The organism is Pseudomonas sp. B33.4 (assembly GCF_034555375.1).
Taxonomy (GTDB): domain Bacteria; phylum Pseudomonadota; class Gammaproteobacteria; order Pseudomonadales; family Pseudomonadaceae; genus Aquipseudomonas.
In genome coordinates this window covers 343,945-459,287 of record NZ_CP140706.1, presented here as the reverse complement: position 1 = coordinate 459,287, position 115,343 = coordinate 343,945, and the positions used below count along the sequence as shown (strand labels likewise).

Below are 115,343 nucleotides of genomic sequence, written 5' to 3'. Positions count from 1 at the left end.
GTGCGGGCTGAACCCGGCATCGCGCGCCAGACTCAGCAATTGCGCGTAAAGTCCGCTGCCGTAACTGCGCGGAAAGAACACGAACGGCTCCAGTGCCAGCGCCGAGAGAAACAAGCCCTCCTCCGATCCCTGGGCCAGCGGATGCTTGGAACCGAGCACCGCGACCAACGGCTCGCGCATCAACTCGACCACGCTGAGCGAATCGGGCAAACCCAGCGGGCGCATGATGCCAACCTCGATCGACTCATCCACCAGGCCCTCGGCGACTTGCGTGCTGCTCATCTCACGAAGGTTGAGGTGCACCGCCGGAAAACGCTGGCGAAAGGCAAAGATCGCCTGCGGAATGGTCGAGTTGAACGGTGCCGACGAAGTGAAGCCAATCTTCAATTCGCCCAGCTCACCGAGTTGCGCACGCCGGGCGACGTCCGCCGCTTTATCGACCTGCGCCAGCACCAAGCGCGCTTCTTCGAGGAACAATCGACCAGCCTCGCTCAACTCGACCCGACGATTGGTACGTTCGAAAAGACGCGCACCGACTTCCTGTTCCAGCGCCTGAATCTGCTGGCTCAGCGGCGGCTGCGAGATGCCCAGAACTTGTGCGGCGCGGCCGAAATGCAGTTCTTCAGCGACGGCGATGAAGTAGCGCAGATGACGCAATTCCATGAAAACTCCATTAGGTCGTTAAAGCTATCAAACAGGTCGAACAATATATTGGATAGAAACATTAGCCAGCTATATGATTTTTTCATTGCCTGCCCGGCCGTGCCCTCCGAGGTCTGAAGTGAAAACTGCTGTTGCGCCCCTTGCCCATGAAGTTCCGCCTGCTGCAGCCGGCGATGTCGTCGCCGAACTGCAAGAGATCTACATCGAAAAAGGCACGCCGATGTTCATGCGCACGGTGCTGGCGCTGTTCAGCGGCGGCTTCGCGACCTTTGCGCTGTTGTATTGCGTGCAACCGATGATGCCGCTGCTATCCCACGAGTACGGGATCAACGCGGCGCAGAGCAGCCTGATCCTCTCGGTGGCCACCGGCATGCTCGCCATCGGCCTGCTGATTACCGGGCCGATTTCTGATCGGGTCGGGCGCAAACCGGTGATGGTGACTGCGCTGTTCGCGGCGGCGCTGTGCACGATGGCCAGTGCAATGATGCCTAGTTGGGAAGGCGTGCTGATCATGCGCGCACTGATCGGGCTGTCGCTGAGCGGTCTGGCGGCGGTGGCGATGACTTATCTGAGCGAAGAGATTCATCCGCAGCACATCGGTTTGGCGATGGGTCTGTACATCGGCGGCAACGCGATTGGCGGGATGAGCGGGCGCTTGATCACCGGTGTGTTGATCGACTTCGTCAGCTGGCACACGGCGATGCTGGTGATCGGCGGTCTGGCGATGATCGCGGCGGCGGTGTTCTGGAAAATTCTCCCGGAGTCGCGCAATTTCCGCTCGCGCTCGCTGCACCCGCGCAGTTTGCTCGACGGTTTCACCATGCACTTTCGCGACGCTGGTTTGCCGCTGCTGTTTCTCGAAGCGTTTGTGTTGATGGGCGCATTTGTCACCCTGTTCAACTATATCGGCTATCGCTTGCTGGCGGCGCCGTACAACCTTGATCAAGTCTTTGTGGGTTTGCTCTCGGTGGTGTACCTATCGGGCATCTACAGCTCGGCGAAAATCGGTTCGCTGGCCGACAAACTGGGCCGGCGCAAGGTGTTGTGGGCCACGATTGCATTGATGTTCGCCGGCCTTGCGCTGACGATGTTTACGCCGCTGCTGCTGGTGATTGTCGGCATGCTGATTTTCACCTTTGGCTTCTTTGGCGCGCACTCGGTGGCGAGTAGCTGGATCGGTCGTCGCGCGACCAAGGCCAAGGGACAGGCGTCGTCGTTGTACCTGTTCAGTTATTACGCCGGGTCGAGCATTGCCGGCACGGCGGGCGGGGTGTTCTGGCATTTGGGCGGGTGGAATGGCATCGGCTTGTTTATTGGCGCGCTGTTGCTGATCGCGCTACTGGTGGCGTTGAAGCTGGCGAAGTTGCCGCCATTGCAGGGTGTAAAGGCCTGACGCGTAACCCATGTAGGAGTGAGCCTGCTCGCGATAGCGGTGTGTCAGCCAACATATTGGGCGACTGACTCACCTCTATCGCGAGCAGGCTCACTCCTACAATTGGTCCGCGGCCGACGTAGGATCGTGCAAATAAAAACGCCCGGCATTTAGCCGGGCGTTTTTTATGGTGTGGCGATCACTCGTGATACTGCGCCGACAGCTCATGCACCGCGCGCAGGAACGCACCGGCGTGCTCCGGATCAACCTCAGGCGTGATGCCATGGCCGAGGTTGAACACGTGACCGCTGCCCTTGCCGTAGCTGGCCAGAATGCGTCCGACTTCAGTGCGGATCGCTTCCGGTTTGGCGTAGAGCACGGTCGGGTCCATGTTGCCTTGCAGGGCAACCTTGTCACCTACACGGGCGCGGGCGTTGCCGATGTCGCAGGTCCAGTCCAGACCCAGTGCGTCAGCGCCAGCCTCGGCGATGCTTTCCAGCCACAGGCCGCCATTTTTGGTAAAGAGGATCACCGGTACTTTGCGACCGTCGTGCTCGCGGATCAGGCCGCTGACGATTTTCTTCATGTAGGCCAGCGAGAACTCCTGATACGCCGCCGCCGACAGGTTGCCGCCCCAGGTATCAAAAATCTGCACGGCTTGCGCGCCGGCCATGATCTGGCCGTTGAGGTACGAGGTCACCGACTGCGCGAGTTTGTCCAGCAGCAGGTGCATGGCTTGCGGGTTGTCGTAGAGCATGGCTTTGGTCTTGCGGAAGTCTTTCGACGAGCCGCCTTCAACCATGTAGGTCGCCAGGGTCCACGGGCTGCCGGAGAAACCGATCAGCGGCACGCGACCGTTGAGCTCGCGACGGATGGTGCTCACCGCGTCCATCACATAGCCGAGGTCTTTGTGCGGATCAGGGATTGGCAGCGCTTCGATATCAGCCATCGTGCTGACGACTTTCTTGAAGCGCGGGCCTTCACCGGTCTCGAAGTACAGGCCTTGGCCCATGGCATCGGGGATGGTGAGGATGTCGGAAAACAGGATCGCCGCGTCCAGTTGTGGATAGCGGTCGAGCGGTTGCATCGTGACTTCGCAGGCGAATTCCGGATTCATGCACAGGCTCATGAAATCACCGGCCTGGGCGCGGCTGGCGCGGTACTCAGGCAGGTAGCGACCGGCCTGACGCATCATCCACACCGGGGTGACGTCTACGGGTTGCTTGAGCAGGGCGCGGAGGAAACGGTCGTTCTTCAGGGCAGTCATGTCGGCATCCGGAAAAAAAGTGCGGGCATTTTCTCAGAGCGCGACGCAAAAGGCACGGATGCAGGTCAGCCTTTTGTCTATCGGGTCAATTTATTGCGTTGGAATGCAGATTTTGCAACACCACAAAACACTGTGGGAGCTGGCTTGCCAGCGATGCAGGCACCTCGTTTTGTCAGATTGACCGAGGTGATGCTATCGCTGGCAAGCCAGCTCCCACAGGAGTTGCGGTGCAGTTTCGAACTGGAGGTCAAACGCCCAGGTAATCGAGGATCCCTTCAGCGGCATTACGGCCTTCGAAGATCGCCGTCACCACCAGGTCGGAACCGCGCACCATGTCGCCACCGGCGAAGATTTTCGGGTTGCTGGTCTGGTGCTTGTACTGACCTTGCTCAGGCGCAACAACGCGGCCCTGGCTGTCGGTCTGGATTTCGAACTGTTCAAACCATGGCGCCGGGCTCGGACGGAAACCGAACGCGATGACCACGGCGTCGGCCGGGATGATCTCTTCGGAACCCGGGATCGGCTCAGGGCTGCGACGGCCACGGGCGTCCGGTTCGCCGAGACGGGTCTCGACCACTTTGACGCCTTCGACCTTGTCTTCACCGACGATAGCGATCGGCTGGCGGTTGTAGAGGAATTTCACGCCTTCTTCCTTGGCGTTCTTCACCTCTTTGCGCGAGCCGGGCATGTTCGCTTCGTCACGACGATAAGCACAGGTCACCGACTTGGCACCCTGACGGATCGACGTGCGGTTGCAGTCCATCGCCGTGTCGCCGCCACCCAGCACCACAACTTTCTTGCCTTTCATGTCGACGAAATCTTCCGGCGACTTTTCAAAGCCCAGATTGCGATTGACGTTGGCGATCAGGAAGTCCAGCGCGTCATAAACGCCCGGCAGATCCTCACCGGCAAAGCCGCCCTTCATGTAGGTGTAGGTGCCCATACCCATGAACACTGCATCGTATTCGGCGAGCAGTTGCTCCATGGTCACGTCTTTGCCGACTTCGGTGTTCAGGCGGAACTCGATGCCCATGCCGGTGAAGACTTCGCGACGATTGCTCAGCACGGTCTTTTCCAGCTTGAACTCGGGGATGCCGAAGGTCAGCAAGCCACCGATTTCCGGGTTCTTGTCGAACACCACCGGGGTCACGCCACCACGCACCAGCACGTCGGCACAACCGAGACCCGCCGGACCTGCACCGATGATCGCGACACGTTTGCCGGTCGGCTTGACCTTGGACATGTCCGGGCGCCAGCCCATGGCGAACGCGGTGTCGGTGATGTACTTCTCGACCGAACCGATGGTCACCGCGCCGAAACCGTCGTTAAGGGTGCAGGCACCCTCGCACAGACGATCCTGCGGGCACACCCGGCCGCAGACTTCCGGCAGGGTGTTGGTCTGGTGCGACAGCTCGGCGGCCTGAAGGATGTTGCCTTCGGCTACCAGCTTCAGCCAGTTGGGAATGAAGTTGTGCACCGGGCACTTCCATTCGCAATACGGGTTGCCGCAACCCAGGCAGCGGTGGGCCTGATCGGCCGACTGCTGGGGTTTGAACGGTTCGTAGATTTCGACGAACTCTTTCTTGCGTTGACGCAACAGTTTCTTCTTCGGATCTTTGCGCCCGACATCGATGAATTGAAAGTCGTTACTGAGACGTTCGGCCATCTTCAAAACCTCTTACACGACAGCTCCAAGCTACAAGCTTCAAGCTGCAAGAAAATCACATTAGTCCGTTACAGCGCGCACTGGCTCCAGCTTGCCGCTTGAAGCCAGTGGCTTGCAGCTGCGCCGTTATTGCGGACTCGCACGAGTACTGGAGAGCAGAGATTTCAAACTCGCCGCCTTCGGTTTGACCAGCCAGAAACGGCGCAGGTAGTCATCGAGGTTTTCGGCGAGTTCACGACCCCACTCGCTGTCGGTTTCCGCGACATACTCGTTCAGCACGTTTTGCAGGTGGCTGCGATAGGCTTCCATCGCCTCGCCGCTGATCCGCTGGATTTCCACCAGTTCGTGGTTGACCCGGTCAACGAAGGTGTTGTCCTGATCGAGCACGTAGGCGAAACCACCGGTCATGCCAGAGCCGAAGTTGTAACCGGTCTTGCCCAGAACGCAGACGAAACCACCGGTCATGTACTCACAGCAGTGATCGCCAGTGCCTTCCACAACCGTGTGGGCACCGGAGTTACGCACGGCGAAACGCTCACCTGCGGTGCCGGCGGCGAACAGCTTGCCGCCCGTCGCGCCGTACAAGCAGGTGTTGCCGATGATGGCGCTTTCCTGAGTCTTATAGACGCTGCCCTTCGGCGGCACGATGGTCAGCTTGCCACCGGTCATGCCTTTGCCGACGTAGTCGTTGGCGTCGCCTTCGAGGTACATGTTCAAACCGCCGGCGTTCCACACACCGAAGCTCTGACCAGCAGTGCCTTTGAAGCGGAAGGTGATCGGCGCTTTCGCCATCCCCTGGTTGCCGTGCTTACGGGCGATTTCGCCGGAGATCCGCGCGCCGATCGAACGGTCGCAGTTGCAGATGTCCAGGTCGAACTCGGCGCCGCTGAGGTCGTTGATTGCCGATGAGGCCATCTCGACCATTTTCTCGGCCAGCAGACCTTTGTCGAACGGCGGGTTGCGCTCAACACCGCAGAACTGTGGCTTGTCCGCAGGGATGTGATCGCTGCCCAACAACGGCGTCAGATCCAGGTGGTTTTGCTTGGCGGTCTGGCCTTCGAGGATTTCCAGCAGATCGGTGCGACCGATCAGCTCTTCGAGGGAGCGCACGCCGAGCTTGGCCAGCCACTCACGGGTTTCTTCGGCGACGTAGGTGAAGAAATTCACCACCATGTCGACGGTACCGATGTAGTGGTCCTTGCGCAGCTTCTCGTTCTGCGTCGCAACGCCGGTGGCGCAGTTGTTCAGGTGGCAGATACGCAGGTATTTGCAGCCCAGCGCGATCATTGGCGCAGTACCGAAGCCGAAGCTTTCGGCGCCAAGGATCGCCGCCTTGATCACGTCGAGGCCGGTTTTCAGGCCGCCGTCGGTCTGCACCCGGACTTTGCCGCGCAGGTCGTTGCCGCGCAGGGTCTGGTGGGTTTCGGCGAGGCCGAGTTCCCACGGTGCGCCGGCGTATTTGATCGAAGTCAGCGGCGAGGCACCGGTGCCACCGTCGTAACCGGAGATGGTGATCAGGTCCGCATAGGCCTTGGCCACACCGGCGGCGATGGTGCCGACGCCCGCTTCTGCTACCAGCTTCACCGAGACCAGCGCCTTCGGGTTGACCTGTTTCAAGTCGAAAATCAGCTGCGACAAGTCTTCGATCGAATAGATGTCGTGGTGCGGCGGCGGCGAAATCAGGGTCACGCCCGGCACTGCGTAACGCAGCTTGGCGATCAGCCCGTTCACTTTACCGCCCGGCAGTTGCCCGCCCTCGCCCGGCTTGGCGCCTTGCGCGACCTTGATCTGCAGCACTTCGGCGTTGACCAGGTATTCCGGAGTCACCCCGAAGCGGCCAGTCGCAACTTGCTTGATTTTCGAGCTCTTGATGGTGCCGTAACGCGCCGGGTCTTCACCGCCTTCGCCGGAGTTGGAACGCGCACCGAGGCGGTTCATGGCTTCGGCCAGGGCTTCGTGAGCTTCCGGCGACAGTGCGCCCAGCGAGATACCGGCAGAGTCGAAGCGCTTGAGCACCGATTCCAGCGGTTCGATTTCACTGATGTCCAGCGGCGTGTCGAGGGTCTTGACCTTGAACAGGTCGCGAATCATCGACACCGGACGGTTGTCCACCAGCGCGGTGTATTCCTTGAACTTGGCGTAGTCGCCCTGCTGCACAGCGGCTTGCAGGGTGTTGACCACGTCCGGGTTGTAGGCGTGATATTCGCCACCGTGGACGAACTTCAGCAGACCGCCCTGCTGGATCGGCTTGCGCGGACTCCAGGCTTCGGTGGCGAGTGCTTTCTGCTCGGCTTCGATGTCGACGAAACGTGCACCCTTGATGCGGCTCGGCACGCCACGGAAGCTCAGGTCGCAAACTTCTTCGGACAGGCCGATGGCTTCGAACAGCTGCGCACCACGGTACGAAGCGATGGTCGAGATACCCATCTTCGAGAGGATCTTCAGCAGACCTTTGGTGATGCCTTTGCGGTAGTTCTTGAACACCTCATAGAGGTCGCCCAGCACTTCACCGGTACGGATCAGGTCGCCCAGCACTTCGTACGCGAGGAACGGATAGACCGCCGAGGCGCCGAAACCGATCAGTACGGCGAAGTGATGCGGGTCACGGGCGGTCGCGGTTTCAACAAGGATGTTGGAATCGCAACGCAGGCCTTTTTCGGTCAGGCGGTGGTGCACGGCACCGGTCGCCAGCGAGGCGTGGATCGGCAGCTTGCCCGGAGCGATATGGCGGTCGCTCAGAACGATCTGGGTGCGACCGGCGCGCACGGCCTCTTCAGCCTGATCGGCAACGTTGCGGATCGCCGCTTCGAGGCCGACGCTTTCGTCGTAGTTGAGGTCGATGATCGCCCGTTCGAAACCCGGACGGTCGAGGTTCATCAGCGAGCGCCACTTGGCCGGGGAAATGACCGGCGAGCTGAGGATCACGCGTGAAGCGTGTTCCGGCGACTCCTGGAAAATGTTGCGCTCGGCACCGAGGCAGATTTCCAGCGACATCACGATCGCTTCACGCAGCGGGTCGATCGGCGGGTTGGTGACCTGCGCGAACTGCTGACGGAAGTAGTCGTACGGCGTGCGCACGCGCTGCGACAGCACGGCCATCGGCGTGTCGTCGCCCATCGAACCAACGGCTTCGTAGCCTTGCTCGCCGAGCGGACGCAGGACCTGATCGCGTTCTTCGAACGTGACCTGATACATCTTCATGTATTGCTTGAGCTGATCGACGTCGTAAAAAGCCGAACCGTGGTCGTTGTCTTCCATGGTCGCCTGGATGCGCAGAGCGTTCTTGCGCAGCCATTGCTTGTACGGATGACGGGATTTCAGACGGTTGTCGATCGCATCGGTGTCGAGGATCTGCCCGGTTTCGGTATCCACGGCGAAGATCTGGCCAGGGCCGACGCGGCCTTTGGCAATCACGTCCTCAGGTTTGTAGTCCCACACGCCGATTTCCGACGCCAGGGTGATGAAACCGTTGGTGGTGGTGACCCAACGCGCCGGGCGCAGACCGTTACGGTCGAGCAGGCACACCGCGTAACGACCGTCAGTCATCACCACGCCAGCCGGGCCGTCCCACGGCTCCATGTGCATCGAGTTGTACTCGTAGAACGCACGCAGATCCGGGTCCATGGTTTCGACGTTCTGCCACGCCGGCGGAATGATCATCCGCACGCCACGGAACAGGTCGATGCCGCCAGTGACCATCAGCTCGAGCATGTTATCCATGCTCGAGGAGTCGGAACCGACACGGTTGACCAGCGGGCCGAGCTCTTCCAAATCCATCAGATCATTGGTGAACTTGGTCCGACGGGCCTGCGCCCAGTTACGGTTACCGGTGATGGTGTTGATCTCGCCGTTGTGGGCGAGGAAGCGGAATGGCTGCGCCAGTGGCCATTTCGGCAGAGTGTTGGTGGAAAAGCGCTGGTGGAACACGCAGATCGCGGTTTGCAGGCGCTCGTCGCTCAGGTCTGGATAGAACGCGGCCAGGTCGGCCGGCATCATCAGGCCTTTATAGATGATGGTCTTGTGCGAAAAGCTGCAGATGTAGTGGTCGGAGTCGACGGCGTTGGCCACCGACGAACGACGACGTGCACTGAACAGCTTCACGGCCATATCCTGATCGCTCAGGCCTTCACCGCCGATGTACACCTGCTCGATCTGTGGCAGGCGCTCAAGGGCCAGGCGGCCGAGGACGCTGGTGTCGATTGGCACTTTGCGCCAGCCGATCAATTGCAGACCTTCAGCGAGGATCTCGCGGTTCATGTTCTCGCGAGCGGCTTCGGCCTTGACCGGATCCTGGTTGAAGAAAACCATGCCCACTGCATATTGCTTGGGCAGTTCGACGCTGAAGGTTTCCTGGGCAATGGCTCGCAGGAACGCGTCAGGCTTCTGAATCAGCAGACCGCAACCGTCACCGGTCTTGCCGTCGGCATTAATCCCACCGCGGTGGGTCATGCAGGTCAGGGCCTCAATGGCCGTTTGCAAAAGGGTATGACTGGGCTCGCCCTGCATATGGGCTATCAGGCCGAAACCGCAGTTATCCTTGAATTCATCTGGTTGGTACAGACCTGCTTTCATAGACACTTTCTCACCAGGCTGCCTCTTTTCGAGGCAAATTTCTTTTCAATTCAACCACTTGCATCCTGCGCCGAACGTACGCCGGCTTAGCAGGGGCAAAAGGGTGGTCATTGTACACAGCGACACAGAGGCTCACAAATTTGACGACGAAATGTCGCAAATTCATGTCGCATTTGTGAAAGGTTTAAAGCGATCTGCTGTGCTAGTCAAAACTTTTTTAATTTTGACCGCAACGACTCAAAGACTACTGTGACGCAGACACCACAAGGCACGCGGTCTGTAGAGACGGCGCGCACTCGTAGAAATTTTGAGGTGCTTGGAGAGGCGGCCTGGGTAAGGCCGCCGAATCTTCAGCGAGTTGTTGCCAGTTCCTGTTGGACGCTGGCCACAGTGCGAGGCCAAGGTTTACCAGCCTGAACCTTCGCTGGCAAGGCCTTGATGGCAGAAACGGCCGCATCACGATTGGCGAAGTTGCCGTAGGTGATCACGTAGAGAGGCTTGCCGTTGAGGACTTTCTTGAAATAACGGTACTCGCCACCCTGCTCCTTGACGAAGTTTTGCGCGGCAGTTTCGGAGCTGGTGCCGAGGATCTGCACCACGTAGTTGCCGGTCGGTTGACCCGCGTACCAGCTGCCACCGGCGGCTTTGGCGACGGCAACAGGCTTCTCGGCCGGTTTGGCCGCAGCCACAGGCTTGGCCGGTGCTGGAGCCGGTTTGGCCACTGGCGCTGCCGGTGCAGGCTTGGCGGTAGCCACTTGCGTCGGCGCCGGAGTCGGCTTGGCCGCTGGCAACGGAACCGGTGTCGGCGCAGGGCCGGCCGGAACGCCCGCAGGCGGCGCGGAAGTGGTAACGGTCGGCGGGGTGTCGCTGGAACCTTCCAGCGGCACGCCATCGTCGCCTTCGGTAATGCCACCGGCCGCTTCGGCCAAAGGACCGCGCATCACCGGTTGCGAGTTGCCGACCAGCGGCAACGGCATCGGCTGCGTATTACCGGCGAACTCAACGTTCGGCGCGCCGCCATTGGCTGCGCCCTGACCCAATGGCAACTGTGCCTGTTCATTGGCCGGTGCACCGGTGGTCGGCGCCTTGTTGCGACCCGGCATCAGCCAGGCGGCAGCGACCGCGACCACAACGACGGCGGAAATCGCCAATACGTGTTTCTTCGGCATGTTGAACCCCATACTTGGACGCTTGACCGCAGAGCGGCTGGCAATCATGACTTCGATCAGAGCATCGCGAGCGACCTGGTTGATGTTGCCCGGCCAACCCTCGGCGCTTTCGTGAATATCAGAGATCTGATCTGCGGTGAAAAGTTCGACGCCCCGGCCTGCGCCTTCAAGCCGCTGGTCGAGATATTCGCGGGTCTCTTCTTCGGTGTACGGCTGCAATTCGATGACGTGGAAACGCTCTTCCTCGAGGTGCAAGGCCTCAAGCTGCGCGATCAGCGATGACTCGCCGAACAGGAACACATGCGGGCGACCTTCCGGTGCGCCGGCGCCCAGCGCCATCAACGCTTCGAGGGCAGATTCGTCGAGCTGCTCGGCGTCATCCACCAGCAAATAGACTTCCTGACCGGTCAGCGCGAGTTGCACCACCTGATCGAGAATCGCGCCCACTTCGGCCTGAGCAACGTTCAGCGCCTGAGCGACCTGACGCAGCACACCGGCGGCATCGCCGGCGCCACGGGCGGAAACCACCACGCTCTGCACCGACTGCTTGTTGGTGCTGGCGACCAGCGCCTGACGCAGCAACGTTTTGCCGCTGCCCTGCGGTCCAGTGACTACCAGCAGCAACTGGCTATAACGCGCCAGATGATGCAGTTGACCCAGCACCGGTTTGCGCTGGGCCGGAAAGAATTTGAAGCCCGGCACGCGCGGCGCGAACGGGTCGTGACTTAACTGGAAATGGCCGAGGAACGCCTCGTCGGCATGCAAACTAGTCATCGGAATCTTATTAACCTTTAAGCTGAGCCAGGGCGCGGTAATCCGCTCCCAGCGTGGCCTGTAGAACCTCTTTCGGATAATCGGCGGTCACTACCGCTTCGCCCATCCGGCGCAGCAGCACCAGGCGCAGACGACCGTCGATCACTTTTTTGTCGATTGCCATGTGTTGAAGAAAATCGGCTTCGGTCATTTCCGTCGGTGGCACCACCGGCAGACCGGCGCGCTGGAACAGACGAATTCCGCGATCACGCTCAGCGTCACTGATCCAGCCCAGACGGGCGGACATTTCCAGCGCCATCACCGTGCCAGCGGCGACCGCTTCCCCGTGCAACCAGACACCATAGCCCATGTGGGTCTCGATGGCGTGACCGAAGGTGTGGCCGAGGTTGAGCGTGGCGCGTACGCCGGTTTCTTTCTCATCGGCACCCACAACCGCAGCCTTGGCTGCGCAGGAGCGCTCGATGGCGTAAGTCAGGGCTTTCTGATCCAGCGCACGCAGGGCATCGACGTTGACTTCGAGCCAGGTCAGGAACGGCTCATCGCAGATCAGACCGTATTTGATGACCTCCGCCAAGCCCGCCGACAGCTCGCGCTCTGGCAGGGTTTTCAGGGACGCCGTATCGATCAGCACCACGTTCGGTTGATAGAACGCGCCGACCATGTTCTTGCCCAGCGAATGGTTGATGCCGGTCTTGCCGCCCACGGACGAATCGACCTGGGACAGCAATGTCGTAGGGATCTGGATGAAGTCGACGCCGCGCTGGTAACAGGCAGCGGCGAAACCGGCCATGTCGCCGATCACACCGCCGCCGAGGGCGACCACGGTGGTGCGGCGGTCATGACGGGCGGTCAGCAGACCGTCGAAGATCAGTTGCAGGGTTTCCCAGTTCTTGAAGGCTTCGCCGTCCGGCAACACCACCGATATTACCGAGAACTGCGCCAGGCTGCGGGTCAGACGTTCGAGATAGAGCGGCGCAACGGTCTCGTTGGAGATGATTGCCACCTGCCGCCCATGGATATGCGGAGCCAGCAACTCAGGCTGATCCAACAAACCTTCGCCAATATGAATCGGGTAGCTGCGCTCGCCTAGATCGACCTTGAGTGTCTGCATGTGTCCCCACAGTGAAGATGGAAGCAGGCGTCCTGCCCTGAATTATTGGTTATCTGCGGCCTATAGCGGGTATGACGCCGCTCGCACGCCATCCGCCACAACCTCGACGGGCTGTGACAGGACGCCGAGGATAGCGCATTTCGAGCGATGCTTTAACGGGGAGGTAACTGCGCCAGACGATCGAGAATGTCGAGTACGACCATGCGTGGCGGCCGTTCGTCGGTTTCTACCACCAGATCGGCGATTTCCCGATAGAGCGGATCACGAATCGCCAGCAGGTCGCGCAGGGTTTTCTCCGGATTGGCGGTGCGCAGCAACGGTCGATTACGGTCGCGCGATGTGCGTCCGACCTGCTGCTCAACGGAGGCGTGCAGATACACCACTCGCCCACCCTCATGCAGGGCCTTGCGATTGGCATCGCGCATGACTGCACCACCGCCGGTCGCCAACACCACGCCATCGAACGCGCACAGCTCGGCGATCATCGCCTGCTCACGGTCACGAAAGCCGGGTTCGCCTTCCTTGTCGAAGATCCACGGGATATTGGCGCCCGTGCGCAGTTCAATTTCCTTGTCGGAATCTTTGAACGGCAGGCGCAACTCTTTGGCCAGCAACCGGCCGATGGTGCTTTTGCCAGCGCCCATCGGTCCTACAAGAATCAAATTTCGCACAGAATCAACGACTCACAGCAATCGCCTGGTTATTCATGATACGTGGTGTGAGAAATACCAGCAGCTCGGATTTTTTCTCCGAAACCACATCACGCCGGAAAAGGCGGCCAAGATACGGCACATCGCCAAGAAATGGCACCTTATCTACGACCTTGCTTTGAGTATTTGAGAAAACGCCCCCAATCACGATGGTTTCGCCGTCGTTGACCAGCACCTTGGCGTTGACCTCGTTTTTCTTGATCGGCGGTACATCCTGCACTTTGTTCAGGTAATCCGGTTCGTCCTTGGTGACCTTGACCTCCATGATGATGCGATTGTCGGGGGTGATCTGCGGCGTGACTTCCAGCGACAGCGAGGCCTCCTTGAACGACACCGACGTGGCGCCGCTGGAGCTGGCTTCCTGATACGGAATCTCGGTGCCTTTGAGGATTTTCGCGGTTTCCTTGTCCGAGGTGACGACCTTGGGCTGCGAAACGATTTCACCGTTGCCGGTTTTCTCCATGGCCGTCAGCTCAAGATCGAGCAAGACGTTGTCGGTGATGAACGCGATGCCGATCCCTGAAGTATTGTTGACGGTGCCCATGTCGACGAACGGCGAGTTGGTACTGGTGCTGCCAGGAGTACCAATGGTGCTCGACGAACCGTTGACCCCGGAGGCGTTCCAATTGCCCTTGTTCTGGATCGAACCGCCCCAGCGCACGCCCAGGCTTTTGTCGTAATCGACGTTAGCCTCGACGATCCGCGCCTCGATCATCACCTGACGCACCGGTATATCCAGCTGTGCCACGATCCGCCGCAGTTCGTCGAGACGATCCTGAGTCTGATAGGCAATGATGTTGTTGGTCCGCTCATCGACGGTGATCGAGCCACGCTCGTCGATTTTAGCCTCGGCACTGGTCACCGACTGGAACAGCTTGGCGATGTCCGCTGCCTTGGCGTAGTTCACCTGCAAAAGTTCGCGACGCAGTGGTGCCAGTTCGGCAATCTGCTTCTGCGACTCCAGTTCCTGGCGCTCGCGGGCAGCGATTTCATCGGCCGGAGCAACCAGCAGCACATTGCCGATCTTGCGTTTATCCAGGCCCTTGGTTTTCAGCACCAGATCCAGCGCCTGATCCCACGGCACGTTCTGCAGGCGCAAGGTGATACCACCTTGCACCGTGTCGCTGGCGACAAGGTTGAGGTTGGTGAAGTCGGCGATCAGTTGCAGCACTGAACGCACATCAATGTCCTGAAAATTCAGCGAGAGTTTTTCGCCGACGTACGCCTGACGGTCAGCGTTACGCTTTTGCAGATCATCGACGGTCATCGGACGGATGCTGACCGTCAGCTTGTTGTCGGTCTGAAAGGTGGAGTACTCGTAAGTCCCGCCGGGTTCGACGCTGATGACCGTGCGATCACCGCTCACAGCCGCGTTGACGAACTGCACCGGGGTGGCGAAATCCTTGACGTCGAGGCGTACCCGTAGCTTTTCCGGGAGTTGTGTGCGGGCAAAGCTGAGGATGATCTTGCCGTCATGCTCCTGGATATCCGGAGCGATGGTCGGGTCGGAGAGATCGATGACCACGTTGCCCTCACCTGCCGTACCCCGCTGGAAATCCACGCCGCGAATGGCCCGGCTTTTCGGCACAAAGGCCTTGGCCGGTGCCGTAGCCGCTACCGCAGCGCGTGGTGTAACGGCTGCAGCTCTCGGCGCCGCCGCCGGCGCGCCCTGCCCAACCACCACGAACAGATTGTTGCCCGCGACCCGCGTGTTGTAAGGCGCCAGTTGCGTCAGACTGACGATCAGCCGCGTGCGGTCCTTGGCTTCGACTACCGTGGCGGTGCGTGCATTGCCGCTGCCCAGATCAAGGTTCTTGCTGGCCAATTGACTGACGACACCGGGCAAATCGAGGGCGATGCGTGCCGGTGATTCGGTGGTGTAGCCCTTGGGCTGTGGCGGTGGGCCGTCGAACGACAGCTTCAGCTCGACGCGATCACCCGGCAACGCCGCCACATCCAGCGTCTTCAGATTGGCCGCGAGTACCATCGGCGACATCAGCGCTATCCATAGCGAAAAACCGAGGGTGGAGAAAATCCTGTTCATTGTTCGACTTCCACTATGAGTGCTCTTTCAAAGGAATGGTGCGCGGACGCTCCAGCCAGGCGCCTTCGCCGTCGGGGACGATTTCGACGACATCGACCTGGGTGGCGCTGATGGCGACGATGCGACCGTCATTGCGCCCCAGGTAATCGCCGACTTTCAGCCGATGCACCCCGCCCGCCCCGCGCAACAGCGCAAAGGAGCCGGAAACATTGGAGATCGTGCCGACCATCTCGAACTGCTCGATGTTGAAACCTTCGAGGTATTGCTTGACCCGGTTGGGGTCCGGTTTGACGTTGCGCGAGCCATGTTTCTGCCCGGCCAGATCGACGCGCACCTGGCGCGAGAACGGACTGCGCAGATTGGCAGCGCTGTACGTGAATGTGGGGTAAGACCGGAATGTCGGGGTTGGTTCAATCCTGCCCGCCGGGCGCAGGCGCACTTCGTTCATGTAAGCGTCGAGATCGCTGAAGTCATCACTGCCACCACAACCGTTCAACGCGAGCAGCGTCATCGCCAACGCGATGTAACGAACCGGGCTCATTTCTGCAGCCCCTTGTCGTTATAGCGGTAGGTCTTGGCAAGGATGCTCATGCGCAGCTTCGGCCCGCCGTCTTTATTGGCCGGTGCGAGTTCGAAATCATGCAGGGTAACGATGCGCGGTAGCCCGGCCACGCCACTGACGAACGTGGCGAGGTCGTGGTAAGCACCGGTGACAGTAATCTGAATCGGCAACTCGATGTAAAACTGCTGGGTGACTTCCGGCAGCAGTTTGATCTCTTCAAACTCCAGGCCGCTGCCCAGCCCCGTGCGAGTGATGTCTTCCAGCAAGCCCGGCACTTCGGTGTCACTGGGCAATTGCCGCAGCAATACGCCGAAGGTATTTTCCATCTCCTTCATTTGCTGGGTGTACAGCTCAAGATTGGCTGACAGGCGCGCCTTGCTGGCAAATTGTTCCTTGAGCGTAGCCTCCTCTTCGCGCTTGGCATCCAGCTGGTTTTCCAGATCACTGATGAAAAAGTTATAGCCAAGCGCCAACACCAGCACCATCAACAGCGCCCCGGCGATGGCTTTCACTGCCCCCGGCCACGAGCCGATGTTGCTGGTATCGAGGTCGTTGAAATCGATGTCGCGCAAGCTTTCCAGCCATTCGGACGGCTTCATTGCTCGTCCTCCACGGTTCGGGGCTGGGTTTGCCGTACCGTCAGCTCAAAGGTATTGGCCTGATCCACCTGGCCCTCGGTCGTCGCCTTCACCTCGTTGAGGCCCGGCGCGTCGAACCAGTCGGAGGCGTCCAGATTGCGCATCAACTCGGAAATCCGGTTGTTCGATTCAGCGGCACCGCTGATCGACAGGGTTTTGCCGGCCATCTTCACATCGGTGAAATACGCCCCGTCAGGTAGCGTGCGTGCCAATTGATCGAAGATTCGTCCGCTGATCTGCCGGTTGCCTTGCAGATCCTGGATGATGCGCATGCGTTCGACCAGCTGCTGGCGACGCGCCTTGAGATCGCTGATCTGTTTGATCCGTTCGTCGACCACGGCAATCTGCTTGCCGATGTAATCATTGCGCGCCACTTGTCGTGCAATGGCGGTGCTGATGACCTGATCGGCAATCAACACCGCACCGACCGAGCCGACGACGACACCGATCAAGGCCAGCAGGAAGCGTTTGCGCCGTTCTTCGCGGCGCTCTTCACGCCAGGGCAGGAGGTTGATCCGCGCCATCAGTCGAAACTCCTGAGCGCGAGCCCGCAGGCGATCATCAGGGCCGGCGCGTCGCTGGCCAGCGCTCCGGCATTGACCTTGCTGCTCAAGGCCATATTGGAAAACGGATTGGCCACTTGCGTCGGCGTCTTCAGGCGCTGCTCGATCAGCCGGTCCAGCCCCGGCACTGAGGCCGTACCGCCGGCCAGCAGAATGTGGTCGACCGCGTTGTATTGCCCGGAGGCGAAGAAAAACTGCAACGAGCGCGACACTTGCTGTACCAGCGCTTCACGAAACGGCTGCAAGACCTCGCTGATGTAATCATCGGGCAGACCGCCCTGCTTTTTCGCCAGCCCCGCCTGCTCGATGGTCAGGCCATAACGACGCTGGATTTCCTCAGTCAGTTGCCGACCACCGAACAATTGCTCGCGGGTGTAGATGATCTTGCCGTTGTGCAGAACGCTGAGGGTGGTCATGGTCGCGCCGATGTCGACCACCGCAACCGTCAGGCGTTCCTGCGAGGCGGCCAGTTGCGTGGCGAGCAGCCCGAAAGATCGTTCCAGCGCGTAGGCTTCGACATCGACGACCCGCGCGGTCAGCCCGGCGAGTGCCAGCGCCGCTTCACGGACTTCGACGTTTTCCTTGCGACAGGCGGCCAGCAGCACGTTGACCCGTTCTGGGTTACGCGGCGAAACACCCTGGACTTCGAAGTCGATGGCGACTTCGTCCAGCGGATAAGGGATGTATTGATCAGCTTCGATCTTGAGCTGGTTTTCCAGTTCGTCGTCGGAAAGTCCGGCGTCCATTTCGATGATTTTGGTAATCACCGCCGAACCGGCCACTGCAACTGCCACGCCCTTGAGCCCGGTGCGCGCCTTGACCAGCACCCGGCTCAGGGCCTGGCCAACGCCTTCGAGTTCGGCGATGTTTTTCTCGACCACGGCGTTGGCCGGCAATGGCTCGACCGCATACGCCTCGACCCGGTAGCGATCACCCTGACGGCTCAGTTCCAGCAGCTTCACCGAGGTGGAGCTGATGTCGATCCCCAGTAACGTATTGGTCTTTTTATTGAAGAGTCCCAGCACTACCAATTCCCTATGACTTTCCGTGAGTTACGGACTCTGTAATACGCATTGCGTTCCTTCACCCCGTCTTGACAGAAGCGCAAATGACGCCCCCAGCAGAAAAGTGCTTATAATGCCCAGCGTTTTTTTCCGCTTTTTACTGCAAGCGCGGACGGTTCTGTGTGTAACCGGAACCCCGTCGCCAAATTCATTCTTTGCCCTGGATGTCCAAACGCCTTGATTCGTCTGCTGAAATTTTTCGGTTGGTCCATCGTCGCCGTTTTCTGCGGACTGCTTTTAGGTCTCAGCGGCGCGTTTCTTTACCTTAGTCCGGGTTTGCCGTCTGTGGAGGCTCTGCGAAGCATTCAGTTGCAGATTCCGCTGCGGGTCTACTCCAGCGACAACAAGTTGATCGCAGAATTTGGCGAAATGCGCCGTACACCGATCCGTTTCGCCGACATTCCCCCCAATTTCATTAATGCGTTACTAAGTGCTGAAGACGACAATTTCGCCAACCACTACGGCGTCGATCCGAGCAGCCTGATGCGCGCCGCGACCCAACTGGTCAAAAGCGGACACATTCAGTCCGGCGGCAGCACCATCACCATGCAGGTGGCGAAGAACTTCTTCCTGACCAGCGAACGCAGCTTCTCGCGCAAAACCACCGAAATTCTTCTGGCCCTGCAGATCGAGCGGCAGCTGACCAAGGACGAAATCCTTGAGCTGTACGTGAACAAGATCTATCTGGGCAACCGCGCCTACGGCATCGAAGCGGCGGCGCAGGTGTATTACGGCAAGTCGATCCGCGATGTCAGCCTGGCGCAGATGGCGATGATCGCCGGCCTGCCGAAAGCGCCGTCGCGCTTCAACCCGCTGGCCAACCCGGCGCGCAGCAAAGAGCGTCGCGACTGGATCCTCGGGCGCATGTACAAGCTCGGCAAGATCACCGAAGCGGACTACACCGCCGCGATCAACGAGCCGCTGAACGCCAGCTATCACGTGCCGACCCCGGAAGTGAATGCACCGTACATCGCCGAGATGGCCCGCGCCGAAATGGTCGGCCGCTATGGCAGCGATGCCTACACGGAAGGTTTCCGCGTCACCACCACGGTGCCGAGCAACCTGCAGGAAATGGCCAACACCGCGCTGCACGAAGGCCTGATGACCTACGACCAGCGTCACGGCTACCGTGGCCCCGAGTCGCGCCTGCCGGGCAAAACCCGCGAGGCCTGGGCCAGCGAACTGACCAAACAGCGCACGATCAGCAGCCTGGAGCCAGCCATCGTTACCCAGGTCGACAAGAACGGCTTGCAAGTGCTGACGCGCACTGGTGAAGAACACGTTGCCTGGGACACCATGAAATGGGCCCGACCGTTCCTTAACACCAACAGCATGGGCGCCACTCCGCGTCAGCCGTCGGATGTCGCGCAGGTCGGCGATCTGGTTCGCGTGCAGCGTCAGAAAGACAATTCGCTTAAGTTCAGCCAGATCCCGCAGGCACAAGGTGCGCTGGTGTCGCTGGATCCGCAGAACGGCGCGATTCGCTCGCTGGTCGGCGGTTTCGCCTTCGAACAGAGTAACTACAACCGCGCAATGCAGGCCAAGCGTCAGCCGGGCTCGAGCTTCAAGCCGTTCGTCTACAGCGCTGCGCTGGATAGCGGCTACACCGCTGCCACGCTGGTCAATGACGCGCCGATCGTGTTTGTCGACGAGTACCTGGACAAGGTCTGGCGCCCGAAGAACGACACCAACACCTTCCTCGGCCCGATCCGTCTGCGTGAGGCGCTGTACAAGTCGCGTAACCTCGTATCGATCCGCTTGTTGCAAGCAATGGGCGTAGGCAAGACCATCGACTACATCACTCGCTTCGGCTTCAACAAGCAGGATCTGCCGCCAAACCTGTCGCTCGCACTGGGTACCGCAACGCTGACGCCAATGGAGATCGCCACCGGCTGGAGCACGTTCGCCAACGGCGGCTACAAGATCACCCCGTACATCATCGACAAGATCGAAAGCCGCAATGGCGACACGCTGTTCGTCGCCAACCCGCCAACCGTGCCTCAAGGTGGTTCGGCGACGGACGGCATTGCAGCGTCGGAGACTCAATCGTTCACGGTCAATGCCGCGCCGGTTCCGGGTGAAGCGCCGGGCAACGCTGCCGTACCGCAAGCGCCAGCCGTGGCCGAGCGCATTGTCGACGGTCGTACCACCTACATCCTCAACAGCATGTTGCAGGACGTGATCAAGCTCGGCACCGGCCGTCGCGCGCTGGCCATGGGTCGTAGCGATATCGCCGGTAAAACCGGTACCACCAACGAATCGAAAGACGCGTGGTTCTCCGGTTACAACGCCGATTACGTGACCACGGTGTGGACCGGCTTCGACCAGCCGGAAAGCCTCGGTCGTCGCGAGTTCGGTGGCACCGTGGCGCTGCCGATCTGGATGAATTACATGTCGGCCGCGCTGAAGGACAAGCCGCCGCATGTTCAGCCTGAGCCGGAAGGTTTGCTGAGCCTACGCGTGGATCCGGTCAGTGGTCGTGCGGCGACACCAAGCACACCGGGCGCGTACTTCGAACTGTTCAAGTCTGAAGACACGCCACCGTCGGTGAATGAACTGGGCAACGGCACTGCGCCGGGCAGCCCGTTGCCGGCGGATGAGCAGGCGCCGATCGATTTGTTCTGATCCAGCGTCACTGAAAAGCCCCGCCTTCGTGAGAAGTGCGGGGCTTTTTTATGGCTGAAGATCAAGAGCCCCTCACCCTAGCCCTCTCCCAGAGGGAGAGGGGACTGACCGAGTTGTCTTGCGCTTTACATCGACCTGAGAGAGCTGTGTCGATTATGGATTCAAAACAATACGTTCAGGTCGGCGTAACTCCCGAACATCCCCAATCAGTCCCCTCTCCCTCCGGGAGAGGGTTAGGGTGAGGGTTGCTTTTGACTCACAAAAAAACCCCGACTCTCACGAGCCGGGGCTTTTGTTTGAAGCGCTACAACGGCTTAGCCGTTGAACACGTCATCCACGCTTTTCAGCGGGTAGTTCTTCGGATACGGCAGGGTTGCCACGCCGGTCTCGATTGCCGCTTTGGCCACAGCGTCGGAGATCAGGGTGATCAGACGCTTGTCCATTGGCTTCGGAATGATGTATTCACGGCCGAATTCCAGCGGAGCGCCACCGTAGGCGTCGCACACGTCCTGAGGAACAGGCAGCTTGGCCAGTTCACGCAGGGCGTTGGCGGCAGCCACTTTCATTTCTTCGTTGATGCGCTTGGCGCGAACGTCCAGGGCACCACGGAAGATGAACGGGAAGCCCAGTACGTTGTTGACCTGGTTCGGGTAATCCGAACGGCCGGTGGCCATGATCACGTCGCTACGGGTGGCGTGCGCCAGTTCCGGGGAGATTTCCGGATCCGGGTTCGAGCAGGCGAACACGATCGGGTTGGCCGCCATCGACAGCAGGCCTTCAGCGCTCAGCAGGTTCGGGCCGGACAGACCGACGAACACATCAGCGCCTGCCAGAGCATCAGCCAGGCTGCGCTTCTCGGTGGCGTGAGCGAATACCGCTTTGTACTGGTTCAGGTCGTCACGGCCGGAGTGGATCACGCCGGTACGGTCAACCATGAAGATGTTTTCGATGCGTGCGCCCATGCTCACCAGCAGTTTCATGCAGGAGATGGCCGCAGCGCCGGCGCCCAGGCAAACAATCTTGGCTTCTGGCAGGGTTTTGCCAGCGATTTCCAGGGCGTTGATCATGCCCGCAGCAGTTACGATCGCAGTACCGTGCTGGTCATCGTGGAATACCGGAATGTCGCACTGCTCGATCAGAGCACGTTCGATCTCAAAGCACTCTGGCGCCTTGATGTCTTCCAGGTTGATGCCACCGAAGGTGATGGAGATGCGTTTTACGGTGTCGATGAAGGCTTGCGGGCTTTCGGAGTCGACTTCGATGTCGAAAACGTCGATGCCGGCGAAGCGCTTGAACAGTACGCCTTTACCTTCCATCACTGGCTTGGAAGCCAATGGGCCGAGGTTGCCCAGGCCGAGAATCGCGGTGCCATCGGAAATGACTGCAACCAGGTTGCCCTTGCCGGTGTATTTGTAGGCCAGTTCAGGATCGCGGGCGATCTCACGCACTGGTTCAGCTACGCCGGGGCTGTACGCCAGCGACAAGTCGCGAGCGGTAGCAGTGGCCTTGGTGAGCTCGACACTCAGCTTCCCTGGACGAGGATTGGCATGATATTCGAGAGCGGCAGTTTTCAGATCAGACATTTTGGCATTCCGCTTTTTACTGTTGGACAGACTGGTCAGCGAGGATACGCGCCTCGCAAAGTCCCCACAAGACTGAGCGGTCACCCCTGTCAAGCGCCCTGCCCTACGACTTTGGGCCAAGAGCCACGGCGCACAAGGGCTTGACTGTTCACAATCGAAAGAAAAAATGTCTACAATTTTTCTTCAGCGCGGTGTTTGCAACATCGAAGGATCCGTCAACGGAAGTAGCCAGCGCGACTGACCGGATTGCAATCCACCACGCCGGGAACGATCAACGATCCAGCCGCGAGCCTCGATCTGCTTGCCTTTGAGCGCCTGCAAACGGGCATTGTCGAATTGTCCGACCAGATTGGGTGCAACGCGCAATACAAACGCATCCTGCAACTCGATCCAGATTCCGCCACGATTGCGCTGAACCTTGCTCACACGCCCACTGATCACGGCGAAACCCGAGCGCTGGATCTGCTCCGCTTTCAGTACAGGCGACTGCCGCCAGAGGCCCAGCCCGGCCTTTCGCGCACTGCGTTCGGCGGCTTGCTGGCAGGCAACAAGATCGACATTCGGCGCAACGGCGACCTGGAAACCCAGGCCATCGGCGAGCATTTGCGCTTCGAGATTGGCGCCGCTGGCGCTGTAAATATGCGCGAGCGTACGCCCGTAATGGTCTTTGGCTTGCTTGCCGGGCTGCAATCCGACCCGACCGCCACTGGCATCGACCAGCGCTTGCAGGCGTTTGCGTGCCGCTACAGCAAACGGTTCGTCGCTGCGGCCCTGCTTGCCCAGTTCAGGTGTGTTGAGGCCGATCATCCGTACGCTGCGACCATCGCTCAGGCGCAGCGTATCGCCATCGACCACACGCTGCACGACGACGCTGGTCAGTCCCGAAGGCGCCGGGCAAAAGGCCTGAGCGCCGGAAAGCCAAATCGCAGACACAAAAAAGGCGCCCGCGAGGGACGCCTTTTTCAGCAACGAGGAAAAGCCCACCGGGCCCTTCAACCTTACTCTGCAGCAGCAGGTTTCTTGCCGAAAGCACCGAAACGGTCTGCGAAGCGCTGAACGCGGCCGCCAGTGTCCAGAGTCTTCTGCTTACCGGTGTAGAACGGGTGGCATTCGTTGCAAACGTCGATTGGCAGAGCTTTGCCGAAAGTCGAACGAGTTTCGAACTTGTTGCCACAGCTGCAGGTAACAGCGATGACTGGGTAATTCGGGTGAATATCAGCTTTCATGGTGTCTTCCTCAGCTAGCGTGCCGCCACCCAACACTATTGTTGAATACCGCACGTAATTAGGCCGCGGATTCTACCAGACCTTTTCAAACACGCAAGCTGTCACCGAGACCGACCGTCTGCTAGGCTCCCGGCCCATTGCGCGATTATGTGCCTAGCCCTACCGCCTGTTTATAGAGATCCCCCCGCGTGCCCGACGCCATTCTGCGCCTCGCCCTGCCTTCGCCCCTGCGCCGCCTGTTCGACTATCGGGCGCCGGCCGGCGTGCTGCGCGAGCAATTGCAGCCGGGCATGCGCCTGCGGGTGCCGTTCGGTCGGCGCGAGATGATCGGCATTCTGGTCGAGGTCACCGACACCAGCGAAGTGCCGGTGGAGAAACTCAAACCGGCGCTGGCCCTGCTTGATGCCGCAGCGCCGCTGCCACCCGCGCTGTTCAGGCTGTGCCTGTGGACGTCGCAGTATTATCAGCATAGCCTCGGCGACACCCTGAGCTGGGCGTTGCCGGTGCTGTTGCGGCAGGGCGAACTGGCTGAAGCTCGACAGGAACGTTTCTGGTCGATCACTCCCGGCGCCAGCCTTGATGACCCGCGCATTGCCCGCGCCCCGCGCCAGCGCGAAGCACTCGCGACCCTGGCCCAGCACCCGCACGGCGTCGCCCATCAGTTGCTGAGCAAATTGATGCTGAGCAAAGACAGCCTTGATCTGCTGCTGGCGAAAAATCTGGTGCAAGTGGAAATCCGCCGCCACGCACCCGGCGCGCGCCATGAGCACTGGCTGGCGCAACCGGAATTGCCGCTGAACACCGAACAGCGCGCCGCCTACGAAGCAATTCGCGCCGGTTTCGACAGCTATCACGCGTTCCTGCTGGCCGGCGTCACCGGCAGTGGCAAGACCGAAGTCTATTTGCAACTGATCCGCGAAACCCTCGAAGCCGGCAAACAGGCGCTGGTGCTGATCCCGGAGATCAACCTCGGCCCGCAGACCCTGGCGCGTTTCGAGCAGCGCTTCAACGCGCGCATCGCCCTGCTGCATTCGGCGGTCAATGACCGCGAGCGCCTGGACGCGTGGCTCGCTGCCCGCGATGGTGAGGCCGACATCATTATTGGCACCCGCTCGGCGCTGTTCACGCCGATGAAAAACCCCGGACTGATCATCATCGATGAAGAGCACGACGGCTCTTATAAACAGCAGGAAGGTTTGCGTTATCACGCGCGCGATCTGGCGCTGGTGCGTGCGCGCCAGGAAAATATCCCGATCGTGCTAGGTTCCGCGACGCCATCGCTGGAAAGTCTGCACAACGCCTACACCGGTCGTTACGGGCTCTTGCGTCTGAACGAGCGCGCCGGTGGCGCCAAGCAGCCGCGCTTCCTGCGTCTGGATGTGAAAAGCCGTCCGCTGGACAGCGGTATTTCCGGGCCGATGCAGCAAGCCATCGGCCAGACGCTGGCGAATGGGCAACAGGTGCTGGTGTTCCTCAACCGTCGCGGTTTCGCACCGACGTTGCTCTGCCACGACTGCGGCTGGATGTCCGAGTGTTCACGTTGCGATGCGCGAATGACCGTGCACCAGCGTTACGGCGAATTGCGCTGCCACCATTGCGGTTACGTCGAACGCACGCCGCGCCAATGCCCGAAGTGCAACAAGGTTGATTTGCGCCCCGTGGGCGCCGGCACCGAACGCGCCGAAGAGCGACTGGCGATTCTGTTCCCCGATTACCCGGTGCTACGGGTCGACCGCGACAGCACGTCACGCAAAGACGCGATGAATCAGTTGTTCGCGACGATCCAGAAGGGCCAGCCGTGCATTCTGGTCGGCACGCAAATGTTGGCCAAGGGGCATCACTTTCCGCGAGTGACACTGGTGTCGATCCTCGATGCTGACGGCGGCTTGTTCTCCGGCGACTTCCGCGCCAGCGAGCGCATGGCGCAGTTGATCGTGCAGGTGGCCGGGCGTGCCGGGCGAGCAGAAGAACCAGGCAAGGTGATCATTCAGACGCACCTCGCCGACCATCCTTTATTGGTGCAACTCACCGAACAAGGCTATTTCGCCTTTGCCGAGCAGGCCTTGAGCGAGCGCCGGGCCGCCGGACTGCCGCCGTTTGCGCATCTAGCGCTGTTGCGTGCCGAAGCGCACAAGCCGGGGCAGGCAGAAGGTTTTCTCGATGAGGCGTGCAGCGAGGCTGAGCGCTTGCTGGCCGAGCAGAATCTGAGCGGGATTGAATTGCTTGGACCAGTGCCGGCACCGATGGAACGCCGCGCAGGCCGATATCGCGCACAGTTGTTGTTGCAGGCGACGGCGCGGGCGCCCCTGCACCGGTTGTTGGCGAGCTGGTTGCTGGTGCTGGAGCAGATGCCGAGCGGGCGCGCGGTGCGTTGGTCGCTGGATGTCGATCCCGTCGATTTGTACTGAAGATCACAAGATCGCAGCCTTCGGCAGCTCCTACAGGAAAATGCGTATCCCCGTGTAGGAGCTGCCGCAGGCTGCGATCTTTTGATCTGAATGTCACCACATATCCATAAGCTGCCTGCTAAGGTTGGCAAGCCCGTCTTCGCAACGGATAATGCCCAGTTTTTCCACCCGCGCATCGATGCGCCCGCCGCGCTTGCGGTCGAAAGAGAAGACCATGAAAGACACCATTCGCCAGCTGATCCAACAAGCCCTCACCCAACTCGTCAACGAAGGTGTGTTGCCTGAAGGCCTGACGCCGGCGATTCAGGTGGAGAACGCCCGTGACAAGACCCACGGCGACTTCGCCAGCAATATCGCGATGATGCTGGCCAAGCCTGCGGGCATGAAGCCGCGCGATCTGGCGGAAAAAATCATCGCCGCGCTGCCGGCTGACGAAAACGTCACCAAGGCCGAAATCGCCGGCCCGGGCTTCATCAATTTCTTCCAGAACACTCAGGCACTGGCTTCGCGCCTCGACGCTGCATTGGCTGATGCCCATGTTGGCGTGCGCAAGGCTGGCCCGGCGCAGCGCACCGTGGTCGACCTGTCGGCACCGAACCTGGCCAAAGAGATGCACGTTGGCCATTTGCGTTCGACCATCATCGGCGACGGCGTGGCCCGCGTTCTCGAATTCCTCGGCGACGAAGTGATCCGGCAGAACCACGTCGGCGACTGGGGTACCCAGTTCGGCATGCTGATGGCCTATCTGCAGGAAAACCCGATCACCAGCGACGAGCTGTCTGACCTGGAAAACTTCTACCGCGCCGCCAAACAGCGTTTCGACGAGTCCGCAGAATTCGCCGACCGCGCCCGTGGTCTGGTGGTCAAGCTGCAGGCCGGCGATGCCGAGTGCCTGGCGCTGTGGACCAAGTTCAAGGACATCTCGCTGTCGCACTGCCAGAAGATCTACGAACTGCTCAACGTCAAACTGACCATGGCCGACGTGATGGGCGAAAGCGCCTATAACGACGACCTGATCAACGTCGTCAACGACCTGAAAGCGGCCGGCATGCTGGTCGAGAGCAACGGCGCACAGTGCGTGTTCCTCGACGAGTTCAAGAACGCCGACGGCGACCCGCTGCCGGTGATCATCGTCAAGGCTGACGGCGGTTACCTCTACGCCACCACCGACCTGGCGGCAGTGCGCTACCGCAGCGGCAAGCTGAAAGCCGATCGCGCGCTGTACTTCGTCGATCAGCGTCAGGCCCTGCACTTCCAGCAAGTGTTCGCCGTGGCGCGCAAGGCTGGCTTCGTGACCCATCCGATGGAAATGGAGCACATGGGCTTCGGCACCATGAACGGCGCCGATGGCCGTCCGTTCAAGACCCGTGACGGCGGCACTGTGAAGCTGATCGACCTGCTCACCGAAGCGCAGGAACGCGCCTACAACCTGGTCAAAGAAAAGAACCCGGAACTGGCTGAAGACGAACTGCGCAACATCGCCAAAGTCGTCGGCATCGGCGCGGTGAAATACGCCGACCTGTCGAAGCACCGCACCAGCGACTACAGCTTCAACTTCGACCTGATGCTGAACTTCGAAGGCAACACCGCGCCGTACCTGCTTTACGCTTACACCCGCGTCGCTGGTGTGTTCCGCAAGCTGGGCAAGGACTTCAGCGAAGTCGACGGTCAGATCGTTCTTGAAGCCGAGCACGAGCAAGAGCTGGCGGCGAAACTGGCGCAGTTCGGCGAAGTGCTGAACAACGTGTCCGACAAGGGCACGCCGCACATTCTCTGCACCTACCTGTACGACGTTGCCGGTCTGTTCTCCAGCTTCTACGAGAACTGCCCGATCCTCGCCGCCGAAACCCCGGCCCAGATGCAGAGCCGTCTGCGCCTGGCCGCGCTGACCGGCCGCACCCTCAAGCAAGGCCTGGAGCTGTTGGGTCTGGAAACTCTGGAGCGTATGTAAGTTGGCTGCCAAGAAAAAACCTGCACCCAAGCGTGGCGCCAGCCGTTACCAAGCTCCTGCGAAGCAACCGATCCCGGGTTGGCTGTGGATGGCCATCGGCCTGACGGTCGGCGCGTTTATCGTGTTCCTGATGAAGCTGGAGCCGGGCAAGGGCAGCGACACGGTCAAGCGTGAGAAGGTCGAACAGGCGCAACAGCAGAAAGCGTCGAAGATCGCTGAGGCCAACAAGACCCCGCCAAGCCCGACTCAGCCGGTGAAACCGAAGTACGACTTCTACACCTTGCTGCCGGAATCGGAGGTGATCGTGCCGCCGGACGCCGTGCCGGAGAAGACCTTGCCGACGCCACAAGTGCCGGCCATCCCGACTACGCCAGTGACCCCGGCGGAAGCGGCGAAGATCGACACCGCGCGCGCTCAAGCGGCGTTGGCCGGGATTACCCCGCCGCCAGCGCCACCGGTGAGCAAAGCGGCGCCGGTGACCAAGTTCTTCCTGCAGGCCGGTTCGTTCCGCAAGGAAACCGATGCCGACAAAGTCCGCGCGCAGATCATTCTGCTCGGTCAGGCGGTGGCGGTTGAATCCGGCACAGTGAAGGATGAAACCTGGTATCGCGTACTGGTCGGCCCGTTCAGCAACCGTGAACAACTGACCACGGCCCAGAAACAACTGGCCGGCGCCGGCTTCAGCAACCTGTTGTTACAACAACGCCAGAGCCGCTGATTCCACCAGTAGTACCGCGTCATCGTTCATTCGCGAGCAGGCTCGCTCCCACAGGATATGCGCTGTCCCTGTGGGAGCGAGCCTGCTCGCGAAGGCGTCATAACCAGCACAAGATAATTCTGATCTGCCCTGCGCCGTTCGTCCCTCCGCACCCTCCCCGGTTGAAATCCTCTCCAGCACCCCCATATGAATGGGCATAAGGCACTTTCGCCCCGCTGTGTGGAGACTCTTCCCTTGACCACCATCGTTTCAGTCCGCCGTCACGGCAAAGTCGTCATGGGCGGCGACGGCCAGGTTTCTCTCGGCAATACCGTGATGAAAGGCAACGCGAAAAAAGTCCGTCGCCTGTACCACGGCCAGGTCATCGCCGGTTTTGCCGGTGCCACCGCCGACGCCTTTACCCTCTTCGAACGTTTCGAAGGCCAGCTTGAAAAACATCAGGGCCACCTGGTACGCGCCGCTGTCGAACTCGCCAAAGAATGGCGCACCGACCGCTCCCTGAGCCGCCTCGAAGCCATGCTCGCGGTCGCCAACAAAGACGCTTCCTTGATCATCACCGGCAACGGTGACGTGGTCGAACCCGAAGATGGCCTGATCGCCATGGGTTCCGGCGGCGCCTATGCGCAAGCCGCGGCCAGCGCGCTGCTGAAAAAGACTGACCTGTCGGCCCGCGAAATCGTCGAGACCGCTCTCGGCATCGCCGGCGACATCTGTGTATTCACCAACCACACTCAGACCATTGAGGAGCAGGATCTCGCTGAATAAGCCTGACGCGGCCCTGTGCCACGGCTTGTTTCTGCTTGAGGACCGTCAATTATTATGTCCATGACTCCCCGCGAAATCGTCCACGAACTCAACCGCCACATCATCGGCCAGGACGATGCCAAGCGCGCCGTCGCGATTGCCTTGCGCAACCGCTGGCGCCGCATGCAGCTGCCTGAAGAGCTGCGTGTTGAAGTGACCCCGAAAAACATCCTGATGATCGGCCCGACCGGTGTCGGTAAAACCGAGATCGCCCGTCGTCTGGCGAAACTGGCCAACGCGCCGTTCATCAAGGTCGAAGCGACCAAGTTCACCGAAGTCGGCTACGTCGGCCGTGACGTCGAATCGATCATCCGTGATCTGGCCGACGCCGCGATCAAGATGCTCCGTGAGCAGGAAATGACCCGCGTTCGCCATCGCGCCGAAGACGCTGCCGAGGATCGCATCCTCGACGCACTGCTGCCGCCGGCCCGCATGGGCTTCAGCAATGAAGAAGCGCCAAGCAGCGATTCCAACACCCGTCAGCTGTTCCGCAAGCGCCTGCGCGAAGGTCAGCTGGATGACAAGGAAATCGAAATCGAAGTCGCCGAAGTGGCCGGCATCGAGATCGCCACGCCGCCCGGCATGGAAGAGATGACCAACCAGTTGCAGTCCTTGTTCGCCAACATGGGCAAGGGCAAGAAGAAAGCGCGCAAGCTCAAGGTCAAAGAAGCGCTGAAACTGGTGCGCGACGAAGAAGCCGGGCGTCTGGTCAACGAAGAAGAGCTGAAAGCCAAGGCGCTGGAAGCGGTTGAACAGCACGGCATCGTGTTCATCGACGAAATCGACAAAGTCGCCAAGCGCGGCAACGTTGGCGGCGCTGATGTGTCCCGTGAAGGCGTACAGCGCGACCTGCTGCCGCTGATCGAAGGCTGCACTGTCAACACCAAACTGGGCATGGTCAAAACCGACCACATCCTGTTCATCGCCTCCGGTGCGTTCCACCTTAGCAAGCCGAGCGATCTGGTGCCTGAGCTGCAAGGTCGTCTGCCGATCCGCGTTGAACTGAAAGCGCTGAGCCCGTCGGACTTCGAACGCATCCTCAGCGAACCGCACGCCTCGCTCACCGAGCAATACTGCGCGCTGCTGAAAACCGAAGGCCTGAACATCCAGTTCCAGCCCGAAGGCATCAAGCGTCTGGCGGAGATCGCATGGCAGGTCAACGAGAAGACCGAGAACATCGGTGCCCGTCGTCTGCACACGCTGCTTGAGCGTTTGCTCGAAGAGGTGTCGTTCAGTGCCGGCGATCTGGCCAGCACCCACGATGAGAAGCCGATTCTGATTGACGCCGAATACGTCAACAGCCACCTCGGCGAATTGGCGCAGAACGAAGACCTGTCCCGCTACATTCTGTAGAGCGGCAAGCTCCAAGCTGCAAGCGACAAGCTGCGGGCTGAGTTAAGCTTGCAGCTTGTTGCTTGTAGCTCAGGGCTGTTTTTATGATTCCCACCGACATCAAACTGCACAAAGCCTCGAAAACCCTGACGCTCACTTACGCGTCCGGCGAGGAATACACCCTGCCCGCCGAATTCCTGCGCGTGCACTCCCCCTCCGCCGAGGTCCAGGGCCACGGCAAACCGATTCTGCAATTCGGCAAGATCAACGTCAGTCTGAGCAAACTGGAACCGGCCGGTCACTACGCACTGAAACTGACCTTCGACGACGGTCACGACAGCGGCTTGTTCACTTGGGAATATCTCTACGAGCTGGGGCGACGCTATGACGCACTCTGGGCCGATTATCTGGCCGAGCTCAAAGCCGCCGGAAAAACCCGCGATCCGAACGAGTCGATCGTCAAGCTGATGCTCTAGTCCGAGCCTTGCGCTCATTAGAGGGCATTTTCTAAATTCATCTGTTTGAATGCTCCGCTGTATGGCCGAGGATCGGCCTGCTTGCGAAAAAAATTAAACTCGGGTAACCAATGGAGCTGGCAAGTTCCCTGCAGTGCTCTACGACTGTAAAGCAGCTATGCAGAATTAACGGTCACCCGAGCAGTAGTACCTGGCATTGGCTGTGGAACTGCACAGCAGAAAACCGGGTACTCGTCTCAGGACAATGGAGCGTCGTAGATGAGTAACAAGAATAACGATGACCTGAAGTACCAAGCCTCGGAAAACACCCTGGGGCTTAATCCCGTCGTTGGGCTACGCGGAAAGGATCTGCTGGCCTCTGCTCGTATGGTGCTGAAACAGGCCATCAAACAACCGATCCATAGCGTCAGGCACGTCACCCATTTCGGCCTCGAACTGAAGAACGTGTTGTTTGGTAAATCCGAACTGCAACCGGCTGGCGATGACCGTCGCTTCGCCGATCCTGCGTGGAGCCAGAACCCGCTCTACAAACGTTATCTGCAAACTTACCTGGCGTGGCGCAAGGAACTCCACGCCTGGATCGATGACAGCAGCCTGTCACCCAAAGACATCGCGCGCGGTCACTTCGTCATCAACCTGATGACCGAAGCCATGGCCCCGACCAACACTGCCGCCAACCCGGCAGCGGTGAAACGCTTCTTCGAAACCGGCGGCAAAAGCCTGCTCGACGGCCTCTCCCATCTGGCCAAGGATCTGGTACATAACGGCGGCATGCCGAGCCAGGTCAACATGGGCGCGTTCGAAGTCGGCAAGAGCCTCGGTGTCACCGAAGGCGCGGTGGTGTTTCGCAACGACGTGCTGGAGCTGATCCAGTACAAGCCGATCACCGAGCAAGTCCACGAGCGTCCATTGCTGGTGGTGCCGCCGCAGATCAACAAGTTCTACGTATTCGACTTGAGCCCGGACAAGAGTCTGGCGCGCTTCTGCCTGCGCAATAACGTGCAGACGTTCATCGTCAGCTGGCGCAACCCGACCAAGGCGCAGCGCGAGTGGGGCCTGTCGACCTATATCGATGCGCTGAAAGAAGCCGTCGACGTGGTCACCGCAATCACCGGCAGCAAAGACGTGAACATGCTCGGCGCCTGCTCCGGTGGCATCACCTGCACCGCCCTGCTCGGCCACTACGCGGCGATCGGCGAGAAGAAGGTCAATGCCCTCACGCTGCTGGTCAGCGTGCTCGACACGACGCTGGACAGCGACGTCGCCCTGTTCGTCGACGAGCAGACCCTGGAAACCGCCAAGCGCCATTCGTATCAGGCCGGCGTGCTCGAAGGCAAAGACATGGCCAAGGTCTTCGCGTGGATGCGTCCCAACGATCTGATCTGGAACTACTGGGTCAACAACTACCTGCTCGGCAACGAGCCGCCGGTGTTCGACATCCTGTTCTGGAACAACGACACCACACGCTTGCCCGCCGCGTTCCACGGTGACCTGATCGAGATGTTCAAAAACAACCCACTGATCCGCCCGAATGCACTGGAAGTGTGCGGCACACCGATCGACCTCAAGCAGGTCACGGCCGACATCTTCTCGCTGGCCGGCACCAACGACCACATCACGCCGTGGAAGTCCTGCTACAAGTCGGCGCAGTTGTTCGGTGGCAAGGTGGAATTCGTGTTGTCGAGCAGCGGGCATATCCAGAGCATTCTGAACCCGCCGGGCAACCCGAAATCGCGTTACATGACCGGCGAAGAAATGGCCGCGAATGCCGATGAGTGGCAAGAGAACTCGACGAAGCACACCGATTCCTGGTGGCTGTACTGGCAGGCGTGGCAGGCCGAGCGCTCGGGCAATCTGAAAAAGGCCCCGCTGAAACTGGGCAACAAGGCGTATCCGGCGGGTGAAGCATCGCCGGGCACTTACGTACATGAAAGATAGCGGCAAGCCACAAGCTACAAGCCGCAAGCTGAGCAGGTTCTGCTTGAAGCTTGCGGCTTGTGGCTGCTCCACTCTAATTCCAAGGGCCTGAAGCATGCCGCAACCGTTCATATTCCGTACCGTCGATCTGGATGGCCAGACCCTCCGCACGGCGGTACGCCCCGGCAAGCCTCACTTGACGCCCTTGCTGATTTTCAACGGCATCGGCGCCAACCTGGAGCTGGTGTTTCCGTTTGTCGCGGCGCTGGACCCAGATCTGGAAGTGATCGCCTTCGACGTGCCCGGTGTCGGCGGTTCCTCGACGCCGAATCGGCCGTACCGCTTTCCCGGGCTGGCCAAGCTGACCTCGAGGATGCTCGATTACCTCGACTACGGTCAGGTCAATGTCATCGGCGTGTCGTGGGGCGGCGCACTGGCGCAGCAGTTCGCCTACGACTACCCGGAGCGCTGCAAGAAACTGGTGCTGGCGGCGACCGCGGCCGGTGCCGTGATGGTGCCGGGCAAACCGAAAGTGCTGTGGATGATGGCCAGTCCGCGGCGCTACATTCAGCCGTCCCACGTGATCCGTATCGCCCCGCTGATCTACGGCGGCTCGTTCCGTCGCGACCCGACCCTGGCGGCCAGCCACGCGGCGAAAGTCCGTTCGGCGGGCAAGCTCGGTTACTACTGGCAGCTGTTTGCAGGCCTCGGCTGGACCAGCATTCACTGGCTGCACAAGATCCATCAGCCAACCCTGGTGCTGGCCGGTGACGACGATCCGCTGATCCCGCTGATCAACATGCGCATGCTCGCCTGGCGCATTCCCAACGCCCAACTGCACATCATCGACGACGGTCATCTGTTCCTGATTACCCGCGCCGAAGCGGTGGCGCCGATCATCATGAAGTTTCTCCAGGAGGAACGTCAGCGCGCGGTGATGCATCCGCATCCGACACCGCTCGGCGGTTAACATCGGCGGCAGGCTTTATGCAGGCCTTTGGCAAAGAGTGCGTGGCAGGACGCCGCGCAGGCAGCAACCCGCAACAGCGTCTATGGTGTTCTGGTTCGGTGAGTTTGTTTTTGGCCTGAAGACGAAGGAGTGTTGAGTCATGCGCGACAAACCAGCGACGGGCGTAGTGCCCAGCCCCGCCGTGTTCATCAACGCACAAAGTGCGATTACCGGCCTGCGTGGGCGGGATCTGATCTCGACCTTGCGCAGCGTGGCGGCTCACGGTTTGCGCAACCCGATCCACAGTGCGAAGCACGCCTTGAAACTTGGCGGCCAATTGGGCCGCGTGCTACTCGGCGAAACCCTGCACCCGACCAATCCGAACGACAGCCGTTTCGCTGACCCGGCGTGGAGCCTCAATCCGTTCTACCGGCGCAGCCTGCAGGCGTATCTGGCCTGGCAGAAACAGGTCAAAAGCTGGATCGATGAAAGCAACATGAACGATGACGATCGCGCCCGCGCGCACTTCGCCTTCACCTTGTTCAACGACGCTGTGGCGCCATCGAACACCTTGCTCAACCCGCTGGCGGTCAAGGAGCTGTTCAACTCCGGCGGGCACAGCCTGGTGCGCGGCCTCAGTCATTTGTTCGATGATCTGCTGCACAACGACGGGTTGCCCCGTCAGGTGACCAAACAGGCTTTCGAGGTCGGCAAGACCGTCGCCACCACCACCGGTTCGGTGGTGTTCCGCAACGATCTGCTTGAGCTGATCCAGTACCGACCGATGAGCGAAAAGCAGTACGCCAAGCCGCTGCTAGTGGTGCCGCCGCAAATCAACAAGTACTACATTTTCGACCTGAGCCCGCACAACAGTTTCGTCCAGTACGCGCTGAAAAACGGTCTGCAGACCTTCATGATCAGTTGGCGCAACCCGGATGTGCGCCATCGCGAATGGGGCCTGTCGACTTACGTCGAGGCGGTGGAAGAAGCGATGAACATCTGCCGGACGATCACCGGCGCCCGCGAAGTCAACCTGATGGGCGCCTGCGCCGGTGGCCTGACCATCGCCGCCCTGCAAGGCCATTTACAGGCCAAGCGGCAACTGCGGCGGGTTTCCAGCGCGACTTATCTGGTGAGCCTGCTCGACAGCCAGATCGAAACCCCGGCCACGCTATTCGCCGATGAACAGACCCTTGAAGCCGCCAAGCGCCGTTCCTATCAGAAAGGTGTGCTCGACGGTCGCGACATGGCCAGGATCTTCGCCTGGATGCGCCCCAATGATTTGATCTGGAGTTACTTCGTCAACAACTACCTGTTGGGCAAAGAGCCGCCGGCCTTCGATATTCTCTACTGGAACAACGACAACACGCGCCTGCCAGCGGCATTTCACGGTGACTTGCTGGACTTCTTCAAGCACAACCCGCTGACTCATCCGGGTGGGTTGGAAGTGTGCGGCACGCCGATCGACCTGCAAAAAGTCACCGTCGACAGCTTCAGTGTCGCCGGTATGAACGACCACATCACGCCATGGGATGCGGTGTATCGCTCGACCTTGCTGCTCGGTGGCGAGCGGCGCTTTGTGCTGTCCAACAGCGGCCATGTGCAGAGCATCCTCAACCCGCCGAGCAACGCTAAAGCCGCGTACGTCGAGAACGCCAAGATGAGCAGCGACCCGCGCGCCTGGTACTACGACGGCAAGCATGTCGACGGCAGTTGGTGGCCGCAGTGGCTGGAGTGGATACAGCAACGCTCCGGCGCCCAGCACGAAACCTCGTTCACCCTCGGCAACCCGAACTATCCACCGATGGAGGCAGCGCCCGGTACTTACGTGCGTGTGCGTTGACGCTTAACCGAACTTTTCTAAGAAGACTGGATGAAAACCCGCGACCGGATTCTCGAATGTGCTTTGCAACTGTTCAACGAAAAGGGCGAGCCGAACGTCTCCACCATGGAGGTGGCCAACGAAATGGGCATCAGCCCCGGCAACCTCTACTACCACTTCCATGGCAAGGAGCCGCTGATTCTCGGGTTGTTCGAACGCTTCCAGAATGAACTGGCACCACTGCTCGATCCACCCTCGGATGTGGAACTGGCGCCGGAGGATTACTGGCTGTTTTTGCATTTGATTGTGGAGCGGCTGGCGCAGTACCGCTTCCTGTTTCAGGACCTGTCGAACCTCGCCGGGCGCTTGCCGAAACTGGCCAAGGGCATTCGTCATCTGCTCAATGCGCTGAAGCGCACGCTGGCGTCGTTGTTGGCGCGATTGAAGGCTGCGGGGCAGTTGGTCAGTGATACGCAGGCGTTGGGGCAGTTGGTGGAGCAGATCACCATGACGTTGCTGTTTTCGCTGGATTATCAGCGGATTCTTGATCGCGAAGGCGAAGTTCGTTTGGTCGTGTATCAGATCATGATGCTGGTGGCGCCGCATTTGCTGCCGCCGGTTAAGGTCGCCACGGAGCGGATGGCCCTGCAATACCTTGAAGATCACGACTGAAATCAAAAGCCCCTCACCCTAGCCCTCTCCCGGAGGGAGAGGGGACTGATTGGGGGGTTGCTCAAGAGTTACGCTGACCTGATCGTGCTTTACCGAATCCATAATCGACTCGATCGTTCAGGTCGACGTACGACGCAAGACACCTCGGTCGGCTCCCTCTCCCTCCGGGAGAGGGCTGGGGTGAGGGTAAGCTTTTAAAAAACACAAACAAAAACGCCCGACCTTCACAGGCCGGGCGTTTTGTTTTGCCCTGAAGAATCAGGACTGACTGGTTGGCGTCGACGGGGTCGATGCAGCAGTCGGGGTTGCCGCCGGAGTCGGTGCGGCGGCGGAGTTCGACGCGCTGACCGGAGCTGCCGGGGTGGCAGGTTTGGCTGCAGCAGGTGCTGCTGGCTTCGGCGCTGCGGCTTTCGGCGCGGCCGGTTTTTTCACCGCTGGTTTCTTCGCGGCTGCCGGTTTGGCCGCAGGCTTGGCAGCCGGCTTGGCGGCAGCGGTTTTCGCTGCAGGCTTGGCGGCTGGTTTCGCTGCAGTTTTGGCTGCAGTTTTGGCTGCAGGCTTAGCGGCCGGTTTGGCTGCGGTTTTGGCGGCAACAGGTTTGGCGGCTGCTTTGGCTGCTGGCTTGGCGGCAGCGGTTTTGGCTGCTGGCTTGGCCGCTGCTTTTACCGCTGGTTTAGCGGCAGCTTTAGCCAATGGCTTGGCAGCGGATTTTGCCGCTGGTTTGGCCGCTGCGGTTTTCGCCGCCGGTTTTGCCGCAGCGGTTTTCGCCGCTACAGGCTGAGCCTTCAGACCGGTAAGTTTTTCGATCTGTTTGGTCAGCGTGTCGACCTTGCTGTTAAGTGCCTTGACCTCATTGCGGCTCGGTACACCGAGGCGCGAAATCGCGCTGTTCAGGCGCTTGTCGAAAGCCCCTTCCAGCTCGTCCCACTTGCCCAGTGCGCGATCTTTCACGCCGCTGATGCGCGACTTGGCCGAAGAAGCGGAGTCCTTGGCGGCATCGACTTTTTTGCCGACTGCGGACTTGGTGAGCTTCTCGGCTTTCTCGCCGTCTTTGACCAATGTATCGAAGAGCTTGCTGCCGTCAGTGTCGATCTTCGAGTACACGCCTAAACCAGCCAGCCAGATTTTGCGGGAGTAGTCTTCGACTTTCCCGATCCACGAGCTGCCTTCTTTATCGGTGTTCTTTTTACCAGCCATCCCGTTCTCCTTAAGATTTACGCGCGACGCGTTCGAGCAATGCCGTCAGCTCATCGAGCTTAGCAGAGAGTGTCTCAACGTCATGTTTAGACGGAATGCCGATACGATTCAAGGCGCTTGCTACGCGGGAGTCGAACGCCTTCTCGACCTTGTCGAGCTGAACTTCGACGCGACCTTTGAAAGAACTCACTTCACCCTTGGCTTCATCGATCTCGGCGTTGGCCGCTTCGAGTTTTTCGGTGACGGCTTTTTTGCCTTTCTTTTCAACAGTTTGACCAGCCTTGATCAACTCTTGAAAGTACTCGCTGCCCTCTTGGCCGACCTTGGCGTAGGCACCCAGGCCTGCCAGCCAGATCTTGCGGGCATAGGATTTGACGTCGCTCAGAGCAGTTGTCGAAGCGTCGATTTTTTTCTTCAAAATTACTTTGGCCATGGTGCACCTCACGCGCAGAAGGTTTGAGGAACTGCCCGCGAAAGTGTCGGGCTCAGGCACAAAGTAGGCAGAAAAATTAGAAACGGCACCCTAACAACTGACATAAACAGCAGGAGCACCACAGAACAAATGTAGGAGTGAGCCTGCTCGCGATAGCGGTCTGTCAATCAACATTCCAGTGACTGACAGACCGCTATCGCGAGCAGGCTCACTCCTACAGGGGATCGCGTTTCAAGCGGGAATCAGACCAACGCTTTATCGAGGGCCTTCTCGATCTCGGCTTTGATCATGCCGCTCATGGCCGACATCATGATGCCCAGTTCCACATCGACCTTGATCGAATCGTCCGCCACATGCACCGCGCCTTTCACGCCCGAGCGCTTGAGGTTCAGGGTGTCGCCGGACCATTGCGGCTCCAGGCCATATTGCTCGGAGAGTTTTTGCGCCAGTTTGTCGGCCTTCTCGCGGGCGGCTTCCTTACCCAGGTTGTGGGCACGCTCAACACTGATTTTGGCCATTGCATGACTCCTGATTTTTAAATGTATGTCGGTAAATCTTGACCGCCGCTGCGGCAAATCGTCCCGAAGGTTGCCCATCTTACCTTTAGCCATTCCAAGACAAAGCATGGCTTGGGGATTAGAATGTCGCGCATTCTCTTTTGGTGACAGCGATATGACTGATCAGCGCAAAGGCAGCGATGCCGAACCCACCACTCACTTCGGCTTCAAAAACGTTCCGGAAAGCCAGAAAGCGGAAAAAGTCGCTGAGGTTTTCCACTCGGTAGCCGCCAAGTACGACCTGATGAACGACCTTCTGTCGGGCGGCATGCACCGTCTGTGGAAGCGTTTCGCGATCGAACTGTCGGGCGTGCGCAGCGGTAACCGTGTGCTGGACATCGCCGGCGGTACCGGTGACCTGACCAAAAAGTTCTCGCACCTGGTCGGCCCGACCGGTCAGGTGGTCTTGGCTGACATCAACGAATCGATGCTCAAGGTCGGTCGTGACCGCCTGCTGGATCTGGGTGTCGCCGGCAACGTCGAATTCGTTCAGGCGGACGCGGAAAAACTGCCGTTCCCGGACAACCATTTCGACTGCGTGACCATCGCCTTCGGCCTGCGCAACGTGACGCACAAAGAAGACGCCCTGCGCTCAATGCTGCGCGTGCTCAAGCCTGGCGGTCGCCTGCTGGTGCTGGAATTCTCCAAGCCGACCAACGCGCTGATGTCGAAAGCCTACGACGCTTACTCGTTCGCCTTCATGCCGCTGATGGGCAAGCTGATCACCAATGACTCGGAAAGCTATCGCTACCTGGCCGAATCGATCCGCATGCACCCGAATCAGGAAACCCTGAAGTCGATGATGGTCGACGCCGGTTTTGACCGCGTGACCTATCACAACATGACCGCAGGCATCGTCGCCCTGCACCGTGGCATCAAGCCCTGATGTTGCTCACCGGGCTGCTCGCCAGCGTTGAACTCGGCCTCAACCGGGTGCTGCGTCTCGACAGCACGGCGCTGCCGCGGCTGGCGCATTTGACCGGCAAGGTAATTGCTGTCGACTGCCGCAGCCCGGCGCTGCAACTGTTCATATTGCCGAGCGACGAAGGTTTGATGCTGGCCTCGCACTGGGAAACCGCTGTCGACTGCACCCTGCGTGCCCCGGCCTCGAGCCTGATCAAACTGGCCGTGAGCAAAGACAAGACCGCGGTGTTGCATGCCCCGGAAGTCGAGCTCGATGGCGACAGCGGTGTGCTGCTGGAGCTGGCCGGTGTGCTGCAGGATCTTGAGCTGGACTGGGAGTACGAACTCTCGCGCTGGCTCGGCCCGGTCGCCACGCAACTGGTCGGTGGCCATCTGCGCAGCCGCGCGCGCTGGTATCAACAAGGATTTGCCAGCCTCAACCAGAACCTCGCCGAATACCTCGCCGAAGAATCGCGCACCCTCGTCGGGCAGCGCGAAGCCGAAGCGCGGTTCAGCGAACTGGACCGGATCAAACTTGATCTGGAACGTCTCGAGGCGCGTTTCGAGCGCCTTTCCCGATTCCTCGACCCAAGCGATAACGCATGAAGCTGCTCGCCGTCCGCCGTCTGCTGCGCATCCAGCGCGTCGTGATCCGCTACCGCCTCGATGACCTGCTGTTCGATCTGCCGTTGCCGTGGTTCCTTCTGGCGCTGCGCTATGTGCTGCCGTGGCGCTGGTTCCCGCGCAAGCCGCTGGATCTGAGTCGGGGTGCGCGTTTGCGCCTGGCGTTGCAGGATCTCGGGCCGATTTTCATCAAGTTCGGGCAGATTCTTTCGACCCGCCGCGACCTGCTGCCGGAAGACATCGCCGATGAGCTGATGCTGTTGCAGGACCGCGTGCCGCCGTTCGACTCGCAACTGTCGATCAAGCTGATCGAAGAACAGCTGGGCAAGAAGATCAGCGACGTGTTCAGCCGTTTCGACGTCGAACCGCTGGCCTCGGCCTCGGTGGCGCAAGTGCATGCCGCGCAGTTGAAAACCGGCGAAGAAGTCGTGGTCAAAGTGATCCGCCCGGGCCTGAAGCCGATCATCGCGCAGGATCTGGCGTGGCTGTTCATCCTCGCCCGCGCCGCCGAAAAGCTCTCGGCCGACGCGCGTCTGCTGCACCCGGTCGACGTGGTGCAGGACTACGAAAAAACCATCTACGACGAATTGGATCTGCTGCGCGAAGCGGCCAACGCCAGCCAGTTGAAGCGCAACTTCGAAGGCTCGCCGCTGCTCTACGTGCCGCAAGTCTATTGGGACTGGTGCCGGCCGAAAGTGCTGGTGATGGAGCGTATCTACGGCATTCAGGTGACGGATCTGGCGACCCTCGCCGACCAGCGCACCGACATGAAAATGCTCGCCGAACGCGGCGTGGAGATCTTCTTCACTCAGGTGTTCCGCGACAGTTTCTTCCATGCCGACATGCATCCCGGCAACATCTTCGTCAGCACCGTCAATCCGTGGAGCCCGCAATACATTGCGATCGACTGCGGCATCGTCGGCAGCCTGACCCCGGAAGACCAGGATTATCTGGCGCGCAACCTGTTCGCCTTCTTCAAGCGTGATTACCGCCGCGTGGCGCAATTGCACATCGACTCGGGCTGGGTGCCGGCAGAAACCAAACTCAACGAATTCGAAGCGGCGATCCGCACCGTGTGCGAGCCGATCTTCGAAAAACCGTTAAAAGATATTTCATTTGGCCAGGTGCTGATGCGCCTGTTCCAGACCGCACGGCGCTTCAACATGGAAGTGCAGCCGCAACTGGTGCTGCTGCAAAAGACCCTGCTGAACATCGAAGGCCTCGGCCGTCAGCTGTACCCGGATCTGGATCTGTGGAACACCGCGCAGCCGTTTCTCGAACGCTGGATGCGCGAGCGCGTCAGCCCGAAAGCCTTGCTCGGCAACGTGCAGAGCCAGTTCGAACAACTGCCGCACCTGGCGAATATGGCCCGCGATCTGCTCGAACGCATGTCCCAGCCACACGCTTACGACCCGCCGCCACCGTGGCATAAACGCAAGGACGACTGGTTCCTGCGCCTGCTCGGTTGCGCGCATCTGGCCGGCGGGGTGATCCTCGCCCTCGGTGGCCCGCTGCACGAATTGGGGCATTGGCCGGCGGGAATCATGGTGGCAGTCGGCTTGTATCTGGTCGTTCGCCGATAGCACGAATCAGCTGCAAGTTATAAGCTGCGAGCTGCAAGCCTGACGTTACAGGAACACCGCAATCTGCTTTTACTTGCAGCTTGAAGCTCAACGCTCGTAGCTGCGTTTCGGGAATTGAAGATGAAAAACTGGCTGGACGAGATCAAGTGGGACGCTGATGGCCTGGTGCCAGCGATTGCCCAGGATCACAAGACCGGACGCGTGCTGATGATGGCCTGGATGAACCGCGAAGCGCTCGAACTGACCGCTGCGGAAAACCGTGCAATCTACTGGTCACGTTCCCGTGGCAAGCTGTGGCGCAAGGGCGAAGAGTCCGGCCATGTACAGACCTTGCATGAGATGCGTCTGGACTGTGACGCCGACGTGATCATCCTGATGGTTGAACAGATCGGCGACATCGCTTGCCATACCGGCCGTCAAAGCTGCTTTTACCGTGTCTTCGAAAACGGCGACTGGAAAACCGTCGACCCGGTTCTGAAAGACCCGCACGCTATCTATTCCGCAGGACACAAACATGAGTGACACCCTGACCCGCCTGGCCGAAGTGCTCGAAGAGCGCAAAGGCGCAGCCGCCGACAGCTCGTATGTGGCTAGTCTGTATCACAAGGGTTTGAACAAGATTCTGGAGAAAGTCGGCGAAGAGTCGGTCGAAACCATTATTGCCGCCAAGGATGCCGCCATCAGCGGCGACTGCAGCGACGTGATCTACGAGACCGCTGACCTGTGGTTCCACAGCATGGTCATGCTCGCCCAACTGGGGCAGCATCCGCAGGCCGTGCTGGATGAACTGGATCGCCGCTTCGGTCTGTCCGGACACGTCGAGAAAGCCTCGCGTCCGTCCGCCTGAACAACTTTTAGAGAGGAACAGCAACATGGGCATTTTTGACTGGAAACACTGGATCGTCATTCTGGTTGTTGTGGTGCTGGTGTTTGGCACCAAGAAACTGAAAAACCTCGGCACCGACGTTGGCGAGTCGATCAAGGGCTTCCGCAAAGCCATGAACGACGATGAAAAACCGGCCGCTGATCCAACCGTGACGCCTGCACAGCCAGTGCCACCGGTGCAGCCGCAAGCCACCGCTCAGGCCAACCCGCCGCACACCATCGACGTGCAGGCGCAGAAAGTCGAAGAGCCGATCCGCAAAGACGTGTGAGCACTGACTAATGTTTGGTATCAGCTTCTCTGAACTGCTGCTTGTCGGCCTCGTGGCCCTGCTGGTGCTGGGCCCCGAGCGTTTGCCGGGGGCTGCACGCACCGCTGGCCTGTGGGTCGGGCGGCTGAAGCGCAGCTTCAACGCGATCAAACAGGAAGTTGAACGTGAAATAGGTGCCGACGAGATCCGTCGGCAACTGCACAACGAGCACATTCTGTCGCTGGAACAAGAGGCGCGGAAGATTTTCACGCCGGTTCAGCAGGAGCCGACGCCGGTTGAGCATGTAGGTCAGCAGACGATTCATGCGCCGACTACGGCCGTTGCTCCTACTGTTGCAACAGCAACAGCAACAGCAACAGCGCCTACTGCCGTTGAAGCGCCGACAGAACCCGCGCCTGCTGCCACAGAAACCTCGGTTGAACACGTATCTCCAACCGCCGCGCCGATCACACCAGCGCCTCATGACCCAACATTACCGCCGCGAGCCCCATGAGCGATCTCCCCGAAAACGACCAGCACATGCCGCTGGTTTCGCACCTCACCGAGTTGCGCACCCGCCTGCTGCGTTGTGTCGCGGCGATCTTCATCATCTTCGCCGGGCTGTTCGCGTTCACCCAGCAGATCTACACCTTCGTCTCGACACCGCTGCGCCAGTACCTGCCGGTCGGCGCGACGATGATCGCCACCGACGTGTCGTCGCCGTTCCTGACGCCGCTGAAGCTGACGATGATGGTCTCGCTATTCCTCGCGATCCCGGTGATTCTGCATCAGATCTGGGGCTTTATCGCGCCGGGCCTGTACAAGCATGAGAAACGCATCGCGGTGCCGTTGCTGGTGTCGAGCATTCTGCTGTTCTATACCGGCATGGCGTTCGCCTATTACTTCGTGTTCCCGCTGATCTTCAAATTCTTCGCCGCAGCCACTCCGGCTGGCGTGGAAATGATGACCGACATCGCCAGTTACCTCGATTTCGTCATGACGCTGTTCTTCGCTTTCGGCGTGGCGTTCGAGATCCCGGTAGCCGTGGTGCTGCTGGTGTGGATCGGCGTGGTCGACGTGGCCTACCTGAAGAAGATCCGCCCGTACGTGATCATCGGCTGCTTTGTGGTCGGCATGATCCTGACGCCGCCGGACATTTTCTCGCAGACCCTGCTGGCCGTGCCGATGTGGATGCTGTTTGAAATCGGCATCCTGTTCGGTGGTTTGATCAGCAAGCGCGAACGCCCGGACGAGAACCCGGCCGACGACCACAACGACCAGCCGCCAGCGACCCAGGCATGAACCTGCTGTTGCTCGAAGAGGCCGACTTCATTGCGGCCGACCGCGTAGTGCTGCGTGATCGACGCCTGACCCATATGCAGGAAGTTCACCGTTCGGAAGTCGGTGACAGCCTGCGCGTCGGCCGCATCAACGGGCTGATGGGTTCGGCTGAATTGCTGCGTCTGGAAGCGGGTGAAGCCGAATTGCGCATCACCCTCGATCAGCCACCACCGGCCAAACTGCCGCTGACCCTGGTACTGGCGCTGCCCCGCCCGAAAATGCTCCGCCGGGTGTTTCAGACCGTGGCGACCATGGGCGTGGCGAAGGTGATTCTGGTCAACAGCTACCGGGTCGAGAAGAGTTTCTGGCAGACGCCGTTTCTTGAGCCTGAGGCGATTCGTGAGCAACTGATCCTCGGCCTCGAACAGGCCCGCGACACCGTGTTGCCGGAAATCATCATCGAGAAACGCTTCAAGCCTTTCGTTGAGGATCGGCTGCCAGCGATTACCGACGGCACCCTCGGTCTGGTCGGCCATCCCGGCAACTTCCCACCGTGCCCGCGCGCGCTCAGCGAACCGGTGACGCTGGCCATCGGTCCTGAAGGCGGCTGGATTCCCTACGAAATCGATCTGCTGGCCAAGTCCGGCCTGCAACCGGTGCAACTCGGCGAGCGCATCCTGCGCGTCGAAACCGCCGTCACCGCCCTGCTCGCCCGGCTCTTCTGATTCTGCGCACCGGATAAATGGTGTTACAGATTGCCATCATTCGGCCGATACCCTCTCCATAAGTCCAATTAGTGGTCCGAAGGGAGTGGTCGCATGTACCGTTGGTTAGCCGAGAGTCTTGGAAACGTCAGCGTCAAACGCAAGCTGGGCATCGGTTTCGGCTTGGTGCTGTTGCTGACACTGTTGATCACCTTCACCGGCTGGACCGGCATGAGCGGCATCATCAGCCGCGGTGACAAACTCGGCTTTATCTCCAGCCTCAACGAGCTGACCAAGGACCTGCGCCTGGCGCGTCTGGACTACGAAGCGCGCCGTGGCGAGCAAGGCCCGGGCGTGGTCAACGACCTGCTCGGCAAACTCGACAGCGGCCTGCAAACCGCACGCAGCCTGATTGAACAGCCGGCCGATGCGGCGATGGTCGATCAACAACTGGCCGCCGTTGCCGAATACAAACGCGCCTTTGCCGACATGACCCAAGCCACCGTGCAGCGCGAAGACGCCCGCAGCAAGCTTGGCGCCAGTGCCGACAACGCCGTGGCGAAAGTCGCGGAAGTGGAAAAATCCATGCTGGCGGGTGACAGCGTTGCGCAATTCAACAGCGTGATCGAGCTGAGCAAACTGCTGCAGCAAGCACGCTACCAAGTGCGCGGCTACACCTACAGCGGCAAGGCTGAGGCCGAGCAACCGGCGCTCGACGCCATCGACAACGCCCTGAAAAACCTCGACAGCCTGCCGGCCAAACTGCCGGAACAGCACATCGCCAACCTGCAACAGGCGACTGACTCGATCAAAGCCTATCGCGCAGCGGTCGCTCAGTTCCGCGATTCGCAGGTCAACAACGCCAAGGCCGCCGCGCGCATGTCGACGCAGGGCGACACCCTCATCGACGTCAGCAAGAAACTCACTGAATCGCAAACCGTGGTGCGCGACACCGATGCCGCGCATGCCAAGAACATGCTGATCATCGCCACCTTACTGGCTGTGGCGTTCGGTCTGCTGGCCGCTTGGGCGATCACTCGCCAGATCATCATCCCGCTGAACCAGACCCTGAAAGTTGCCGAACGCGTGGCCGCTGGCGACCTGACCCACAACCTGGTGTCCCTGCGCCGCGATGAACTTGGCCAACTGCAACGCTCGATGCAGAGCATGACCCAAGGCCTGCGTGAACTGGTCGGCGGGATCAGCGATGGCGTCACCCAAATCGCCAGCGCCGCTGAAGAACTGTCGGCGGTGACCGAGCAGACCAGCGCCGGGGTCAACAATCAGAAAATCGAGACCGATCAGGTCGCCACCGCCATGAACGAAATGGCCGCCACCGTGCAGGAAGTTGCGCGCAACGCCGAGGAAGCGTCTGAAGCCGCCGTCGCCGCCGACCAGCAAGCGCGCGAAGGCGACAAAGTCGTCGGCGAAGCGATCGCGCAGATCGAGCGTCTGGCCGTTGAAGTTGGTCACTCCACCGAAGCCATGGGCGAGCTCAAGCGCGAGAGCGACAAGATCGGCAGCGTCCTCGACGTGATCAAATCCGTGGCCCAGCAAACCAACCTGCTGGCCCTCAACGCCGCCATCGAGGCCGCGCGTGCCGGTGAAGCCGGCCGCGGTTTCGCCGTGGTAGCCGATGAAGTGCGCAGCCTCGCGCAACGCACGCAGAAGTCCACCGAAGAGATCGAAGAGCTGATCGTCGGCCTGCAGAACGGCACCCAGCAAGTGGCAACGATCATGGACAACAGCCGCACCCTCACCGACAGCAGCGTTGAGCTGACCCGTCGTGCCGGTGGTTCGCTGGAAAGCATCACCCGCACCGTTTCGGCAATTCAGGCGATGAACCAGCAGATTGCCGCAGCGGCCGAGCAGCAGAGCGCGGTGGCTGAAGAGATCAACCGTAGCGTGCTGAATGTGCGGGACGTGTCGGATCAGACCTCGGCGGCGAGTGAAGAGACGGCGGCGTCCAGCGTCGAGCTGGCGCGACTGGGGACGCATCTGCAGATGCTGGTGGGTCGCTTCAAGGTTTGAGGTGATTCATCCACCTCGGTTCACTGTGAACCGAGGTGATGCTATCGCGAGCAGGCTCACTCCTACAGGTTTTGCGGTGTTCACACCTTTTGTGCAACAACACAAAACCACTGTAGGAGTGAGCCTGCTCGCGATTAGCGCCCCCCAAGGCCGCCGCTTTTAGAGGACCTGACGCAAGAAGGCCTGCGCACGCGGATCCTTCGGCGCATCAAAGAACTCTGCCGGCGCAGCATCTTCCAGCAGTTTGCCGTGATCGAAAAACAACACCCGATCCGCCACTTCCCGGGCGAAACCCATCTCGTGGGTCACGCAAACCATGGTCATGCCTTCCACGGCCAGGTTCTTCATCACGTCCAGCACTTCGCCGACCATTTCCGGGTCGAGCGCCGACGTCGGCTCATCGAACAACATCACCTTTGGCTCCATCGCCAGCGCCCGGGCAATCGCCACGCGCTGTTGCTGACCGCCCGACAGGCGTGAGGGAAACTCGTTGGCCTTCTGTGCAATGCCGACCTTTTTCAGCAATTCCATCGCCTTGGCTTCGCGCTCTTTCTTGCCGCGCTTGCGCACGACTTTTTGCGCCAGACAGAGGTTTTCCAGCACGGTCATGTGCGGGAACAGGTTGAAATGCTGGAAGACCATGCCGACTTCGCGGCGGTAGGCGTTGACGTCGGTTTTCGGGTCCGCCAGTTGTAGGCCGTCGATGCTCACCGAGCCGGAGTCGAACTCTTCCAGACCATTGAGGCAGCGCAGGAAGGTCGACTTGCCGGAACCGGACGGGCCGATGACCACCAGCACTTCGCCCTTGGCCACCGTGGTGCTGACGTTATCCACCGCGCGCACCACTTGCCCACGGGTGTCGAAGACTTTTACCAGATCGCGGACTTCAATCACTTTGCGCGAGCCTCCGCTCAAGCCGGCTGGCGATTTTCGACAGCGGCAGGTTGATCAACAGGTACAGGCCGGCGACGCAGAACAGAATCTCGAACGGCGAAAACGAGGTGGTGATGACCTCACGGCCGCTTTTCAGCAGCTCGGTGATGGCGATCACCGACACCAGCGAGGTGTCCTTGACCAGACTGATGAACTGCCCAGCCAAGGGTGGCAGCACGCGTTTCAGCGCCTGCGGCAACACCACGTGACGCATCGACTGACCAGCACTCAGCCCGAGCGAACGCGCCGCTTCGTTCTGGCCACGGGCAATCGATTGCACGCCGGAACGGATGATCTCAGCCACGTAGGCGCCAGTGAACAGCGACAGCGCGGCGATCCCGGCGAATTCGCGGGACAGGTTCATCACCGTGCCGATGAAGAAGTAGAAAATGAAGATCTGCACCAGCAGCGGCGTGCCGCGTACCAGTTCGACATAGATCGTCGAGAGGTCGCGCAGGGTCGGGTTGTTCGACAGACGGCACAGGCCGGTGACCAGACCGATCAACAGACCCAGTACACCCGAAACCACCGACAGCCAAAGCGTCGTCCACAGCCCCCACAACAGCGGCCCTGCCGCCCAATGCCGGGTCACGCCCACGACGTCGCCTTCAGCCACATCGTCGCCCTGAGCGAATTGCAGGCTGTTCTCGTCGACGGTCAGGTGCTGCTCGTCACCGGCGTCATTGCGCAGGGTGACGACAGCGCTACCGGCCTTACGCACCAGCTCAGTGACGGTAGAGATGTCGGTGGCACGCTGGGTTTCTTCCGCCTGATAGGCGAAGTACTGCGGCACGCGGTTCCAGCGCCATTCGTAGGACATCAGCGACGTCGCGTAATACAACGCGCCGGCCAGGCCGACCAGCACCAGCACGGTGAGGACGTGCCAGGGCCATTGGGCTTTTTTCTGTTTCATTGCAGGTTCCGGATTTTGTGTTGCTCTGGAGGGCCTCTCCGCGAGCAGGCTCGCTCCCACAGTGTTTTAGGTGAGCACAAATTTTGTGTTCGGCGCTAAACCTGTGGGAGCGGGCTTGCCCGCGATTGAAGCGACGCGGTCTGGCAGACCGGCGTTATTCCATGTCCTTGAGCCACTCGGTGCTCTTGAACCACTTGTCATGGATGCGATCGTAGGTGCCGTCTTCGTGGATCTGGTGCAGGAAGTTGTTGATGAAGTTGAGGCTGTCGTAGTCACCCTTCTTCAGACCAAACGCCAAAGGCTCGTAGGTGAACGGCTTGTCGAGGAACACCAGTTTGCCGGCACCGACCTTGGTCACCGCAACCACGTTGTAAGGGGCGTCATAGATGAAGGCATCAGCCTTGCCGTTGACCACGTCGAGCACGGCTTCCTGCTCGTTGTCGTAGCCGTGGTACTTGGCTTTGGAGATCAGCTTCTTGGCGACCATCTCACCGGTGGTGCCGAGCTTGGAGGTGATGCGGTAGTCGGCGGTGTTCAGGTCTTTGTACGACTTGATGGTGCCTTCCAGCTCCTTGCGGATCAGCAGGGTCTGGCCGACCACGATGAACGGTTCACTGAAGTTCAGGCGCAGATTGCGTTCCTGAGTCAGGGTCATGCCGCTGCCGATCATGTCGAACTTGTCGGTCATCAGCGCCGGGATGATGCCGTCGTACCCGGTCGAAACCAGTTCCAGTTTGACGCCCATAGCCTTGGACATGGCTTTGAGGATGTCGACTTCAAAGCCGATGATTTCGCCGCGCTTGTTGGTCATTTCGAACGGCATGTAGGTCGGATCCATACCGACTTTCAGCGTGCCGCGCTTGACCGCGTCATCGATTGCGCCGGCCTGCGCCGCATTGACTGCAACCAGTGCCGTGACGCCGACCAGCAGCATCGACAGATACTTCTTCATCTTCAAGTCCCCAAAACCATTGCGTGTGCGGCGCGAAAACCAACAGAGGCAGGCAAAAAAGCCCGGGTGCGCCAATTCGGGAACGGATGCTAACGCACTCGTTTTTTTGCACAAGGTTTAATGGACGATTTGTTTAACAATCAAGGGCTCCCCCCTCACCCCAGCCCTCTCCCCCAAGGGGGCGAGGGGGAAAGGGAGCAGATCGGGGAATGTTCAAAACTTGAGTTCGACTCGATATCTCAGGTCGGCGTATCTCGAACATCCAACGCGGTCAGTCCCCTCTCCCTTTGGGAGAGGGCTAGGGTGAGGGGCTTTACAGCAGGCAAAAAAAAAACCCCGCAACATCGCGGGGTTTCTTCATCAGGCCGGTTGCGCCTGCAGACTCACCGGTCGCAACGGCAGCAAAGGCGCATGCGGATCGGCTTTCACCGAAGCCCGCCAGGCATCCAGCCACTCGGCATGACCTTCGGCCCAGACCTGCTCATGCAAACGCGCCAAAGCCACAGGATCGCTCAGCAGTTGCAGACGATCATGGTTGTTCAGCCCGGCCGGGCCCACCTTGATCGCGTGACGCACACGTTCCTGACGCAGCCATTCAATCGGCTCGGCCTGACCGTGACGCGAAGTCGCCAGCGAGCACGCCAAAGCGTTCTGCTGAGGATCGACCACCGCACGGACGAAACCGTCGTTGAGGGCGTGGTAACGATTTTCGTGGGTGTACTGATCAGTCGCCAGCAGCGCCTGTGGCGGATTGTATTCCTCAGGGATGAGGAACAGGCTCTCGTCACGGGATTTCAGGCCCAGACCGACACGGCTGGAGATCACCGACACCGGAATCGACAGCATCAGCGAACCGACGATTGGCACCAGCCACCAGAGGAAGCTCGGGTTCAGCCAGATCACCAGCAGCGCCCAGCAGAAACCCAGCAGGGTCTGCGGGCCGTGGCGTTTGACCGCTTCGCTCCACGGTGTCGAGTCGTCGTCACGTTGCGGCGAATTCCAAGTCGCGGCCCAGCCAAGGAATGCGGCCAGCACGAAACGGGTGTGGAAAATCATCCGCACCGGCGCCAGCAGCATGGAGAACAGCATCTCCAGCAGCATCGACAAGGTCACCTTGAACTTGCCGCCGAACTCTTTCGCGCCCTTGGCCCAGATCAGGATGATGCTCAACAGTTTCGGCAGGAACAGCAGCACGATGGTCGTCGAGAACAGCGCGATCGCTTTGTCCGGGTGCCATTGTGGCCACAGCGGATAGAGCTGACGCGGTTCGAGGAAGTACTGCGGCTCCATCAGCGTATTCACCGCCAGCAGCGCGGTCGACAACACCAGAAAGAAGAACCACAACGGCGCCGACAGGTACGACATCACGCCGGTCAGGAACACCGCACGGTGCACCGGGTGCATGCCTTTAACCAGGAACAGACGGAAGTTCATCAGGTTGCCGTGGCACCAGCGACGGTCACGCTTGAGTTCGTCGAGCAGGTTCGGCGGCAGTTCTTCGTAGCTGCCCGGCAAGTCGTAGGCGATCCACACGCCCCAACCGGCACGGCGCATCAGCGCGGCTTCAACGAAGTCGTGAGACAGGATCGCACCGGAGAACGCGCCTTTGCCCGGCAACGGCGCCAGGGCGCAGTGGTCGATAAACGGCTTCATGCGGATGATCGCGTTGTGACCCCAGTAGTGGGATTCACCCAACTGCCAGAAGTGCAGACCGGCCGTAAACAGCGGGCCGTACACGCGGGTCGCAAACTGCTGCATGCGCGCATACAGGGTGTCCATGCCCGATGCACGCGGCGCGGTCTGGATGATGCCGGCATCCGGCGTGGCTTCCATCAAGCGCACCAGACTGGTCAGGCACTCACCGCTCATTACCGAGTCGGCGTCGAGCACGACCATGTACTTGTAGTCACCGCCCCAGCGACGGCAGAAGTCGTCGAGGTTGCCGCTCTTGCGTTTCACGCGACGACGACGGCGGCGATAGAAGATCTTGCCGAAGCCTTTGGCTTCACGGCAGACGTCCAGCCAGGCCTGTTGCTCGGCCACACAGATGTCGGTGTCGTTACTGTCGCTGAGGACGAAGAAGTCGAAGCGATCCAGATCACCGGTGGCAGCCACCGATTCGAACGTAGCACGCAGACCGGCGAACACACGCGGTACGTCTTCGTTGCAGATCGGCATTACCAGCGCGGTACGCGCGTCTTTGGCAATCGGCTCGTTGCCGGCGCTTTTGCCGGAGATACGGTATTTATCGTGACCGGTGAGCAACTCGAGGAAGCCCATCAGTGCGGTCCAGAAACCGGCCGAGACCCAGCAGAACAGAATCCCGAACAGAATCAGGATGCTGGTTTGCAGCGCGTACGGCAGCACTTGCGTGGCGGTTTGCAGCAGCGGCTGATGCAGAACTTCATCCAGATCGACGAACGACCAGCCCTGGTACGGCATGATGCCTTTCATGTACCAGCCGGCAACGATGGTCTGGCCGAGCATCAGCAGCAACAGAATGTAGCGACGGATCGAACCGACGGTGCGCCAGCGCGCGGCCGGCAGGACGTTTTCGTCCTTGGGCGGCTGCGGCGGGTTGGTGCGACCGGTCATGCGGCGCCAGCCACGCACCAGAATATTGGTGCGCCACGGCTCCGGTACGACTTTGGTCCGGCGGATCGGCGGCGTCGCCTTCATGCTGACGCGACCGCTGGCGTCGAGCACCAGCATTTCCGCGTCTTCAAGTTCTTCGGCGGTGCTCAGGATCAGGCGCTTGCCCACCGACGCCTGGGCGGCTTCGGCAGGAGCGTCGAATGTCGAAGACGACAGGCGTTCATGCAACTCGCTGAACGACTGGCAGCCCGCGAGCTCCGCGCGCTGCTCGTCGGTCATCGGCAGATGCGCCAGATACTCGGAGAGAGTTTCTGGCTGTACTTGAGAGTTACTCATCGGCAGGCAACTGATAGCTCCAGGTCTCGGTCAGGACTTCTTCAGTCGGCGCCGATTCCGGTGTGGCTGGGGCCGCGTCCGCAGCGGCTGGCTGCTTGGCGTCTTTATTAGCCTTGTCCTTGGCATCTGCGGCTGGCTTGGCGTCGGCCTGTTTGGCCTCGGCTGCCTTGGCTTCCTTGTCGATTTTCTCTTGCTGCTTGGCGGCAACCTTGTCGGCCTTGGCGACGGACGAGTTGGACGCTGGCACCGATTTCGCCAGATCAGCAGTCACGACTGGCTGAACCAGTGCGGCACGCATCTCGGTCGACTTGCTCGCGTCCTTGATTTTCATCCGCAGGGTCAAGCGCCAGCCCTTGGTTTCCGGGTTGTAGCGCACGCTGTTCTCAACCAGTTCGGCGTTGTCGCCGACACTGACCTGACTGCGCACGTCAGCATCCGGAGTCAGTGCAGCCAGCGATGGACCTTCGAAGTCGACCAGGTAGGCAACGCTGCCATCCGGCTGACGAATCAGGTTCGACTGTTTCACGTCACCGGTCGAACGCAGAGTCTGCGATACCCAGGCGCTGTCCGGCGCGTGAATCGCCGCTTCGTCCATGGTCCAGTGCATGCGGTAAGCGAAGTCCAGTGGCTGGCCCGGCTCCGGCATTTTTTCCGGGCTCCAGAACGCAACGATGTTGTCGTTGGTTTCGTCGGCGGTCGGAATTTCTACCAGATCTACGGTGCCTTTGCCCCACTCGCCCTTCGGCTCGATCCAGGCGCTTGGGCGCTTGTCGTAGCGGTCGTCGAGGTCTTCGTAGTGGCTGAAGTCGCGGCCACGTTGCAGCAGACCGAAACCACGCGGGTTCTCGACGCTGAAGTTGCTTACGGCCAGGTGTTTCGGATTGTTCAGTGGGCGCCAGATCCACTCGCCGTTGCCGGCATGGATCGACAGACCGCTGGAGTCGTGCAGTTCACGACGGTAGTTGAGGACTTTCGACGGCTGGTTGGCGCCGAACAGGAACATGCTGGTCAGCGGCGCGATGCCCAGTTTGCCGACCTTGTCACGCAGGAACATCTGCGCTTTGACGTCGACAATGGTGTCGCTGCCCGGACGCAGGATCAGACGGTAGGCACCGGTGGCGCGCGGCGAATCCAGCAGCGCGAAGATCACCAGATGCTTGTCGCCCGGCTTCGGCTGTTGAATCCAGAACTCGCGGAAACGCGGGAATTCTTCGCCCGACGGCAGCGCGGTATCAATCGCCAGACCACGCGCCGAGAGGCCGTAGGTGTGGCCCTTGCCGACAACGCGGAAGTAACTCGCGCCGAGCATGGTCATGATTTCGTCTTGCTTGTCGGCCTTGTTGATCGGGTAAAGCACACGGAAACCGGCATATCCCAGTTGTTCGGTGGCTTTCGGATCGAATTTCAGATCGCCGAAATCGAAGCGGGTCGGATCATATTTGATCTCTTCGACGGTGTTCGCCGTGATTTCGTTGATTTTCACCGGTGTATCGAAGTGCATACCCTGGTGATAGAAAGACAGTTTGAACGGGGTCTTCTGATCAGCCCACTCAGCCTTTTCGGTGAGGAAGCGGATTTTCTGATAGTCCGCGAATTTCATGTCGCGGAATTCGTTCGGCAGGTTGCTGCGCGGGGCTTCGAATTTCTGCCCGGCCAGCTCTTTGGCCTTGGCCGATACATCGTCAAGATTGAACGCCCAAAGCTGACCGGCGCTGAGCAGGCACAGGAGCGCCGAACCCGCTACCAGGGCACTTCGCATGCGTTTGGCAGACATTTTTGCTGCATTACAGGGACTAACAATCACGAGCAACCCTCGCCGAAAACAGATCAAAAAACCAACGGCTAGCTATCTATATGCCAGGTTGGCGAGCATTGTTCCGACTCCGCTGGGGCAAAATGATTCCCCAATCGGATCCAGACAAGTCTCTACCTAAGTCAAAAATGAACCAGCGAACGCTGATCCCAGTGCGCGCGATTATCTAGTAGCCCGCATGACAACGCATCAGGGGTAACAAAGTATTTATCGCGAAAACACCTTAAAAACAGTCGAAATTTCCTAAAAAGGGTGTTTCAAGCGCTTTCAGGTCTGTAACAAAAAGGTAACCGGGCCATCGTTGACCAAATGCACCTGCATATCGGCGCCGAATCTACCTGATGCCACAGTGCCATGCACCTGTTTCGCACTGCTTAATAGATAGTCGAACAATTCCTCGCCCAACGCGGGAGGCGCTGCCGTCGAAAAGCTCGGGCGCAACCCGCTTTTGGTGTCGGCAGCCAGGGTGAACTGAGAGACCAGCAGCAACCCACCGCCAACGTCGGCGAGGGACAAGTTCATCTTGCCCTCCGCATCGCTGAATACCCGATAGTTAAGCAGCTTATGCAGAAGTTTGTCGGCGCTGGTACGCGTGTCGTCGGGTTCGACCGCCACCAGCACCAACAAACCGTGATCTACCGCGCCGACGACTTCGCCTGCCACTTCAACCCGCGCACCGCGTACACGCTGTAAAAGCCCCTTCATGCTTCTTCGGGCGGCAGATCGAGCAGGCGCCGGGCCATGTTGCTCGCTGCGCGTACCAGTGCATCGGTGATGCCCGGTTCGGAAGCAGCATGGCCAGCATCGCGAATCACCTGCAGTTCGCTGTTCGGCCAGGCTTGATGCAATTCCCAGGCATTGTCGAGCGGGCAGATCACGTCGTAGCGACCGTGAATGATCACGCCCGGCAGATGGGCAATCTTGCCCATGTCACGAATCAGCTGGTTCGGCTCAAGGAAAGCGTTGTTGGTGAAGTAATGGCATTCGATCCGCGCGATCGACAGTGCGCGCTGTGGCTCGGAGAAACGATCGACCACCAGCGGGTTCGGCCGCAGGGTCGCGGTGCGCCCTTCCCAGGTCGACCAGGCTTTGGCCGCGTGCATCTGGGCGATCTGGTCGTTGCCGGTCAGACGTTTGTGGAAAGCGCTGAGCAAGTCATCGCGCTCGTCCAGCGGGATCGGTGCGATGTAGTCCTGCCAGTAATCCGGGAACAGACGGCTGGCACCGGCCTGATAGAACCACTCGATTTCCTGTGGGCGGCAGAGAAAGATCCCGCGCAGGATCAGACCGTGAACACGTTCAGGGTGGGTTTGCGCGTACGCCAGCGCCAGGGTTGAGCCCCACGAACCGCCGAACAGCACCCATTTGTCGATGCCCAGGTGTTTGCGGATCCGCTCAAGGTCGGCAACCAGATCCCAAGTGGTGTTGTTCTCGAGGCTGGCGTGCGGGGTGGAGCGGCCGCAGCCACGCTGATCGAAGGTGACAATGCGGTACAGGTTCGGATCGAAATAGCGACGGCTCTGCGCATCGCAACCGGCGCCAGGCCCGCCGTGGATGAACACAACCGGCAAACCCTCGGGTGAACCGCTCTCGTCGACGTACAGCGTATGGGTGTCATCGACAGCCAGATCGTGGCGGGCGTGAGGTTTGATCTGCGGAAACAAAGTCTGCATTGCGCGCTCCGTAAGGGGTCGAGGTCATCCCTGGGGGGACTTCTATTATTCTGCCGTTGGGCATCATAAACCCGATTTACGTCAATGAGCATGCTCGCTCGCTGTCACCGTTTGTCAGCCATAAACTTCAAAGGGTGTACACCATCCTCTGGGAGCGAGCCTGCTTGCGAAAGCGGAGTGCCATTGAACGAAGATGCTGGCTGACTGGACGCCTTCGCGAGCAGGCTCGCTCCCACAGGAGTTATGCGCTGTAGTGAGACTTTGCCCACGCCAGATAGCCTTGCAGCAACTCCTTGAGCACCACCCGCGTTGGCTCGGCCAGATCGGCGCGATAGCGGAACGGTTCGAACTCTTCCATGTACGTGCACTGGCCCAGTTCCAGTTGCACCGCGTGGATGTTCTGCGCCGGGTCGCCGTAATGGCGGGTGATATGACCGCCCTTGAAGCGCCCGTTGAGGACATGGCTGTAATCGCCATGGCGTGCACAGATCGCTTCCAGTTGTGCAGCCAACAGCGGATCGCAACTGGCGCCATTGAAGGTGCCGAGGTTGAAGTCCGGCAGTTTGCCGTCGAACAGGTGCGGGATGATCGAGCGGATCGAGTGTGCGTCGAACAGCAGCGCGTAACCGAACTCTGCTTTCAGTCGCGCCAGCTCTTCCTGCAGCGTGCGGTGATACGGGGTCCAGATCTGCTCCAGATAGGTTGCGCGCTCTTCTTTCGATGGCTCGTGCCCTTCGCGGAACAACGCAATGCCATCGAACAACGTCGCCGGGTACAGCCCGGTGGTCGCCCCGACGTACAGCGGCTTGTCGTCGGACGGACGATTCAGATCGATGACGAACCGCGAGTACTCAGCCGCCAACGTACTCGCACCTAGTTCTTCGGCAAAATCGTAAAGCTGCGGAATATGCCAGTCGGTGTCCGGCAGGCTTTTCGCGGCCGGGATCAACCCGGCTTCCACCGCAGGCGTCAACCGCACCCCGGCGTGCGGCATGCTGATCAGTAGCGGCACGCGACCTTGCTTGAAGTTCAGAACCTTATCCACAACCGCTCTCCTACAGATTTGATTCGACGCCGTGACGCACGACGCGTTTGTCCAGATCGCCACCCAGCCAATAAGCCAGATCCGCCGGACGATCGATGTGCCAGGCGACGAAATCCGCGACCTTGCCGACCTCCAGCGAACCGTGGGTGTCGGCCATGCCCAGCGCTTGTGCAGCGTGAATGGTCGCACCGGCCAGGGCTTCTTCCGGGGTCATGCGGAAGCAGGTGCAGGCCATGTTCAACATCAGGCGCAACGACAGCGCCGGCGAGGTGCCGGGGTTGAGGTCGCTCGCGATGGCGATTTTCACCTTGTGCTTGCGCAGGGCGTCCATCGGCGGCAGCTGGGTTTCGCGCAGGAAGTAGAACGCGCCCGGCAGCAGCACCGCGACGGTGTCGGCTTCGGCCATGGCGATGGCGTCGGCTTCGTCCATGAACTCCAGGTGATCGGCGGACAACGCTTTATAGCGCGCGGCAAGACTGGAGCCGTGCAGCGACGACAGTTGTTCGGCGTGCAATTTCACCGGCAGACCGAGTTTTTGCGCGGCGATAAACACCCGCTCGACCTGTTCCGGGGAGAACGCCAGGTATTCGCAGAATGCATCCACGGCATCGACCAGATCTTCGGCAGCCAGCGCCGGCAGCATCTCGCTGCAGATCAGCTCGATGTAGTCGTCGGCACGATCCTTGTATTCCGGCGGCAACGCATGGGCGGCCAGACAGGTGCTGCGCACGCTGATCGGCAACTCTTTTTGCAGACGACGGATGACTCGGAGGATTTTGCGTTCGTTGGCCAGATCGAGGCCGTAGCCGGATTTCATTTCGACCGTGGTCACGCCATCGCGCATCAGGCTTTTCAGGCGTTTCGCGGCGCTGGCGAACAGCTCGTCTTCAGTGGCTTCGCGCGTCGCGCGCACGGTGCTGGCGATGCCGCCGCCGGAGGCTGCGATTTCGGCATAGCTAACGCCTTGCAGACGTTTTTCGAATTCGCCGCTGCGGTTGCCACCGAACACCGTGTGAGTGTGGCAGTCGATCAGGCCTGGGGTGACCCAAGCGCCTTGCAGATCATTGACCGCCGGGTATTCGCCAGATGGCAGTTGATTACGCGGGCCGACCCACTCGATGAGCGCACCGGACGTCACGATGGCCGCATCTTCGATGATCGAGTAGACGCCCTGCGCCATGGTTGCGACGTGGCAGTGTTGCCAGAGGGTTTTCACTGTTGGCCTCCGTTGGGGTTGATTTGGTGGGTAGCCTGGAAAAGCCCCTCACCCTAGCCCTCTCCCGGAGGGAGAGGGGACTGACCGTGTTGTTCTGTCGAGGTACATCGACCTGAAAATCCTGAGCCGAACTCAGGCTTTGAAAACCATGAAGATCGGCTCCCTTCCCTCTGTCACTCCCGGGAGAAGAAGGACTGACCGGGTTGTTCTGTCGAGGTACATCGACCTGAAAATCCTGAGCCGAACTCAGGCTTTGAAAACCATGAAGATCGGCTCCCTTCCCTCTGTCACTCCCGGGAGAAGAAGGACTGACGGGGTTGTTCTGTCGAGGTACACCGACCTGAAAATTTTGAGCCGAACTCAGGCTCTGAAAAACTTGAAGATCGGCTCCCTTCCCCCTCTCCCCCTTGGGGGAGAGGGCTGGGGTGAGGGGGATTGATGTCAGTAACAACAAAGCTCTCCCTGAAAAAACACTTACAAACTAGGCAAAAGCTTCGCCGGAACCAGCTCAGTCAGACAGCGCGAAGCCAACAGCTCGGTCGCCGCATTGATGTCCGGCGCAAAGAAGCGGTCCTTTTCATAAAACGGCACTTCCTTACGCAGAATCGCCCGCGCCTGCTCCAGCTTCGCCGAGGTCTTCAGGCCGTTACGCAGATCCAGCCCCTGCACCGCCGCGAGCCATTCCACCGCGAGTATCCCGCGGGTGTTTTCAGCCATTTCCCACAGACGCTTGCCCGCCGCAGGTGCCATGGAAACGTGGTCTTCCTGGTTAGCCGAAGTAGGCAGACTGTCCACCGAATGCGGATGCGACAACGCCTTGTTCTCGCTGGCCAGCGCCGCTGCTGTCACCTGAGCGATCATGAAACCGGAATTCACGCCGCCATTGGCAACGAGGAACGGCGGCAGCTGCGACATGTGCTTGTCCATCATCAGCGAGATGCGGCGTTCGCTCAGCGAGCCGATCTCGGCGATGGCCAGGGCCATGTTGTCAGCAGCCATGGCCACCGGTTCGGCGTGGAAGTTGCCGCCGGAAATCACGTCGCCTTCAGCGGCAAACACCAACGGGTTATCGGAAACGGCGTTGGCTTCAACGGCCAGCACTTCAGCCGCCTGACGGAACTGGGTCAGGCAAGCACCCATGACTTGCGGCTGGCAACGCAGCGAGTACGGATCCTGCACCTTCTCGCAGTTCTGGTGCGAGTCGGAGACTTCGCTGCGCTCACCCAGCAGATCGCGGTAAGCGGCGGCAGCATCGATCTGACCTTTCTGGCCACGCGCCGCGTGAATGCGTGCGTCGAACGGTGAACGCGAGCCCAATACGGCTTCGACGGTAAGGCCGCCGAGCGCCAATGCGCCAGCGAACAGGTCTTCACCCTCAAACAAACCACGCAGGGCAAACGCAGTGGAAACCTGAGTGCCGTTGAGCAGCGCCAGACCTTCTTTAGCCGCTAAAGTCAGCGGCGTCAGACCAGCGACTTTCAGCGCTTCAACCGCTTCCATCCACTCGCCCTTGTAGCGCGCCTTGCCCTCACCCAGCAGCACCAGCGACATGTGCGCCAACGGTGCCAGATCGCCGGAAGCACCCACCGAACCTTTCAAAGGAATGTGCGGATAAACCTCGGCATTGATCAGCGCAATGAGCGCATCAATCACCACGCGACGGATACCGGAAAAACCACGGCTGAGGCTGTTGACCTTAAGCACCATCACCAGACGCACCAGCTCATCGCTGATCGGCACGCCAACACCGGCGGCGTGGGACAACACCAGCGAACGCTGCAGGTTCTCGAGGTCTTCGCTGGCGATGCGCGTAGAGGCCAGCAGGCCGAAACCGGTGTTGATGCCGTAGGCAGTGCGGTTCTCGGCGAGGATCTGCTCGACGCAGGCGACGCTGGCTTCGATCTGCGCCGATGCGCTGTTGTCGAGGCTCAGCTTGACCGGGTTCTGGTAGACGTCACGCAGTTGGGCCAGGCTCAGTTGGCCGGGAATCAGGTTCAGCGCAGTCATTTTGTGCTCCTTTTGAGAGTTTGTTATTAACTCGCCAGACGCTCCGGAGATGTCCGTTGTCCGTCGCGTCTCGCCTTTTGGGGAGTCGCGCCTTGGCACGCTGGCGTGGGTATTTTTCAGTGCAAATTCGGTAAAGCGTTGTGCAGCAGATTCGGCGCTTTCAAAACGCTCGCAGCGGCAGCGATATCCGGCGCCAGCCAGCGATCCTGATCGTAGGCCGGGACTTTTTCGCGCAGCAGTCGCCAAGCGATATCGGTGCCCGCGCCGAAACGTTGTTCCTTGAGGAATTCAAACGCCTGCGCCGCCAGCAGGTATTCGATGGCGAGGATCTGCGTGCAGTTTTCCAGGGCGCGATGCAGCTTCAGCGCGGCGCTGGTGCCCATGCTCAGATGATCTTCCTGCAAGCCGGAAGTAATGTAGTTATCGAGCACCGCCGGTTGCGCCAATTGGCGGTTTTCCGCGCACAGCGACGCGGCGACGTATTGGACGATCATCATCCCGGAGTTCACCCCCGGATTGGCCACCAGAAACGCCGGCAAACCACTGACGTGCGGGTTGACCAGACGATCGAGGCGACGCTCGGCGATCGAGCCGATTTCGGCCATGGCAATCGCCAGCAAATCGGCCGCCATCGCCACCGATTGGCCGTGCGGATTGGCTTGCGACATCACCCGAAAACTGTCCGGCGTGCCCAGCAGCAACGGATTGTCGGTGCAGCCGTTGAGTTCGGCTTCGACCTGCTTGATCGCGTGGTCGAGTTGATCACGCGCGGCACCGTGCACCTGCGGAATCGAACGAATGCTCAAAGCGTCCTGAGTGCGAATGCCTTTGCTCGACGCGATCACTTCGCTGCCATCGAGCAACGCGCGCAGATTGACGCCGACCTGCTGCATCCCTGGGTGTGGTTTCAACGCGATGATTTCAGCGTCGAATGCATCGATCTGGCCGCGCTGGGCTTCGAAACTCATCGCGCCGATGACATCGGCCCACTGCACCAGCCGCGTGGCATCGGCAATCGCCAGACAACTGAGGCCGGTCATGCACGGCGTGCCGTTGACCAGGCACAAACCGTCTTTTGCGCCGAGTTGCACGGGTTGCAGGCCTTCTTCGGCCAGCGCCTGTTGCGCCGAGGTGATCTGCCCGCGATAGCTGACATTGCCGACGCCGAGCAACGCGATGCCGATGTGCGCCATGTGGGTCAGGTAACCGACCGAGCCTTGCGACGGAACCTGCGGAGTGATGCCGCGATTGAGCAGCGCCAGCAGCGCTTCGACGACCCGCCGGTGAATGCCGGATTTGCCGTGGCTGTAGTTGTGGATCGCCGCGCAGATGATCGCGCGTGTTTGCTCGTCGGCGAGCACCGGGCCGACGCCGCAAGCGTGACTGAGCAAGGTGTTGCGCGAGAGTTGGCTGAGTTGTTCGTCTTTGAGCGAGACGTTGGACAAACCGCCCAGGCCGGTGTTCACGCCATAGGCGCGCTCGCCGCTTGCGACGATGCGCTGGACGATGCCTTGGGCGTTTTCGATGCGCGCCCAGGTGTCGCTGGACAGCTCAAGTTGAGCGCCGTGACGGGCGACGGCAACCACGTCCTGCCAACGCAGAGGGGCGCCGGTGATAACGATTTTTTCAGCCTGGGACATCTAAAACCTCAACCGTAATATTGATGCAGCTTTACCGGCCTCATCGCTGGCAAGCCAGCTCCCACAGGATCTCCTGTGTTCACACAATCTCTGTAGGAACTGGGCCTGCCAGCTCTCATTGTTCACACAACCCCTGTGGGAGCTGGCTTGCCAGCGATAGGGCCAGTCAGTGCACTGCATAATTCAGATCAAACCACCGCCGCACGCCGCTGCACGAACCGGTCAACGTACTCATCCGCCGGCGAATGCAAGATCTCTCTCGGCGTGCCGACCTGTATCAACTTCCCGTCCTTGAGAATCGCAATGCGATTGCCGATACGCACCGCCTCGTCGAGGTCGTGAGTGATGAAGACGATGGTCTTGTGCAAAGTCTTTTGCAGCTCCAGCAACTGATCCTGCATCTCCGCACGAATCAGCGGGTCCAGCGCACTGAACGCCTCATCCATGAGGATGATGTCGGTATCCGCCGCCAAGGCCCGAGCCAGGCCGACACGCTGGCGCATGCCGCCGGAGAGCTGGTGCGGGTATTTGTTTTCGTAGCCTTTGAGGCCCACGGTGTTGATCCAGTGCAGCGCGCGTTCCGAGCACATCTGCTTGCTCTCGCCACGCACTTTCAGGCCGTAGGCGACGTTGTCGAGTACGGTTTTGTGCGGCAGCAGGCCGAAGCTCTGGAACACCATGCTGATCTTGTGTCGGCGAAATTCGCGCAGGGCGTCCATGTCGTATTGCAGGATGTCGACGCCATCGACGAGGATCGCCCCGCTGGTGGGATCGATCAGCCGATTGAAGTGGCGCACCAAGGTCGATTTTCCCGAGCCGGACAGACCCATGATCACGAAGATCTCACCAGTGCCGATGCTCAGCGACAGGTCATTAACGCCGACCACACAACCGGTCTCGCTCAGCACCTGATCCTTGGTCTTGCCCTGACCGACCATGGCCAGTGCATCCTTGGCGCGGTTGCCGAAAATCTTGAAGACGTTTTTGACTTCGATCTTGCTCACGGTTGCATTGTTCATTTGCTCACCTCATGCCGTGGCCGACCGTACGCCTGAGTAATGCGGTCGATGACCACGGCGAGAATCACGATCGCCAGACCGGCTTCGAGGCCGCGCCCGACGTTGAGTGTCTGAATCCCCACCAGCACATCTTCACCAAGCCCCCGGGCACCGATCATCGAGGCGATCACCACCATCGACAGGGCCATCATGGTGGTCTGGTTGATCCCGGCCATGATGCTCGGCAGGGCCAGCGGCAGTTGCACGCCGAACAGTTGCTGCCAGCGGTTGGCACCGAAAGCGTTGATCGCTTCCATCACCTCGCCGTCGACCTGGCGAATGCCCAGATCGGTCAGGCGAATCAGCGGCGGCGCGGCATAGATAACGGTGGCGAAAATCGCCGGCACCTTGCCCAGACCGAACAGCATCAGCACCGGGATCAGGTACACGAAACTTGGCATGGTTTGCATGATGTCGAGCAGCGGCATCAGCACCGAACGCAGGCGATTGCTGCGTGCAGAGAGAATCCCCAGCGGGATGCCGATCAGCACCGAAATGATCGTCGCGACCATCATCAGCGCCAGGGTCTGCATGAGTTTGTCCCACAGGCCAACAGCACCCACCAGGAACAACAGACCGACGATGACCGCTGTGGTCACCACTTTGCGTGTTGCATGCCAGGCAACCACACCGACGATCGCCAGCATCAGCCACCACGGCGCCGCTCGCAGCAGGCCTTCAAGGTTGACGATGGCCCACAGCAGCGTGTCGGAGATGTGGCGGAACACATCACCGTAGTTGGTGACCAGCGAATCGACCCAACCGTTGACCCAGTCGGCGATGGAAAAGGTAAAGCTCTCGGGAAACATAAGCGGCTCTCAATCAGAAATCTCAATCAAGCGATTACGGCATATCTCCCGGCCAGCCTCACGGTTGACCGGGAGGTATCGACCTACAGCGCCGCGTCGATTTTCTTGGCAGCGTCTTCACTGACCCACGCATGCCAGACCTCAGGATGTTCCTTGAGGAAGATTTTCGCCAGTTTTGGCGACTCGATACGTTCCTTGGCCATGCGGCCCAGGTTCTGGTTCAGCAGATCGATCGGCAGGTTGACCTTTTCCAGCACGGCGACCAGTTCCGGGGCTTCGTCGTGGAAGGTTTTCGACAGGCCGACCTTGATGCTCACAGACTTGTCGACGCCCGGTTTTTCTTCGAGTTTGACCAGATCCACCTGGCCCATCAGCGGGGTTGGCGACCAGTAGTAGAACAGGATCGGCTCGCCACGCTTGTAGCTCGACAGCACCGCCGCATCCAGCGCCGGGCCGGTGCCCGGGCGGAAGTTGGTGTAGCTGCTTTCGAGGCCGTAGCTTTTCAGCATTTCGCTGTTGTCGAGTTCGCAGGTCCAGCCGGCCGGGCAGTTGTAGAAACGGCCCTTGGATGGCTCTTCGGCGTCCTTGAACACCGCTGCGTATTTGCCCAGATCAGCGATGTTTTTCAGATCCGGGGCTTTGGCTTCCAGCTTGCGCTTAGCGTCGCCTTCGATCACGTAACGCGGCACGTACCAACCTTCCACCGCGCCGACAACCGGAGCGCCAACGCCGACGACCTTGCCGGCCTTCTCGGCCTTGTTCCAGACCTCGCTGCGGCCGACCCATTCTTCGGCGAACACTTGAATATCGTTGCTGCTCAGGGCGTTTTCCATGGTGATGGAGTTGCCCGGCAAACTGTCGGTCTTGCAGTCGTAACCTTTCTCCAGCACCACTTGCAGGACGTCGGTCAGCAGCATGCCGCTTTCCCAGTTCAGGCCGGCAAATTTCACCGGCTTGCCCGATTCGCACCAGCCGGCGGCTTGGGTCGCACCGGCACTGGCCAGCAGGCCCATGGACAGCAATGTGGTCAGCAGGGTCTTGTTCGATTTCATTGTTGTGACGCTCCTAATCATGAATTGGCTTACGGCAGTCAAGAGGCATCCAGCCCTGTCCACGTCCAAATCAGGCCTGCGCCGCAGCGCGACCGGCCCCGCTTGTTTTAGGTTGTACAACGCTGTTCTGCTCGACCGGCAGAATCAGTTGATCGGGTACCGCGCTGTGCCATTTTTTCGCGCACACGTAGTAGACGACGGCCGGCAGCACCAGACCGATGATCCAGGAAATGTCCACATCACCGAGGGCGGCCACCAACGGACCGGTGTAGAACTTGGTCGAGATGAACGGCAACTGCACCAGCACACCGAACACATAAACGCTGATGCCGAGCAGGTTCCAGCGACCGTAGCGGCCGTTCGGATTAGCCAGTGCCGGCACGTCGTAGCGCTCACGGGTGATGCAGTAGTAGTCGACCAGGTTGATCGCGCTCCACGGTGTGAAGAAGGCGAGCAGGAACAGGATGAAAGACTTGAACGCACCGAGGAACGAGTGCTGACCGAGCAGCGCGATCAGGGTCGCGGTGCCGACAATCACCAACACGAACACCAGACGCTGCAGGCGCGTAACGGTCAGATGGCCTTTGAAACCGCTGATGATGGTCGCGATGCACATGAAGCTGCCGTAGGAGTTCAGTGTCGAGATGGTCACCTTGCCGAACGCGATGCTGAAGTACAGCAGCGCGGCGGTGGCACCGGTGCCGCCCAGGCCGACGATGTAGGCAACTTCATGGCCGGCGAATTGGCCGTTGGCAGAAGCCGCCGCAAAGACGCCGAGGATCATTGCCACTTGCGCGCCGACCACTGAACCGGCACCGGCGGCGAAGAAGGTTTTCACCGCCGAGGTGTTGCTCGGCAGGTAACGGGAATAGTCAGCCACGTACGGGCCGAAAGCGATCTGCCAGGAGGCCGCGAGCGACACTGCGAGGAGGAAACTGCTCCAGCTGAAGTGACGGATTTGCAGAAGTGCGCCGACGTCGGTCTGGCTCATCAGGCGCCAGAACAGGAACACGAAGGCAATCACGCCAATCACGCTGGCGACACGGCCGATCCAGTGGATCACCCGATAACCGAGCACCGTGACCAGCACAATGACGCTGGCGAAAATCAGGATGCCGACGCTGTCGCTGACGCCAAACAACTGGCCCAGCGCCTGGCCGGAAAGCACGGTGCCCGTCGCGGTGAAACCCAGGTACATCAGGCACACCAGCACAATCGGGATCGCCGCACCATAAACGCCAAACTGCACACGGCTGGAGATCATCTGCGGCAGACCGAGCTTCGGCCCTTGCGCCGCGTGCAGCGCCATCACCCCACCACCGAGCAATTGACCGATCAACAGACCGATCAGCGACCAGAACACATCACCACCGAGCACCACGGCCAAAGCCCCGGTGACAATCGCAGTGATTTGCAGGTTGGCACCCATCCACAGGGTGAATTGGCTGAACAGACGACCGTGTCTTTCCGCTTCCGGGATGTAGTCGATCGAACGCCTTTCGATCAACGGTTTGTTGCCTGCACGATCGGTGTTGACAGCCATGATTCAACCTCTGTGGATTGTTAGATTCTCTGTAGGAGCTGCCGCAGGCTGCGATCTTTTGATCTTGAAAAACCAACATCAAAAGATCGCAGCCTGCGGCAGCTCCTACAGGGGTTTTGCATTTATTTGCCGGTAATCATCGGCAGGTTCAGCCCCTGTTCCTTGGCGCAGTCGATGGCGATCTGGTAACCGGCATCGGCGTGGCGCATAACGCCGGTAGCCGGGTCGTTGTGCAGCACGCGCGCAATACGCTCGGCCGCTTCGTCAGTACCGTCGCAGACAATCACCATGCCCGAGTGCTGCGAGAAGCCCATGCCGACGCCGCCGCCGTGGTGCAGGGAAACCCAGGTCGCGCCGCTCGCGGTATTCAGCAGAGCGTTGAGCAGTGGCCAGTCGGACACGGCGTCGGAACCGTCCTGCATCGATTCGGTTTCACGGTTGGGGCTGGCGACCGAGCCAGAGTCGAGGTGGTCGCGACCGATGACGATCGGCGCCGACAGCTCACCGCTGCGCACCATCTCGTTGAACGCCAGACCGAGCTTGGCGCGCAGGCCCAGGCCGACCCAGCAGATACGTGCTGGCAGACCCTGGAAGCTGATGCGCTCGCGGGCCATGTCCAGCCAGTTGTGCAGGTGCGCGTCGTCCGGAATGAGTTCTTTGACCTTGGCGTCGGTTTTGTAGATGTCTTGCGGATCACCCGACAGTGCAGCCCAACGGAACGGGCCGATGCCACGGCAGAACAGCGGACGGATGTAAGCCGGTACGAAACCGGGGAAATCGAAGGCATTTTCGACGCCTTCTTCTTGCGCCATCTGACGGATGTTGTTGCCGTAGTCGAAGGTCGGAATGCCTTGCTTCTGAAATTCCAGCATGGCTTTGACGTGCACGGCCATCGACTGCTTGGCGGCTTTGATTACGGCGGCCGGCTCGGTCTTGGCGCGGGCGCGGTATTCGTCCCAGGTCCAGCCGGCTGGCAGGTAGCCGTTGAGCGGGTCGTGGGCGCTGGTCTGGTCGGTGACCATGTCCGGGCGTACGCCACGCTTGACCAGTTCCGGGAGGATTTCTGCGGCGTTGCCCAGCAGCGCGATGGAGATCGCCTTGCCTTCTTTGGTGTATTTGTCGATGCGTGCCAGCGCGTCGTCGAGGTCTGTGGCTTGCTCATCGACGTAACGGCTTTTCAGGCGGAAATCGATGCTGACTTGTTGGCATTCGATGTTCAGCGAGCATGCGCCAGCCAGGGTTGCAGCCAGAGGTTGTGCGCCGCCCATGCCACCGAGACCTGCGGTCAGGACCCACTTGCCGGTGAGGTTGTCGTTGTAGTGCTGGCGACCGGCTTCGACGAAGGTTTCGTAGGTGCCTTGAACGATGCCCTGGCTGCCGATGTAGATCCAGCTGCCGGCGGTCATCTGGCCGTACATGGCCAGGCCTTTGGCGTCGAGTTCGTTGAAGTGTTCCCAGCTCGCCCAGTGCGGGACGAGATTGGAGTTGGCGATCAGTACGCGCGGGGCGTTGCTGTGAGTCTTGAACACGCCGACCGGCTTGCCGGATTGCACCAGCAAGGTCTCGTCGTCATTCAGGTTGGTCAGGCTTTCGACGATTTTGTCGTAGCACTCCCAGTTACGCGCGGCGCGACCGATACCACCGTAAACCACCAGTTCTTTCGGGTTTTCGGCGACTTCCGGGTCGAGGTTGTTCATCAGCATGCGCAGCGGCGCTTCGGTCAGCCAGCTCTTGGCGGTCAGCTTGTTGCCGCGGGCAGCGCGGATCTCAACGTTGCGAAACTTTGTAGGCTTATTGTCAGTCACGAAAAAGACTCCTCAGCGATCAATTCAAACCAACCCTGGCAGTGGGCAAGCAGCCTGTGCGCTTCGATGCGCGACAAGCGAATCAGTGGACGCTGCGGAGAGTCTCGAGCGACTCATACGCATACGTCTTTACTTGTACATACAAGCATATGCAATCAAGCGGCCAACTTGTTGGAGGGGCGTTCAAGAAAAGTTGCGGACAGGGCTGGAGGGCGCCTGAATCGAGGGTTCGGGGGTGGATGAAATTTTTCGCGGAGAGATTTTGTGCGGTCGGGGTTTGGTTAAATGAGCGTGGCTTTGCGCCACGTTGGGGCGTTCGGTAACAAATTGGTGCGTGGGTTGGGAACACCCAAAAGCAAAAGATCGCAGCCTTCGGCAGCTCCTGCATTGGGATTCATGTAGTCCCTGTAGGAGCTGCCGAAGGCTGCTATCTTTTAAGATTTTTGAATCAGCGCGCAGTCAGCTCGATCACGCAGCATGCGGCATTGGTGGAGACTTCGGCCAGCCCACTGTTACCGTCCAGTTGCAGGCAATCATGTCGCCCCAACTGCGAAACACTGTCACCGATCCGGACTCCCAGCAACTCACTGACACTGAACACCAACACCGTCCCCGCCGAGCTGAAGAAACCCTGTTCACCCTCCAGCCACTGCAACCGCGCGCTGTAATGTTGTGGCGCGTAAATCAGGTTGAAGTCGCGAATTGCGCCGCCGAGCAGCGTGCACGACACCTGGCTTTCGCCGCTGAAGGCAAACGGGTCGAGCGGTAACAATGGTCGAGTGTCGTCGCCATCGACGCACAGTGTCATGCCGTCACCCTGCAACACGGTGATCACCCGCTGGTAACCAGCAAACGTCGAAAAACCGCCCGACTCGGCAATGTCGGCAATCGACAGGCGCCAGCCGAAACCGTCCAGACCGGCGCCTGCATCGCGGGTGATTTCTTCCGTGCTGCCACCGCCGTTTTTCCACGGCATGCGCGGGTAACCTTCGGCGCGTAGAACCTTCACTTCACTCATTTATGCTCTCTATTTATGAAACCGACCTTCCAGACGATGACGAGAACCCGGGTGAATCAAACGTGCAGCGGTCACCGGCTGACGCCCCGACCACGTGCGGCGACGAATCAACAAGCACGGCTCGCCCTTTTCAATCTGCAGCAATTTGCACTCGGAAGACTCAGCAAGGATCGCTTCAACCACGTGTTCGCCCTCGGTCAGCGGCGCGACCTGATTGAGATAGGCGTAAGGCGTTTGCAGGGTGAAATCCTGCTTGAGGTATTCCGGGGCAACCAGCGCGTTGACGAAACGGTCTTCGATTTGCACCGGAATATCGTTTTCGTAATGCACGATCAGCGAGTGAAAGACCTTCTGCCCTTCACGCATGTCCAGCGCCAGTGCGCGCTCAGAACCGGCGGCCTCTTCTTCGAGGGTGATCACCTGGCAGGTGTGGCGATGGCCACGGGAGGCAATTTCGTCGGCGATGTTGTGCACTTCGAACAGCGCGGACTGGCTCTTCGGTTCGGCGACGAAAGTGCCAACGCCTTGCATGCGCACCAACAGGCCATCGGCAGTCATCTCGCGCAGCGCGCGGTTGATGGTCATGCGACTGAAACCCAGTTGATTGACCAGCTCGCTCTCGGACGGCACGCGGTAGTGCGGCGGCCAGTTTCCGCTGTCGATCTGCTGGGTGATCATCTGTTTGACGCGGGCGTACAAGGGCGCCGGACTGTCGCCCATGTTCGCGGCCAACGGGGAGACTGGAGGCGGAGTCGGCACGGTTGATCCCTGTTCATTGGTGAAAGTGGCTAGCTTGCCGGAGTTTACCGGGCAGGCAAACGTCTGTATATGTATATACAAATAACACACGATGGGGTGCTGAACCATGTCCGCCTTCTTTGCCGAACGCGCGCTGCTGCCTAACGGATGGGCCAACAATGTACGTCTTGAGGTCAGCGCCGAGGGCCTGCTGACCCAAATCCAGGCCGATAGCACCGCAGATGGCGCCGAACGGCTGAGCGGCCCGCTGCTGCCGGGCATGCCGAATCTGCACTCCCATGCCTTCCAGCGAGCGATGGCGGGACTGGCCGAAGTGGCCGGTAATCCGAATGACAGTTTCTGGACGTGGCGCGATCTGATGTATCGGCTCGTCGGAAAAATCAGCCCCGATCAGCTCGGCGTCATCGCCCGACAGCTGTACATCGAAATGCTCAAGGCCGGTTACACCTCGGTCGCCGAATTTCATTACGTGCACCACGACAGCAATGGCCAGCCTTATGCGGATCCGGCTGAGTTGGCCTTGCGCATCAGTCAGGCCGCGAGCGAAAGCGGCATCGGCCTGACCCTGCTGCCAGTACTCTACAGCCACTCCGGTTTTGGCGGCCAGACGCCGAATGACGGCCAGCGCCGCTTTATCAACAGCAGCGAAAATTACCTGAATCTGCAAGCGCGCCTGCAGCCAATGTTGGCGCAGCAAAAGGCGCAATCGCTGGGCCTGTGCTTCCACTCGTTGCGCGCGGTAACGCCGCAGCAGATCAGCGAAGTACTGGCCGCCAGCGACAAGCAATGCCCGGTGCACATCCACATCGCCGAACAGCAGAAGGAAGTCGACGACTGCCTGAGCTGGAGCGGTCGGCGTCCGCTGCAATGGCTGTATGAAAATGCCGAAGTCGATCAGCGCTGGTGCCTGGTGCACGCGACCCACGCCAATCCGGAAGAAGTCACGCTGATGGCCAAGAGTCGCGCCATTGCCGGCCTGTGTCTGACCACCGAAGCAAATCTGGGCGACGGGATTTTCCCGGCGGTGGATTTCCTCGCGCAGGGTGGACGCATGGGCATTGGTTCCGACAGCCATGTGTCGCTCAGCGTGGTGGAGGAATTGCGCTGGCTGGAATACGGCCAGCGTCTGCGTGATCAGCGGCGTAATCGTTTGTATGGCGCGGATCAGCCGATGGTTGGGCGCACTTTGTATGACGCGGCGCTGGATGGCGGTGCGCAGGCGTTGGGGCAGCCGATCGGGGCGCTGGAAGTCGGCAAGCGTGCGGACTGGATTGTGCTCGATGGCAGCGATCCGTATCTGGCGACGGCCACGGGTGACGGGATTTTGAATCGCTGGTTGTTTGCCGGTGGCGATCGGCAGGTGCGTGATGTGCTGGTCAATGGCCAATGGGTTGTGCGCGATGGCCGGCATGCCGGGGAAGAGGACAGTGCACGCGCCTTCACCCAGGTCCTGCGTGACCTTTTAGGCTGACACAAAACAAAAAATGTGGGAGCGAGCCTGCTCGCGAAAGCGGTGTATCAGTCAACATTTCGTTAACTGACACGCCCTCTTCGCGAGCAGGCTCGCTCCCACATTTTGATGGGTGGCGATGCTTAATTCGAAGTCTTGGCCATCTGCCGATCTGTCGCACGCCAGATCAGTCGCGTGGTGTCATAACCCTGCTGACGCGCCTTGCTCAGCAGCTCTTCACGCACTACGCCATTGACAGTCGGCGTGCGTGACAGCAGCCACATGTACTTGCGACTCGAGTCGCCGACGATAGCGGTCTTGTAGTCATCGCTGACGTACAACACCCAGTATTCGCCTTTCGCCACACCCGGAATCAGGCGTGAAAACCAGGTATCGAATTCGACCCAAAGCTTGTCGGTCTTGCCCGGCACCTGTGGATAAGCAGTGCCCTTGACCTCTTCCCACTGCCATTGCGGAGTCAGGCAGCGATTGAGCACCGCGATATTGCCGTCAGGCTTGAGGGTGTAATGGGCTTCGGATTGCGCGCAATTGCGCTGGAAGTACATCGGCAAACGCGCCAGTTCATACCAGGTGCCCTGATAGCGCTTGAGATTGACGCTGTTGGCCGTTTTCGGCGCCAATGGGTCGACGCCGGAAGTGGCGCAGCCGGCCAGTACCAGGCCGGCAAAAAGGATCAGCAATAACCGCTTCATTTTTCTTCTCCGTGGGCGCGAAGCCCCGGTTTACTTCAGGCCTTGGCCGGAAAACATCAGCACTTTGTCACCGGCGTACTGCACGCTGATAAAGCTGTTCTTGTCGCCCCAGGTGCAACTGGACATGCCGAGCGCGCCCGAGCAATCGGTGGGCTTGCCGAGCAGAGTCTCGACTTCGGCCTTGGCCATGCCGGCCGAGAGCTTCGAGTAGTTTTCCTGATTGACCTTGCTGCATGCGGCCAACAGCACGCAAAACGTCAGAAGGGCGAGAGATCGCAGCGACATGGTGTAACTCCTGGAACGAGGGGGGGATGGCATGGTGCCAACCAGAAGCTTAGAAGAGAAAACCCCCATCTGGTTCCGTGGGGCAAGGGCTATTTATTAGCCCGCCCGTCTGGCATTTGCCGATAAATCAGACACTTTGTAGGGCTATTGAGCATTTCGTCGCCTTTCGCCAAAGACGCCTAATCTTTGGCGCGCCGCGGTCGAAATAAGAGCAGCGCAAAGCCCCCGAGTGTGGCAAATTGCCGCCCTTTCTTGACCAGCCCCTTCGCGGTAGTTCATTCGATGACCAGAAACATGAAATTCAGCCACAAGATCTTGTTGGCTGCCGCCCTCGTGGTGGCCGTTGCGTTCGCCTGTTTCATTTTCTTCAACGATTATCGACAGCGCGAAGCCTTGAGCAGCAGCACCGAAGCCTCGATGCAGGAGCTGGGCAGTCTGACCACCAGCAACATCCAGACTTGGCTGGAAAGCCGCATTCAATTGCTGCAATCGCTGTCGCAGCAAGTGGCTGTCGACGGTAACGCTCCCGCCAGCCTGAAACGCATCATCGACCTGCCCGCTTACACCGGAAATTTCCAGCTCAGCTATTTCGGCGGGGCTGACGGCGTGATGTTCTCGGTACCGGCCGGCAACCGCGCGCCGGACTACGATCCACGCGCACGCGGCTGGTACAAAGCGGCCAACAGCGCGCAACAGACCATCGTCACCGAACCGTACATCGCCGCGTCCTCGGGCAAACTGGTGATCACTGTCGCAACACCTGTTCAGCGCCAGGGCCAGATGCTCGGCGTTGCCGGTGCCGACATCGATCTGACCAGCGTCAGCGCGATCATCAACTCGCTGAACTTCGGCGGCCACGGCCATGCGTTCATCGTCAGTGCCGATGGCAAGATACTGATTCACCCGGACAGCAAACTGGTGCTCAAGACCCTCGCCGAGGCCTACCCGAATGGCGCGCCGAAAGTCAGTCCGGGCCTGAAAGAAGTCGAGTTCGACGGCAAGACGCAGTTGATCTCCTTCACCCGCGTCAACGGCGTGCCGTCGGCGGACTGGTACGTGGCGCTGGTGCTGGATAAAGACACCGCGTTCGCGATGCTCAGCGAATTCCGGACCTCGGCGCTGATCGCCATGGTCATTGCCGTGGTGATCATCATCGCCCTGCTCGGCATGCTGATCCGTGTGTTGATGCAGCCGCTGCTGACCATGGGCCGCGCCATGCACGACATCGCCGAAGGTGAGGGCGACTTGACCAAACGTCTGGTGATTCATGGCAACGACGAGTTCGGCGCACTGGGTACTTCGTTCAACCGTTTCGTCGAGCGCATTCACACCTCGATCCGCGAAGTGTCCTCGGCCACCGGCCAGGTCAACGAAGTCGCCCTGCGCGTGGTCGCGGCGTCGAACTCGTCGATGTACAACTCCGACCAGCAAGCCACCCGCACCAACAGCGTTGCCGCGGCGATCAACCAGCTCGGCGCCGCCGCGCAGGAAATCGCCCAGAACGCCGCCCTCGCCTCGCAGCACTCCAGCGACGCGCGCAGCCTCGCGGTCGACGGTCAGCAGGTTGTCGATAAAACCATCCACGCGATGCAGCAGTTGTCGGCGAAGATCAGTGATTCGTGCGGCAACATCGAAACCCTGAACAGCAACACGGTGAACATCGGTCAGATTCTTGAAGTGATCACCAGCATTTCCCAGCAGACCAACTTGCTCGCACTTAACGCCGCGATTGAAGCGGCGCGTGCCGGTGAAGCCGGTCGTGGTTTTGCCGTGGTTGCCGATGAAGTGCGCAACCTCGCGCACCGCACTCAGGATTCGGCGCAGCAGGTGCAGAAGATGATCGAAGAGCTGCAAGTCGGCGCACGCCAGGCGGTCAACATCATGACCGAGAGCCAGCGTGAGAGCGAAAGCAGCGTCGGCATCGCCAACCAGGCCGGCGAGCGGTTGGGTAGCGTGACTCAGCGAATCGGTGAGATCGACGGGATGAACCAGTCGGTGGCTACGGCGACTGAAGAGCAGACCGCTGTGGTTGAATCGATCAATGTCGATATCAACGAGATCAACACGCTGAATCAGGAAGGTGTGGAGAACTTGCAGGCGACGTTGCGCGCGTGCTCGGATCTGGAGCAGCAGGCGGCGCGTCTCAAGCAGTTGGTGGGTAGTTTCCGCATTTAAGATCAAGGGCTTTACCCCCTCACCCCAGCCCTCTCCCCCAGGGGGGCGAGGGGGAAAGGGAGCAGATCTTCGCGCTGTTCAAACTTGAGTTCGACTCGATATCTCAGGTCGATGTATCAAGCCCAGACACCTCGGTCAGTCCCCTCTCCCTCCGGGAGAGGGCTAGGGTGAGGGTAAGCCCTTAAAACCTTGACCCAGGTTCGGAAAGAAACACCAACTCCTCCGCCGTAGACTCCCGTCCCAACACCGCATTGCGATGCGGAAACCGGCCAAACCGCGCGATCACTTTCTGATGCCGCTCGGCATAATCCAGATTATCGGCAAACACCGCGCGCTGCGCTTCCGGCTGTTCAGCCACCAGTTCGATAAATCGGGAAACCGCCTCGTTCTGCACCGCGAGGTTTTCGCAGTGTTCGAACACCAGATAAATGAACACCCGCTGGATCGGTTTCAACTGCCTATCGAAATCCGCCGCAATGCCTTGCGCGACGAGTTTCTGCGCGCGCAGATCACCGGAGAATGCTTTGGGGGTATCGCGAAAGATCATTCTCGGCAGTTGATCGAGCAGTAGCACCAGCGCCAGCCAACCTTCGGGACGTTGCGTCCACTCGGTCAATTCGCCAGCCAGGGCCTGATCGACAAAGACCCCGAAACGCGTCTGCGCTTCGAGGTCTTGGCTGTCTCGCTTGCCGAACCACAACTTGCCCTTGTCAGCCGATATCTCGTCCGGGGATTCGGCGTGTCCGAACCACCAATCGAGCAACGGCTGCCAGGGCGCGGTCATGGTTTATTCCTTGTGGTAAGCCGTAGCGCGGGCGACTTCTTCTTTCGAGCCGAGGAACACCGCTACACGCTGGTGCAGGCCTTCCGGCTGAATGTCGAGAATGCGCTGGTGACCGTCGGTGGACGCGCCGCCTGCTTGTTCCACGAGGAACGACATCGGATTGGCTTCGTACATCAGACGCAGTTTGCCTGGCTTGGACGGCTCACGGCTGTCGCGCGGGTACATGAACAGACCGCCACGGGTCAGGATGCGGTGTACGTCGGCAACCATCGCCGCGACCCAACGCATGTTGTAATTCTTTTTCAGCGGACCTTCTTCACCGGCCAGCAGCTCGCCAACGTAGCGCTGTACCGGGGCTTCCCAGTGACGCTGGTTGGACATGTTGATGGCGAATTCCTGGGTCGACTCAGGAATGGTGATGTCTTCGTGAGTCAGCACGAAGCTGCCCATTTCGCGGTCGAGGGTGAAGCCTTTGACGCCGTCACCCAGGGTCAGTACCAGCATGGTCTGCGGGCCGTAGATCGCGTAACCGGCAGCAACTTGCTGAGTGCCTGGCTGCAGGAACGCTTTCTCGTTCAGCGGCTCGTTCTGGCTCAGGTATTCATTCGGGCAACGCAGTACCGAGAAGATCGTGCCGACCGGGGCGTTGATATCGATGTTCGACGAACCGTCCAGCGGGTCGAATACCAGCAGGTACGCGCCTTTCGGGTATTTGCCCGGGATCTGGTAGGCGTTGTCCATTTCTTCGGACGCCATGCCGGCCAGGTGACCGCCCCATTCGTTGGCTTCGAGCAGGATCTCGTTGGAGATCACGTCGAGCTTCTTCTGCACTTCGCCTTGGACGTTTTCAGTGCCCATGCTGCCCAGAACACCACCCAGGGCGCCTTTGGACACGGCGTGGCTGATCTCCTTGCAGGCACGCGCCACCACTTCGATCAGGAAGCGCAGATCGGCAGGAGTGTTGTTGCTGCGGGTCTGCTCAATCAAATAGCGACTCAGGGTAACGCGGGACATGGACGGCTCCGGTGGAATGGGGGGCTAAAAACCCGCGCAGTTTACAGGGAGTCTGAAAACGTAGCGAGCGAAGACGCCCGGTAACGTGCGTTGGGGTGTATTTGCCTGCATGAGACGTGAATGTGGGTGGAGAGTTCAGGTAGCGGGTTTAGCGTAGACCGGTTCGGGACCGATGGTGGTTGAGTGATAGCGGCAGTTTGAGGATTTTTGTTGATTGATCGGCCGTCATCGCTGGCAAGCCAGCTCCCCAAGGACTTCGGTCGTTCATCTATTTTGTGTACACCAAATAACCTGTGGGAGCTGGCTTGCCAGCGATTGGCGCGCAGCGCCAGCCATTCTCAGGTGTTGGTTGGCGGCTTGCGCAACAAACTAAACGCCATCGCCCCAAGAAACACCACGCTCAACAACAACACTGCCCACAACCCAATTCTCTTCCAATTGGTCTCGGCCACCGCCGCCGTCGTCGCCGTCGACGTCTGCGTAACCACCGCTTCACCCTGCACCGACGCCTTGCCCAGTGACGCCAGCTTCTCCGGTTTGAAATCCGGAATCAGCGTCGCCAACGGCAGATTCGCCGTCTTCACAGTCGGATTACCCAGCGCCAGACTGTACGGCCCCTCTCCACGCGCAAGGAAAATCACCTGCGTCGCCCGCACCGCATATTTCAGACTTGGCGCCTGCTCGCCCAGACCACCGCCACGCTCATCCACCGTCAGCTTCAACTGCTGCACAGTCTGCCCGTAGAGCTGCAATTCGTTCTGCACTACATCCTGATTATTCTGGGTCAAGCGATAGAGCAAGCCGCTGCTCAGCTCCTGCCACGGCAGGCTGCTTTCACGTCGCCCCATCAATGTCACCGGCGCCAGACTGTTTGGCTGTTTCAGTTCAACCTGCACACGTTCAACGTTCAACCCCATCGGCAACTGCCAGGTGTATTCCCCGGTCTTGGTGCTGCTGCCGGGCAATGCCTGCGACCAGACCAACGGCAGCGGCACATCGCGTGGATCACTGCTTTTCAGTTGTGCCGCCGTCAGGATCGGCGCCGAATTCGGCGACTCCCACAGCAACCGCACATAACGCGCCGATTGCCCCGGCAACGTCACCTCATGCTGCTCGATGCGCTCATCGGAAAAGGTCAGCCGTGCCACCTGCCCCTCGCCCCACGCTTGCCAATGTTGCAGGTCATCACTGGCCTCGATGCTGAAGCGCTGAAAACCGTCGCGCTCGCTGGTCCAATCGAGGATCAACTGCTGCAACGGCGCCTTGATCGCACTCGCGTCCAACAGCCAGCCGCGCAGAATCTCTTCACCCGCTTCCAACTGACTGGACGGTTGCACTTCAACCAATGTGCCGTTGGTGGTCGCTTGCACACGCACATTCGGCGCGCGTTCGCTGGCATCAGCGGCGTTGTACAGCGGGAACCATTTCACCTCGTGCAACTGGCCGTCGTCGCGGGTCTGCGCCGATTCGCGGGCCAGCGCATAGGCCTGCGGTTCACCAGCGGCGTTGAACACGCGCAGGTCACTGAGATCAGTGTGGCGCGCCTGCAATTGCACGCTCAACGGCAATTCGAGGCGATACCACGGACCGTTGCCGCTGACCGCCAGCGGCACCTGCGTGGCAAAGTCTGCCGGCTTTTCCTGAGCGCCGGCCGCCATCACCACGCCCAACGCCAACCAACCCAGATTTCGCATACGACTCAAGATGAAACTCCTTCGGTATCCGGGGCGTGTTTGCCCGCCGCCGGCTCAGCTTCCACGCGTTTGGGCGGCAGTGGCGCGAAATAGCCGACCACCAGCAGCAACACGCCAACGCCGATAAACGAGACGATCCGGGCGAGACCGCCACGGTTGCTCAATTCGACAAAAATCAGTTTGGCCACCACCAGCGCAATCAGCGCCGCGCCGATCAGCCACACTTCGCGACGATGACGCAGATGGCCGCCGATCATCAGCCCGAGCGCCATCAGCGTCCAGACGATCGACAACCCGGCCTGCACCAGCATTGAGGCGAGCAGCGTATCCAGCTCAAACGGGATGCCAGCCCAATGGTGCGCTGCGCGAGTGACCAGCGCCGTGCAGAAGGCGAACAGCGAAATCCCGGCGATCAGTTGTGTGCCGTAATCGGCGTAGTCCTGACGAATCGACAATTGCGACACCGCACTGCGCGACCACACATAAACGCCGAACAAAGCAAACAGCAGGCCCAACTCCAACGGGTTAAGCAGCGGCACGTATGGCAATGGCTCGGCATTGCCATCGCTGACACCATTCGCCAGCCAGAACCACGCGAGCATCAACACCGCCAACGGCGCAGCCGCATACAAGCGGTACTCGCGGGCAAACGCGGCGACCGGCCACGGCCAGGTGCGCGGTGCTGCCGCCAGCAACAGATAAACGCTCGGCAGAATCGCCCAGCCCAGCCAGCGCCAGGCGTTGTATTGCTCGGACAACAGCAGCAGACCGTAGCGCAACTCCAGGGCCAGCACACCGATCAGCAGCCAGCAGCCAAGTACATGTGCCGCACTCAAGGCCCGCGCCGGCAGCATCGGCGCCAAACGTCGCAGGCTGAAGAAATGCACGGCGAACACTGCTACCCACGCCAACCAACCAAAATCCGCAGCCGGGTGATAACGCGAATGCCACGCGCCGAGCAGCACAAGAGCAGCCGCCGGAATCAGCAACGTACAGAGCAGGCCCAGCGCAGGCCATTTCAGACGCAGCGACAGCAGCGTCCACAACGCCACGCTGACGGCGGCGACCGACAGCAGTAAAGTGCCTTGCATAGTCGGCGGCGCAAAACGCAGCACTTCACTGACCCACGCCAGCGCCCACCAACCGGCACCCCACACCAGCAACACTTCGGACAAGCGCTGCAAACTCAACGCATCGAAGGCCGAGGCGTGATTGCCCAACTGCAGGCGCCAGGCACCGATCATCGCCGCCAGCCCCAGCACCAGCGGCGTCCAGAATCCACCGTGGGCCAACGGCTTCAGGCCTTCGCTGGACAGCGGCCCGAGCAGTTCCGGACCGGCCAGCAAGAACGCCGCGCCGCCAATCACCTGCAATAGCAGACCGAAGACGAAACTTACACGCTGCTTGAGGTACAGGCTCAGCCAGATAATCAGCAAACCACTCGCGGCCCACACCGCACTCGCGGTTTGCCACGGCAGCACGAACAGTACCGCCAGATTGATCAATACCAGACCGGCCAACAGCACGACCGACAAACTGCGCAGCAGACGCACATCACCGCGCACCATCTCATCGCGTGCCGCCAACAGCATGCCGGCGATCAGCGCCAGACCGATCAACGAAGCGCTGAGCAAACCACTCCAACCCGCGCTGAACACCGCCGCCGAATCTTCGCCCGCGCCTTGCAGGCGCAACAAGAACAGCGCGCCGCCGAGCAACTGCACGGCAAACGCGCTGAACAGGAACGTACGCGACTGAATCCGCAGACCGACAAACAACGTCACCAAACCGGCCAACGCCCAACTGATCGCCGTGGCCTGAACGAAGAAGAACAGCGGCGCCAGCAGATAGAGGAACGTCAAACCCAGACACGCCAGCACCGGCAAACCTTGACGTTCCCAAGGCGCGGCTTGTTCCGGCGAAGCCTTGCGCAATTGGTAGAAACTGAACAGCAACGCGAGGCCGAGCATCAACGCGCCCAGCGGCGCACCGTCGAGCAAACTGCTCTCGCCGACGCGCAACTGACTGAGAAATGCCAACGCCGAACCCAGTTGCAGCAGCAAGGCAAAGGCCCGGGCGAACGGTCGATGTTGACGCAAACCGAGCCAGAAAATCCCCGCACCTTCCACCGCCCATGCCGCCGACGTCCAGCGCGCATCGAGACCCAGCGGAATCGCCAGACTGGCGAAAATCACCCCGAGCGCCAGACAGGTTTCGCCCAGCAACGCCGCGCGTCCACCCATCAACACTTTGGCCAGCGCCATGTAAATCATGCCCAGCGCCAGTGCACTGAACGCGGCGGCAAACTCCAGATGCTGCACCAGCGCAAACTGCAAACCGAAGCCAATAATCGGCGGGCCGAACAGCAGGGTGCCGTCAACGTAATCGCCCTTGCGCGCCGACCACTGCAGCAGCGCGTCGCGGTCGTCATCCGTCGGCGCATCGGGCATATCAAGCAACTTGCGGCGGGCGAACAGCAGGCCGATGGCGAGGTACATCAGGAAGAACAGAATCAGGAATGGTTCGGTGCTCCACAACAGCTCCGGCGCATACGAACGCAGGCCCCAGGCGAAGCCGATACCGAAGGTGCCAACAAAACCGATCAGGTTGAGCAAGCGCCAGGCCTTGAACCAGGCGATGGCGAGGATGCCGGCATTGAGCAGCGCGAAATAACTGAACAGCGCGACGTGGTTGCCGGCGCCGGTTGAGGTCAGGATTGGTGCGGCGAATCCGCCCAATGCGGCCACTGCCGCCAGCGCGAGCGAGTCCTGGGTGATCGCCAGAATCGCCGAGAAAACCGTCACCGCGACCAGCAATCCCAGCGCGGCAGACGGATCGAGCAGCGGATGCAGGCGCATCGCCGCAAACACCGTCAGGTACAGCACCGCAATCCCGGTGCCTTGCAGCATCAACGCGTAACTGCTGTTGCGCCGCCGCAGCCACCAGCCCAGCGCGAGCAAGCCCAACGCAGCTGCCGCAACACCGGCGTAGCGCACCTCGATCGGCACGACCATGCCTTCGGTGGCGTAGCGCAGCAGGAACGCCAGACCGAAGAACAGCAACACAACACCGACGCGCAGTACGGTGTTACCGCCGAACAACCAGTTGCGCGCGGCGCTGATGCCGCGCTCGATAAGGTTCGGGCCACGGGGTTCAGCAGGTTTTTGCGGTTCGGGCGTGACGGCGTCGAGGCGCCAGACATCAGCGGGCAGCGGTTGACTGGTTTCACTGGCAGCGACGGAAATCGGTTCGAGTTCGGGCGGCAGTTCCCAGACTAGTTCAGGGGCCGGGGCTTCTTCGACTGCTTTGAGGGGTTCGACGACAGGTTCGGCGGCCGGCGCCGAAGTCGGTGGCGGCGCAGCATGAAGGGGCGCGCCTTCGAGCAAAAACAGACGTTGCTCGACGCCTTGCAAAGCGACCTTCGCCTGCTCAAGTTGCTGCTGTTGCGCCGCCGCCAGCGAGCCAAGCCGCGCGATGCGGATCGTCTGCCCGATAGCCAGTCCGAGCAACGCGCCTAATAGCGCATCACTGAACGACTCGTCGAACAGCCAGCCGAGCACCAGCCCGATCAACATGAACATCCATTGCATGGTCGATATCCCTAAGCGCGAAGGCCAATCCGGGAAGATTAGCGCAGCCTGACCCAAAAAGATCGCAGCCTGCGGCAGCTCCTACAGGGTTATGCGAACACCTGTGTAGGAGCTGCCGCAGGCTGCGATCTTTTCCGGCGCGCGATTATATCGAGCCGAACGGAAAGTTACTCCAGCGCTTTCCAGATATCCGTGGCGTACTCGCGAATCGTCCGGTCCGAAGAGAACCAGCCCATCCGCGCCGTATTGAGCACTGCCGAACGCCACCAGTTATTGGAGTCGTGCCAATGCGCTTCAACACGCTTCTGCGCTTCCCAATAAGAGTCGAAATCGGCACAGACCAGAAAGCGGTCGTAATCCACCAGCGAATCGATCAACCCGGTATAGCGCGAAGTGTCATCCGGCGAGAACACCCCGCCACGGATCGCTTGCAGCACATCGTTCAGACGATGGGAGGCGGCGATGTCCGGCAAGGCACTGAACTCGTGGTTCTGTTTACGTGCTTCCACCTGCTGCGCACTGAGGCCGAAAATGAACATGTGCTCGGCACCAATGCGCTCGCACATCTCGACGTTGGCGCCGTCCAGCGTACCGATGGTCAGCGCGCCGTTGAGGCCGAATTTCATATTGCTGGTGCCCGACGCCTCGAACCCGGCGGTGGAAATCTGCTCGGACAAGTCCGCCGCCGGAATAATACTTTCCGCCAGGCTGACGTTGTAGTTAGGCAGGAACACCACTTTCAGCAAGCCACGAACCGTCGGGTCGTTGTTCACCACTCGGGCGATATCGTTGGTCAGCTTGATGATCAGTTTGGCCTGGTGATAACTCGCCGCGGCTTTACCGGCGAAGATTTTCACCCGTGGCACCCAGTCGACTTCCGGCTCGGCGCGAATCGCCTGATACAGCGCCACGGTGTGCATCAGGTTGAGCAACTGACGTTTGTATTCGTGGATCCGTTTGACCTGCACATCGAACATTGCAGCAGGGTTGACTGCGATGCCCAAGCGTTCGTGAATCAGATAGGCCAAAGCCTTTTTGCTGTGCAGGCGTTGTTCGGCAAAGGCTTTGCGGAATGCGGTTTTTTCAGCGAACGGTTCGAGGTCGAGCAGGCGCTCTTCCGGGTTGTCGAGCAAGTCCGGGCCAAGCGCATCGACCAGCATCGAAGTCAATTCAGGGTTCGCTTGATACAACCAGCGGCGAAAGGTGATGCCGTTGGTCTTGTTGTTGATCCGCTCCGGATAGAGCTTGTGCAGTTCGGCGAACACGGTTTTGCGCATCAACTGCGTGTGCAGCCCGGACACGCCGTTGACGCTGTGCGAACCGAGGAACGCAAGGTTGCCCATGCGCACGCGGCGACCGTTGTCTTCTTCGATCAACGACACCGCGCGCAGCACGTCGAAATCGTGAATGCCTTTGGCCCGCAGCGAATCGATGTGCTGGGCGTTGATCAGGTAAATGATCTGCATGTGCCGTGGCAGCATGCGTTCCATCAAACCCACCGGCCAGGTTTCCAGCGCTTCTGGCAGCAGCGTGTGGTTGGTGTACGACAGCGTGTCGACCGTCACTTGCCATGCCGCATCCCACGCCACGTCGTAGACGTCGACCAGTTGACGCATCAGTTCGGCAACGGCGATTGAGGGGTGGGTGTCGTTGAGCTGGATCGCCGCGTGATCGCCCAGGGTCAGCACCGAGGTGTGCATGTTGCGATGGCGGCGCAGCAGATCCTGCAGTGAGGCGGCAACGAAGAAGTACTCCTGCCGCAGGCGTAGCTCTTGCCCCGCTTCAGTGCTGTCCGCCGGGTAGAGCACGCGGGAGATACTTTCGGCGCGTGCCACTTCGGCGACGGCGCCCAAGTGGTCACCGGCGTTGAAGCGCTCAAGGTGCAAATCTTCCATCGCGCGGGCACGCCACAGGCGCAGCGTGTTGACGCTCGCCCCGCGCCAGCCGACCACCGGCGTGTCGTAAGCAATCGCGCGGACGGTTTCCGCTGGCGACCAGACCTGTTTGGATTTGCCGGAGACGTCGGTGACGGTCTCGACGCTGCCGCCAAAGCCGATGGAGTAGACGACCTCTGGCCGTTCGAATTCCCACGGGTTGCCGAAATCCAGCCAGTGCTCGGTCTGCTCCTGCTGCCAGCCGTCAACGATGGCCTGACGGAACAAGCCGTGCTCATAACGAATACCGTAGCCGTGACCGGCGATGCCGAGGGTCGACATACTTTCCATGAAGCACGCCGCCAGACGACCGAGGCCGCCGTTGCCGAGCGCCGCATCGGGCTCCAGCAAGCGGATGCGTTCCAGATCGACACCGAGCTCAGTCAATGCTTCACGGGCGACGTCGAGCAGGCCAAGGTTGCTCAGGCTGTCGTAGAGCAAGCGGCCGATAAGAAATTCCAGCGAGAGGTAATACACCCGTTTCTGACCTTTGCGGTAGATCTGCCGGGTATGGTCCATCCAGTGTTCGACCATGTGATCACGCGCCGCGAGGGCGATGGCTTCGAACCAGTCATGGTCGAAGGCGTGATCGGGGTCTTTACCCACCGCGTAGGTGAGTTTGGTCAGGACGGCGTCGCGGAATGCGGCCACCTCTGCTTCGCGAACTAGTGGTTCTTGAGTCATCAATAGGACCTCGAGCGAGCGGGAATTGTCTGAGCCTAGACGGTCTGACCGACGGTGAGGGCTCTGGTTCGGCAGTATTTCCTGAGACTGTGAGATAGCCCGGCATTACCTTGGCGAGTGAGCTAATGAATGCAGGGGCCGTGCCGAATTGTCCGGCAATGTGCCTGTATGCAGAAAAAATCTGGCGAAAGGTTGTTCAAAAATCCACCAGTCCCGGTATGATCGCGCGCCCTGATGCACACACGCCTGGTAACTCCCGATGATGAAGCCCAACCTGATTGCCGCCGCCGAGATCGACCGTCTCGATACGTGGGCAAAATACTCAGCCCCGATGTGCGGTTCCTGCGTGTCGAGCTGCTGCACGCTGCCGGTTGAGGTGAAGATCAAGGATCTGGTGCGCATCGGTGTGGTCGACGAGTTCGAACTGGGCGACCCGCCAAAGAACATCGCCAAGCGTTTGCAGAAGGAAGGCCTGGTCGAGCGCTTCAACCAGAAGTCCGGCATCTTCACCCTGCAGCGCATGAGCAACAACGATTGCTACTACCTGGATCGTAAGAGCCGCCTGTGCACCATTTATGACAAGCGCCCGGATACCTGCCGCAATCACCCGAAGATCGGCCCGCGGCCGGGGTATTGCGCTTACAAGCCGAAGGAAGTGGTGCGCGAGCAGAATTTCCGCGCGATCGAGAAGTTCTAAAAGCCAACCCTCACCCCAGCCCTCTCCCAAAGGGAGAGGGGGCCGACTGAAGTGTCTTGCGCCCAACATCGACCTGAAACACCCAGGCGATTATGGATTCGGTTGAGCCCCACCAAATCGATTTTGGATTCAGCAGAATTCTTTCAAGTCGGTGCATCTCATGAGTATTCCACGGTCAGTCCCCTCTCCCCCTGGGAGAGGGCTAGGGTGAGGGGCTTTTGATCTTCAAGGCCCAACCTGCATTTCCCCCAGACAAACAAAAACGCCCCCGGTCTCGCGACCGGGGGCGTTTTTTCAAGCTCGGGCTAAATTACGCCTTGGCTTTCTTGGCAGCGCGGGTACGCTCGCTTTCGTCCAGGATCTTCTTGCGAAGACGGATGGACTTAGGAGTCACTTCACACAGCTCGTCTTCCTGGATGTATTCCAGAGCCTGTTCCAGAGTGAACTTCACTGGTGGAACCAGAGCGATGGTTTCGTCTTTACCCGAAGCACGCATGTTGTCGAGCTTCTTGCCTTTGGTTGGGTTTACACCCAGGTCGTTGTCACGGCTGTTCTGACCAACGATTTGACCGTTGTAGATCTCCTGGCCGTGTTCTACGAACAGCTTGCCACGAGCCTGCAGGGTTTCCAGCGAGTAGGTCAGTGCCTTACCGGTTTCAACCGAAACCAGAACGCCGTTCTGACGGCCGGACATGTGGCCCGACTTGACGGTGTCGTAACGATCGAAGATCGAGGTCAGGATGCCAGCACCGTTGGTCAGGGTCAGGAACTGGTTACGGAAACCGATCAGACCGCGAGCAGGGATGTTGTATTCCAGACGAACACGGCCCTTGCCATCCGGCACCATGTTGGTCAGGTCGCCTTTACGCAGACCCATCTCTTCCATGACCTTGCCCTGCGAATCTTCAGGGATGTCGATGGTCACGTTTTCGAACGGTTCCTGCTTAACGCCGTTCACTTCACGAATGATCACTTCCGGACGGCCCAAGGCCATTTCGAAGCCTTCGCGACGCATGGTTTCGATCAGTACCGAGAGGTGCAGCTCACCACGACCGGAAACCTTGAACTTGTCAGCCGAGTCGCCTTCTTCAACGCGCAGTGCAACGTTGTACAGCAGCTCTTTGTCCAGACGCTCCTTGATGTTACGGGAGGTCACGAACTTGCCTTCTTTACCGCAGAATGGCGAGTCGTTTACCTGGAAGGTCATGGAAACGGTTGGCTCGTCAACGGTCAGCGGCTTCATCGCTTCAACAGTCAGTGGGTCGCACAAAGTGTCGGAGATGAACAGCTCGTCGAAGCCGCTGATGCAGACGATGTCGCCAGCTGCTGCTTCTTCAACGTCAATGCGGTGCAGACCGTGGTGACCCATCAGCTTCAGGATACGGCCTTTGCGTTCTTTGCCGTCGGCGTCGATAGCGACAACCGGAGTGTTCGGCTTGACGCGACCACGAGCGATACGGCCAACACCGATAACACCCAGGAAGCTGTTGTAGTCCAGAGCGGAGATCTGCATCTGGAACGGACCGTCACGGTCAACGGCTGGAGCCGGAACGTGATCGACTACCGCTTGGTACAGCGGGGTCATGTCTTCCGCCATGGCGGTGTGGTCCAGACCGGCAATACCGTTCAGGGCCGAGGCGTAAACAACCTGGAAGTCCAGTTGTTCTTCGGTAGCACCGAGGTTGTCGAACAGGTCGAAGATCTGGTCCAGAACCCAGTCCGGACGCGCGCCTGGACGGTCAACCTTGTTGATCACCACGATTGGACGCAGGCCGGCTTCGAAAGCCTTCTTGGTCACGAAACGGGTTTGCGGCATAGGGCCGTCTTGGGCGTCAACCAGCAGCAGAACGGAGTCAACCATCGACATTACGCGTTCAACTTCGCCGCCGAAGTCGGCGTGGCCCGGGGTGTCCACGATGTTGATGTGGTAGCCGTTCCAGTTGATGGCGGTGTTTTTCGCCAGAATGGTAATACCGCGCTCTTTTTCCTGGTCGTTGGAGTCCATCACGCGCTCGTCGTTGAGCTCGTTGCGCTCCAGGGTGCCGGATTGACGCAGGAGTTTGTCTACCAGGGTGGTTTTACCATGGTCAACGTGGGCAATGATGGCGATGTTGCGTAGATTTTCGATCACTTGTGTATCTCGATCAGAGGATTCGGTTTGCTGACAAGTCTTGGCAGCGATTAGCAGTAGTGTCCGGCATGGCCGTTACAGCTTGACGGCGGTGTCGGGGGGCCGGTGACGCAGGCCACAGGCAAACAGCCCCGGGCACTTAGCTCGGTCGATAAACGCGCACATTGGCATGCCCCTCACTGAGCAAATGGTGAGCATGCAGGCGACTCATCACGCCTTTGTCGCAATACAGCAGGTACTGGCGAGTCGGATCCAGCTCCTTGAAACGAGCGTTCACTGCGTAGAACGGCATCGTCTGTACTTCTACGCCAGCGAGTTCCAGCGGCTCATCCTCGGCGGCATCCGGGTGACGGATGTCGATCACGATCTGGCCGGCCAGTGCTTCGCTGACTTCTTCAATCTGTACGTCCTGGCCCAATTCGTCGATCACGCGATCGATCGGCACCAGTTTGGCGTTTTCGAGCGCACGCTCGAGCACCGCCATGTCGAATTCTTTCTCTTCGTGCTCAACCCGACCACGTTTGGCGGCGGTCTTCGGATTGACCGAAATGACCCCGCAATACTCCGGCATGTGCCGGGCGAAATCGGCGGTGCCGATCTCGTTGGCGGTGTCGATGATGTCCTGCTTGTGCGCCACGATCAGCGGACGCAGGACCAGTTTGTCGGTCACGCAGTCGATCACCGACAGGTTCGGCAGTGTCTGGCTCGACACCTGGGAGATCGCCTCGCCGGTAACCAGCGCTTCGATGTGCAGGCGGTCGGCGATGTTCGACGCCGCGCGCAACATCATACGCTTCAATACGACGCCCATATGACTGTTATCGACTTTGCCGAGAATTTCGCCCAACACTTCTTCGAACGGAACACTGACAAATAGCACGCGTTGCGAGCTGCCGTACTTCTTCCAGATGAAATGCGCGACTTCCATCACGCCCAATTCATGGGCACGACCGCCCAGATTGAAGAAGCAGAAGTGCGTCATCAGGCCGCGACGAATGATCTGGTAGGCCGCAACCGTCGAGTCAAAGCCACCGGACATCAATACCAGCGTCTGCTCCAACGCACCCAGCGGGTAACCGCCGATGCCGTTGTGCTGGCTGTGGATCACAAACAACCGTTTGTCGCGAACTTCGATACGGACTTCGATTTCCGGCGCTTTCAGGTCGATACCGGCGGCACCGCACTCACGGCGCAGCTTGCTGCCGACGTATTTTTCGACGTCCATCGAGCTGAAGGCGTGCTTGCCGGCACGCTTGCAGCGCACCGAGAAAATCTTCCCGGCCAGCGCAGCGCCGTAGTGCTCTTTGCACTTCTCGGTGATGTCGTCGAAGTCGCCCAGCGGGTACTCGTCGATCTGCAGAAAGTGCGCGATGCCCGGCATGCAGGTCAGGCGCTCACCCATCTCTTTCAAGGCTTTGGCGTCGGTAACGCGGGTTTCCAGCTCGAGATTGTCCCACACACCGTTCACCACCACGGCCGGGTCCAGGTCGCGGAGCACGGTGCGGATGTTCTTGGCCAGCTGGCGGATGAATTTCGTCCGGACAGGTCGGCTTTTGATGGTGATCTCGGGGAAGACTTTTACGATTAGTTTCATGAAAACAGCGCGCGAACGGCCAGCCGAAAAAGGGGGGCGCGGATTATAGCGGAAATTGCTCAAGGTTTAACCAGTTAATGTGCAGAAGGTTTTGCATGCACCAAAACAGGTCATTTTCGAATCAAGACGCTACATTAGAGGGCGAGATTTCCAGCGTTCAGGCGTTTGAAGCCTTTATAAGCGTGAATTTGGGGCAAAAAACCCATGCTGGGGCACTGGCATGCAATTTGCTCCCTTGTGAGGCAGGTTGCCTTGGCAGAGTATTCGCGCCGGCATCACCCAAATTCAAGGGCATCCACTACCAAGCCCGAAGCCACCCGGAGGACATATGTCGAAGACGGTTCAACTCATCAAAGATCATGACGTCAAGTGGATTGATCTGCGCTTCACGGACACCAAAGGCACTCAGCACCACGTGACCATGCCGGCTCGCGATGCGCTGGATGAAGACTTCTTCGAAGTCGGCAAGATGTTCGACGGTTCCTCCATTGCTGGCTGGAAAGGCATCGAAGCCTCCGACATGATCCTGATGCCGGTTGACGAAACGGCCGTTCTCGACCCGTTCACCGAAGACGCCACCCTGATCCTGGTGTGCGACATCATCGAACCTTCGAGCATGCAAGGCTACGACCGCGACCCACGTGCGATCGCCAAGCGTGCCGAAGAACACCTGAAAGCCACCGGTATCGGTGACACCGTGTTCGCTGGTCCAGAGCCAGAATTCTTCATCTTTGACTCGGTGAAATTCAAGTCGGACATCTCCGGCTCGATGTTCAAGATCTACTCCGAGCAAGGTTCGTGGATGTCCGACCAGGACATCGAAGGCGGCAACAAGGGTCACCGTCCAGGCGTCAAAGGCGGCTACTTCCCGGTTCCACCGTTCGACCACGACCACGAAATCCGTACCTCCATGTGCAACGCACTGGAAGAAATGGGCCTGACCGTTGAAGTTCACCACCACGAAGTGGCGACTGCCGGGCAGAACGAAATCGGCGTCAAGTTCAACACCCTGGTGAAGAAAGCCGACGAAACCCAAACCCTGAAGTACGTTGTGCACAACGTTGCTGATGCATACGGCCGCACCGCGACCTTCATGCCGAAGCCACTGTACGGCGACAACGGTTCGGGCATGCACGTACACATGTCGATCTGGAAAGACGGCAAGAACACCTTCGCAGGTGAAGGCTATGCCGGCCTGTCCGATACCGCTCTGTACTTCATCGGCGGCATCATCAAACACGGTAAGGCCCTGAACGGCTTCACCAACCCGGCGACCAACTCCTACAAGCGTCTGGTACCAGGCTTCGAAGCTCCGGTAATGCTGGCCTACTCGGCTCGCAACCGCTCCGCTTCGATCCGTATTCCTTACGTGTCGAGCCCGAAAGCCCGTCGTATCGAAGCACGCTTCCCGGATCCGGCTGCCAACCCTTACCTGGCCTTCGCAGCTCTGCTGATGGCCGGTCTGGACGGTATCCAGAACAAGATCCACCCAGGCGACGCTGCCGACAAAAACCTGTACGACCTGCCGCCTGAAGAGGCGAAAGAGATCCCACAAGTTTGCGGCAGCCTGAAAGAAGCCCTGGAAGAGCTGGACAAGGGCCGCGCGTTCCTGACCAAGGGCGGCGTGTTCTCCGACGACTTCATCGACGCTTACATTGCGCTGAAATCGGAAGAAGAAATCAAGGTTCGCACCTTCGTACACCCACTGGAATATGAGCTGTACTACAGCTGCTGATCCGGTAGCGCCGCGTTTCTCGGCGTGACAAAAAGAGGCCTCCTTCGGGAGGCCTTTTTTATTGCCCGCAATTTACAGCTCGACGCAAATCCCTGTAGGAGTGAGCCTGCTCGCGATAGCGGTGGATCATTGGATGATGACGCTGACTGACACTACGCCATCGCGAGCAGGCTCACTCCTACAGGGGATTTGTGGTGTCTGAATGATCTCGGAATGTGTGCCAAGTTGGGCCAACCGCCGCACCTGTCCTATGCTGCACCCCATCGCTTTCAATCCCGGTCGATTTCATGGGTCGCACCTTTCTCTACATTCTATTGTTGATAGCCCTGCCCGCCGCCGCGCAGATCTACAAGTACACCGATGCCAACGGCAACACGGTCTACAGCGATCACTCACCGGACGGCGTACAGGCGCAGCCCGTGGAATTGCCGCCGCTCAATCGCGTCGAGCCGCAAGCGCCGAGCGCACCCCCTGCGCCCGTCAGCGGCAACCGCGAACCTCAGCGCAACGCCTACGACATCCTCGAACTCGCCGGGCTGCCCACCGAAGAAGCCCTGCGCGCGAACAACGGCACCTTTACCGTCAACGTGCTGATCAAGCCACGCCTGCAACCGCCGCATCAATTAAGGCTGGTATTGGACGATGAGCCTTACGGTCAGCCGAGCAACGTACCAATCCTGCAACTGGTGAACGTAGATCGCGGCGACCATCGTTTAGCGGTGCAGGTGATTGACGGGCAGACGATCATCCAGCAGAGCCCGCCAGTCCCCCTCAGCGTGCAGCGAGTGCACAAGCCGTGATCCGCGCGTGGCTGATCGTCGTGATTGCGCTGGTGACACTGCAAGCCTCAGCCGAGGTGTTCACCTACACCGACGCCCAAGGCAATCGGGTATTCACCGACCAGCCGCGCGGCAACGCCAAACGCGTCCCCATCGCCACCAGCAATCGCATGTCCGCAAACCCCACCGCCGCCGCGCCGATCATCACCGCGAAAAAAGCCCCGGAACAACCACTGTTTCACTACGACATGCTGCGCATTCTGGTGCCCGAACCCGATGCGACGATTCGCAGCAGCGCCGGCGAAATCATCGTCAGTGTGACCAGTGAGCCGGGTCTGCAAAAAGGGCATCGTTATCGGTTGCTGCTGGATGGTCAGGCCACTGGCGAGCCCGGCCTGACGCCAGTCTTTCCGCTGAGCAATATCGATCGTGGCAGCCACAACCTTTCGGTGGAAATTCTCGATGCCGAGGGCCGTACCGTCGAGCGTACAGCCAACCAACCCTTCCACATGCTGCGCATCTCTCTCGCGCAGAAACGCCAGGTCAAACCCTGCGTCGCCGACGACTACGGCGTACGCCCGGAATGTCCGCTGAAAGACAAACCGCCCGAGCCGAAAAACCCCTTCCTGCGTTTCTTCTAACGCCGTTCAGCTTTGCGCACTATATTGGTGCAATAGCTTGCACCGTACTCACATTCCAACCCATTTTGGTTCGAAACTACCCGTGAGAGCTGGCCCTGTGCCACGCAAACGAGCGTCAAACGCCTGTTTCAGGGGTTAAGCGCTTCTTTTCGGAGCCTTGGTTTGGTTTTTGCATTTTCCGTTCACCAACGCTTGTTACTTGCGCACGCTCCGCCCCCAAAAGAGGCTCCGATGACTATTAGCGACGCAATCCACCGTTTGCTGCTCGACAACCTGACCACCGCCACCATCCTGCTCGACGCCGAATTGCGCCTCGAGTACATGAACCCGGCGGCGGAGATGCTGCTTGCCATCAGCGGGCAGCGCAGTCATGGGCAATTCATCAGCGAACTGTTCACCGAATCCACCGAGGCGCTCAATTCCCTGCGCCAAGCCGTGGAACAGGCGCATCCGTTCACTAAACGCGAAGCGATGCTCACCGCCCTTACCGGCCAGACCCTGACCGTGGATTACGCGGTGACACCGATCCTCAGCAACGGCGCGACCATGCTGTTGCTGGAAGTCCACCCGCGTGACCGCCTGCTGCGGATCACCAAGGAAGAGGCGCAACTGTCCAAGCAGGAAACCAGCAAGATGCTGGTGCGCGGCCTCGCCCACGAAATCAAGAACCCGCTGGGCGGCATCCGTGGCGCCGCGCAATTGCTGGCCCGCGAGCTGCCGGAAGACAGTCTGCGCGATTACACCAACGTGATCATTGAAGAGGCAGACCGCCTGCGCAATCTGGTCGACCGCATGCTCGGCTCGAACAAGCTGCCGTCGCTGGCCATGTGCAACGTCCACGAAGTGCTCGAGCGCGTCTGCCAACTGGTCGAAGCGGAAAGCCAGGGCTGCATCACCTTGGTGCGCGATTACGACCCAAGCATTCCCGACGTATTGATCGACCGCGAGCAAATGATTCAGGCGGTGTTGAACATCGTACGCAACGCCATGCAGGCGATCAGCAGCCAGAACGAACTGCGCCTTGGCCGCATAAGCCTGCGTACCCGGACCATGCGCCAGTTCACCATCGGCCACGTCCGCCATCGTCTGGTGACCAAGATCGAGATCATCGACAACGGCCCCGGGATCCCGGCGGAACTTCAGGAAACCATTTTCTTTCCCATGGTCAGCGGACGCCCGGACGGTACCGGACTCGGCCTGGCCATTACCCAGAACATCATCAGCCAGCACCAGGGCCTGATCGAGTGTGACAGCCATCCAGGCCACACCACCTTCTCGATCTTTCTGCCACTGGAACAAGGAGCCACATCGACATGAGCCGTAGTGAAACCGTGTGGATCGTCGATGACGACCGTTCTATCCGTTGGGTGCTGGAAAAGGCCTTGCAGCAGGAAGGCATGACGACCCAGAGCTTCGACAGCGCCGATGGCGTGATGAGTCGCCTGGCCCGTCAGCAGCCTGACGTGATCATTTCCGACATTCGTATGCCCGGTGCCAGCGGTCTGGACTTGTTGGCGCGGATTCGCGAGCAGCACCCACGGTTGCCGGTCATCATCATGACCGCTCATTCCGATCTGGACAGCGCTGTCGCCTCGTATCAGGGCGGCGCGTTCGAATACCTGCCGAAGCCGTTCGACGTCGATGAAGCGGTATCGCTGGTCAAACGTGCCAATCAACACGCGCAAGAACAGCAAGGCCTGGAAGTGGTGCCGGCACTGACCCGCACCCCGGAAATCATCGGCGAAGCGCCGGCGATGCAGGAAGTTTTTCGCGCCATCGGGCGCTTGAGCCACTCCAACATCACCGTGTTGATCAACGGCGAATCCGGCACCGGTAAAGAACTGGTGGCCCACGCCCTGCACCGCCACAGCCCGCGCGCGGCCTCGCCGTTCATCGCGCTGAACATGGCGGCGATTCCCAAGGACCTGATGGAATCCGAGCTGTTCGGCCATGAGAAAGGCGCGTTCACCGGCGCGGCCAACCTGCGTCGCGGCCGCTTCGAGCAGGCTGACGGCGGCACGCTGTTCCTTGATGAAATCGGCGACATGCCGGCGGATACGCAAACCCGTTTGCTACGGGTTCTGGCCGATGGCGAGTTCTACCGCGTCGGTGGGCATGTGCCGGTCAAGGTCGATGTACGCATCATCGCCGCGACCCACCAAAATCTGGAAACCCTGGTCCACGCCGGCAAATTCCGCGAGGACTTGTTCCACCGCCTCAACGTAATCCGCATCCACATCCCGCGCCTGTCGGACCGTCGTGAAGACATCCCGACCCTGGCCAAGCACTTCCTCAGCCGCGCCGCGCAAGAGCTGGCGGTGGAGCCGAAGCTGCTGAAAAGCGAGACCGAGGAATACCTGAAGAACCTGCCGTGGGGCGGCAACGTGCGGCAGCTGGAGAACACTTGCCGCTGGATCACGGTGATGGCGTCCGGGCGCGAAGTGCACATCAGCGACCTGCCGCCAGAACTACTGAACCTGCCGCAAGATTCGGCGCCAGTAACCAATTGGGAGCAAGCACTGCGTCAGTGGGCGGATCAGGCCTTGGCGCGTGGCCAGTCGAGTCTGCTCGACAGCGCGGTGCCGGCGTTTGAGCGGATCATGATCGAGACGGCGCTGAAGCACACCGCCGGACGTCGCCGTGATGCGGCGGTGTTGCTGGGTTGGGGGCGTAATACCCTGACGCGCAAGATCAAGGAATTGGGGATGAAGGTTGATGGTGGGGATGATGATGAAGGGGATGAGGGTTAACGGCTTATTCGCTTGAGGGTTGTTGTGAATTCAAAATCCAGCCCCTCACCCCAGCCCTCTCCCAATGGGAGAGGGGGAAAGGGAGCCGATTCGTGTAATTCTCAAAATCTGAGTTCGACTCGGTATTTCACGTCGGCGTATTTCTCACAAACCCTCCGGTCAGTCCCCTCTCCCTCTGGGAGAGGGTGAGGGTCACCGTGCACCGCATCAATGCACGATGACCCGCGATTGAGCACAGTCGTATCTCCACATTCGCTTCTGAAAACATTGAAAAATCAACTTTTCAACACACGAAAGCCCCGAATTCCGGGGCTTTCGCGTTTCCAACCAGTTTTTTTATTTCAACAGATTAAAACCTGGCACGCCCCCTGCAATATCTCCCATAGGTGATTCGTTTCACCACCCGTTTCGGGGACCTTGGTACAGGCAGGCCGGGGAGTCCCCTCTTTACATCAGGCTCACCCGCCACGCGGCGAGCCTACCCTTTTGGGGCTCTTGGTACAGGCAGGCCGGGGGTTCCCTCTTTACACCGGACCGACGCGTCACGCGAAGTCCATCCCGTTTTGGGAACCCTGATACAGGCAGGTCAGGGATTCCCGCTTTTACACCACTCGCCGAGGCGTTCAGCCCGGCGTTAATCAAGCCTCGGACGTTTGGGTAAATGGTGCAGGGGCTGGTTTTGCCGCCCCGCATCATATTCCCGTATTGCCGCTTCCAGTCTGTCCAGCATCTTTCCGGGGCTGGGTTCATTGATCAGAATGTCTGTCATCCGTGCCTTTTCGCTGGCGTCAGCTTTGACGTAGACCTCGAGAAACCACCAGACCCGCCGCTGCAGAAGCGGATACTCAACGTGAAACTCAGGCGTGCGGCTCAGTTTGCGGAGCCTGCTCGAAAGATGGCCAACGCTGTCCCAGAGTTCCAGTTTTTTAGGCACTTCTCCTGCCGGCACATGAAGCAGCCAAAGATTTGCCGACACATCATTGCTTTCTGCTCCCAACCAAATATCGGAGTCGGTTTTTATCCGTGCGCGTATCAATCGCCGGAGTGAGGCCGGATCCGTTATTGGATTGCCGATGAGATTGAAGCCTGCTCTGAGTTCAACGGATTCCGGGATCGAGGTAATTCGATTGTTCGCCAGATTCAACACTTTCCCGGGAATCTCATTGGTGATGCCCTCCGGAAATCTGTCTAACCTCATGCTGGAAAGATCCAGCTCCTGCAGCGCAGTCAATGCTTTGAGTGAAGGTGCGACAGAAAGCGCATTGTTGCCAAGCTTTAATACTTCCAGTGTTGACCGCTCGTTGTCGGCATCAAGACCGAGAGGGATTCGGCGTATTCCGGCTCCTGTCAGATCCAGTACACGCAACTCGGCCATCCCGGAAATGTCAGGATCCGTTTGCAAATCGTTCCGGTGTTGAACAGGCGTCTGAAAACGTAACGGACCGGGCAATTCATTCGCCGCGGGCCCCGGTGTGTTACCAAGCCTTAACAACTGCAGGCTGGTCATGCCCCTCACCGAAAAATCAGCCTGTAAATCACAATCCTGCAGGCTCAATTCTCGTAAACGGGGGAGCTTCACTAATTGCTCGGTAAAACGCGAATCCATATTGAATCTTGAGTAAGCACGCTCATATATAGAGGCGCCGAAGGATCTTCTGGTGATTAACTGGCTTGTTACCGTCAGACTTTCAATGTTTGGAAACTGCGCAAAAAACACCTCAGGGTTCAGCGGTGCATTACCTCTTAGCGTAAGAGCAACGACTGAGTTGAACTTCAATGACAGCAACTTATCGACTGGCCATAGCGTGAGATTGATATCCAACTTGAAACCCGACAGCCGACCATCGCTATAGACTCGCTGATCAGGCTCACCTTGCCATTTGTACAATTGGCGTAGCCTGCTCCACATGCCAAACGCCTCAGATATCTCATGGGACTCGGGTACGTGATTTTGGTGGTTCGGGATGCTGACGTGTTCGCTGCCCAGTTGCGGTAGCCCGAGCTGAATACGCTTGAGTTCCACATCTGCCACATCCTTGTCACTGAACCGAGCGATAAAGTCATCTGCGTGTTGATCGGTCGATTCCGGAAAATACTGTTTGATCTGCGCTCGAGTGGCTGGCTCAACGACCTCACGCTGGTACCAGAGGCCGCTGTCGCCATCGCGCAGCATTACCGGTCCTAAAAGCAACTCGCTTGTGCGTCGGGCTCGATGCAATCCCGTTTGCGGATCCACGGCGACAAGAACAAGGTCGCCACCGGCCACGTCAGCGTAAGTTCGCTTGTTAAAAACCCTTAAACCTTCACTGTTGATTTCTGGAAGTATCGCCCGGGCATTGACTACGTAATGGTCCAGCGAAGGCTGAGATGCTGGCAGACGAGTTTCAGCGGGAATCGTCTGAACTACGACGGTCGGAGCCGGATGAATGACATCAATGTCTGTAGTGTCGGCTCGCGACTGCGGATTGTCGAGAGTAATACCTGAGTCGACGCCTCTGCGGCCTGAGGGACCGGGGAGCGAAGTGTCCACTTCAACCGATCGATTCGAGCTGCCGGGAACATCCACGTGAGTAGCGCTACCGCGCGGTGGTTTTACTGGCATGTTTTTTCATCCTTGAAAAAGTCGCCCTTCGCATTTGCCTAAGGAACGAAGGGATCGGCATCCTGCCGATTTGAAAGAGGAGCGCACGATAGCGTGCGCAGGTGCTGAAGGAGATAGGAAAGGCAGACTGGCGCAGTGGGAAACAACACTAGGAAATGTAGGAGAACCGGAGAGACGGCAGGTTTGCGATCAGTTCATTTGCAAACGGATCTCCAGCCGCCAGCGGTCGTCGACCTCGCTGCCTGTCCACTCGCCTTGTAGCGGCCGCGCCGCCAGTACCGTCAGCAGCAAGCCACCGTCACTCTTGCGCGTACGCCAGTTCACGTCCTTGTCGTTGAGCCTGAGTTGGCCTTTCTGCGCTTTGCCTTCAGCCTGGAACAATAGCGCCACCGTGCCATCGATGATCTCGCCGTGCAGCTTGGGTTCGTTGTTGAACCACACCACCAACCCGCCGTCAGTCACGTCAACCTGCTGCAACACCGTCGGATCCGGCGTGGTCAGGCGGCCGATCATCAGACCAATCATCAAGCCGACAATCGCCAGCGAACCGATCACCCGCGGGAATAGTTTCGAACGGTTGTCCACAGGCGGCGTAGAATGCCGCTCATCTTTACCTTCGGAGCCGTGCATGTTTCACGTCATCCTTTTTCAACCAGAAATTCCGCCGAATACCGGCAACGTTATCAGGCTGTGCGCCAACAGCGGCTGCCACCTGCATTTGATCGAACCGCTGGGTTTCGAGATGGACGACAAGCGCTTGCGCCGTGCCGGACTCGACTACCACGAATATGCCACGCTGCAACGTCACGCGGATTTGGCCAGTTGCCTGGAAAGCATCGGTAACCCTAGGGTGTTTGCGTTTACCACCAAGGGTTCACGGCCGTTTCATGATGCCGCGTTTGTCCCGGGTGATGCGTTCATCTTCGGCCCGGAAAGTCGTGGCCTGCCGCCGGAAGTGCTCGACGCCCTGCCTGCCGAACAGCGCCTGCGCCTGCCGATGCGCGAAGGCTGCCGCAGCCTGAACCTGTCCAACACGGTGGCCGTCGCTGTTTACGAAGCCTGGCGCCAGAACGACTTCAAGTAACACCGCAAAACAAATGTGGGAGCGAGCCTGCTCGCGATTACGGCGTGTCAGTCAACTTTGATGTGTCTGACAGACCGCTATCGCGAGCAGGCTCGCTCCCACATGGGGTGTTGCTAAACCGTCTTACTGAACGGTTGGCGTCTCGCCGCTTTCCTGCATGCGCTGCAATTCTTGCGCGTACAGGGCGTCGAAGTTCACCGGGGCCAGCATCAGCGCCGGGAACGAACCACGGGTCACCAGGCTGTCCAGGGTTTCGCGCGCGTACGGGAACAGGATGTTCGGGCAGAACGCACCCAAGGTGTGGCTCATCGAAGCCGCATCGAGGTTCTTGATCAGGAAGATACCGGCCTGTTGCACTTCAGCGATGAACGCCACTTCTTCACCGTTTTTCACGGTGACAGACAGGGTCAGCACGACTTCGTAGAAATCACCTTCCAGTGCTTTCTGGCGAGTGTTCAGATCCAGCGCAACAGCCGGGTCCCACTGCTGGCGGAAGATCGCCGGGCTTTTCGGGGCTTCGAAGGACAGGTCGCGTACGTAGATGCGCTGCAAGGAGAATTGCGGTGCGGTTTCTTCTTCGCTGGCTGCAGTGTTCTGTTGGTCAGTCATCTCAGATCCTTATCGATCTTGGGTCTTTTAGGGAGTGCTGTACGTGGGTGCAGCCGTTCAGGCCTTGAGCAGCGCGTCGAGTTTGCCGGCGCGCTCCAGGGCATACAAATCATCACAACCACCGATGTGCTGGCTGCCGATCCAGATCTGCGGCACGGACGTGCGTCCGGCTTTCTGGGTCATTTCGGCGCGCACCTGCGGCTTGCCATCGACCTTGATCTCTTTGAAGGCCACGCCTTTGTTCTCGAGCAGGTACTTGGCTCGCGAGCAATAAGGGCAGTAATCGCTGGAGTAGACGATGACTTCGCTCATATCACTTCACCAACGGCAGGTTGTCGCCTTTCCAGCTGGAAATCCCGCCGGACAGCTTGGCGGCGGTGAAGCCGGATTTCATCAGCTCGCGGGCGTGGGTGCCAGCGGTCTGGCCCAGGGCGTCGACCAGAATAATGGTCTTGGCCTTGTGTTTTTCCAGCTCGGCGATGCGCGCAGCCAGTTTGTCCTGAGGAATGTTGATCGCGCCAACGATGTGGCCGGCAGCGAAATCCTTGGCCGGACGGATGTCCACCACTACGCCTGCATCTTTATTGACCAGTGCAGTCAGCTCGCCGGTGCTCAGGCTTTTACCGCCGCCCTGCATCGTGTGCGCCAGCAGCAGAGCCAGCAGTACGACGAAGATACCGACAAGAATGTAGTGGTTAGTGGCAAATTCAATCAGGTGAGCAACCATCGAAGGAGGTTCCAGGGCGTTAAAATGTCGGCCAGTATACACAGCCACTATGGTCGGCCAAACCCCGTCCGGCGGTGACGCGGTCGGAACTTAGCTTTAAACTCCAACTCCCTTTTCCATCGCCCTCTTCTTTATTAGCCACGAGTGGATTCCATGACGACTACGCCTAAACCTTTGGTCCTGATGATTCTCGACGGCTTCGGTCACAGCGACAGCCCTGAATCCAATGCCGTTTTTGCGGCGAAGAAGCCCGTCCTTGATCGCCTGTGGGCCACTGTGCCGAATGGCTTGATCTCGGGCAGCGGCATGGACGTCGGCCTGCCGGACGGCCAGATGGGCAACTCTGAAGTCGGCCACATGAACCTTGGCGCCGGCCGCGTGGTGTATCAGGACTTCACCCGCGTGACCAAGTCGATCCGCGACGGCGAATTCTTCGAGAACCCGACCATCTGCGCCGCTGTGGATAAAGCCGTGGCCGCCAGTAAAGCCGTGCACTTCATGGGCCTGCTGTCCGATGGTGGCGTACACAGCCACCAGGATCACCTGATCGCCATGGCCGAACTGGCCTTCAAGCGCGGCGCCGAGAAAATCTACCTGCACGCCTTCCTCGATGGCCGCGATACGCCGCCGAAAAGCGCTGCGTCGTCGATCGAACTGCTCGATGCAACCTTCCAGGCACTGGGCAAGGGCCGCATCGCCAGCATCATCGGCCGTTACTTCGCCATGGATCGTGACAACCGCTGGGATCGCGTCGCTCAGGCCTACAACCTGATCGTCGACGGCAACAGCGAATTCAACGCAGCCACTGCACAGGAAGGTCTGGACGCGGCTTACGCTCGCGGCGAGAGCGATGAATTCGTCAAAGCCACGACCATCGGTGAGCCGGTAAAAGTCGAAGACGGCGACGCTGTGGTGTTCATGAACTTCCGCGCCGACCGTGCCCGTGAGCTGACTCGCGTGTTCGTCGAGGACGATTTCAACGATTTCGAGCGCGCCCGCCAGCCGAAGCTCGCTGGTTTCGTCATGCTGACCCAATACGCGGCAAGTATTCCGGCACCGTCGGCATTCGCCCCGGGCAGCCTGGAAAACGTTCTCGGCGACTATCTGGCAAAGAACGGCAAAACCCAACTGCGCATCGCTGAAACCGAGAAATATGCGCACGTGACCTTCTTCTTCTCCGGCGGCCGCGAAGAACCGTTCCCGGGCGAAGAACGCATCCTGATCCCGTCGCCGAAAGTCGCCACTTATGACTTGCAGCCGGAAATGAGCGCGCCTGAGGTCACCGACCGCATCGTCGAGGCCATCGAAAACCAGCGTTACGACGTGATCGTAGTCAACTACGCCAACGGCGATATGGTCGGCCACAGCGGTGTGTTCGACGCGGCAGTGAAAGCGGTTGAATGCCTCGACACCTGCGTCGGTCGCATCGTTGAAGCACTGGAAAAGGTTGGCGGCGAAGCGCTGATCACTGCTGACCACGGCAACGTCGAAAAAATGGCCGATGAAGAAACCCACCAGGCGCACACCGCGCACACCACCGAGCCGGTGCCGTTCATTTATGTCGGCAAGCGCGACCTCAAAGTCCGTGACGGTGGCGTGCTGGCTGACGTAGCGCCAACCATGCTGAAACTGCTGGGTCTGGAAAAACCGGCGGAAATGACCGGCACTTCGATTCTGGTCTGACCCGAATCGCCAAAACATCGCAAAACCCTGTAGGAGTGAGCCTGCTCGCGATAGCCATCTGACAGTCAACTACTCTGTTGAATGTCAGTAAGCCATCGCGAGCAGGCTCACTCCTACAATGGTTTGGGGTGTTTTTCAGGCCAGTTATCACACAGCCCCAATTGGGCGTTTTTTTTGCAGCCTCGGGCGGGCATACTAGGCCGTCCCTTACCCTGGTGCCGCCCGCCTCTATGCTCCGCGTCCTGATCGCCCTCGCTCTGACCTGCCTGCTCCAACCGGCCTTCGCTGACGAGCGCGCGCAAACCCAACAGCAGTTGGACGCGACGCGTCAGGACATTGCCGAGCTGAAAAAGCTGCTGGGCAAAGTCCAGGAAGAAAAGTCCGGCGTGCAGAAAGAGCTCAAGGGTACTGAAACCGAGCTGGGCAAGCTGCAGAAGCAGGTCGACGCGCTGCAGAAAGAACTGCAGAAAAGCGAATCCGAGCTGCAGCGACTCGATGCAGAGAAAAAAAAACTCCAGAGCGCGCGCACTGAACAGCAGCGACTGATCGCCATTCAGGCCCGTGCGGCCTATCAGAACGGCCGGCAGGAATATCTCAAACTGCTGCTCAACCAGCAGAATCCCGAGAAATTCGCCCGCACCCTCACCTATTACGATTACCTGAGCCAGGCCCGCCTGGAGCAGTTGAAGAACTTCAACGAAACCCTGCGCCAGCTGGCCAATGTCGAAAAAGACATTGCCGCCCAGCAAGCACAATTGCTGGTGCAGAAAAGCAGCCTCGATACCCAGCGCGACGAACTGGAAAATGTCCGCAAGGAACGCCAGCAAGTCCTCGCCAAGCTCAACGATGACGTGAAAGCCCGCGACCAGAAACTGGCCGCGCGCGAGCAGGATCAGGCAGACCTGTCTAAAGTCCTTAAAACCATTGAAGAAACCCTGGCCCGCCAGGCTCGTGAGGCAGAAGAAGCGCGGCAGAAAGCGCTGATCGCCCAGCAGGAAGCGGAAAAAAAGCGCTTGCGTGAGGCGCAGGCTGAAAACAGCGACGCCCCACGAAAACCCGCCCGATCCACTCCCGGCGCACTGGTCTCCAGCAGCGGCGAGACCTTCGGTGGCCCTTTTGCTGCAACCCGGGGAAAACTTCCCTGGCCGGTTGATGGTCGACTGCTGGCACGCTTCGGCGAAAGCCGTGGCGACGATGCCCGTACCAAGTGGGACGGCGTGATGATCAGCGCCTCCGCCGGCAGCCAGGTGCATGCCGTACACGGTGGTCGCGTGGTGTTCGCCGACTGGCTGCGCGGTGCCGGGCTGCTGGTGATCCTCGATCACGGCAACGGTTTTCTGAGTCTTTACGGTCACAACCAGACGCTGCTCAAGTCGGCCGGTGATGTGGTCAAAGCGGGTGAGTCCATCTCCACTGTCGGTAACAGCGGCGGCCAGGACACATCCGCGCTGTATTTCGCAATTCGTCAGCAGGGTCACCCGAGTGATCCGGCGCAATGGTGTCGTGCGCAAGGATAAGCGCACCGCCTAATTAAGGAGTTCGTTCGACATGCTGCATTTGTCCCGCCTTACCTCGCTGGCCCTGACGATCGCTCTGGTGATCGGCGCGCCTCTGGCGTTCTCCGCGCAACCGGCCCCGGCCGTCGCTCCGGCAGGCACAGCCGCAACCTCCAAGGCGCCGCTGCCGCTGGAAGAGCTGCGCACCTTTGCCGAGGTCATGGACCGGATCAAAGCCGCTTACGTCGAGCCGGTGGACGACAAGACCCTGCTCGAAAACGCAATCAAGGGCATGCTCAGCAACCTCGATCCGCACTCGGCCTATCTGGGCCCTGAAGATTTCACCGAACTGCAGGAAAGCACCAGCGGCGAGTTCGGCGGTCTGGGCATCGAAGTCGGCGCCGAAGACGGCTTCATCAAAGTGGTCTCGCCAATCGATGACACCCCGGCGTCGAAGGCCGGCATTCAGGCCGGTGACTTCATCGTCAAGATCAACGGTGCGCCAACGCGCGGCCAGACCATGACCGAAGCCGTCGACAAGATGCGCGGCAAGATCGGCCAGAAAATCACCCTGACCCTGGTACGCGACGGTGGCACCCCATTCGACGTGACACTCGCGCGCGCCGTGATTCAAGTGAAGAGCGTCAAGGCGCAGCTGCTGGAAACCGGCTACGCGTACATCCGCATCACCCAGTTCCAGGTCAAGACCGGCGAAGAGGTCTCCAAGGCCTTGGCCAAGCTGCGCAAGGACAACGGCAAGAAGCTCAACGGCATCATTCTCGACCTGCGCAACAACCCGGGCGGTGTGTTGCAGGCGGCGGTGGAAGTAGTCGACCACTTCATCACCAAAGGTCTGATCGTTTACACCAAAGGCCGGATCGCCAACTCCGAACTGCGCTTCTCTGCCACCGGCAAAGACGAAAGCGAGGCGGTGCCGATGGTCGTGTTGATCAACGGTGGCAGCGCCTCGGCCTCGGAAATCGTTGCCGGCGCCCTGCAGGATCAGAAACGCGCGGTGGTCATGGGCACCACCAGTTTCGGTAAAGGCTCGGTGCAAACCGTGCTGCCGCTGAACAACGACCGCGCGTTGAAGATCACCACAGCGTTGTACTTCACCCCGAATGGCCGCTCGATCCAGGCGCAAGGTATCGTCCCGGACATCGAAGTACGCAAGGCCAAGATCACCAACGAGGCCGACGGCGAATACTTCAAGGAAGCCGATCTGCAAGGTCACCTGGGCAACGGCAACGGCGGCGCGGACAAACCGACCGGCTCTGGCGCCAAACCCAAAGCCATGCCGCAGGATGACGATTACCAATTGGCCCAGGCCCTGAGCCTGCTCAAAGGGCTGAGCATCACGTCCGGCCGTTGAGGATGTCTCTGCGTTTCGTCTTCGTTCTGCTGTGCTGTCTGGCGGGTACTGCTCACGCAGAGCCCGTCAGCCCGAAGCCACACAAAGCCTACCTGACGCTGATCATCGACGACCTGGGGCAGAACCTGCCCCGGGATCGCCGCGTGCTGGGCCTGCCCGGCCCGGTAACCACGGCGATCATGCCTGATACCCCGCACGCCACCGAGTTCGCACGCGAAGCCCATCGCGCCGGCAAGATCGTCATCCTGCACATGCCCATGGACCCGGCCACCGGGCCGTACGCCTGGCACCCCGAACTGCCGATCGAAGAGCTGGAAAAGCGCCTCAACGCCGCGTTCAAAATGGTCCCCTACACCGCCGGCATCAATAACCACATGGGCAGCCGCATGACTGCGCAACCGGTGGCGATGGCGTGGTTGATGGCCGAGTTGCAGCGCCGGCACAAGTTTTTCGTCGACAGCCGCACCAGTGCGCAGACCGTCGCGGCGCAACAGGCGCAGAAAATCGATCTGGCGAGTGTTTCCCGGGACGTGTTCCTCGATGACGAGCGTACCGAAGCGGCAATTGCCAATCAGCTGCAGACCGCGATTGCTTTAGCGCACAAACAGGGTTCAGCGGTGATGATCGGCCATCCTTATCCGCAGACACTGGCGGTGCTGGAACGTGAACTGCCGAAGCTGAAAGCACAGGGGATTGACTGGATCGACATCAGGCAGATGATCAGCGTGCGCAGCAATCGTGCCATGGCTGGTCATGGCAAGGATGGCGTTTACCGGTAACATCCGGTCACGTTGCAATACATAGTTACCACCGAACGCCCCACTCCGTTCCGGATAGTAAGACCTGCTACAGGTCGCGGCTCCTTTGAGTCGCTTTCAACTATCAGGAGTGCCCATGACAAACAACGCCCCGATCATCCCGCCCATTGGGCGGACTGAACCGATCCGAATCGATAACCTGTTGGTCAACTTCACAACAGAGTTCATGCGCATCTGGGATACCGACGGTGTGTCGGCCAAACCTGCGTCGTTCTGGCGCCCGACGCCGGCTCCCGACGCGCTGCCCGGTTACTTCCCCTTGGGCGATGTCGTCACCAGAGGCCTGGGCAACATCAACGGCGAACGAGTAGTGGCGGTGGCTTGCGAAGCAGACATTGCCAGCACTGATCCCACCAAAGGCAGGGCACTGCGTCGCCCCAATGATTACGAGCTGGTCTGGAAGGATTCCGGGTCAGGTTCAAAAAGAGATCTGTCGATCTGGCGACCTCTGCCTCCCGCAGGCTACGTGGCGCTGGGGTCGGTGTGCTCGAATGATCATGAAAAACCGTCGCTCAATGCGGTCCGCTGCGTTCGCGCAGATCTGGTGATCGCATCGAATACCACCGATCTGATCTGGGACGACAAGGGCAGCAAGGCCCGACAGCGCGTCAGCACCTGGAGCGCCGTTCCTCCAGCCGCGTTACCTGGCGAGGTTTACTTGGCGTCGGGAAGTTTCTTCAGCTTGAGTGACTACACCAGACCGGCCAGTTTCCCGGCCTACAGCTTGCGCCTGCAGATTGGCCTGCAGCTGTACACGCGCCCATCGCCACCCGTGTTGTGCGGGGAAACGCCGACATCTGTCGAGCCAGCGGACGATCCGTCTTACACCGCCAGTCTCCCCTGGTTTACGGTAAAGGATCCGCGCTACAGCGCCGCTGAACAATTACGTCACTCGCCCTTCTATCTGCTGGAACGCAAGGATCATTACATCCTCGTCGGTCACGCACGCAATAGTGGCAACGACAGCCAGGTATTCAGATGGACAGCGCCTCGCGCTCAGCGAACGCCAGGCTTGAGAACATTCACCCAGACTACTTCCGTCGAGTTCGGTGCCCAATGGCAAACCAATCAGCCCAACGCACCAATGTTTTCTGCGCGGCTGGGCCATGATTTCACCCAATGCGAAATACATTCGAATGAATGGCTCAATACGGCGGCGATCGAAGTGGTTGCGATCGTGGACAAAAACAGGTCCGTCGCGGCCTATCTGGTGCAGAGCGACTACAGACTGGTGCGCGCAGACAGCACGTCAGTGACGGAGGGTTTCAGCTACACCAATGGCAGTAGTTTGCACATCAGCCAGTACGCGCCAGCGGAAGCTGAGGTCATTGTCGTTCCTGCGCCGGAGCCCGTCGTGGAACCGTCTGCGCAGACGTCTGTGGCCGATGACGAAATCAGCGCAGCGCTGGCGGAGCCCGAGTTGTCACTGGCTACAGATACCGCCCCATGATCTCGTCGACCACACCTTCTTTGCGCAACTGATCCAGTGCGGCCTGAAGCTTGGCGACCACTTCGTCGGAGACATCCTTGTTCAGCGCCAGATACAGTTCTGCGCTGTTGAAGCGCAACACGGTCTTGAGACCGGTGACACCATCCTGCCGCGCCAGATAGCGCCCGGCAGGATCACCGGTGGCCCAAAGGTCGATCTGACCATTGACCAGTTTCTTCGCATTGTCCTGATCGCGCAGTACTACGATCGGCTTCAGGCCTTGTTTGGCCAATGTCTCGGCAATCGCATCGCCCTTGTAGGCGCCGATCTTGTATTTGCGCGCGTCATTGAGGGTGTCGAGGGTGATCTTGCTGTCTGCCTTGGCCAGCAGAATCCAGTCATCCGGGCCGATCGGGCCAACCCATTTGAAGAGCTTTTCGCGGTCCGGCAGGCGCGCCATCACGAAAGCACCGTAGCCAGGATTTTCCAGGGCGAGCTTATACACGCGCTCCCAAGGAAAGCGCAGGGTCAGGCTGTAGGTGATGCCGGCACGCTGGAACATTTCGCGCACGATGTCGGTGGCGATACCGTTGATGTTCTCGCCCTGGGCGAAATTCTTGCCGTTCTTCGCCATGTTGTACGGCGGGAAGTTTTCGGTGAGCAGCACCAGATCGGTGTCGGGACTGGTTTCGGCGCGGGCCGTGTTGACGAGCAACATCGAGGCGCTGGCGAGAACAAGAAGCAGGCGTTTGATCATGTCGGGCTACCGAAATCCATGGCGTGCCCAAGAGTGCCTTGGGTGCGCCATGGTGTCCACTGGCCTGTATGGAATTTGACGCTTAACGCATCACGATGCCGCGTTTGGCCATATACGCTTTGGCTTCCTGCACGGTGTACTCGCCGAAGTGGAAAATACTCGCCGCCAACACTGCGCTGGCGTGACCTTCGAGAATGCCGTCAGCCAAGTGCTGCAGATTGCCGACGCCACCGGAAGCGATCACCGGGATGCCCAGCGCATCGCTGATCGCGCGGGTCACGCCGAGGTCGAAGCCGTTTTTCATGCCGTCCTGATCCATGCTGGTCAGCAGGATCTCGCCGGCACCGAGGCCTTCCATTTTTTTCGCCCACTCGACCGCGTCGAGGCCGGTTGGCTTGCGCCCGCCGTGGGTGAAGATTTCCCAACGCGGGGTTTCGCCCGGGCCGGAAACCTTCTTGGCGTCGATGGCGACGACGATGCACTGCGAGCCGAAATGCTGCGCGGCTTCGCCGACGAATTCCGGGTTGAACACGGCAGCGGTGTTGATTGACACCTTGTCCGCGCCGGCATTCAGCAGATTGCGAATGTCCTGCACGGTACGCACACCACCGCCGACGGTCAGCGGGATGAACACCTGGCTGGCCATGCGCTCGACGGTATGCAGCGTAGTGTCGCGGCCATCGACGCTGGCGGTGATGTCGAGAAAGGTAATCTCGTCGGCACCCTGCTCGTCATAACGACGGGCAATTTCCACCGGGTCACCGGCGTCGCGGATGTTTTCGAACTTCACACCTTTGACGACCCGGCCGTTGTCCACGTCCAGGCAAGGGATGATGCGTTTGGCCAGAGCCATGCTTAATCTCCGATTAAGAGTTGCAAGCTTCAAGCTTCAAGCTGCAAGAAAGAGCAGACGCGGTCGCGCTTCTAACTTGCAGCTCGCAGCTTACAGCTTGGAGCTGGTCGCGTAGCTATCGCAGAAAGCCTGAGCTTCTGCCACATCCAGTGTGCCCTCATAAATCGCGCGGCCCGTGATAGCGCCGATAATGCCCGGCGCCTTGGCGTCGAGCAGCGACTTGATGTCACCCAGATTGTGGATGCCGCCGGAAGCGATCACCGGGATCTTGGTGGCGGCGGCCAGCGCAGCGGTAAACGGTACGTTGCAGCCCTGCATCATGCCGTCTTTGGCGATGTCGGTATAAACGATCGAGGACACGCCGTCGGCTTCAAACTGCTTGGCCAGATCGATGACCTGCACGGTACTGATTTCAGCCCAGCCATCGGTGGCGACGAAACCGTCTTTGGCATCCAGACCAACAATGATCTTGCCCGGGAACGCACGGCACGCTTCAGCGACGAACGCCGGATCTTTCACGGCTTTGGTGCCGATGATCACGTAGCTGACGCCCGCCTTGACGTAGTACTCGATGGTTTCCAGCGAGCGAATGCCGCCGCCGATCTGGATCGGCAGGGTCGGGTAACGCTTGGCGATAGCGGTGACCACTTCGCCGTTGACTGGCTGGCCTTCAAACGCGCCGTTCAGATCGACCAGATGCAGACGGCGGCAACCGCCCTCCACCCACTTGGCAGCCATGCTCACCGGGTCATCGGAGAACACCGTGGAATCTTCCATGCGGCCCTGGCGCAGACGTACGCAGGCACCGTCTTTAAGATCGATAGCGGGAATAATCAGCATGCTTTTTCCTTCGTCAAAAGAGCGGCAAGCTGCAAGCGACTAGCTGCGAGCATGCGGTGTACCAGTTCTTGCAGCTTGAAGCTTGCGGCTTGCAGCTGCTCCTAATTTTTTTCGAGCGCCCACAGGTCGCTTTCGATGCTTTCAAACCGCTCTTTGAGGTGGGTCTGCACATCGAAAATCGCCCTGTTGTAATAGTGCGGAGCAATTTCGCGGGTAAACAGCTCAAGAATTTCCGCCGCTTCGAACGAACCCAGGTCCAGTTCGAAACGGTCTTCCATGAACCGCTGAATCTTGCGATTGGCCTCGTTCTCCTGTTCGGGAGTGAGGGTCAGAATCGGCGGTTTGGACTTCTTGGCAGCCATTTACCAGCGACCGTCCCACGCAGCGAAGTTCTGCAGCAACTGCAGGCCATGGGTATGGCTCTTCTCCGGGTGGAATTGCACGGCGAAGCGCGAGCCATCGGCCAGCGCCGCAGCGAAATCGACGCCGTAATGACCGCCACCGACCACTTGCCGCGCATTGGCGGCAGCGATGTAGTAGCTGTGCACGAAGTAGAAACGCGCCATGTCCGGAATGTCATGCCACAGCGGGTGGCTGACCTTCTGCTTCACTTCGTTCCAGCCCATGTGCGGGACTTTCAGGTGCTCGCCGTCTTCGTGCAGGTCTTTACCGAAGAACTTCACCGCACCCGGGAACAGGCCGATGCAGTCGACGCCGTCGTTTTCTTCACTGGTGTCGAGCAAGGCTTGCATGCCGACACAGATGCCGAGGAACGGACGATCCTGACTGACTTCACGCACCAGCGAATCGAAGCCGAGGCGACGGATTTCCGCCATGCAATCGCGAATCGCACCAACACCGGGAAACACCACGCGATCAGCTTCGCGAATCACCGCCGCATCGCTGGTGATCAGCACTTTGCCGGCACCGACGTGCTCGAGGGCCTTGGCCACCGAGTGCAGGTTGCCCATGCCGTAATCGATAACTGCAACCGTCTGCATTACAGAACGCCTTTGGTCGATGGCATTTGCCCGGCCATGCGCTCGTCCAGCTCGACGGCCATGCGCAGCGCGCGGCCGAAAGCCTTGAACACGGTTTCGATCTGGTGGTGAGTGTTGGTGCCGCGCAGGTTGTCGATGTGCAGGCTGACCAGCGCGTGATTGACGAAGCCCTGGAAGAATTCCTGGAACAGGTCAACGTCGAAGCCGCCGACGGTGGCGCGGGTGTACGGCACGTGCATCTGCAGGCCTGGACGACCGGAGAAATCGATCACCACGCGCGACAGCGCTTCATCGAGCGGCACATAGGCGTGGCCGTAGCGACGGATGCCTTTTTTATCGCCGATGGCTTTGGCAAATGCCTGGCCGAGGGTGATACCGACGTCTTCCACCGTATGGTGGTCGTCGATATGCAGATCGCCCTTGCATTCGATATCCAGGTCGATCAACCCGTGACGGGCAATCTGATCCAGCATGTGCTCAAGAAAAGGAACACCGATATCGAATCGGGCCTTTCCGGTGCCATCAAGGTTGATCGAGGCTTTGATCTGGGTTTCCAGAGTGTCGCGCTCGACAGACGCCTTACGTTCGGCCATCACCAGCTCCGCAAAATCATTGGGCGAAAAAGGCAGCCATTATAGGCACGCAGGAAGCAAACAGAAACATGAGAGGTGAGATGGCTGACGGATAGAACGCCCGGCTGTCGCGGGTAGACATGTCCATACAAGCCATTACAGGCACCCAAAAACAACTGTAGGAGTGAGCCTGCTCGCGATGAGGGCCTGACAGGCAACATTTCTGTGACTGTCAGACCGCTATCGCGAGCAGGCTCACTCCTACAGGGGTACTACGTTTTACTTAGTGAAACAGTACCGCCGTCTTCTGCAGGGTCACCCACACACCCCACGCCAACGGAATACCCACCACCAGCCAGGCAGCGATTGCCAGTGGCTTGCTGCCCGGTGCTGCTTTCCACTCCAGAACGGTGCTGGCGTCAGCACCCTTGTCGTGGCCCAGCGCCTGTTCAGCGGCCAGTTCAGCGTCAGTCATGAAGTACTTGTCGGCCACCGGACGCACCAGCAGGTTGCACAGGAAGCCCAGCACCAGCAGGCCGGCGAGAATGTACAAGGTGATGTCGTAAGCAGCTGCGCGCTCAACGCCGATGCTCAACTGATACTCACGCAGATAGTTCACCAGCACCGGACCCAGCACGCCAGCCGCCGCCCACGCCGTCAGCAGACGACCGTGGATCGCGCCAACCATCTGCGTGCCGAACAGGTCGGCCAGATACGCCGGCACAGTGGCAAAACCGCCGCCGTACATCGACAGAATGATGCAGAACGCCGCCACGAACAGCGCAACGTTGCCCAAATGGCCCATGTTCGGAATCAGCGCGTACAGGGCAAAACCCAGGGCGAAAAATACGAAGTAGGTGTTTTTGCGGCCCAGGTAATCCGAGAACGAAGCCCAGAAGAAACGACCACCGATGTTGAACAGGCTCAGCAGACCGGTGAAGCCGGCAGCGATCGCGGCGATCGAGGCCAGTTGCCCGGCATCGAGTTGGCCGAATGGCACGTCAACACCCAACAACTTGCCGCCGAACACTTCCTGCAGCAGTGGCGAAGCCATGCCGAGGATGCCGATACCGGCGGAGACGTTCAGGCACAGCACCAGCCAGACCAGACGGAACTGCGGGGTTTTCCACGCCACATTCACGTGCACGTGGCGATGAGTGATCATCGAATTGGAAGCCTTTTTCGCCGGAGCGGTCCAGCCTTCAGGTTTCCAGCCGGTTGGCGGCACGCGGTAAGCCAGAGCGCCGCCGATCATGAACACGAAGTAGATCGCAGCCATGGCCACGAAGCTCTGCCAGACGCCAACGCCTTCAGCCGAAGCGAAGTGGCTCATCAGCGCGGTCGCCAAGGGTGCGCCGACCATCGCGCCGCCACCGAAACCCATGATTGCCATGCCGGTCGCCATGCCACGCTTGTCCGGGAACCACTTGATCAGGGTCGACACTGGCGAGATATAGCCCAGACCCAGACCGATACCGCCGATCACGCCCGAACCGAGCCACATCAGCCAGATCTGGTGGGTATAAATACCCAGCGCCGAGATCAGCAGACCGCCGCACCAGCACAGCGCCGATACAACGCCGGCCTTGCGCGGCCCGGCGTGTTCCAGCCAGCCACCCCAGATCGCTGCCGAGCAGCCGAGGAAGATGAAGAACAGCGTGTAGATCCAGCCGAGCATCGAGATCGGCCAGTCGCAGTTCGACGAAAATACCTGTGCGATGAAGCTCATGTCCGGTGCGCAAGCCACCGGAGCGGTAACGCCCAGCGCCTTGGACAGCGGCAACCAGAACACCGAGAAGCCGTAGGCCATGCCGATGCACAGGTGGATGGCCAGAGCGGCCGGTGGCACCAGCCAACGGTTGAAACCGGGCTTGGCGATGATGCGTTCCTTGGACAGGAACGCAGGCTGGTCGGCGCGAACGCCGTCCGCCGTAATGCTCGTGCTCATTGTGTATCCCCCAATTATTAGTATGGTTCGCCAGCCACTGCTCACCCCCGGCCTTTATGCACGCAGGCATGACCGTTTTTTTGGGTGAAGCTCCTTGAAGGCGCGACGTTAAGTCGCAGAAGGACGGACGAACGGGCGAAGGTTACCATTTGCACGTGACAGAAAAACCAAACTGATATCACCTTTTTTATGTCATCTGTTCTCGTACCACTCAGGAAAACGCCATGCCGATCGTTGTTCAAGCCTTGAAAGATGCCAGTTATCAGGATCAGCAGGATTTGCAGAAGATCTATCGCGATGCGCCAGAATGGCTGTTCGCACCGTTTTCCGGGGAGACCGGCCTGATCGACAGCGTCCTCGCCGACGGGACTTTCATTGCCGGGCGCTTCAACGACCGCTTGCTCGGTGCCGGTCGACTGCAAAGGCACCGCGACGTTTGGTATTTGTCCCATTTATGCGTACGAAAAGTTACCCGTCACCGTGGCGTTGCCGAACGGCTGGTGAACCAAGCGCAGAAAATGGCGTCGCAAGCGGGGGCTGAACTGCGTCTGCTGGCGCCTGAAGGGCATTTTGAAGCTCAGGCACTCGCCGACAGGTTGCAGGTGCCGCTGGAGGTCCTGGCAACATGACGTCACAGCGAACCGGGCAGTTGCAGCGCTATACTCCCCGGCTAAATTACGAATTCGACTAATTACAAGGACTCGCCCATGAAAGCGTTCGGCAAAATCCTGGGTCTGGTACTTCTCGGGTTGTTGCTGATCATTGTGGCGGCAGGTTTTGCCCTGACCCACCTCTTCGATCCCAACGACTACAAAGACGAGATTCGCCAGATTGCCCGCGACAAGGCCCACATCGAGCTGACGCTCAATGGCGATATCGGCTGGAGCCTGTTCCCATGGCTTGGCCTGGAATTGCACGAGGCCAGCGTCGCCACCCTGATCAAACCTGCCGAACCGTTCGCCGACTTGCAGATGCTCGGCCTGTCCGTGCGCGTGCTACCGCTGCTGCGCCGTGAAGTGCAAATGAGCGACGTGCGCGTCGAAGGTCTGAACCTGCGCCTCAATCGCGACAAGGACGGCCATGGTAACTGGGAAGACATCGGCAAGGTGCCCGCCCCGGCCGGATCAACGCCGCCAGCCACTACGCCCGGGCAACCGGCCAGCGAAGCGCCTGTTGCGGTGGAAAAACCACCGCAGCCGATCCGCCTCGATATCGACAGCCTGACTGTCAACAACGCCCGCGTTGAGTACAACGACGAGAAGACCGGCAAGCAGTTCAGCGCCGAGAGCATCCAGTTGAGCACCGGACCGGTGCACGACTCGACCAATATCCCGGTGAAAGCCACCGCATTTCTCGGCACCAACCAACCGGTTCTGCGCGTGCGCACAGAACTCACCGGCGAGCTGCGCATCGAGCGCGCACTGCAACGCTACAAGTTCGAGGACCTCAAGCTGTCCGGTGAACTGGCTGGCGACCCGCTGCAAGGCAAGACCATGACCTTCGCCGCCCAAGGCCAGTTATTACTGGATAAAGCCGCGAACGTCGCCGAATGGACCGGCATCAAGATCTCCGCCAACCAGTTGCGTGCCTTGGGCGAACTGAAAGCCAACGACCTCGACAAGACCCCGCAGATCACCGGCGGCATCTCTATCGCCCAGTTCGACCTGGCGAAATTCGTCGACAGTATCGGTCAGAAACTCCCGGCGATGGCCGAAGGCAGTCTGAGCAAGGTCGAACTGGTCAGCCGTGTGGCCGCCACGCCGAGCAGCATTGCTCTGGACAACATTAACCTGAAACTCGACGACAGCAGCTTCAGCGGTCGCATCGCCGTCGAAGATTTCGCCAAGCAATCGCTGCGCGCGATCCTCAAGGCTGACACGTTCAACGCTGACCGTTACTTGCCGCCAAAATCGGAAAGAGCCACCAGCGCCACACAAACGCGCCAGGCCGAAGTTGCCAGCACTGAAGCCGATGCCATGGCCGGTGCAGGCTCCACGCCGCTGCCGGACAAACCGAGCAAAACCGCTTGGAGCACCGAGCGCCTGTTACCGGTTGAGCGCCTGGCCAAACTCGACGTCGATGCCGATCTGACCTTCGGCCAGTTGACCCTCGACAAATTGCCGATCCAGAACGCCGCACTGAAAGCCACCGGCCAGGGCGGCCTGCTGACCCTGACCAACCTGAGTGGTGAGTTGTACAACGGTGGTTTTGCCGCCAACGGCACCCTTGATGTGCGCCCAAGCGCCCCGGTGCTGAACCTGCAGACCAGACTCAACCGCGTGCCTGTGGAAAAAATTCTCGAGAGCCAAGGCAAAAACCCGCCGGTCAAAGGTCTGGTGACCCTCACCAGCAACGTGACCGGCAGCGGCAACAGCCAGCAGGCGCTGATTGATACGCTTAACGGCAACGCCAGTTTCGTGATCAACAACGGTGTGCTGCTCAACGCCAACCTTGAGCAGCAATTGTGCAAAGGCATCGCCACGCTCAACCGCAAAACCCTCAGCGGCGAGCCACGCGGCAAAGACACGCCGTTCCAGGAACTCAAGGGCAACCTGACCTTCCGCAACGGCATCGCCAGCAACCCGGATCTGAAAGTGCGCATCCCCGGCATGACCGTCAACGGTGATGGCGACA

The 115,343-nt window shown here is 59.8% G+C and carries 96 protein-coding genes (2 of these 96 only partly in view); 38 read left to right on the top strand and 58 right to left on the bottom strand.

Annotation, left to right across the window (positions count from 1 at the left end):
* A protein-coding gene (locus tag U6037_RS02030) for a LysR family transcriptional regulator (RefSeq protein ID WP_322845627.1) crosses the window boundary here: on the bottom strand, window positions 1-663 show its 5' portion. The gene continues 240 nt to the left of window position 1, outside the view; 663 of the gene's 903 nt are visible here — the first part of the coding sequence; the start codon lies at window positions 661-663; its stop codon lies off the left edge, out of view.
* A 118-nt stretch (window positions 664-781) separates the two neighbouring features.
* Between U6037_RS02030 and U6037_RS02025 the strand changes: the two genes are divergently transcribed.
* Window positions 782-2,056: an MFS transporter gene (locus U6037_RS02025; RefSeq protein WP_322845626.1), complete on the top strand. Its 1,275-nt coding sequence runs from the start codon at window positions 782-784 to the stop codon at window positions 2,054-2,056.
* Window positions 2,057-2,234: 178 nt separating this feature from the next.
* Here U6037_RS02025 and hemE read toward each other — a convergent pair whose 3' ends face one another.
* The 11 genes from hemE to U6037_RS01970 form a co-directional block, all read right to left on the bottom strand.
* Window positions 2,235-3,302: a uroporphyrinogen decarboxylase gene (hemE, locus tag U6037_RS02020; protein WP_322845625.1), complete on the bottom strand. Its 1,068-nt coding sequence runs from the start codon at window positions 3,300-3,302 to the stop codon at window positions 2,235-2,237.
* 247 nt (window positions 3,303-3,549) lie between these two features.
* On the bottom strand, window positions 3,550-4,968 hold the full coding sequence (locus tag U6037_RS02015) for an FAD-dependent oxidoreductase (protein WP_039757038.1): 1,419 nt from the start codon (window positions 4,966-4,968) through the stop codon (window positions 3,550-3,552).
* Between the two features lie 126 nt (window positions 4,969-5,094).
* On the bottom strand, window positions 5,095-9,540 hold the full coding sequence (gene gltB / locus U6037_RS02010; protein WP_322845624.1) for a glutamate synthase large subunit: 4,446 nt from the start codon (window positions 9,538-9,540) through the stop codon (window positions 5,095-5,097).
* A 350-nt stretch (window positions 9,541-9,890) separates the two neighbouring features.
* Window positions 9,891-11,483: an AAA family ATPase gene (locus U6037_RS02005; protein WP_322845623.1), complete on the bottom strand. Its 1,593-nt coding sequence runs from the start codon at window positions 11,481-11,483 to the stop codon at window positions 9,891-9,893.
* 10 nt (window positions 11,484-11,493) lie between these two features.
* Window positions 11,494-12,594: a 3-dehydroquinate synthase gene (aroB, locus tag U6037_RS02000; protein WP_322845622.1), complete on the bottom strand. Its 1,101-nt coding sequence runs from the start codon at window positions 12,592-12,594 to the stop codon at window positions 11,494-11,496.
* A 152-nt stretch (window positions 12,595-12,746) separates the two neighbouring features.
* Window positions 12,747-13,265, bottom strand: a complete 519-nt coding sequence (gene aroK, locus U6037_RS01995) for a shikimate kinase AroK (protein ID WP_011332081.1) — start codon at window positions 13,263-13,265, stop codon at window positions 12,747-12,749.
* Window positions 13,266-13,269: 4 nt separating this feature from the next.
* On the bottom strand, window positions 13,270-15,348 hold the full coding sequence (gene pilQ / locus U6037_RS01990; protein ID WP_322845621.1) for a type IV pilus secretin PilQ: 2,079 nt from the start codon (window positions 15,346-15,348) through the stop codon (window positions 13,270-13,272).
* A 13-nt stretch (window positions 15,349-15,361) separates the two neighbouring features.
* The gene (locus U6037_RS01985) at window positions 15,362-15,889 is read right to left on the bottom strand and encodes a pilus assembly protein PilP (RefSeq protein WP_150776183.1); all 528 of its coding nucleotides are present in this window, start codon (window positions 15,887-15,889) and stop codon (window positions 15,362-15,364) included.
* Complete coding sequence (gene pilO / locus U6037_RS01980) at window positions 15,886-16,509, bottom strand: type 4a pilus biogenesis protein PilO (protein WP_127925528.1); 624 nt, start codon at window positions 16,507-16,509, stop codon at window positions 15,886-15,888. Before pilO ends, U6037_RS01985 begins: the two co-directional genes overlap by 4 nt.
* Complete coding sequence (locus tag U6037_RS01975) at window positions 16,506-17,072, bottom strand: PilN domain-containing protein (RefSeq protein WP_322845620.1); 567 nt, start codon at window positions 17,070-17,072, stop codon at window positions 16,506-16,508. The genes pilO and U6037_RS01975 overlap by 4 nt, the downstream gene beginning before the upstream one ends.
* Window positions 17,072-18,136, bottom strand: a complete 1,065-nt coding sequence (locus U6037_RS01970) for a pilus assembly protein PilM (RefSeq protein ID WP_322845619.1) — start codon at window positions 18,134-18,136, stop codon at window positions 17,072-17,074. The genes U6037_RS01975 and U6037_RS01970 overlap by 1 nt, the downstream gene beginning before the upstream one ends.
* Before the next feature lie 219 nt (window positions 18,137-18,355).
* Here U6037_RS01970 and U6037_RS01965 point away from each other — a divergent pair, with 219 nt between their 5' ends.
* Window positions 18,356-20,800 carry a penicillin-binding protein 1A gene (locus tag U6037_RS01965; RefSeq protein ID WP_416221715.1) on the top strand — a complete coding sequence of 815 codons (2,445 nt, stop codon included), beginning with the start codon at window positions 18,356-18,358 and terminating at the stop codon, window positions 20,798-20,800.
* Window positions 20,801-21,114: 314 nt separating this feature from the next.
* Here the strand turns inward: U6037_RS01965 and U6037_RS01960 are convergent, their stop codons facing one another.
* The 3 genes from U6037_RS01960 to rpmE all read right to left on the bottom strand — a co-directional run bounded on the left by U6037_RS01960 (window position 21,115) and on the right by rpmE (window position 23,609).
* Complete coding sequence (locus U6037_RS01960; protein ID WP_090280412.1) at window positions 21,115-22,383, bottom strand: malic enzyme-like NAD(P)-binding protein; 1,269 nt, start codon at window positions 22,381-22,383, stop codon at window positions 21,115-21,117.
* Between the two features lie 183 nt (window positions 22,384-22,566).
* Window positions 22,567-23,367, bottom strand: coding sequence for a thermonuclease family protein (locus U6037_RS01955; RefSeq protein ID WP_322845617.1), 801 nt, complete (start codon window positions 23,365-23,367; stop codon window positions 22,567-22,569).
* 14 nt (window positions 23,368-23,381) lie between these two features.
* Window positions 23,382-23,609, bottom strand: coding sequence for a 50S ribosomal protein L31 (rpmE, locus tag U6037_RS01950; RefSeq protein WP_016984589.1), 228 nt, complete (start codon window positions 23,607-23,609; stop codon window positions 23,382-23,384).
* Between the two features lie 188 nt (window positions 23,610-23,797).
* On the opposite strand from rpmE, the gene U6037_RS01945 reads away from it, so the two are divergent.
* Window positions 23,798-26,017: a primosomal protein N' gene (locus tag U6037_RS01945; protein ID WP_322845616.1), complete on the top strand. Its 2,220-nt coding sequence runs from the start codon at window positions 23,798-23,800 to the stop codon at window positions 26,015-26,017.
* Between the two features lie 93 nt (window positions 26,018-26,110).
* Here U6037_RS01945 and U6037_RS01940 read toward each other — a convergent pair whose 3' ends face one another.
* Window positions 26,111-26,233, bottom strand: coding sequence for a hypothetical protein (locus U6037_RS01940; RefSeq protein ID WP_256579857.1), 123 nt, complete (start codon window positions 26,231-26,233; stop codon window positions 26,111-26,113).
* Here U6037_RS01940 and argS point away from each other — a divergent pair.
* The 9 genes from argS to U6037_RS01895 all read left to right on the top strand — a co-directional run bounded on the left by argS (window position 26,232) and on the right by U6037_RS01895 (window position 36,658).
* Window positions 26,232-27,968, top strand: a complete 1,737-nt coding sequence (gene argS, locus U6037_RS01935; protein ID WP_322845615.1) for an arginine--tRNA ligase — start codon at window positions 26,232-26,234, stop codon at window positions 27,966-27,968. The two genes, U6037_RS01940 and argS, sit on opposite strands and share 2 nt — an antisense overlap.
* Before the next feature lies 1 nt (window position 27,969).
* Entirely contained in the window at window positions 27,970-28,686 is a 717-nt protein-coding gene (locus U6037_RS01930) for an SPOR domain-containing protein (protein ID WP_007909385.1), read from the top strand.
* A 234-nt stretch (window positions 28,687-28,920) separates the two neighbouring features.
* Window positions 28,921-29,451 (top strand): ATP-dependent protease subunit HslV, encoded by a 531-nt coding sequence (gene hslV, locus U6037_RS01925; RefSeq protein ID WP_003186641.1) that lies wholly within the window; start codon window positions 28,921-28,923, stop codon window positions 29,449-29,451.
* Between the two features lie 54 nt (window positions 29,452-29,505).
* A complete protein-coding gene (gene hslU / locus U6037_RS01920) occupies window positions 29,506-30,843 on the top strand; it encodes an ATP-dependent protease ATPase subunit HslU (RefSeq protein WP_064388878.1) in 1,338 nt (445 codons plus the stop codon).
* A gap of 83 nt (window positions 30,844-30,926) precedes the next feature.
* Window positions 30,927-31,298, top strand: coding sequence for a DUF971 domain-containing protein (locus U6037_RS01915; protein WP_322845614.1), 372 nt, complete (start codon window positions 30,927-30,929; stop codon window positions 31,296-31,298).
* 258 nt (window positions 31,299-31,556) lie between these two features.
* Window positions 31,557-33,236 (top strand): class II poly(R)-hydroxyalkanoic acid synthase, encoded by a 1,680-nt coding sequence (phaC, locus tag U6037_RS01910; protein ID WP_093430071.1) that lies wholly within the window; start codon window positions 31,557-31,559, stop codon window positions 33,234-33,236.
* Window positions 33,237-33,330: 94 nt separating this feature from the next.
* The gene (phaZ, locus tag U6037_RS01905; RefSeq protein WP_034152967.1) at window positions 33,331-34,185 is read left to right on the top strand and encodes a poly(3-hydroxyalkanoate) depolymerase; all 855 of its coding nucleotides are present in this window, start codon (window positions 33,331-33,333) and stop codon (window positions 34,183-34,185) included.
* A 139-nt stretch (window positions 34,186-34,324) separates the two neighbouring features.
* Window positions 34,325-36,007: a class II poly(R)-hydroxyalkanoic acid synthase gene (gene phaC, locus U6037_RS01900; protein ID WP_322845613.1), complete on the top strand. Its 1,683-nt coding sequence runs from the start codon at window positions 34,325-34,327 to the stop codon at window positions 36,005-36,007.
* Between the two features lie 30 nt (window positions 36,008-36,037).
* Window positions 36,038-36,658 (top strand): TetR/AcrR family transcriptional regulator, encoded by a 621-nt coding sequence (locus tag U6037_RS01895; protein WP_038360043.1) that lies wholly within the window; start codon window positions 36,038-36,040, stop codon window positions 36,656-36,658.
* Between the two features lie 258 nt (window positions 36,659-36,916).
* On the opposite strand, the gene U6037_RS01890 is transcribed toward U6037_RS01895, so the two are convergent.
* The 3 genes from U6037_RS01890 to U6037_RS01880 form a co-directional block, all read right to left on the bottom strand.
* Window positions 36,917-37,852, bottom strand: coding sequence for a phasin family protein (locus U6037_RS01890; RefSeq protein ID WP_322845612.1), 936 nt, complete (start codon window positions 37,850-37,852; stop codon window positions 36,917-36,919).
* Window positions 37,853-37,862: 10 nt separating this feature from the next.
* The gene (locus tag U6037_RS01885) at window positions 37,863-38,285 is read right to left on the bottom strand and encodes a phasin family protein (protein ID WP_322845611.1); all 423 of its coding nucleotides are present in this window, start codon (window positions 38,283-38,285) and stop codon (window positions 37,863-37,865) included.
* Window positions 38,286-38,527: 242 nt separating this feature from the next.
* Complete coding sequence (locus U6037_RS01880; protein WP_122599417.1) at window positions 38,528-38,803, bottom strand: polyhydroxyalkanoic acid system family protein; 276 nt, start codon at window positions 38,801-38,803, stop codon at window positions 38,528-38,530.
* Between the two features lie 154 nt (window positions 38,804-38,957).
* Here U6037_RS01880 and ubiE point away from each other — a divergent pair, with 154 nt between their 5' ends.
* The 10 genes from ubiE to U6037_RS01830 all read left to right on the top strand — a co-directional run bounded on the left by ubiE (window position 38,958) and on the right by U6037_RS01830 (window position 47,101).
* Window positions 38,958-39,728, top strand: a complete 771-nt coding sequence (gene ubiE / locus U6037_RS01875) for a bifunctional demethylmenaquinone methyltransferase/2-methoxy-6-polyprenyl-1,4-benzoquinol methylase UbiE (RefSeq protein ID WP_008080626.1) — start codon at window positions 38,958-38,960, stop codon at window positions 39,726-39,728.
* Window positions 39,728-40,351: an SCP2 domain-containing protein gene (locus tag U6037_RS01870; RefSeq protein WP_322845610.1), complete on the top strand. Its 624-nt coding sequence runs from the start codon at window positions 39,728-39,730 to the stop codon at window positions 40,349-40,351. Before ubiE ends, U6037_RS01870 begins: the two co-directional genes overlap by 1 nt.
* On the top strand, window positions 40,348-41,952 hold the full coding sequence (gene ubiB, locus U6037_RS01865; protein ID WP_016984603.1) for a ubiquinone biosynthesis regulatory protein kinase UbiB: 1,605 nt from the start codon (window positions 40,348-40,350) through the stop codon (window positions 41,950-41,952). Before U6037_RS01870 ends, ubiB begins: the two co-directional genes overlap by 4 nt.
* Window positions 41,953-42,072: 120 nt before the next feature.
* Window positions 42,073-42,474: a phosphoribosyl-AMP cyclohydrolase gene (hisI, locus tag U6037_RS01860; protein WP_007909357.1), complete on the top strand. Its 402-nt coding sequence runs from the start codon at window positions 42,073-42,075 to the stop codon at window positions 42,472-42,474.
* Window positions 42,467-42,799 (top strand): phosphoribosyl-ATP diphosphatase, encoded by a 333-nt coding sequence (locus U6037_RS01855; RefSeq protein WP_007909355.1) that lies wholly within the window; start codon window positions 42,467-42,469, stop codon window positions 42,797-42,799. The genes hisI and U6037_RS01855 overlap by 8 nt, the downstream gene beginning before the upstream one ends.
* A 25-nt stretch (window positions 42,800-42,824) precedes the next feature.
* Window positions 42,825-43,106: a twin-arginine translocase TatA/TatE family subunit gene (locus tag U6037_RS01850; RefSeq protein ID WP_003220847.1), complete on the top strand. Its 282-nt coding sequence runs from the start codon at window positions 42,825-42,827 to the stop codon at window positions 43,104-43,106.
* A 10-nt stretch (window positions 43,107-43,116) separates the two neighbouring features.
* Window positions 43,117-43,599, top strand: coding sequence for a Sec-independent protein translocase protein TatB (tatB, locus tag U6037_RS01845; protein WP_322845609.1), 483 nt, complete (start codon window positions 43,117-43,119; stop codon window positions 43,597-43,599).
* Window positions 43,596-44,387, top strand: a complete 792-nt coding sequence (gene tatC / locus U6037_RS01840) for a twin-arginine translocase subunit TatC (RefSeq protein ID WP_007909342.1) — start codon at window positions 43,596-43,598, stop codon at window positions 44,385-44,387. Before tatB ends, tatC begins: the two co-directional genes overlap by 4 nt.
* Complete coding sequence (locus U6037_RS01835; RefSeq protein WP_322845608.1) at window positions 44,384-45,091, top strand: 16S rRNA (uracil(1498)-N(3))-methyltransferase; 708 nt, start codon at window positions 44,384-44,386, stop codon at window positions 45,089-45,091. The genes tatC and U6037_RS01835 overlap by 4 nt, the downstream gene beginning before the upstream one ends.
* Window positions 45,092-45,184: 93 nt before the next feature.
* Window positions 45,185-47,101 carry a methyl-accepting chemotaxis protein gene (locus U6037_RS01830; protein WP_322845607.1) on the top strand — a complete coding sequence of 639 codons (1,917 nt, stop codon included), beginning with the start codon at window positions 45,185-45,187 and terminating at the stop codon, window positions 47,099-47,101.
* 159 nt (window positions 47,102-47,260) lie between these two features.
* On the opposite strand, the gene U6037_RS01825 is transcribed toward U6037_RS01830, so the two are convergent.
* The 18 genes from U6037_RS01825 to hutC form a co-directional block, all read right to left on the bottom strand.
* Window positions 47,261-47,995 (bottom strand): amino acid ABC transporter ATP-binding protein, encoded by a 735-nt coding sequence (locus tag U6037_RS01825; RefSeq protein WP_064388890.1) that lies wholly within the window; start codon window positions 47,993-47,995, stop codon window positions 47,261-47,263.
* On the bottom strand, window positions 47,988-48,947 hold the full coding sequence (locus U6037_RS01820; RefSeq protein ID WP_322845606.1) for an amino acid ABC transporter permease: 960 nt from the start codon (window positions 48,945-48,947) through the stop codon (window positions 47,988-47,990). The genes U6037_RS01825 and U6037_RS01820 overlap by 8 nt, the downstream gene beginning before the upstream one ends.
* A gap of 154 nt (window positions 48,948-49,101) precedes the next feature.
* Window positions 49,102-49,899 (bottom strand): transporter substrate-binding domain-containing protein, encoded by a 798-nt coding sequence (locus U6037_RS01815; protein ID WP_034152980.1) that lies wholly within the window; start codon window positions 49,897-49,899, stop codon window positions 49,102-49,104.
* A gap of 360 nt (window positions 49,900-50,259) precedes the next feature.
* The gene (gene mdoH, locus U6037_RS01810) at window positions 50,260-52,830 is read right to left on the bottom strand and encodes a glucans biosynthesis glucosyltransferase MdoH (RefSeq protein ID WP_322845605.1); all 2,571 of its coding nucleotides are present in this window, start codon (window positions 52,828-52,830) and stop codon (window positions 50,260-50,262) included.
* Window positions 52,823-54,604, bottom strand: a complete 1,782-nt coding sequence (locus tag U6037_RS01805; RefSeq protein WP_322845604.1) for a glucan biosynthesis protein G — start codon at window positions 54,602-54,604, stop codon at window positions 52,823-52,825. Before U6037_RS01805 ends, mdoH begins: the two co-directional genes overlap by 8 nt.
* Before the next feature lie 306 nt (window positions 54,605-54,910).
* Window positions 54,911-55,348 carry a D-aminoacyl-tRNA deacylase gene (gene dtd, locus U6037_RS01800; protein ID WP_007909321.1) on the bottom strand — a complete coding sequence of 146 codons (438 nt, stop codon included), beginning with the start codon at window positions 55,346-55,348 and terminating at the stop codon, window positions 54,911-54,913.
* Entirely contained in the window at window positions 55,345-56,316 is a 972-nt protein-coding gene (gene pip / locus U6037_RS01795) for a prolyl aminopeptidase (RefSeq protein ID WP_064117068.1), read from the bottom strand. The genes dtd and pip overlap by 4 nt, the downstream gene beginning before the upstream one ends.
* A 241-nt stretch (window positions 56,317-56,557) precedes the next feature.
* On the bottom strand, window positions 56,558-57,361 hold the full coding sequence (gene hutG, locus U6037_RS01790) for an N-formylglutamate deformylase (protein ID WP_322845603.1): 804 nt from the start codon (window positions 57,359-57,361) through the stop codon (window positions 56,558-56,560).
* Window positions 57,362-57,371: 10 nt separating this feature from the next.
* Window positions 57,372-58,577, bottom strand: coding sequence for an imidazolonepropionase (gene hutI, locus U6037_RS01785; RefSeq protein WP_322845602.1), 1,206 nt, complete (start codon window positions 58,575-58,577; stop codon window positions 57,372-57,374).
* 474 nt (window positions 58,578-59,051) lie between these two features.
* Window positions 59,052-60,584: a histidine ammonia-lyase gene (gene hutH, locus U6037_RS01780; protein ID WP_322845601.1), complete on the bottom strand. Its 1,533-nt coding sequence runs from the start codon at window positions 60,582-60,584 to the stop codon at window positions 59,052-59,054.
* A 116-nt stretch (window positions 60,585-60,700) separates the two neighbouring features.
* Complete coding sequence (gene hutH / locus U6037_RS01775; protein ID WP_322845600.1) at window positions 60,701-62,224, bottom strand: histidine ammonia-lyase; 1,524 nt, start codon at window positions 62,222-62,224, stop codon at window positions 60,701-60,703.
* A gap of 188 nt (window positions 62,225-62,412) precedes the next feature.
* Window positions 62,413-63,243 (bottom strand): quaternary amine ABC transporter ATP-binding protein, encoded by an 831-nt coding sequence (locus U6037_RS01770; RefSeq protein WP_273916599.1) that lies wholly within the window; start codon window positions 63,241-63,243, stop codon window positions 62,413-62,415.
* The gene (locus U6037_RS01765) at window positions 63,240-64,091 is read right to left on the bottom strand and encodes an ABC transporter permease (protein WP_007949591.1); all 852 of its coding nucleotides are present in this window, start codon (window positions 64,089-64,091) and stop codon (window positions 63,240-63,242) included. The genes U6037_RS01770 and U6037_RS01765 overlap by 4 nt, the downstream gene beginning before the upstream one ends.
* 83 nt (window positions 64,092-64,174) lie before the next feature.
* Complete coding sequence (locus U6037_RS01760; RefSeq protein WP_322845599.1) at window positions 64,175-65,143, bottom strand: ABC transporter substrate-binding protein; 969 nt, start codon at window positions 65,141-65,143, stop codon at window positions 64,175-64,177.
* Between the two features lie 70 nt (window positions 65,144-65,213).
* Window positions 65,214-66,686, bottom strand: a complete 1,473-nt coding sequence (locus U6037_RS01755; protein ID WP_322845598.1) for a cytosine permease — start codon at window positions 66,684-66,686, stop codon at window positions 65,214-65,216.
* 122 nt (window positions 66,687-66,808) lie between these two features.
* Window positions 66,809-68,491, bottom strand: a complete 1,683-nt coding sequence (gene hutU / locus U6037_RS01750; RefSeq protein ID WP_322845597.1) for a urocanate hydratase — start codon at window positions 68,489-68,491, stop codon at window positions 66,809-66,811.
* Between the two features lie 448 nt (window positions 68,492-68,939).
* Window positions 68,940-69,509 (bottom strand): HutD family protein, encoded by a 570-nt coding sequence (locus U6037_RS01745; protein WP_322845596.1) that lies wholly within the window; start codon window positions 69,507-69,509, stop codon window positions 68,940-68,942.
* A gap of 9 nt (window positions 69,510-69,518) precedes the next feature.
* Window positions 69,519-70,229 (bottom strand): histidine utilization repressor, encoded by a 711-nt coding sequence (gene hutC, locus U6037_RS01740; RefSeq protein ID WP_162130175.1) that lies wholly within the window; start codon window positions 70,227-70,229, stop codon window positions 69,519-69,521.
* Between the two features lie 145 nt (window positions 70,230-70,374).
* On the opposite strand from hutC, the gene U6037_RS01735 reads away from it, so the two are divergent.
* A complete protein-coding gene (locus U6037_RS01735; protein WP_322845595.1) occupies window positions 70,375-71,739 on the top strand; it encodes a formimidoylglutamate deiminase in 1,365 nt (454 codons plus the stop codon).
* A gap of 122 nt (window positions 71,740-71,861) precedes the next feature.
* Here the strand turns inward: U6037_RS01735 and U6037_RS01730 are convergent, their stop codons facing one another.
* A complete protein-coding gene (locus U6037_RS01730) occupies window positions 71,862-72,431 on the bottom strand; it encodes a lipocalin family protein (protein ID WP_322845594.1) in 570 nt (189 codons plus the stop codon).
* 30 nt (window positions 72,432-72,461) lie between these two features.
* Window positions 72,462-72,716 (bottom strand): hypothetical protein, encoded by a 255-nt coding sequence (locus U6037_RS01725; RefSeq protein WP_064388903.1) that lies wholly within the window; start codon window positions 72,714-72,716, stop codon window positions 72,462-72,464.
* A 282-nt stretch (window positions 72,717-72,998) separates the two neighbouring features.
* On the opposite strand from U6037_RS01725, the gene U6037_RS01720 reads away from it, so the two are divergent.
* Entirely contained in the window at window positions 72,999-74,891 is a 1,893-nt protein-coding gene (locus U6037_RS01720; RefSeq protein WP_322845593.1) for a methyl-accepting chemotaxis protein, read from the top strand.
* Between the two features lie 181 nt (window positions 74,892-75,072).
* On the opposite strand, the gene U6037_RS01715 is transcribed toward U6037_RS01720, so the two are convergent.
* The 5 genes from U6037_RS01715 to U6037_RS01695 all read right to left on the bottom strand — a co-directional run bounded on the left by U6037_RS01715 (window position 75,073) and on the right by U6037_RS01695 (window position 84,591).
* Window positions 75,073-75,675 carry a DUF924 family protein gene (locus tag U6037_RS01715; RefSeq protein ID WP_322845592.1) on the bottom strand — a complete coding sequence of 201 codons (603 nt, stop codon included), beginning with the start codon at window positions 75,673-75,675 and terminating at the stop codon, window positions 75,073-75,075.
* A 3-nt stretch (window positions 75,676-75,678) separates the two neighbouring features.
* Entirely contained in the window at window positions 75,679-76,689 is a 1,011-nt protein-coding gene (locus U6037_RS01710; RefSeq protein WP_007909265.1) for a class 1 fructose-bisphosphatase, read from the bottom strand.
* A gap of 338 nt (window positions 76,690-77,027) precedes the next feature.
* Window positions 77,028-78,392, bottom strand: a complete 1,365-nt coding sequence (locus tag U6037_RS01705; protein ID WP_322845591.1) for a DUF3999 domain-containing protein — start codon at window positions 78,390-78,392, stop codon at window positions 77,028-77,030.
* Window positions 78,389-81,973, bottom strand: coding sequence for a DUF2339 domain-containing protein (locus U6037_RS01700; protein WP_322845590.1), 3,585 nt, complete (start codon window positions 81,971-81,973; stop codon window positions 78,389-78,391). Before U6037_RS01700 ends, U6037_RS01705 begins: the two co-directional genes overlap by 4 nt.
* Before the next feature lie 167 nt (window positions 81,974-82,140).
* On the bottom strand, window positions 82,141-84,591 hold the full coding sequence (locus U6037_RS01695; protein WP_322845589.1) for a glycogen/starch/alpha-glucan phosphorylase: 2,451 nt from the start codon (window positions 84,589-84,591) through the stop codon (window positions 82,141-82,143).
* A 259-nt stretch (window positions 84,592-84,850) separates the two neighbouring features.
* On the opposite strand from U6037_RS01695, the gene U6037_RS01690 reads away from it, so the two are divergent.
* Complete coding sequence (locus tag U6037_RS01690) at window positions 84,851-85,288, top strand: YkgJ family cysteine cluster protein (protein ID WP_038359983.1); 438 nt, start codon at window positions 84,851-84,853, stop codon at window positions 85,286-85,288.
* Window positions 85,289-85,598: 310 nt separating this feature from the next.
* Here U6037_RS01690 and typA read toward each other — a convergent pair whose 3' ends face one another.
* Window positions 85,599-87,419 (bottom strand): translational GTPase TypA, encoded by a 1,821-nt coding sequence (gene typA, locus U6037_RS01685; RefSeq protein WP_322845588.1) that lies wholly within the window; start codon window positions 87,417-87,419, stop codon window positions 85,599-85,601.
* 139 nt (window positions 87,420-87,558) lie between these two features.
* A complete protein-coding gene (gene thiI / locus U6037_RS01680; RefSeq protein WP_322845587.1) occupies window positions 87,559-89,013 on the bottom strand; it encodes a tRNA uracil 4-sulfurtransferase ThiI in 1,455 nt (484 codons plus the stop codon).
* 328 nt (window positions 89,014-89,341) lie between these two features.
* Here thiI and glnA point away from each other — a divergent pair, with 328 nt between their 5' ends.
* The 5 genes from glnA (at window position 89,342) to ntrC (ending at window position 94,918) form a co-directional block, all read left to right on the top strand.
* Window positions 89,342-90,748 carry a type I glutamate--ammonia ligase gene (glnA, locus tag U6037_RS01675; protein WP_007909254.1) on the top strand — a complete coding sequence of 469 codons (1,407 nt, stop codon included), beginning with the start codon at window positions 89,342-89,344 and terminating at the stop codon, window positions 90,746-90,748.
* A gap of 287 nt (window positions 90,749-91,035) precedes the next feature.
* A complete protein-coding gene (locus U6037_RS01670) occupies window positions 91,036-91,548 on the top strand; it encodes a DUF4124 domain-containing protein (protein WP_322845586.1) in 513 nt (170 codons plus the stop codon).
* Window positions 91,545-92,168, top strand: coding sequence for a DUF4124 domain-containing protein (locus U6037_RS01665; protein WP_322845585.1), 624 nt, complete (start codon window positions 91,545-91,547; stop codon window positions 92,166-92,168). The genes U6037_RS01670 and U6037_RS01665 overlap by 4 nt, the downstream gene beginning before the upstream one ends.
* Window positions 92,169-92,399: 231 nt before the next feature.
* On the top strand, window positions 92,400-93,485 hold the full coding sequence (glnL, locus tag U6037_RS01660) for a nitrogen regulation protein NR(II) (RefSeq protein ID WP_007909240.1): 1,086 nt from the start codon (window positions 92,400-92,402) through the stop codon (window positions 93,483-93,485).
* Window positions 93,482-94,918, top strand: coding sequence for a nitrogen regulation protein NR(I) (gene ntrC, locus U6037_RS01655; RefSeq protein WP_007909238.1), 1,437 nt, complete (start codon window positions 93,482-93,484; stop codon window positions 94,916-94,918). The genes glnL and ntrC overlap by 4 nt, the downstream gene beginning before the upstream one ends.
* A gap of 634 nt (window positions 94,919-95,552) precedes the next feature.
* Here ntrC and U6037_RS01650 read toward each other — a convergent pair.
* Window positions 95,553-97,520, bottom strand: a complete 1,968-nt coding sequence (locus tag U6037_RS01650; protein ID WP_322845584.1) for a leucine-rich repeat domain-containing protein — start codon at window positions 97,518-97,520, stop codon at window positions 95,553-95,555.
* Window positions 97,521-97,709: 189 nt separating this feature from the next.
* On the bottom strand, window positions 97,710-98,150 hold the full coding sequence (locus tag U6037_RS01645; protein WP_322845583.1) for a hypothetical protein: 441 nt from the start codon (window positions 98,148-98,150) through the stop codon (window positions 97,710-97,712).
* Here U6037_RS01645 and U6037_RS01640 point away from each other — a divergent pair.
* Complete coding sequence (locus tag U6037_RS01640) at window positions 98,149-98,604, top strand: tRNA (cytidine(34)-2'-O)-methyltransferase (protein ID WP_064388914.1); 456 nt, start codon at window positions 98,149-98,151, stop codon at window positions 98,602-98,604. The two genes, U6037_RS01645 and U6037_RS01640, sit on opposite strands and share 2 nt — an antisense overlap.
* Window positions 98,605-98,727: 123 nt before the next feature.
* Here the strand turns inward: U6037_RS01640 and secB are convergent, their stop codons facing one another.
* Genes secB through U6037_RS01625 form a run of 3 tightly spaced genes read right to left on the bottom strand, consistent with a single transcriptional unit; the run spans window position 98,728 to window position 99,940 of the window.
* Complete coding sequence (secB, locus tag U6037_RS01635) at window positions 98,728-99,213, bottom strand: protein-export chaperone SecB (RefSeq protein ID WP_007909233.1); 486 nt, start codon at window positions 99,211-99,213, stop codon at window positions 98,728-98,730.
* 57 nt (window positions 99,214-99,270) lie between these two features.
* Window positions 99,271-99,525: a glutaredoxin 3 gene (gene grxC / locus U6037_RS01630; RefSeq protein ID WP_025110925.1), complete on the bottom strand. Its 255-nt coding sequence runs from the start codon at window positions 99,523-99,525 to the stop codon at window positions 99,271-99,273.
* A 1-nt stretch (window position 99,526) separates the two neighbouring features.
* On the bottom strand, window positions 99,527-99,940 hold the full coding sequence (locus U6037_RS01625; protein WP_038359969.1) for a rhodanese-like domain-containing protein: 414 nt from the start codon (window positions 99,938-99,940) through the stop codon (window positions 99,527-99,529).
* Between the two features lie 153 nt (window positions 99,941-100,093).
* Here U6037_RS01625 and gpmI point away from each other — a divergent pair, with 153 nt between their 5' ends.
* The 5 genes from gpmI to U6037_RS01600 all read left to right on the top strand — a co-directional run bounded on the left by gpmI (window position 100,094) and on the right by U6037_RS01600 (window position 106,759).
* Complete coding sequence (gene gpmI / locus U6037_RS01620) at window positions 100,094-101,623, top strand: 2,3-bisphosphoglycerate-independent phosphoglycerate mutase (RefSeq protein ID WP_322845582.1); 1,530 nt, start codon at window positions 100,094-100,096, stop codon at window positions 101,621-101,623.
* Window positions 101,624-101,853: 230 nt separating this feature from the next.
* Complete coding sequence (locus tag U6037_RS01615) at window positions 101,854-103,140, top strand: murein hydrolase activator EnvC family protein (protein WP_116029274.1); 1,287 nt, start codon at window positions 101,854-101,856, stop codon at window positions 103,138-103,140.
* 31 nt (window positions 103,141-103,171) lie between these two features.
* A complete protein-coding gene (locus U6037_RS01610; RefSeq protein WP_322845581.1) occupies window positions 103,172-104,491 on the top strand; it encodes a S41 family peptidase in 1,320 nt (439 codons plus the stop codon).
* A 2-nt stretch (window positions 104,492-104,493) separates the two neighbouring features.
* Entirely contained in the window at window positions 104,494-105,270 is a 777-nt protein-coding gene (locus U6037_RS01605; RefSeq protein WP_322845580.1) for a divergent polysaccharide deacetylase family protein, read from the top strand.
* 115 nt (window positions 105,271-105,385) lie between these two features.
* Window positions 105,386-106,759: a Vps62-related protein gene (locus U6037_RS01600; RefSeq protein ID WP_322845579.1), complete on the top strand. Its 1,374-nt coding sequence runs from the start codon at window positions 105,386-105,388 to the stop codon at window positions 106,757-106,759.
* Here the strand turns inward: U6037_RS01600 and U6037_RS01595 are convergent.
* The 7 genes from U6037_RS01595 to U6037_RS01565 form a co-directional block, all read right to left on the bottom strand.
* Window positions 106,740-107,495, bottom strand: coding sequence for an ABC transporter substrate-binding protein (locus U6037_RS01595; protein ID WP_322845578.1), 756 nt, complete (start codon window positions 107,493-107,495; stop codon window positions 106,740-106,742). The two genes, U6037_RS01600 and U6037_RS01595, sit on opposite strands and share 20 nt — an antisense overlap.
* Window positions 107,496-107,577: 82 nt before the next feature.
* Window positions 107,578-108,348 (bottom strand): imidazole glycerol phosphate synthase subunit HisF, encoded by a 771-nt coding sequence (gene hisF / locus U6037_RS01590; protein WP_007909211.1) that lies wholly within the window; start codon window positions 108,346-108,348, stop codon window positions 107,578-107,580.
* Between the two features lie 90 nt (window positions 108,349-108,438).
* Window positions 108,439-109,188: a 1-(5-phosphoribosyl)-5-[(5-phosphoribosylamino)methylideneamino]imidazole-4-carboxamide isomerase gene (hisA, locus tag U6037_RS01585; RefSeq protein ID WP_322845577.1), complete on the bottom strand. Its 750-nt coding sequence runs from the start codon at window positions 109,186-109,188 to the stop codon at window positions 108,439-108,441.
* Between the two features lie 101 nt (window positions 109,189-109,289).
* Window positions 109,290-109,550 (bottom strand): DUF2164 domain-containing protein, encoded by a 261-nt coding sequence (locus U6037_RS01580; RefSeq protein WP_003220751.1) that lies wholly within the window; start codon window positions 109,548-109,550, stop codon window positions 109,290-109,292.
* Window positions 109,551-110,189, bottom strand: a complete 639-nt coding sequence (hisH, locus tag U6037_RS01575) for an imidazole glycerol phosphate synthase subunit HisH (protein WP_007909206.1) — start codon at window positions 110,187-110,189, stop codon at window positions 109,551-109,553.
* A complete protein-coding gene (gene hisB, locus U6037_RS01570) occupies window positions 110,189-110,782 on the bottom strand; it encodes an imidazoleglycerol-phosphate dehydratase HisB (RefSeq protein ID WP_007909204.1) in 594 nt (197 codons plus the stop codon). Before hisB ends, hisH begins: the two co-directional genes overlap by 1 nt.
* A 262-nt stretch (window positions 110,783-111,044) precedes the next feature.
* Window positions 111,045-112,709 (bottom strand): OFA family MFS transporter, encoded by a 1,665-nt coding sequence (locus tag U6037_RS01565; RefSeq protein ID WP_322845576.1) that lies wholly within the window; start codon window positions 112,707-112,709, stop codon window positions 111,045-111,047.
* A 224-nt stretch (window positions 112,710-112,933) separates the two neighbouring features.
* Between U6037_RS01565 and U6037_RS01560 the strand changes: the two genes are divergently transcribed.
* Both U6037_RS01560 and U6037_RS01555 read left to right on the top strand, forming a co-directional pair.
* Window positions 112,934-113,338 carry an acetyl-CoA sensor PanZ family protein gene (locus tag U6037_RS01560; RefSeq protein ID WP_322845575.1) on the top strand — a complete coding sequence of 135 codons (405 nt, stop codon included), beginning with the start codon at window positions 112,934-112,936 and terminating at the stop codon, window positions 113,336-113,338.
* Window positions 113,339-113,416: 78 nt separating this feature from the next.
* On the top strand, window positions 113,417-115,343 hold the 5' portion of the coding sequence (locus U6037_RS01555) for an AsmA family protein (RefSeq protein WP_322845574.1). It continues 299 nt past the right edge of the window; only the first 1,927 of its 2,226 coding nucleotides appear in the window; it begins with the start codon at window positions 113,417-113,419; its stop codon lies beyond the right edge, outside the window.

Coding starts and splice junctions, on each gene's coding strand:
- hemE (WP_322845625.1), bottom strand. CDS start 3,302: ATGACTGCCCTGAAGAACGACCGTTTCCTCCGCGCCCTGCTCAAGCAA.
- U6037_RS02015 (WP_039757038.1), bottom strand. CDS start 4,968: ATGGCCGAACGTCTCAGTAACGACTTTCAATTCATCGATGTCGGGCGC.
- gltB (WP_322845624.1), bottom strand. CDS start 9,540: ATGAAAGCAGGTCTGTACCAACCAGATGAATTCAAGGATAACTGCGGT.
- U6037_RS02005 (WP_322845623.1), bottom strand. CDS start 11,483: ATGACTAGTTTGCATGCCGACGAGGCGTTCCTCGGCCATTTCCAGTTA.
- aroB (WP_322845622.1), bottom strand. CDS start 12,594: ATGCAGACACTCAAGGTCGATCTAGGCGAGCGCAGCTACCCGATTCAT.
- pilQ (WP_322845621.1), bottom strand. CDS start 15,348: ATGAACAGGATTTTCTCCACCCTCGGTTTTTCGCTATGGATAGCGCTG.
- U6037_RS01985 (WP_150776183.1), bottom strand. CDS start 15,889: ATGAGCCCGGTTCGTTACATCGCGTTGGCGATGACGCTGCTCGCGTTG.
- pilO (WP_127925528.1), bottom strand. CDS start 16,509: ATGAAGCCGTCCGAATGGCTGGAAAGCTTGCGCGACATCGATTTCAAC.
- U6037_RS01975 (WP_322845620.1), bottom strand. CDS start 17,072: ATGGCGCGGATCAACCTCCTGCCCTGGCGTGAAGAGCGCCGCGAAGAA.
- U6037_RS01960 (WP_090280412.1), bottom strand. CDS start 22,383: ATGTCTGATCTGAAAACTGCCGCTCTCGAATATCATGCCAATCCTCGT.
- rpmE (WP_016984589.1), bottom strand. CDS start 23,609: ATGAAAGCTGATATTCACCCGAATTACCCAGTCATCGCTGTTACCTGC.
- argS (WP_322845615.1), top strand. CDS start 26,232: ATGAAAGACACCATTCGCCAGCTGATCCAACAAGCCCTCACCCAACTC.
- U6037_RS01940 (WP_256579857.1), bottom strand. CDS start 26,233: ATGGTCTTCTCTTTCGACCGCAAGCGCGGCGGGCGCATCGATGCGCGG.
- hslU (WP_064388878.1), top strand. CDS start 29,506: ATGTCCATGACTCCCCGCGAAATCGTCCACGAACTCAACCGCCACATC.
- U6037_RS01915 (WP_322845614.1), top strand. CDS start 30,927: ATGATTCCCACCGACATCAAACTGCACAAAGCCTCGAAAACCCTGACG.
- phaC (WP_093430071.1), top strand. CDS start 31,557: ATGAGTAACAAGAATAACGATGACCTGAAGTACCAAGCCTCGGAAAAC.
- phaZ (WP_034152967.1), top strand. CDS start 33,331: ATGCCGCAACCGTTCATATTCCGTACCGTCGATCTGGATGGCCAGACC.
- phaC (WP_322845613.1), top strand. CDS start 34,325: ATGCGCGACAAACCAGCGACGGGCGTAGTGCCCAGCCCCGCCGTGTTC.
- U6037_RS01895 (WP_038360043.1), top strand. CDS start 36,038: ATGAAAACCCGCGACCGGATTCTCGAATGTGCTTTGCAACTGTTCAAC.
- U6037_RS01890 (WP_322845612.1), bottom strand. CDS start 37,852: ATGGCTGGTAAAAAGAACACCGATAAAGAAGGCAGCTCGTGGATCGGG.
- U6037_RS01885 (WP_322845611.1), bottom strand. CDS start 38,285: ATGGCCAAAGTAATTTTGAAGAAAAAAATCGACGCTTCGACAACTGCT.
- U6037_RS01880 (WP_122599417.1), bottom strand. CDS start 38,803: ATGGCCAAAATCAGTGTTGAGCGTGCCCACAACCTGGGTAAGGAAGCC.
- ubiE (WP_008080626.1), top strand. CDS start 38,958: ATGACTGATCAGCGCAAAGGCAGCGATGCCGAACCCACCACTCACTTC.
- U6037_RS01870 (WP_322845610.1), top strand. CDS start 39,728: ATGTTGCTCACCGGGCTGCTCGCCAGCGTTGAACTCGGCCTCAACCGG.
- ubiB (WP_016984603.1), top strand. CDS start 40,348: ATGAAGCTGCTCGCCGTCCGCCGTCTGCTGCGCATCCAGCGCGTCGTG.
- hisI (WP_007909357.1), top strand. CDS start 42,073: ATGAAAAACTGGCTGGACGAGATCAAGTGGGACGCTGATGGCCTGGTG.
- U6037_RS01855 (WP_007909355.1), top strand. CDS start 42,467: ATGAGTGACACCCTGACCCGCCTGGCCGAAGTGCTCGAAGAGCGCAAA.
- U6037_RS01850 (WP_003220847.1), top strand. CDS start 42,825: ATGGGCATTTTTGACTGGAAACACTGGATCGTCATTCTGGTTGTTGTG.
- tatB (WP_322845609.1), top strand. CDS start 43,117: ATGTTTGGTATCAGCTTCTCTGAACTGCTGCTTGTCGGCCTCGTGGCC.
- tatC (WP_007909342.1), top strand. CDS start 43,596: ATGAGCGATCTCCCCGAAAACGACCAGCACATGCCGCTGGTTTCGCAC.
- U6037_RS01835 (WP_322845608.1), top strand. CDS start 44,384: ATGAACCTGCTGTTGCTCGAAGAGGCCGACTTCATTGCGGCCGACCGC.
- U6037_RS01830 (WP_322845607.1), top strand. CDS start 45,185: ATGTACCGTTGGTTAGCCGAGAGTCTTGGAAACGTCAGCGTCAAACGC.
- U6037_RS01820 (WP_322845606.1), bottom strand. CDS start 48,947: ATGAAACAGAAAAAAGCCCAATGGCCCTGGCACGTCCTCACCGTGCTG.
- U6037_RS01815 (WP_034152980.1), bottom strand. CDS start 49,899: ATGAAGAAGTATCTGTCGATGCTGCTGGTCGGCGTCACGGCACTGGTT.
- mdoH (WP_322845605.1), bottom strand. CDS start 52,830: ATGAGTAACTCTCAAGTACAGCCAGAAACTCTCTCCGAGTATCTGGCG.
- U6037_RS01805 (WP_322845604.1), bottom strand. CDS start 54,604: ATGTCTGCCAAACGCATGCGAAGTGCCCTGGTAGCGGGTTCGGCGCTC.
- dtd (WP_007909321.1), bottom strand. CDS start 55,348: ATGAAGGGGCTTTTACAGCGTGTACGCGGTGCGCGGGTTGAAGTGGCA.
- pip (WP_064117068.1), bottom strand. CDS start 56,316: ATGCAGACTTTGTTTCCGCAGATCAAACCTCACGCCCGCCACGATCTG.
- hutH (WP_322845601.1), bottom strand. CDS start 60,584: ATGACTGCGCTGAACCTGATTCCCGGCCAACTGAGCCTGGCCCAACTG.
- hutH (WP_322845600.1), bottom strand. CDS start 62,224: ATGTCCCAGGCTGAAAAAATCGTTATCACCGGCGCCCCTCTGCGTTGG.
- U6037_RS01770 (WP_273916599.1), bottom strand. CDS start 63,243: ATGAACAATGCAACCGTGAGCAAGATCGAAGTCAAAAACGTCTTCAAG.
- U6037_RS01765 (WP_007949591.1), bottom strand. CDS start 64,091: ATGTTTCCCGAGAGCTTTACCTTTTCCATCGCCGACTGGGTCAACGGT.
- U6037_RS01760 (WP_322845599.1), bottom strand. CDS start 65,143: ATGAAATCGAACAAGACCCTGCTGACCACATTGCTGTCCATGGGCCTG.
- U6037_RS01755 (WP_322845598.1), bottom strand. CDS start 66,686: ATGGCTGTCAACACCGATCGTGCAGGCAACAAACCGTTGATCGAAAGG.
- U6037_RS01745 (WP_322845596.1), bottom strand. CDS start 69,509: ATGAGTGAAGTGAAGGTTCTACGCGCCGAAGGTTACCCGCGCATGCCG.
- hutC (WP_162130175.1), bottom strand. CDS start 70,229: ATGGGCGACAGTCCGGCGCCCTTGTACGCCCGCGTCAAACAGATGATC.
- U6037_RS01735 (WP_322845595.1), top strand. CDS start 70,375: ATGTCCGCCTTCTTTGCCGAACGCGCGCTGCTGCCTAACGGATGGGCC.
- U6037_RS01730 (WP_322845594.1), bottom strand. CDS start 72,431: ATGAAGCGGTTATTGCTGATCCTTTTTGCCGGCCTGGTACTGGCCGGC.
- U6037_RS01725 (WP_064388903.1), bottom strand. CDS start 72,716: ATGTCGCTGCGATCTCTCGCCCTTCTGACGTTTTGCGTGCTGTTGGCC.
- U6037_RS01720 (WP_322845593.1), top strand. CDS start 72,999: ATGACCAGAAACATGAAATTCAGCCACAAGATCTTGTTGGCTGCCGCC.
- U6037_RS01715 (WP_322845592.1), bottom strand. CDS start 75,675: ATGACCGCGCCCTGGCAGCCGTTGCTCGATTGGTGGTTCGGACACGCC.
- U6037_RS01710 (WP_007909265.1), bottom strand. CDS start 76,689: ATGTCCCGCGTTACCCTGAGTCGCTATTTGATTGAGCAGACCCGCAGC.
- U6037_RS01700 (WP_322845590.1), bottom strand. CDS start 81,973: ATGCAATGGATGTTCATGTTGATCGGGCTGGTGCTCGGCTGGCTGTTC.
- U6037_RS01695 (WP_322845589.1), bottom strand. CDS start 84,591: ATGACTCAAGAACCACTAGTTCGCGAAGCAGAGGTGGCCGCATTCCGC.
- U6037_RS01690 (WP_038359983.1), top strand. CDS start 84,851: ATGATGAAGCCCAACCTGATTGCCGCCGCCGAGATCGACCGTCTCGAT.
- thiI (WP_322845587.1), bottom strand. CDS start 89,013: ATGAAACTAATCGTAAAAGTCTTCCCCGAGATCACCATCAAAAGCCGA.
- glnA (WP_007909254.1), top strand. CDS start 89,342: ATGTCGAAGACGGTTCAACTCATCAAAGATCATGACGTCAAGTGGATT.
- U6037_RS01670 (WP_322845586.1), top strand. CDS start 91,036: ATGGGTCGCACCTTTCTCTACATTCTATTGTTGATAGCCCTGCCCGCC.
- glnL (WP_007909240.1), top strand. CDS start 92,400: ATGACTATTAGCGACGCAATCCACCGTTTGCTGCTCGACAACCTGACC.
- ntrC (WP_007909238.1), top strand. CDS start 93,482: ATGAGCCGTAGTGAAACCGTGTGGATCGTCGATGACGACCGTTCTATC.
- U6037_RS01650 (WP_322845584.1), bottom strand. CDS start 97,520: ATGCCAGTAAAACCACCGCGCGGTAGCGCTACTCACGTGGATGTTCCC.
- U6037_RS01640 (WP_064388914.1), top strand. CDS start 98,149: ATGTTTCACGTCATCCTTTTTCAACCAGAAATTCCGCCGAATACCGGC.
- U6037_RS01645 (WP_322845583.1), bottom strand. CDS start 98,150: ATGCACGGCTCCGAAGGTAAAGATGAGCGGCATTCTACGCCGCCTGTG.
- secB (WP_007909233.1), bottom strand. CDS start 99,213: ATGACTGACCAACAGAACACTGCAGCCAGCGAAGAAGAAACCGCACCG.
- grxC (WP_025110925.1), bottom strand. CDS start 99,525: ATGAGCGAAGTCATCGTCTACTCCAGCGATTACTGCCCTTATTGCTCG.
- U6037_RS01625 (WP_038359969.1), bottom strand. CDS start 99,940: ATGGTTGCTCACCTGATTGAATTTGCCACTAACCACTACATTCTTGTC.
- gpmI (WP_322845582.1), top strand. CDS start 100,094: ATGACGACTACGCCTAAACCTTTGGTCCTGATGATTCTCGACGGCTTC.
- U6037_RS01615 (WP_116029274.1), top strand. CDS start 101,854: ATGCTCCGCGTCCTGATCGCCCTCGCTCTGACCTGCCTGCTCCAACCG.
- U6037_RS01610 (WP_322845581.1), top strand. CDS start 103,172: ATGCTGCATTTGTCCCGCCTTACCTCGCTGGCCCTGACGATCGCTCTG.
- U6037_RS01605 (WP_322845580.1), top strand. CDS start 104,494: ATGTCTCTGCGTTTCGTCTTCGTTCTGCTGTGCTGTCTGGCGGGTACT.
- U6037_RS01600 (WP_322845579.1), top strand. CDS start 105,386: ATGACAAACAACGCCCCGATCATCCCGCCCATTGGGCGGACTGAACCG.
- U6037_RS01595 (WP_322845578.1), bottom strand. CDS start 107,495: ATGATCAAACGCCTGCTTCTTGTTCTCGCCAGCGCCTCGATGTTGCTC.
- hisF (WP_007909211.1), bottom strand. CDS start 108,348: ATGGCTCTGGCCAAACGCATCATCCCTTGCCTGGACGTGGACAACGGC.
- hisA (WP_322845577.1), bottom strand. CDS start 109,188: ATGCTGATTATTCCCGCTATCGATCTTAAAGACGGTGCCTGCGTACGT.
- U6037_RS01580 (WP_003220751.1), bottom strand. CDS start 109,550: ATGGCTGCCAAGAAGTCCAAACCGCCGATTCTGACCCTCACTCCCGAA.
- hisH (WP_007909206.1), bottom strand. CDS start 110,189: ATGCAGACGGTTGCAGTTATCGATTACGGCATGGGCAACCTGCACTCG.
- hisB (WP_007909204.1), bottom strand. CDS start 110,782: ATGGCCGAACGTAAGGCGTCTGTCGAGCGCGACACTCTGGAAACCCAG.
- U6037_RS01565 (WP_322845576.1), bottom strand. CDS start 112,709: ATGAGCACGAGCATTACGGCGGACGGCGTTCGCGCCGACCAGCCTGCG.
- U6037_RS01560 (WP_322845575.1), top strand. CDS start 112,934: ATGCCGATCGTTGTTCAAGCCTTGAAAGATGCCAGTTATCAGGATCAG.